The sequence below is a fragment of the Christensenella tenuis genome (assembly GCF_014287795.1).
In the GTDB taxonomy this organism is placed as follows: domain Bacteria; phylum Bacillota; class Clostridia; order Christensenellales; family Christensenellaceae; genus Christensenella; species Christensenella tenuis.
Genome location: NZ_JACOON010000003.1, coordinates 1 through 115,343 on the forward strand (window position 1 = coordinate 1; position 115,343 = coordinate 115,343).

107 protein-coding genes, 1 tRNA gene, 1 CRISPR repeat array and 1 other annotated feature (1 of these 110 running past the window's edge) are annotated in these 115,343 nt (G+C 49.3%); of the genes, 23 read left to right on the forward strand and 85 right to left on the reverse strand.

Features of this window, described 5'->3' with window-relative positions; translation table 11 throughout:
- Positions 1-634: 634 nt before the first annotated feature.
- The 8 genes from H8S18_RS05980 to mnmA all read right to left on the reverse strand — a co-directional run bounded on the left by H8S18_RS05980 (position 635) and on the right by mnmA (position 7,301).
- Entirely contained in the window at positions 635-1,108 is a 474-nt protein-coding gene (locus H8S18_RS05980) for a DUF4214 domain-containing protein (RefSeq protein WP_186857409.1), read from the reverse strand.
- Positions 1,048-2,097 (reverse strand): DUF4214 domain-containing protein, encoded by a 1,050-nt coding sequence (locus tag H8S18_RS05985; protein WP_186857410.1) that lies wholly within the window; start codon positions 2,095-2,097, stop codon positions 1,048-1,050. Before H8S18_RS05985 ends, H8S18_RS05980 begins: the two co-directional genes overlap by 61 nt.
- Positions 2,098-2,186: 89 nt before the next feature.
- Positions 2,187-3,080 (reverse strand): SPL family radical SAM protein, encoded by an 894-nt coding sequence (locus H8S18_RS05990; RefSeq protein ID WP_186857411.1) that lies wholly within the window; start codon positions 3,078-3,080, stop codon positions 2,187-2,189.
- A 1-nt stretch (position 3,081) separates the two neighbouring features.
- Positions 3,082-3,834 carry a GNAT family N-acetyltransferase gene (locus tag H8S18_RS14935; RefSeq protein WP_186857412.1) on the reverse strand — a complete coding sequence of 251 codons (753 nt, stop codon included), beginning with the start codon at positions 3,832-3,834 and terminating at the stop codon, positions 3,082-3,084.
- Positions 3,835-4,287 carry a GyrI-like domain-containing protein gene (locus H8S18_RS06000; protein ID WP_186857413.1) on the reverse strand — a complete coding sequence of 151 codons (453 nt, stop codon included), beginning with the start codon at positions 4,285-4,287 and terminating at the stop codon, positions 3,835-3,837.
- 74 nt (positions 4,288-4,361) lie between these two features.
- Positions 4,362-5,255, reverse strand: coding sequence for a helix-turn-helix transcriptional regulator (locus H8S18_RS06005; protein WP_186857414.1), 894 nt, complete (start codon positions 5,253-5,255; stop codon positions 4,362-4,364).
- A 1-nt stretch (position 5,256) separates the two neighbouring features.
- Positions 5,257-6,084 (reverse strand): endonuclease VIII, encoded by an 828-nt coding sequence (locus tag H8S18_RS06010; protein ID WP_186857415.1) that lies wholly within the window; start codon positions 6,082-6,084, stop codon positions 5,257-5,259.
- A gap of 122 nt (positions 6,085-6,206) precedes the next feature.
- A complete protein-coding gene (mnmA, locus tag H8S18_RS06015; protein ID WP_186857416.1) occupies positions 6,207-7,301 on the reverse strand; it encodes a tRNA 2-thiouridine(34) synthase MnmA in 1,095 nt (364 codons plus the stop codon).
- Between the two features lie 81 nt (positions 7,302-7,382).
- Between mnmA and H8S18_RS06020 the strand changes: the two genes are divergently transcribed.
- Positions 7,383-8,345: a ComEC/Rec2 family competence protein gene (locus H8S18_RS06020; RefSeq protein ID WP_186857417.1), complete on the forward strand. Its 963-nt coding sequence runs from the start codon at positions 7,383-7,385 to the stop codon at positions 8,343-8,345.
- 59 nt (positions 8,346-8,404) lie between these two features.
- Here the strand turns inward: H8S18_RS06020 and H8S18_RS06025 are convergent, their stop codons facing one another.
- The 4 genes from H8S18_RS06025 to H8S18_RS06040 all read right to left on the reverse strand — a co-directional run bounded on the left by H8S18_RS06025 (position 8,405) and on the right by H8S18_RS06040 (position 12,443).
- Complete coding sequence (locus H8S18_RS06025) at positions 8,405-9,328, reverse strand: hypothetical protein (protein WP_186857418.1); 924 nt, start codon at positions 9,326-9,328, stop codon at positions 8,405-8,407.
- A 129-nt stretch (positions 9,329-9,457) separates the two neighbouring features.
- Positions 9,458-10,213 (reverse strand): exodeoxyribonuclease III, encoded by a 756-nt coding sequence (locus H8S18_RS06030; protein WP_186857419.1) that lies wholly within the window; start codon positions 10,211-10,213, stop codon positions 9,458-9,460.
- Between the two features lie 11 nt (positions 10,214-10,224).
- The gene (locus H8S18_RS06035; RefSeq protein WP_186857420.1) at positions 10,225-11,616 is read right to left on the reverse strand and encodes a glutamate synthase-related protein; all 1,392 of its coding nucleotides are present in this window, start codon (positions 11,614-11,616) and stop codon (positions 10,225-10,227) included.
- A 47-nt stretch (positions 11,617-11,663) separates the two neighbouring features.
- Complete coding sequence (locus H8S18_RS06040) at positions 11,664-12,443, reverse strand: hypothetical protein (protein WP_186857421.1); 780 nt, start codon at positions 12,441-12,443, stop codon at positions 11,664-11,666.
- Positions 12,444-12,647: 204 nt separating this feature from the next.
- Here H8S18_RS06040 and H8S18_RS06045 point away from each other — a divergent pair, with 204 nt between their 5' ends.
- Both H8S18_RS06045 and H8S18_RS06050 read left to right on the forward strand, forming a co-directional pair.
- The gene (locus tag H8S18_RS06045; RefSeq protein ID WP_186857422.1) at positions 12,648-13,106 is read left to right on the forward strand and encodes a MarR family winged helix-turn-helix transcriptional regulator; all 459 of its coding nucleotides are present in this window, start codon (positions 12,648-12,650) and stop codon (positions 13,104-13,106) included.
- Positions 13,103-14,527, forward strand: coding sequence for an MATE family efflux transporter (locus H8S18_RS06050; protein ID WP_186857423.1), 1,425 nt, complete (start codon positions 13,103-13,105; stop codon positions 14,525-14,527). Before H8S18_RS06045 ends, H8S18_RS06050 begins: the two co-directional genes overlap by 4 nt.
- 77 nt (positions 14,528-14,604) lie before the next feature.
- Here the strand turns inward: H8S18_RS06050 and H8S18_RS06055 are convergent, their stop codons facing one another.
- Positions 14,605-16,437: a DUF4214 domain-containing protein gene (locus H8S18_RS06055; RefSeq protein WP_186857424.1), complete on the reverse strand. Its 1,833-nt coding sequence runs from the start codon at positions 16,435-16,437 to the stop codon at positions 14,605-14,607.
- Between the two features lie 158 nt (positions 16,438-16,595).
- Positions 16,596-17,135 carry a ferritin family protein gene (locus H8S18_RS06060; protein WP_186857425.1) on the reverse strand — a complete coding sequence of 180 codons (540 nt, stop codon included), beginning with the start codon at positions 17,133-17,135 and terminating at the stop codon, positions 16,596-16,598.
- Positions 17,136-17,414: 279 nt separating this feature from the next.
- Between H8S18_RS06060 and H8S18_RS06065 the strand changes: the two genes are divergently transcribed.
- Complete coding sequence (locus H8S18_RS06065) at positions 17,415-18,794, forward strand: aldehyde dehydrogenase (RefSeq protein ID WP_186857426.1); 1,380 nt, start codon at positions 17,415-17,417, stop codon at positions 18,792-18,794.
- 40 nt (positions 18,795-18,834) lie between these two features.
- Here H8S18_RS06065 and H8S18_RS06070 read toward each other — a convergent pair whose 3' ends face one another.
- Together H8S18_RS06070 and H8S18_RS06075 are read right to left on the reverse strand one after the other, a co-directional pair.
- Positions 18,835-21,198, reverse strand: coding sequence for a sensor histidine kinase (locus H8S18_RS06070; protein WP_186857427.1), 2,364 nt, complete (start codon positions 21,196-21,198; stop codon positions 18,835-18,837).
- Positions 21,167-21,859 (reverse strand): response regulator transcription factor, encoded by a 693-nt coding sequence (locus H8S18_RS06075; RefSeq protein WP_186857428.1) that lies wholly within the window; start codon positions 21,857-21,859, stop codon positions 21,167-21,169. The genes H8S18_RS06070 and H8S18_RS06075 overlap by 32 nt, the downstream gene beginning before the upstream one ends.
- A gap of 306 nt (positions 21,860-22,165) precedes the next feature.
- Between H8S18_RS06075 and H8S18_RS06080 the strand changes: the two genes are divergently transcribed.
- On the forward strand, positions 22,166-23,221 hold the full coding sequence (locus H8S18_RS06080; protein WP_186857429.1) for a DUF4349 domain-containing protein: 1,056 nt from the start codon (positions 22,166-22,168) through the stop codon (positions 23,219-23,221).
- A gap of 48 nt (positions 23,222-23,269) precedes the next feature.
- On the opposite strand, the gene H8S18_RS06085 is transcribed toward H8S18_RS06080, so the two are convergent.
- The 7 genes from H8S18_RS06085 to H8S18_RS06115 all read right to left on the reverse strand — a co-directional run bounded on the left by H8S18_RS06085 (position 23,270) and on the right by H8S18_RS06115 (position 27,880).
- Complete coding sequence (locus tag H8S18_RS06085) at positions 23,270-23,701, reverse strand: RrF2 family transcriptional regulator (RefSeq protein WP_186857430.1); 432 nt, start codon at positions 23,699-23,701, stop codon at positions 23,270-23,272.
- Between the two features lie 71 nt (positions 23,702-23,772).
- Positions 23,773-24,105 carry a hypothetical protein gene (locus H8S18_RS06090; RefSeq protein WP_186857431.1) on the reverse strand — a complete coding sequence of 111 codons (333 nt, stop codon included), beginning with the start codon at positions 24,103-24,105 and terminating at the stop codon, positions 23,773-23,775.
- A 463-nt stretch (positions 24,106-24,568) separates the two neighbouring features.
- Positions 24,569-24,865 carry a winged helix-turn-helix domain-containing protein gene (locus H8S18_RS06095; RefSeq protein ID WP_066520596.1) on the reverse strand — a complete coding sequence of 99 codons (297 nt, stop codon included), beginning with the start codon at positions 24,863-24,865 and terminating at the stop codon, positions 24,569-24,571.
- 252 nt (positions 24,866-25,117) lie between these two features.
- Entirely contained in the window at positions 25,118-25,525 is a 408-nt protein-coding gene (locus tag H8S18_RS06100) for a VOC family protein (RefSeq protein ID WP_186857432.1), read from the reverse strand.
- Positions 25,526-25,599: 74 nt separating this feature from the next.
- Positions 25,600-26,334: an ATP-binding cassette domain-containing protein gene (locus H8S18_RS06105; RefSeq protein WP_186857433.1), complete on the reverse strand. Its 735-nt coding sequence runs from the start codon at positions 26,332-26,334 to the stop codon at positions 25,600-25,602.
- Entirely contained in the window at positions 26,331-27,230 is a 900-nt protein-coding gene (locus H8S18_RS06110) for a glycine betaine ABC transporter substrate-binding protein (RefSeq protein WP_186857434.1), read from the reverse strand. The genes H8S18_RS06105 and H8S18_RS06110 overlap by 4 nt, the downstream gene beginning before the upstream one ends.
- Positions 27,227-27,880 (reverse strand): ABC transporter permease, encoded by a 654-nt coding sequence (locus H8S18_RS06115; protein WP_186857435.1) that lies wholly within the window; start codon positions 27,878-27,880, stop codon positions 27,227-27,229. Before H8S18_RS06115 ends, H8S18_RS06110 begins: the two co-directional genes overlap by 4 nt.
- Positions 27,881-28,208: 328 nt before the next feature.
- Between H8S18_RS06115 and H8S18_RS06120 the strand changes: the two genes are divergently transcribed.
- Together H8S18_RS06120 and H8S18_RS06125 are read left to right on the forward strand one after the other, a co-directional pair.
- A complete protein-coding gene (locus tag H8S18_RS06120; protein ID WP_186857436.1) occupies positions 28,209-28,697 on the forward strand; it encodes a DUF6530 family protein in 489 nt (162 codons plus the stop codon).
- A gap of 232 nt (positions 28,698-28,929) precedes the next feature.
- Positions 28,930-30,369 carry a 4Fe-4S dicluster domain-containing protein gene (locus H8S18_RS06125; RefSeq protein WP_186857437.1) on the forward strand — a complete coding sequence of 480 codons (1,440 nt, stop codon included), beginning with the start codon at positions 28,930-28,932 and terminating at the stop codon, positions 30,367-30,369.
- Between the two features lie 73 nt (positions 30,370-30,442).
- Here the strand turns inward: H8S18_RS06125 and H8S18_RS06130 are convergent, their stop codons facing one another.
- Genes H8S18_RS06130 through H8S18_RS06160 form a run of 7 tightly spaced genes read right to left on the reverse strand, consistent with a single transcriptional unit; the run spans position 30,443 to position 37,632 of the window.
- Positions 30,443-32,041, reverse strand: a complete 1,599-nt coding sequence (locus H8S18_RS06130; protein ID WP_186857438.1) for a CTP synthase — start codon at positions 32,039-32,041, stop codon at positions 30,443-30,445.
- Positions 32,042-32,051: 10 nt separating this feature from the next.
- On the reverse strand, positions 32,052-32,621 hold the full coding sequence (locus tag H8S18_RS06135; RefSeq protein WP_186857439.1) for an ANTAR domain-containing response regulator: 570 nt from the start codon (positions 32,619-32,621) through the stop codon (positions 32,052-32,054).
- 9 nt (positions 32,622-32,630) lie between these two features.
- Entirely contained in the window at positions 32,631-33,344 is a 714-nt protein-coding gene (locus tag H8S18_RS06140) for a GltB/FmdC/FwdC-like GXGXG domain-containing protein (protein ID WP_186857440.1), read from the reverse strand.
- Positions 33,341-34,573: an NAD(P)/FAD-dependent oxidoreductase gene (locus H8S18_RS06145; RefSeq protein WP_186857441.1), complete on the reverse strand. Its 1,233-nt coding sequence runs from the start codon at positions 34,571-34,573 to the stop codon at positions 33,341-33,343. The genes H8S18_RS06140 and H8S18_RS06145 overlap by 4 nt, the downstream gene beginning before the upstream one ends.
- A gap of 2 nt (positions 34,574-34,575) precedes the next feature.
- On the reverse strand, positions 34,576-35,004 hold the full coding sequence (locus H8S18_RS06150; protein WP_186857442.1) for a 4Fe-4S dicluster domain-containing protein: 429 nt from the start codon (positions 35,002-35,004) through the stop codon (positions 34,576-34,578).
- A 2-nt stretch (positions 35,005-35,006) separates the two neighbouring features.
- Positions 35,007-36,512, reverse strand: a complete 1,506-nt coding sequence (locus tag H8S18_RS06155) for a glutamate synthase-related protein (RefSeq protein WP_186857443.1) — start codon at positions 36,510-36,512, stop codon at positions 35,007-35,009.
- Between the two features lies 1 nt (position 36,513).
- Complete coding sequence (locus tag H8S18_RS06160) at positions 36,514-37,632, reverse strand: class II glutamine amidotransferase (RefSeq protein WP_186857444.1); 1,119 nt, start codon at positions 37,630-37,632, stop codon at positions 36,514-36,516.
- 328 nt (positions 37,633-37,960) lie between these two features.
- Here H8S18_RS06160 and H8S18_RS06165 point away from each other — a divergent pair, with 328 nt between their 5' ends.
- From H8S18_RS06165 to H8S18_RS06175, 3 genes are all read left to right on the forward strand, one after another.
- Positions 37,961-40,045, forward strand: coding sequence for a glutamine synthetase III family protein (locus H8S18_RS06165; RefSeq protein ID WP_186857701.1), 2,085 nt, complete (start codon positions 37,961-37,963; stop codon positions 40,043-40,045).
- Between the two features lie 100 nt (positions 40,046-40,145).
- Positions 40,146-41,846, forward strand: a complete 1,701-nt coding sequence (locus H8S18_RS06170) for an ammonium transporter (protein ID WP_186857445.1) — start codon at positions 40,146-40,148, stop codon at positions 41,844-41,846.
- A 174-nt stretch (positions 41,847-42,020) separates the two neighbouring features.
- Positions 42,021-42,977: a polysaccharide deacetylase family protein gene (locus H8S18_RS06175; RefSeq protein ID WP_186857446.1), complete on the forward strand. Its 957-nt coding sequence runs from the start codon at positions 42,021-42,023 to the stop codon at positions 42,975-42,977.
- Between the two features lie 366 nt (positions 42,978-43,343).
- On the opposite strand, the gene trpA is transcribed toward H8S18_RS06175, so the two are convergent.
- From trpA to trpE, 6 genes are read right to left on the reverse strand one after another with little or no spacing between them, the layout of a single operon-like run.
- Positions 43,344-44,123, reverse strand: coding sequence for a tryptophan synthase subunit alpha (trpA, locus tag H8S18_RS06180; RefSeq protein ID WP_186857447.1), 780 nt, complete (start codon positions 44,121-44,123; stop codon positions 43,344-43,346).
- Entirely contained in the window at positions 44,116-45,303 is a 1,188-nt protein-coding gene (gene trpB, locus H8S18_RS06185; protein WP_186857448.1) for a tryptophan synthase subunit beta, read from the reverse strand. Before trpB ends, trpA begins: the two co-directional genes overlap by 8 nt.
- Entirely contained in the window at positions 45,300-45,911 is a 612-nt protein-coding gene (locus H8S18_RS06190) for a phosphoribosylanthranilate isomerase (protein ID WP_186857449.1), read from the reverse strand. The genes trpB and H8S18_RS06190 overlap by 4 nt, the downstream gene beginning before the upstream one ends.
- Positions 45,908-46,687, reverse strand: a complete 780-nt coding sequence (trpC, locus tag H8S18_RS06195) for an indole-3-glycerol phosphate synthase TrpC (protein WP_186857702.1) — start codon at positions 46,685-46,687, stop codon at positions 45,908-45,910. Before trpC ends, H8S18_RS06190 begins: the two co-directional genes overlap by 4 nt.
- Positions 46,684-48,342 carry a bifunctional anthranilate synthase component II/anthranilate phosphoribosyltransferase gene (locus tag H8S18_RS06200; protein ID WP_186857450.1) on the reverse strand — a complete coding sequence of 553 codons (1,659 nt, stop codon included), beginning with the start codon at positions 48,340-48,342 and terminating at the stop codon, positions 46,684-46,686. The genes trpC and H8S18_RS06200 overlap by 4 nt, the downstream gene beginning before the upstream one ends.
- Positions 48,339-49,805 carry an anthranilate synthase component I gene (trpE, locus tag H8S18_RS06205; protein WP_186857451.1) on the reverse strand — a complete coding sequence of 489 codons (1,467 nt, stop codon included), beginning with the start codon at positions 49,803-49,805 and terminating at the stop codon, positions 48,339-48,341. The genes H8S18_RS06200 and trpE overlap by 4 nt, the downstream gene beginning before the upstream one ends.
- A gap of 64 nt (positions 49,806-49,869) precedes the next feature.
- Positions 49,870-50,118: a binding site (T-box leader), on the reverse strand.
- 193 nt (positions 50,119-50,311) lie between these two features.
- Between trpE and H8S18_RS06210 the strand changes: the two genes are divergently transcribed.
- From H8S18_RS06210 to H8S18_RS06245, 8 genes are all read left to right on the forward strand, one after another.
- Complete coding sequence (locus tag H8S18_RS06210; protein WP_186857452.1) at positions 50,312-51,025, forward strand: response regulator transcription factor; 714 nt, start codon at positions 50,312-50,314, stop codon at positions 51,023-51,025.
- The gene (locus tag H8S18_RS06215) at positions 51,022-52,215 is read left to right on the forward strand and encodes a sensor histidine kinase (protein WP_186857453.1); all 1,194 of its coding nucleotides are present in this window, start codon (positions 51,022-51,024) and stop codon (positions 52,213-52,215) included. The genes H8S18_RS06210 and H8S18_RS06215 overlap by 4 nt, the downstream gene beginning before the upstream one ends.
- A gap of 118 nt (positions 52,216-52,333) precedes the next feature.
- A complete protein-coding gene (locus H8S18_RS06220; protein ID WP_186857454.1) occupies positions 52,334-53,698 on the forward strand; it encodes an efflux RND transporter periplasmic adaptor subunit in 1,365 nt (454 codons plus the stop codon).
- Between the two features lie 4 nt (positions 53,699-53,702).
- Positions 53,703-54,908, forward strand: a complete 1,206-nt coding sequence (locus H8S18_RS06225) for an ABC transporter permease (protein WP_186857455.1) — start codon at positions 53,703-53,705, stop codon at positions 54,906-54,908.
- A 25-nt stretch (positions 54,909-54,933) separates the two neighbouring features.
- Positions 54,934-55,563 carry a hypothetical protein gene (locus tag H8S18_RS06230; protein WP_186857456.1) on the forward strand — a complete coding sequence of 210 codons (630 nt, stop codon included), beginning with the start codon at positions 54,934-54,936 and terminating at the stop codon, positions 55,561-55,563.
- A gap of 3 nt (positions 55,564-55,566) precedes the next feature.
- Positions 55,567-56,238, forward strand: a complete 672-nt coding sequence (locus tag H8S18_RS06235; protein ID WP_186857457.1) for an ABC transporter ATP-binding protein — start codon at positions 55,567-55,569, stop codon at positions 56,236-56,238.
- Between the two features lie 338 nt (positions 56,239-56,576).
- Positions 56,577-57,062 carry a prolyl-tRNA synthetase associated domain-containing protein gene (locus H8S18_RS06240; RefSeq protein WP_186857458.1) on the forward strand — a complete coding sequence of 162 codons (486 nt, stop codon included), beginning with the start codon at positions 56,577-56,579 and terminating at the stop codon, positions 57,060-57,062.
- 27 nt (positions 57,063-57,089) lie between these two features.
- On the forward strand, positions 57,090-57,695 hold the full coding sequence (locus tag H8S18_RS06245; protein ID WP_186857459.1) for a CpXC domain-containing protein: 606 nt from the start codon (positions 57,090-57,092) through the stop codon (positions 57,693-57,695).
- Positions 57,696-57,768: 73 nt separating this feature from the next.
- Here H8S18_RS06245 and H8S18_RS06250 read toward each other — a convergent pair whose 3' ends face one another.
- From H8S18_RS06250 to H8S18_RS06310, 13 genes are all read right to left on the reverse strand, one after another.
- Positions 57,769-58,458, reverse strand: a complete 690-nt coding sequence (locus tag H8S18_RS06250) for an L-ribulose-5-phosphate 4-epimerase (RefSeq protein WP_186857460.1) — start codon at positions 58,456-58,458, stop codon at positions 57,769-57,771.
- Positions 58,448-60,115: a ribulokinase gene (gene araB / locus H8S18_RS06255; RefSeq protein ID WP_186857461.1), complete on the reverse strand. Its 1,668-nt coding sequence runs from the start codon at positions 60,113-60,115 to the stop codon at positions 58,448-58,450. The genes H8S18_RS06250 and araB overlap by 11 nt, the downstream gene beginning before the upstream one ends.
- Before the next feature lie 53 nt (positions 60,116-60,168).
- Complete coding sequence (locus tag H8S18_RS06260; RefSeq protein WP_186857462.1) at positions 60,169-61,290, reverse strand: GntR family transcriptional regulator; 1,122 nt, start codon at positions 61,288-61,290, stop codon at positions 60,169-60,171.
- A 12-nt stretch (positions 61,291-61,302) separates the two neighbouring features.
- Positions 61,303-62,355, reverse strand: coding sequence for a uroporphyrinogen decarboxylase family protein (locus H8S18_RS06265; RefSeq protein ID WP_186857463.1), 1,053 nt, complete (start codon positions 62,353-62,355; stop codon positions 61,303-61,305).
- Positions 62,356-62,368: 13 nt separating this feature from the next.
- A complete protein-coding gene (locus tag H8S18_RS06270) occupies positions 62,369-63,628 on the reverse strand; it encodes a uroporphyrinogen decarboxylase/cobalamine-independent methonine synthase family protein (protein ID WP_186857464.1) in 1,260 nt (419 codons plus the stop codon).
- Between the two features lies 1 nt (position 63,629).
- Positions 63,630-64,685 (reverse strand): uroporphyrinogen decarboxylase family protein, encoded by a 1,056-nt coding sequence (locus H8S18_RS06275; RefSeq protein WP_186857465.1) that lies wholly within the window; start codon positions 64,683-64,685, stop codon positions 63,630-63,632.
- Positions 64,686-64,696: 11 nt separating this feature from the next.
- Complete coding sequence (locus tag H8S18_RS06280; protein WP_186857466.1) at positions 64,697-65,338, reverse strand: GDSL-type esterase/lipase family protein; 642 nt, start codon at positions 65,336-65,338, stop codon at positions 64,697-64,699.
- Positions 65,335-66,609 carry a uroporphyrinogen decarboxylase family protein gene (locus H8S18_RS06285; RefSeq protein ID WP_186857467.1) on the reverse strand — a complete coding sequence of 425 codons (1,275 nt, stop codon included), beginning with the start codon at positions 66,607-66,609 and terminating at the stop codon, positions 65,335-65,337. Before H8S18_RS06285 ends, H8S18_RS06280 begins: the two co-directional genes overlap by 4 nt.
- A 16-nt stretch (positions 66,610-66,625) precedes the next feature.
- Positions 66,626-67,615 (reverse strand): ABC transporter permease, encoded by a 990-nt coding sequence (locus H8S18_RS06290; RefSeq protein ID WP_186857468.1) that lies wholly within the window; start codon positions 67,613-67,615, stop codon positions 66,626-66,628.
- Between the two features lie 17 nt (positions 67,616-67,632).
- The gene (locus H8S18_RS06295) at positions 67,633-69,132 is read right to left on the reverse strand and encodes a sugar ABC transporter ATP-binding protein (protein ID WP_186857469.1); all 1,500 of its coding nucleotides are present in this window, start codon (positions 69,130-69,132) and stop codon (positions 67,633-67,635) included.
- A 73-nt stretch (positions 69,133-69,205) separates the two neighbouring features.
- Positions 69,206-70,273, reverse strand: coding sequence for a substrate-binding domain-containing protein (locus H8S18_RS06300; RefSeq protein WP_186857470.1), 1,068 nt, complete (start codon positions 70,271-70,273; stop codon positions 69,206-69,208).
- 305 nt (positions 70,274-70,578) lie between these two features.
- Positions 70,579-71,658 carry an alcohol dehydrogenase catalytic domain-containing protein gene (locus tag H8S18_RS06305; protein ID WP_186857471.1) on the reverse strand — a complete coding sequence of 360 codons (1,080 nt, stop codon included), beginning with the start codon at positions 71,656-71,658 and terminating at the stop codon, positions 70,579-70,581.
- 267 nt (positions 71,659-71,925) lie between these two features.
- The gene (locus H8S18_RS06310) at positions 71,926-73,056 is read right to left on the reverse strand and encodes an ROK family transcriptional regulator (RefSeq protein WP_243165082.1); all 1,131 of its coding nucleotides are present in this window, start codon (positions 73,054-73,056) and stop codon (positions 71,926-71,928) included.
- A gap of 232 nt (positions 73,057-73,288) precedes the next feature.
- Between H8S18_RS06310 and H8S18_RS06315 the strand changes: the two genes are divergently transcribed.
- Positions 73,289-74,083 carry an SDR family NAD(P)-dependent oxidoreductase gene (locus tag H8S18_RS06315; RefSeq protein ID WP_186857472.1) on the forward strand — a complete coding sequence of 265 codons (795 nt, stop codon included), beginning with the start codon at positions 73,289-73,291 and terminating at the stop codon, positions 74,081-74,083.
- Positions 74,084-74,138: 55 nt separating this feature from the next.
- Here H8S18_RS06315 and H8S18_RS06320 read toward each other — a convergent pair whose 3' ends face one another.
- From H8S18_RS06320 to H8S18_RS06335, 4 genes are all read right to left on the reverse strand, one after another.
- Entirely contained in the window at positions 74,139-75,116 is a 978-nt protein-coding gene (locus H8S18_RS06320) for a carbohydrate kinase family protein (protein WP_186857473.1), read from the reverse strand.
- Positions 75,117-75,151: 35 nt separating this feature from the next.
- Positions 75,152-75,643: a methylated-DNA--[protein]-cysteine S-methyltransferase gene (locus tag H8S18_RS06325; protein WP_186857474.1), complete on the reverse strand. Its 492-nt coding sequence runs from the start codon at positions 75,641-75,643 to the stop codon at positions 75,152-75,154.
- Positions 75,644-76,177: 534 nt separating this feature from the next.
- A complete protein-coding gene (locus H8S18_RS06330) occupies positions 76,178-76,420 on the reverse strand; it encodes a hypothetical protein (protein ID WP_186857475.1) in 243 nt (80 codons plus the stop codon).
- Between the two features lie 89 nt (positions 76,421-76,509).
- The gene (locus H8S18_RS06335; RefSeq protein ID WP_186857476.1) at positions 76,510-76,881 is read right to left on the reverse strand and encodes a hypothetical protein; all 372 of its coding nucleotides are present in this window, start codon (positions 76,879-76,881) and stop codon (positions 76,510-76,512) included.
- Positions 76,882-77,107: 226 nt separating this feature from the next.
- Here H8S18_RS06335 and H8S18_RS06340 point away from each other — a divergent pair, with 226 nt between their 5' ends.
- The gene (locus H8S18_RS06340; RefSeq protein WP_186857477.1) at positions 77,108-77,671 is read left to right on the forward strand and encodes a hypothetical protein; all 564 of its coding nucleotides are present in this window, start codon (positions 77,108-77,110) and stop codon (positions 77,669-77,671) included.
- Between the two features lie 214 nt (positions 77,672-77,885).
- Here H8S18_RS06340 and H8S18_RS06345 read toward each other — a convergent pair whose 3' ends face one another.
- The 6 genes from H8S18_RS06345 to H8S18_RS06370 all read right to left on the reverse strand — a co-directional run bounded on the left by H8S18_RS06345 (position 77,886) and on the right by H8S18_RS06370 (position 84,059).
- Positions 77,886-78,176 (reverse strand): hypothetical protein, encoded by a 291-nt coding sequence (locus H8S18_RS06345; RefSeq protein WP_186857478.1) that lies wholly within the window; start codon positions 78,174-78,176, stop codon positions 77,886-77,888.
- Positions 78,177-78,250: 74 nt separating this feature from the next.
- Positions 78,251-79,093, reverse strand: a complete 843-nt coding sequence (locus H8S18_RS06350) for a CPBP family intramembrane glutamic endopeptidase (protein WP_186857479.1) — start codon at positions 79,091-79,093, stop codon at positions 78,251-78,253.
- A gap of 648 nt (positions 79,094-79,741) precedes the next feature.
- Positions 79,742-80,650: a CRISPR direct-repeat array (repeat unit 33 nt; unit sequence ATTTCAATCCACGCCCCCTGCGAAGGGAGCGAC).
- A gap of 650 nt (positions 80,651-81,300) precedes the next feature.
- A complete protein-coding gene (locus H8S18_RS06355) occupies positions 81,301-82,314 on the reverse strand; it encodes a hypothetical protein (protein WP_186857480.1) in 1,014 nt (337 codons plus the stop codon).
- A 265-nt stretch (positions 82,315-82,579) separates the two neighbouring features.
- Positions 82,580-82,656: transfer RNA gene (locus H8S18_RS06360), tRNA-Pro, on the reverse strand.
- Between the two features lie 107 nt (positions 82,657-82,763).
- Positions 82,764-83,057: a hypothetical protein gene (locus tag H8S18_RS06365; protein ID WP_186857481.1), complete on the reverse strand. Its 294-nt coding sequence runs from the start codon at positions 83,055-83,057 to the stop codon at positions 82,764-82,766.
- A gap of 75 nt (positions 83,058-83,132) precedes the next feature.
- On the reverse strand, positions 83,133-84,059 hold the full coding sequence (locus H8S18_RS06370; protein WP_186857482.1) for a nucleoside hydrolase: 927 nt from the start codon (positions 84,057-84,059) through the stop codon (positions 83,133-83,135).
- Positions 84,060-84,151: 92 nt separating this feature from the next.
- Here H8S18_RS06370 and H8S18_RS06375 point away from each other — a divergent pair, with 92 nt between their 5' ends.
- Positions 84,152-84,994 carry a pirin family protein gene (locus H8S18_RS06375; RefSeq protein WP_186857483.1) on the forward strand — a complete coding sequence of 281 codons (843 nt, stop codon included), beginning with the start codon at positions 84,152-84,154 and terminating at the stop codon, positions 84,992-84,994.
- A 43-nt stretch (positions 84,995-85,037) separates the two neighbouring features.
- Here H8S18_RS06375 and H8S18_RS06380 read toward each other — a convergent pair whose 3' ends face one another.
- The 18 genes from H8S18_RS06380 to H8S18_RS06465 all read right to left on the reverse strand — a co-directional run bounded on the left by H8S18_RS06380 (position 85,038) and on the right by H8S18_RS06465 (position 105,958).
- Positions 85,038-86,282: a helix-turn-helix domain-containing protein gene (locus H8S18_RS06380; RefSeq protein ID WP_186857484.1), complete on the reverse strand. Its 1,245-nt coding sequence runs from the start codon at positions 86,280-86,282 to the stop codon at positions 85,038-85,040.
- A gap of 155 nt (positions 86,283-86,437) precedes the next feature.
- Positions 86,438-87,928, reverse strand: coding sequence for a sodium/proline symporter PutP (putP, locus tag H8S18_RS06385; RefSeq protein ID WP_186857485.1), 1,491 nt, complete (start codon positions 87,926-87,928; stop codon positions 86,438-86,440).
- Between the two features lie 132 nt (positions 87,929-88,060).
- Positions 88,061-88,582 (reverse strand): gamma carbonic anhydrase family protein, encoded by a 522-nt coding sequence (locus tag H8S18_RS06390; protein ID WP_186857486.1) that lies wholly within the window; start codon positions 88,580-88,582, stop codon positions 88,061-88,063.
- Positions 88,579-89,913: a thioether cross-link-forming SCIFF peptide maturase gene (gene scfB / locus H8S18_RS06395; RefSeq protein ID WP_186857487.1), complete on the reverse strand. Its 1,335-nt coding sequence runs from the start codon at positions 89,911-89,913 to the stop codon at positions 88,579-88,581. Before scfB ends, H8S18_RS06390 begins: the two co-directional genes overlap by 4 nt.
- A 129-nt stretch (positions 89,914-90,042) precedes the next feature.
- On the reverse strand, positions 90,043-90,186 hold the full coding sequence (scfA, locus tag H8S18_RS06400; protein WP_066520402.1) for a six-cysteine ranthipeptide SCIFF: 144 nt from the start codon (positions 90,184-90,186) through the stop codon (positions 90,043-90,045).
- A 62-nt stretch (positions 90,187-90,248) separates the two neighbouring features.
- Positions 90,249-90,653 carry a preprotein translocase subunit YajC gene (gene yajC, locus H8S18_RS06405; protein WP_243165083.1) on the reverse strand — a complete coding sequence of 135 codons (405 nt, stop codon included), beginning with the start codon at positions 90,651-90,653 and terminating at the stop codon, positions 90,249-90,251.
- A gap of 82 nt (positions 90,654-90,735) precedes the next feature.
- Positions 90,736-91,845, reverse strand: coding sequence for a tRNA guanosine(34) transglycosylase Tgt (gene tgt / locus H8S18_RS06410; protein ID WP_186857488.1), 1,110 nt, complete (start codon positions 91,843-91,845; stop codon positions 90,736-90,738).
- Between the two features lie 61 nt (positions 91,846-91,906).
- On the reverse strand, positions 91,907-93,385 hold the full coding sequence (abc-f, locus tag H8S18_RS06415) for a ribosomal protection-like ABC-F family protein (protein WP_186857489.1): 1,479 nt from the start codon (positions 93,383-93,385) through the stop codon (positions 91,907-91,909).
- A 422-nt stretch (positions 93,386-93,807) separates the two neighbouring features.
- On the reverse strand, positions 93,808-95,448 hold the full coding sequence (locus tag H8S18_RS06420; RefSeq protein WP_186857490.1) for a ribulokinase: 1,641 nt from the start codon (positions 95,446-95,448) through the stop codon (positions 93,808-93,810).
- On the reverse strand, positions 95,448-96,431 hold the full coding sequence (locus H8S18_RS06425) for an ABC transporter permease (protein WP_186857491.1): 984 nt from the start codon (positions 96,429-96,431) through the stop codon (positions 95,448-95,450). The genes H8S18_RS06420 and H8S18_RS06425 overlap by 1 nt, the downstream gene beginning before the upstream one ends.
- Positions 96,418-97,938, reverse strand: a complete 1,521-nt coding sequence (locus H8S18_RS06430) for a sugar ABC transporter ATP-binding protein (RefSeq protein WP_186857492.1) — start codon at positions 97,936-97,938, stop codon at positions 96,418-96,420. Before H8S18_RS06430 ends, H8S18_RS06425 begins: the two co-directional genes overlap by 14 nt.
- A 136-nt stretch (positions 97,939-98,074) precedes the next feature.
- Positions 98,075-99,076, reverse strand: coding sequence for a sugar ABC transporter substrate-binding protein (locus tag H8S18_RS06435; RefSeq protein WP_186857493.1), 1,002 nt, complete (start codon positions 99,074-99,076; stop codon positions 98,075-98,077).
- 65 nt (positions 99,077-99,141) lie between these two features.
- Positions 99,142-99,927: an SDR family NAD(P)-dependent oxidoreductase gene (locus H8S18_RS06440; protein ID WP_186857494.1), complete on the reverse strand. Its 786-nt coding sequence runs from the start codon at positions 99,925-99,927 to the stop codon at positions 99,142-99,144.
- A gap of 25 nt (positions 99,928-99,952) precedes the next feature.
- Positions 99,953-100,435: an ureidoglycolate lyase gene (locus H8S18_RS06445; RefSeq protein WP_186857495.1), complete on the reverse strand. Its 483-nt coding sequence runs from the start codon at positions 100,433-100,435 to the stop codon at positions 99,953-99,955.
- 15 nt (positions 100,436-100,450) lie between these two features.
- Positions 100,451-101,389: a transketolase family protein gene (locus tag H8S18_RS06450; protein ID WP_186857496.1), complete on the reverse strand. Its 939-nt coding sequence runs from the start codon at positions 101,387-101,389 to the stop codon at positions 100,451-100,453.
- A 4-nt stretch (positions 101,390-101,393) separates the two neighbouring features.
- A complete protein-coding gene (locus H8S18_RS06455) occupies positions 101,394-102,221 on the reverse strand; it encodes a transketolase (RefSeq protein ID WP_186857497.1) in 828 nt (275 codons plus the stop codon).
- 324 nt (positions 102,222-102,545) lie between these two features.
- Positions 102,546-104,825: an extracellular solute-binding protein gene (locus H8S18_RS06460; RefSeq protein ID WP_186857498.1), complete on the reverse strand. Its 2,280-nt coding sequence runs from the start codon at positions 104,823-104,825 to the stop codon at positions 102,546-102,548.
- 239 nt (positions 104,826-105,064) lie between these two features.
- Entirely contained in the window at positions 105,065-105,958 is an 894-nt protein-coding gene (locus H8S18_RS06465; RefSeq protein ID WP_186857499.1) for a LysR family transcriptional regulator, read from the reverse strand.
- A 124-nt stretch (positions 105,959-106,082) separates the two neighbouring features.
- On the opposite strand from H8S18_RS06465, the gene H8S18_RS06470 reads away from it, so the two are divergent.
- A complete protein-coding gene (locus tag H8S18_RS06470) occupies positions 106,083-107,099 on the forward strand; it encodes a YeiH family protein (RefSeq protein WP_186857500.1) in 1,017 nt (338 codons plus the stop codon).
- A 208-nt stretch (positions 107,100-107,307) separates the two neighbouring features.
- Here the strand turns inward: H8S18_RS06470 and H8S18_RS06475 are convergent, their stop codons facing one another.
- The 7 genes from H8S18_RS06475 to ruvC all read right to left on the reverse strand — a co-directional run bounded on the left by H8S18_RS06475 (position 107,308) and on the right by ruvC (position 112,602).
- A complete protein-coding gene (locus tag H8S18_RS06475) occupies positions 107,308-107,790 on the reverse strand; it encodes a hypothetical protein (RefSeq protein WP_186857501.1) in 483 nt (160 codons plus the stop codon).
- Between the two features lie 15 nt (positions 107,791-107,805).
- Positions 107,806-108,612, reverse strand: a complete 807-nt coding sequence (locus H8S18_RS06480) for a 4Fe-4S binding protein (RefSeq protein WP_186857502.1) — start codon at positions 108,610-108,612, stop codon at positions 107,806-107,808.
- 10 nt (positions 108,613-108,622) lie between these two features.
- Positions 108,623-109,642 carry a tRNA preQ1(34) S-adenosylmethionine ribosyltransferase-isomerase QueA gene (gene queA, locus H8S18_RS06485; protein ID WP_186857503.1) on the reverse strand — a complete coding sequence of 340 codons (1,020 nt, stop codon included), beginning with the start codon at positions 109,640-109,642 and terminating at the stop codon, positions 108,623-108,625.
- 14 nt (positions 109,643-109,656) lie between these two features.
- The gene (gene ruvB, locus H8S18_RS06490; protein WP_186857504.1) at positions 109,657-110,694 is read right to left on the reverse strand and encodes a Holliday junction branch migration DNA helicase RuvB; all 1,038 of its coding nucleotides are present in this window, start codon (positions 110,692-110,694) and stop codon (positions 109,657-109,659) included.
- Positions 110,695-110,952: 258 nt separating this feature from the next.
- A complete protein-coding gene (locus H8S18_RS06495; protein ID WP_186857505.1) occupies positions 110,953-111,447 on the reverse strand; it encodes a hypothetical protein in 495 nt (164 codons plus the stop codon).
- A 26-nt stretch (positions 111,448-111,473) separates the two neighbouring features.
- Positions 111,474-112,061, reverse strand: a complete 588-nt coding sequence (ruvA, locus tag H8S18_RS06500) for a Holliday junction branch migration protein RuvA (RefSeq protein WP_186857506.1) — start codon at positions 112,059-112,061, stop codon at positions 111,474-111,476.
- 37 nt (positions 112,062-112,098) lie between these two features.
- On the reverse strand, positions 112,099-112,602 hold the full coding sequence (ruvC, locus tag H8S18_RS06505; protein ID WP_186857507.1) for a crossover junction endodeoxyribonuclease RuvC: 504 nt from the start codon (positions 112,600-112,602) through the stop codon (positions 112,099-112,101).
- Between the two features lie 198 nt (positions 112,603-112,800).
- Here ruvC and H8S18_RS06510 point away from each other — a divergent pair, with 198 nt between their 5' ends.
- A complete protein-coding gene (locus H8S18_RS06510) occupies positions 112,801-114,024 on the forward strand; it encodes an argininosuccinate synthase (protein ID WP_186857508.1) in 1,224 nt (407 codons plus the stop codon).
- 297 nt (positions 114,025-114,321) lie between these two features.
- Here the strand turns inward: H8S18_RS06510 and H8S18_RS06515 are convergent, their stop codons facing one another.
- Positions 114,322-115,343, reverse strand: the 3' portion of a protein-coding gene (locus tag H8S18_RS06515) for an ABC transporter ATP-binding protein (protein WP_186857509.1). Its footprint extends 844 nt past the window's final position; the window shows 1,022 of its 1,866 coding nt (coding positions 845-1,866); the start codon falls outside the window, past its right edge — the gene reads right to left on this strand; it ends in the stop codon at positions 114,322-114,324.

Here is a 115,343-nt window from a genome sequence, read left to right on the forward strand (position 1 = left end):
TTCGTTCTTGGTACTGTATTGATTTTTCAAGGTTCGCCGCGTTTTTTGCGGCTTATTTATAATACCAAACTCCCTCCCCTGTGTCAACTCCTTTTTTTAGTTTTTTTTTGTCTTTTTTTTAAATGGCTTTTTTATGCATTCCAAAGCAGGCCAGAAATTGATTTTTCCATGCGTTTAAAGCCAAGTTTCTATTTATTTACTTAAACAATGCCGCAGCTCCATCAGGGCTGCCTATCAGTATCCAGTTTTTCATCGTTTTATTTTCTTATCAATTATCTTTTTTGCCTTTGCCTCCATCTTATCTTCAAATACTTTTATATATTGCAACCAAATATCTTACTATCCAGCACCTAAAGACGCTGGATTTTCACTTGCGTTCAAGCTTCTTAGGCCTTTGCCGCTCCTGAAAGAGCGTTCGTATTACCAGCTTACCCCCTAACGGGGCCCTCGTACCCCTTTACGTTCAATTTATTCAAGGCTATATCACGCTTTTCCTGCTCTACTCGGACGCTTTGTATCCTCAACAGGCTAAAGCCCTAGTCGAAAAAGTATCCCGCGTTGCGGCGGGATACTTTTTTCGATACGCTTAGCCTGCCGTTTTGGCAGCCTCCTCTTTTTTCTATTTTTTATAGAATTACATACTACCTCTCACAATTCCATAAGACGCACATACCTTGCTGTATTCAGCGGAGTTTATGAATGTTGCCAATACATTTCGCCTGCTTACTCCTCGATTCATTTGATTTATCCAATACGATTTTCCGGTTGCATCGGACTTACGTCCAAACATCGCCTGATACATCACATCCAAATATGCACTGTTGCTCAGGTTCTTACCTGTAAATTCTTTGCTGTTTAAGAAATTAGCTGCCGCGCTTGCACCTGTCAGGCTTTTATTAATCAAGCCGGCGGTCCAGAAATTCAAGCCGGCTGCATCCCCCTTACGCCCGAGGCACAAAGTATACATACGGTTTACAAATGCTGTGATATTCGCATTCTTATCTCTCGCCTCATTACTTGCGTAACTGCCTGCAGTGATCCCGTAATTTAAGCAAAGAGTACGATATTCCTTTGAATTAATAAGACCGGCACAGCTTTCCGGCTGCATCCTTTATCCAGCAATCCTTGCCAATATGCCTTTCCGCTCGGATCGGCAGATCGCCCGAAGACAGCCTTATATAGTGCTTCGATAAAAGCACTATCGCTTAAATTTTTCTTATTCATTTCCGTACTGAAAAAAAAGCTGTAGGCCAGATCGACTCCTGTATTTTTTCCTTTAACGAGATTCTTCGTCCAAAAAGCAAGACCATCGTTGTCGGGATTGCGGCCTAAAACGGTTTGGTACATTCTCGTCACAAACGACTTAATTGCCGTGGGCTCAAGCAAAGTTATATAGCTATGTGCCGTATACATCAAAGTCCCGCTGAAATCCAAGCCGGTTGTAACAACCGCAACCATTTCGTAGCTACCCGGTGCATAGCCTGATGTATCCCAATCACCGTAATAGGTTTGCGTACCGCTCACTTTAATAAAATTGTTTCCTGTAACGATATCATATAAGTTGCCATCCTTATAAACAATGATCCCGTAATACCATCCATAACAATCATACATTTCAGCTTCCGTATAGATGTCGGCCCCTGTATAATATGTTTTCCCGCTAAGTGGTTGATTCACGATCAGATGATAGTCCTGCGCCGCCATTGACTGCTCATCTGCCTTTGTCTGGTCATAGGCCACTTGGAGGGCTTCAGCGTCAACATTCACAAACTTTTCCGCTGGCTGGAAGCCATCCTTCATATCCCCGTTAGGTCCGTCCACCCGTTCTTCTATTTCGGCGCTGGGTAACGTTTCTAAAACTTCGTGCTGCTCCACTTCCGCATCCGGGGTTGGTTCGGCGCTTGGTGCAACGCTTGGTTCCATACTCGGCTCGGCACTACTGCTTGGCTCAGCGTCAACATTCTCGCCCGATGTCTCCGCCGTTGCCTCTGTTATTGCCGCGGAAGATTCTGCCTCCGTCATCGGTGCTTCCGCCGCGAAAGCAACCGAACTTACCAGCATCAGTGCTACTACGATAAATGCAACAATCTTTTTCATAAAACAATCCCCTCTCTTTTTTATATAGAACCTACTTTTCTGCTTCTTTTAGTATAGCACAGCCTGATTATTTTACAATTAAGAATACTTTAAATCCGATCAAAAAAACTGAGTTGCCCTACCCTTGGTTTTGTTTCTTTATATGCTGCAATGATATCCCGCATTCGAAAGATCAGGCCGTATGTTTTGCATTCCACTTGAAACAAGCTGCGCAGTTTCTTTGTCTGCGGGGAACCGCAGAAATAGTTGCTTCGGAATACATTGCGGTACTTTTGGCTGAGTCCGGGAAAGTGTCTATCCAGCTTTTTATAATAATAATCCCTCTGATTCTGGCGGAGCGTTACGCCGAACATAGGAAAGATAAAGCGCGCCCCGTTTTCATGCGCGAGCCGGACCATCGCTGTCACGTTTTCTTCCGTATCTGTAATATAAGGAAGCATAGGGGTAAACAATACGCCTGTAAAGATCCCTGCGCGGCTCAGTTCCCGGATTGCCCGGAAGCGCTCCGATGAGGCCGGTGCGTGCGGTTCAATGACCTTTGACAAAGAATCGTCTGCACTCGTAATCGTGATCTTAACATTGGCGCAGCTTTTCCGGGATATCTGTTCAATCAGGTCGATATCCCGCAGCACAAGCGTACTTTTGGTATCGAGCGCCAGGCCAAAGCCGTACTGGTCCAACAACTTAAGCGCACCGCGCGTCACTTTCATTTCCTTTTCGAATGGATTGTAGGTGTCAGACATCGCCCCCACCCCCACAACGCCTTTCCTCTTCTTTTTTTGCAGCTCGCCTTCCAGAATCTGCAGCGCGTTTCTCTTCAGCCGAACCCGGCCGAAGTCTTCTACGCCATAGCATTCGCTCCTGCTGTCGCAATAAATACAACCATGGCAGCATCCCCGGTATAGATTCATATTATAGTCATTGCCAAACCATGAGTCGTCTTTGGGCCGGGCAAGAATCGTCTTCGCAGATACAAGCTCCATATCAGAAACCCTTTTCCTCTAAAAAACCGATGAATTTTTTGCCGCTGAAAATTTCATTGGTCACAAATATTCCATTATAATAAACTGAAAACGTTGTGAATGGGGACGGCGCATCCTGCGCTTCTTCCTTAGTATTGATCTTTTGGAAGCAAACGGATGCTTTTCGTTCCTCTGCAATTTTTTCTAGCAACGGAATATATTTCGCGGTCCACGGGCAATGATCCGTATAACAAACTGTGACACCTTGCTGCGCAGCAGTCCCTCTTTTGGCATTTTCCCGGAATTTAGGAATATCTGCATTTTCATCAAACGGCAGGTGCAGGAGTTCAAAAAAAGGCGGCGCGATATCCGCCGTTCGGAACCCACCCTTTTTGTAGAATGCTGGATCGGAGAGAAACGGCCGCTTTTTATCGGCAGAAATTGCCACCAGTCCCTTTTTCCCCATTTTCGCCGCCGTTTCACTGCACAGCTTAAGCAGAGCAGTCCCATATCCTTTTTTCGCGAGTGAACCGGCAACCCAGAAGCAATCGATAAACAGATAGCCGTCTGCGTGAATCGGCGCCCATGCGTTTTCCGCTGGAACAAATTCAATCAATGCTTTTCCCTGCGCGTTTGCCTTCCAGAATTGGTATCCGTCGGGAAAACACCTCTTCATCCATTCCTTTTTCGCCTGTGCACTTTTTTTATCCGAAATTGCGCAGCATACATGCTCCCTGTCAATCGTATCTCCGTTTACCTCTATTAGATTTTCCACCTATTCCTCCACTCCGATATAAACGTGTATTTCCTCAGGCTGTCCGTCCTTCCCGGGGAGATATTCCTCAAAGTCGCTGATATACGTCCTTTTCAGCGGCATGTTCCATACCGCGTTCCAGATTTCTCCAAGCCCCTTTTCCGGATCTTTTGTCACAAATTTCGCATATCTCCCGGCACGAATCTTTTTCACTGTGAATACAGGCATCCCACTTCCATCCGTCTCGCATCCCGCAAGATAGGAATATGGTTTCGTAAAATCGCCTTCATAATCGGTATACAGGCCAATGTACTTTGTATTCACCCGCCCACGAATCATCTCTTCTTTACCGCTCCCAAAGAAATCATCCCACAACGGAAAAATATCGCGCATTGCTTTTCCGTCTTTGTTTTCCGTCTTGATCCCAATTCCTTCGACAGTTTTCCCACCAATATTTACCACTTCATAGTCCATGTCTGTTTTGCTTCCTTTCCCATTCATTCCTGATAAGACCAGCATAACAGGCATAATATGACACTATATGTCAGTTAGTTATAATTTCCGAGCATTTCTTGAAGCCGGCCGGCAATAACCTTACGAATGCGTTCCGGATAAACAACTGAAGCAAACGGACCGAAGGAAAGAAGATAGCCATAAAGCCATTCATCTTCCGGCGCGTTCATCTCCACCACAAACCCATTTTCTGTTTTTTGAATACTCTGCTCTTCAAATTCGTCATAGACCCGGTATGTCATCTGCGATCCAATGTGCAGTATAACTTTTACGCATTCCTGACCGCCGCCTTTTTCTATTTCCCGCGGCAGTGCATCCATCCCGCGCTGGAAAGATTCTCCTGTCAATTCCGGCATCTTGATACGCGATATACGGAATGTCCGGTAATCCCCACGATTCCGGCAGAATCCTTGCACGTACCACGCCCGGCTTTTATAGAGCAGTCGAAGCGGCTCCACCAGCCTCCGTTCCTGTTTTCCGTTTGCCCCGAAATAATTGAATGTAACTGCTTCTTTTTTCAGTACAGCTTCCTTCAAGAGCAAAAATTTTTCTTTTTCAGTTGTCCCCCAAGCGGAAAAGTCCACCTCGATCCATCCGGTATCTTTTTGCTGGAATACCGCGCTTAATTTAGAAAGAACCTCCTCTGTTTCTGGATATTGTGCTGCACGCAAACTTTGCAATCCCATCAGAATCCTGTCTTGTTCCTCTCCCGAAAGCAGCGAATTTTGCAGGATAAATCCCTCCATTAAGGAAATACCCCCTCCTTTTCCTTTTTCCGTGTAAACCGGGATCCCCGCAAGACTTAAAGCATCGATATCACGATAAATTGTACGCACGGAAACTTCGAAGCGTTCCGCAAGCTCCTTTGCCGTTACCTTGCGCTTATCTAAAAGAACATAAATGATTTCAAATAAACGGTTATTTCGCATTTCAGATTTTCTGGCAGATCGGGCAATAATAAATACTGCCCCCTAAATAGGCTTCTTTCCTGATTTCGCCGCCGCACTCCGGGCAAACCATGGCGGTATTATTTTTGCTGAGAATCGTCCTATATCCGCCCGGCTTTCCATACAAGTCTTTTTCCGTATCTCGGCCGCCTTTTTCCGCCATGTCTCGGAGCACATTTTTAACGGCCATATAAAGCTCCGCGATTTCCCGTCCGGTGAAATCTCCCACTTTTTTCTTCGGATGGATCCTCGCTGTCCATAAGATATCCTGCAACACACCGTTTCCAAGCCCGGGAATCCGCTGCTCCGTCGCCAGGAAGGCCTTCGCTGAGCTTTTTTTCCGGTCCACATTCCCAAGAAGTGCTTGGAAATAGTCTACATCAAATCCTTCTTCCAGCGGCGATACCTTCTCTCGCGCTGCAAGATAATATGGACTATCGTTCGTTCCCGCCCGAAATGCCGTAAGCGCCCCGTACATCTGCACACTTCCCACGAGTGCGCTCCCATCGTCAAACACAAGGTAAAGTTGATGCTTTTTTGGCTCCGGCTGCCCGGGCGCAAAAAAACGCAGGTTGACCCCATCATTGAAACTGAGCCGCATATTTTCCAGTTCGATCTCAACATATCCGCCATAGGAGCGGGTCTCTCCCGCTATCTTGCCCCGCAGGAGCATATCGTAGTGTTCCGGTTCTTCGGCAAAGAATGCGAAACGGTGCGGACTTTTCCCTGCAACAGCGCGCTCGACCCGCTTCCCCCTGATTGCCCCCGTAAGTTGGCGTGCCAGCGTGACGCTTTCCGGCAGCTCGATCATTATGTTTCCTCCCACAATATATGTTTGATAGCTCAGTGTACCACACAAAAGCGGACATCATATGTCATATTTAAGACGCACGCCATACCCTCAAACAGGATTCAGCCACCGGTCTTCTCCGCCTAAAAAACCACCTCGTCAACTACGCCGCCGCCAAGGCAGGTGTCTTTGTCATACAAAACGCAATACTGCCCCGGCGTGACCGCCCGCTGCTTCTCCGTAAATTCCACGCGGTACACGCCCTCACCGCGCTTTTCGGCATATGCCTGCTGGTCTGGCTGGCGGTAGCGGACCTTGGCCATGCAATCAAAATTTTCTTTTTCTTTCCCGCCCGAAATAAAATTCATTCCACTCATAATAAGCGCACGGGAGAAAAGAAGTTCCGACTCTGCGCCCTGCGAAACGTATAAAACGTTGTGTTCCATATCCTTCCTGACGACAAACCAGCGTTCACCCGTCCCCTCTTTGGATCCGCCGATATCAAGTCCCCGCCTTTGTCCAAGCGTATAATACATCAGTCCGTCGTGCCTTCCGACAACCTTCCCGTCCAGTGTCTTCATATCGCCCGGATTGGCGGGAAGGTAGGTCTGCAAAAACTGTTTGAATTTTCGTTCCCCAATGAAGCAGATACCTGTAGAATCTTTTTTCTTAGCCACTGAAAGCCCTGCTTCATCGGCAATGCGCCGCACATCTGCTTTTTGCAGTTCTCCCACCGGGAACATTGCCCGTTCGATCTGGCTCTGAGACAACATACACAGGAAATAACTCTGGTCTTTCCCTTCATCAAGGCCTTTTTTAAGATAAGTCGTTCCATTTCGGCGTTCGAGCCGCGCATAATGCCCGGTCGCAAGGAAATCCGCTCCCGCTTTTTTGGCAAAATCGAGGAATGCCGCAAACTTGATCTCTTTGTTGCACAATACATCCGGATTTGGGGTCCGTCCACGTTTATATTCCTCCAGGAAATACCGAAACACACGTTCCCAATATTCATGCTCAAAATTAACGGTATAATACGGGATATCTATTTTTGCGCAGACCGAGCGCACATCGTCATAATCCGCTGCCGCAGGACACTCGGAGTCTTCCGCACTGTCGTCCCAATTTTTCATAAAAACGCCCACTACATCATAGCCCTGCTCTTTCAAAAGCAGTGCCGACACCGCCGAATCCACGCCGCCGGACATTCCTACAATGACGCGTTTTTTTCTGTTTTCCATAAAATTTTTCTCTCCGGTCTTCTATAATATGCCACCCAATTATAGTATAATCGTTCATAGGAATTATGCAAGGAGGCACAAATGGCCGGAAGACGAAAGAAAAAGACAGCCGCTGGCGCGCTTATCGCTATTTTATGTATTGCGGGTTTATTGCTCATGTTCGCGCTCGGAACAGACGGTACTTTCCTGGATTCCCTTGGGGAAATTTTCAGCAGTACCGCGTCCTCTTCTTCGTCGGCGGAAACGGCGGCGAACGTCGCCAAGCTGGTACCGCCGGATAACGATGATTTGCTGCTCTATGTGATCGATACCGGGAATTCCGACAGTATGGTGTTCCTGACGCCGGATGGGCATTCCCTATTGATTGACGCGGGCGAAAGTGACGACGCGGACCGTATCCTCGATACGCTTTCTGCACTTGGAATCGAATCCCTCGATGCTGTGGTAGCCACACATCCGCACGCCGACCATATCGGTTCCATGGCGGCAGTATTAAACAATATCCCAGTAGGCACGATTTATATGACCGATTTTACAGCGACAACGAAAACCTATGAAAAAATGCTCGACGCAATCGAAGAAAACAGCATTCCCGCAGTCAATGTGACGGAGGGATATGCATTCAACCTCGGCGGCATTCGTTTTACGGCCTTAAACCCACAGAACCGCGAGTATAGCGACGCCAACAATTCGAGCATCGTGCTGCTTGCCGAATACGGCAGTACAAAGTTCCTGTTCGAGGGCGATGCCGAAGAAGAAGCGATTGCGGATATGCTGGCAAACTATTCCGGCCTGATGGACGTGGACGTCCTCAAAGTTGGCCATCATGGCTCCCATAATGCCACAACACAGGAATTTCTCAATGTAACGACTCCTTCCTTCGCCATTATCAACTGCGGCGAAGGTAACGATTATGGGCATCCCCACAAGGAGACCGTCGATATGCTCAATGCAATGGGCATCACAATCCTGCGTACCGATCAAAACAGCGATATTGCCGTTTTCTCGGATGGGACTGCCATTCGCTATGCGGCAGCGGCTTAAAAAAGGGAAATAAAAACGCCGGACGCAAATAAATTTGGCGCCCGGCGTTTTCCTGCCTGTCAGTCCATTTCATTTACTTCCACTGTAATATAGGTTTCATTAATCCCATACGCTTGTGCAATAGCTTTTTTGATCTGTTTTCCGATCTCTGCCTTATTCCCCTCCGGGTTTTCTTTCAATACGTCGAAAATAACCTGGTCTGTTTTCTCGTCGTCAAGCTGGGAAAGATCCATTTCATCTGCAATGGCATAATCCGCATATACTTTGGCTCCATAGCGGTTTGCGCTGCTTGCGCAAAACGAACTTAAGTCCATCAATTCATTTTTATCAAACCAGAACACATAATCATTTACCTGCACGACCGCGTCCTCATCCCTGTATTTCGCATGGAGTTTTGCTTCAAAAGCGGCAAATTCTTTGTCGTCCATATCCTTTACGGTTCCGCTCTCCCGGTGGAACGCATATCCCATTTCTTTCGCCCGCTGTTCCGTTGAGATTCCAAGACCGGTCATCCCGCTTGCATCTTCGAACCCTTTTATGTCCGTTTCATAAACGCGCGTAATATTTCCATTTTCATCCCGTTCCACAAGGACAAATGCACCAACTTCCGCGAAGATGCCGTTCGTTACGGTATTGTATCCCTCGTCGCGGAGACCTGCAAGTGGTTTTCCATGAAACCAGTAGTTTCCGTCTCTTTCCTTCAGGGTCACGCCAAAAGGCTCGTACGGTTTCATATCATCTTCTTCGCCATCCCACACGCTGCCCTCTGCGCCTCCATAGGCCACGGCAATTCCCGGTTCTTCGCATATATTGTTTTCCTCTCTTGCTTCTGCGATTTTCTCGCGGCCTACGCTTACGGCCGCTTCCATCATTTCCCCTATTTTTCCATAAAGCGGCGCACAACTACACAAGGCACTCACTACGATCACTCCTGCTGCGGCTGCGGCAACCGTCTTTATGACCTTACTTTTTTTGCTGTTCATTTTTTCTGCCTCCGTTCCGGTTTCCCTGTCTTTTATTATAGGCGGAAGCGGAAGCAAGTGTTTTACAACCCGCTGAACACTTTCTTAAAATTATATGAAAAAGGCGGCCGTCAGCCGCCTCCGTTTTGCTTACTCTTTCAAAACCAAAAACACCGGGCAATGATCGCTGCCCATGATGTCCGGACAGATGTCCGCCTCCCCGATTCTATCCTTCATGTCCTCCGATACAAGAAAATAATCAATGCGCCATCCCGCGTTATTCGCCCGCGCGTTAAAGCGGTAAGACCACCATGAGTACCGGCCTGTTTCATCTGGATGCAGGTATCGGAAGGAATCGATGAACCCGGAATCCAGGAGTTCCGTCATTTTTTCCCGTTCCTGCGGCGTAAATCCTGCATTTTTCACATTCGTCCTGGGGTTTTTAAGATCAATCTCCGTATGCGCCACATTGAGGTCTCCACACACAACCACACCTTTCTTTTCATTCAGCGTATGCAGATAGGCGCGGAAATCGTCTTCCCACTTGAGACGATATTCGAGGCGCTTTAAACCCTCGCCGGAATTTGGCGTATAGACGTTCACAAGATAGAAGTCCCCGAATTCGAGCGTAATCACCCGTCCTTCGTGGCTGTGCTCCTCTATGTCAAAATCATAGGCTACGCCGAGCGGCTCTGTTTTTGAAAATACCGCCGTACCCGAATATCCTTTTTTCTCGGCGCTGTTCCAGTACTCATGATATTCCTTAAAATCAAACTCCGCCTGTCCGCGCTGCATTTTCGTCTCCTGAACACAGAAGACATCCGCGCCGCTTCCATGAAGATACTCAAGGAAGCCCTTTCCTGCCGCGGCCCGCAGGCCGTTTACGTTCCATGATATTAATTTCATCCTGTCATCCTTTACACATGCCTGATATTTGTATAATTTGAGATTTCCGAATTGACGGTGGCAAGGTCTTCCGCGGTAAGCCTATGCACGTCGCTGTGTCCCGATACTCTTGCAAACATCTTCAATTCTTCGGTTGAAACCCGCAGAAAATTTGCCACCCGGGCTGCGCTTTTTTCAATATCCAGCCTGCTGCGCAGGCCTTTGTCCTGTGTCAACCCGCCCATTGGGCAGTTTCCGTTATGGCATTGCCTGTATTGCATGCACATTGCCGCCATCAGCACTGCCGACCCCAACGCGACGGCATCCGCGCCCATTGCCAGCGCTTTGATAAAGTCGGCCGGCGTGCGCAGTCCGCCCGTGATAACCAGTCCGATATCCGGCGCATGCTCATCCAGATATTTTCGTGCGCGATAAAGCGCAAAAATAGTAGGAACCGAAGCCGAATCTTTTAAAAATTTCGGACTGGCGCCTGTCCCTCCGCCGCGTCCATCCATTGTAACGAAATCCGGTTGTGCAAAAATTGCCGCTTCAAGATCCCGTTCAATGTGCCCTGCCGCAAGCTTCACGCCAATCGGTCGGCCATCCGAAGCTTCACGCAGGCCCTCTACAACTTCTTTCAGGTCCTCTTTCGAGTTAATTCCCGGAATGCGTGAAGGGCTGATGATATCTTTGCCCACCGGTTTATTGCGGATCATGGCAATCTCTTCCGTAACTTTTTCACCCGGTAAATGCCCTCCCATGCCCGGCTTTGTTCCCTGTCCAATTTTAATTTCAATCGCATCTACCCGTTTCAGGTTTTCCGGTGTTACACTGTAGAAATTAGGAACATATTCAAAGATATACCGATAGGAAACGTCTATCTCTTCCGGAAGAATTCCGCCTTCCCCGCTGCACATTGCCGTTCGGATGCCGGCCGCTCCTTTGGCAAGCGCAATCTTAAGCTCCCGCGAAAGGGCGCCAAACGACATATGTGTCACATAAAGCGGGCTTTCAAGAACCAAAGGCTTTTTTGCATTCTTCCCAATAACCGTACGGGTATTTACTTCTGCATGCTCCTCAAGTGGAAAAGGAGAAAGCTGCGCTCCCAGAAACAGGATATCATCCCACGAAATAATAGGCAAAAGCGTTTTCATCGGTTCAATAACCGGTTTCCCGCTTACCGCGATTTCGTGAATCGTTGCCATATACGGCTCCGTTTCGGCAAACGGTTTAAATAGGTCGGCCGGATAATCGAGTTCCCGTCCCTGTTGTACGTCTCCTGTCCTTTCCTCCCCTACACACACGAACATGCTTTTTGCCGCTTGGCATATATCGCACGTCCAATTCCCCTCCAAATCCTGAAACAATATTCCATCCGCTTCGTCATACGTATTTCCACACACACTGCATTTATAAACCGCCACTTTTCGACCTCCTTATTTCAAAAATTATATTGCTTTTTATCCGGTATTCACTCCCTTTTATGTTTGGCAATCCTGCATGCTTCTTCCGCTTCAATCTTTGCGCGGCGCAGCTCTGCTTCAAGCTTCAAATACTCTTTTTTTGCCGCTTCAACTTTTTTGGAAAGCCTATAGGCCCTTTCCACCGCATCTTCCGCATCGCTGTCTTTCAGGGATTGCACCGGATCAAAGGTATCTTCCCGATACAGCCACACAAGTACTGTAAACAGAAATATCCCGGCAAGTATAATGCCCGTCATTTCCGTCAGGCTGGTGGTTCCCAAAAGGCCCATCAGCGCGACTAGAACAATCCAGATAATCAGCACAAAAACCAGTGCTTTTTTGAACATCAGTGAATAAGAATTCCGCAGCGTCAGCGCAAACAGCATCAGGCTCACGGCAAGCGATATGGATGAAATTTGCGCGCAGAAGTTATGCAGGGATGAAAAGCCCGGAAATGTCTCTGGCAGAAACGGAAAAAAATTCCCTACGATCAGCACCGCAATGGCAAAGTAGACAAATCCGCGTATCTTGGAATGTGTGTTTTTGGTAAGCATCAGCAAATAGCCCATAAAGCTGGCAAAATACGCGCAAAACACGATTGTCCAGATGATAAACCAGAAATGCATGCTGCCGCTCGTGTTTCCCATTGCCGACATGGATGTCGTGAGAATATTGTCTTTCGTGCCCATGATGAGCGTAAAAACGGGGATAATTCCAAGTGAAAAAATCCCATAGAAGATCAGCCCCCCAAAAAGCCGCCTCCGATACTTAGACATTTCGTTTTTCATAAAGAGATACCCCCGATCATTAATACTTTTACGATACCATACCCATATGCCTGATGGCAATCAAAACAACGCATTTCATACTATCTTTTCGCATTCCCCCGCAGCATATATCACCGATAAAAAAGTAGTTGCGTTCGCAACTATCATGTGCTATAGTATTTTAGGTTGCAGACGCAACTATTTGATTGGATTGGAGGGATCCTTTTGCCAAAGCGGCAGTTCACTTTAAATAAATACGCTTCTATTATTAACAGGCACGGTATGCGCTATTATGATCAGGAGTTAAATTCCCTTGGCATCGGGGCGGGACAACATTTTTTTCTCGTCCGTATTTTCGAGAATCAGGGAATTAACGTCTATGATTTGGCTAAATGCGGCCATTACGACAAAGCCACTGCAACCCGGGCAATCCATAAGATGGAAGAATATGGGTTTATCCGCCGTGAATCCGATCCGGCCGACGGACGGGTTTGCCGCCTGTATACCACTGAAAAAGCGCGGCCTATCGTTGATTCCGTCTATACGGCGGTCCGAAAATGGAATGGCATCCTCACCCGCGGTATGTCGGACGAAGAAATCATTCTTGCGGAACGCCTGATGGAATTGATGGCAAAAAACGCTTATGAATTTACAAAAGACGACCAAGGAGGAAAGACTGTATGAGTGAAACAGCACTTGCGGAAACAAGAAACCCATTAGGCTATAAACCAATCGGCAAACTGCTCAAGACCTTTGCCTGGCCGGCAATCATTTCATTTTTAATCAATTCGGTCTACAATATTGTCGACCAGATTTTCATTGGCCAGGGCGTTGGTTATCTTGGCAATGCGGCAACGACGATTTCGTTCCCGATTATGACGATCCTGATCTCTTTTGCCGCCCTCGTAGGAACAGGCGGCAGTGCTTATGCCGCCCTTAAGCTTGGTGAAAAAAAGGAGGAAGAAGCACAGCGTGCCCTCAACAATGGATTTATTCTCTCCATTATTATCAGCGGCATTATGATGGCAGCCTGCTTCCTTTTTCTCGATCCGATGCTGCAAGCCTTCGGCGCAACGGCAGACAGTATGCCCTATGCAAAAGAATATTCGACGGTCATTCTGCTCGGTACGCCGTTCAACGTCGTAAGTATTGTCCTTTCCAATATGGCCCGTACGGATGGCAGCCCTAACCTTTCGATGTATAGTATTTTAATTGGCGCAATCCTCAATACAATACTCGACCCTCTCTATATTTTTGTATTCCATTGGGGTGTCACGGGCGCAGCCATTGCAACGATTACCTCGCAAGCAATTTCCACGGTCATTCTTTCCGTTTATTTCGCAAAAAGCGGAAAGAGTATGCGGTTTGAAAAAAAATATATGAAGCTGCATGGCCGTACCTGCAAAATGATTTTAACGCTCGGCATTTCGTCATTCATTACGCAAATCGTAGCTTGTATTACGCAGATTGTAATGAATAACTCCCTCGTGTTTTATGGAAACCAGGCAGGAGTTGGCGGGGATATCGCGCTTTCAGCAATGGGCATTGTCATGAAGATTGCTATGATCCTTGCGGCGGCATGTATCGGGATTGGTATTGGCGCACAGCCGATCTTAGGCTTTAACCGCGGCGCCGGCCAGCCAAAGCGGATCAAGAAAACATTCGTAATGGCGGCATGGATTTCTACGGTAGTCGTCATTGCCGCGTGGCTTATCTGCCAGCTGTTTCCGGAGGCGATCCTCAGCCTGTTCGGCGATGCGGAGCCCAACTTTACGGTGTTCGCAGTCAAATGCATGCGCGTCTATTTGGGCGGTATCTTTTGTGCAGGTTTCCAGATTGTCTCCACAAGCTATTTCCAGGCAACGGGCCAGCCGTTTAAAGCAACAATCCTTTCTATGCTGCGGCAGCTTTTACTGCTGATCCCGCTCGTCCTGATCCTTCCACTGTATTTTGGATTGGATGGTATTCTTTACGCAGGACCCGTAGCTGATGTGGGTTCCGCTGTCATCGTGGCAATCTTCGTGATACGCGAGATGAAAAAGCTGAATACATGGATTCGCCAGACGGATGATCCTTCCATTGACACGTCTGCTGCTGCGGCATAATAAAGGGAATAAAAAAGGTTAAGGCCTTTTTACCGCCTTAACCTTTTTATATTAATTTATATTGAGTCCACAATGGCCTATAGCGGTCTTTTCCCGCAAATAACGCTATCCATTCCCCAGAAATACCGCATTACGATTGCATTGTTACTGGTAGAAGCATCCACGATCATACCTTCTCCCAAATAAATGGCTACATGTCCGGGCATGCATATGATGTCTCCCCGCCGCAGGTCTTCCAAGGCGATTGTCGGATAGCTTGATTCCGCCCAATCGCCCGAGGTCATATAGGGAATATTGTTGCCGCTTTGCCTGAGCGCATAATAGATAAACCCAGAGCAATCAAATTCATCGGGCCCTTTCCCCCCAAGCTTATACGGTTTACCTAGCTGGTCAAGCGCAGCATTGATGAAATCTTCTACCCGTCCAGGTTTTTCGATGGCTCCGCGCTGAATTCCGTAAGAAGAACAGAGTTCTGTAAATTCTTTGCTGTCCATAAATGCGGATAACAATGTTTTTCGTGTTTTTCGCATACTGCTCAACGTTCCCAGCCAGTATTGCTTACCGCTTGCATCCGCCGCTCTGCCCATAACCGCTTCATACAGTTTATCAACATAGGCGCTGTTGCTGAATCCTTTTCCGGTAAATTCCTTGCTTGCAAAAAAATCATACGCGATCCCGGTGCCAGTCATGCTCCCGCTGTTTAATCTTCCTGTCCAGTAATTCAGTCCATCGGCGTCGGCATTCCTGCCAAGGCAGGTTTCATACATTCTTTTTACAAATGCCGTTGCCTGCGGGTTCTGATCCCTTGCCTCCGGGCTTTGATAGCTTCCGCGCAAAATTCCGTAAGAAGCGCAGATAGAACTAAATTCTTTCGAACTTGAAAAATTCGCAAAAATAAGTTTCCTGCTGCATCCTTTATCAAGAAGGCCCTGCCAATATTTCTTTCCCTCCACGTCCGACTGCCTTCCCATAAACGCTTCATATAAGTAATCCAGATAGGCTCCGTCGCTTAAATTTTTGCTTGTAAATTCTTTTCCAAATATAAATTGATAAGCTGTCGTGGCTCCGCTTGTTTTTCCGTTGAGCAGCTGGAGCGTCCAATAATTCAGCCCTTCCACATCCCCGGCTCTTTCGAAGCACAGCTGATATAGCCGGTTTACAAATGCAGTAGCCTCCGGATTCTTATCGCGGCTTTCCGGGCTTTGATATTTTCCTTGCAAAATTCCATAGGATACGCACAGATTGCTGAACTCCTTGGAATCGACAAACCCCGCGAGGACATATTTCCTGCTGCATCCTTTATCAAGAAAGCCTTTCCAATACGCCTTTCCCCCCGTATCTGCCTCACGGTTCATAAATGTACGGTATAGCCTGTTCAAATACTCATCGTCGCTTAGACTCAAGCGCTGCATTTCTGCACTGAGAAAAAAATTTGCTCCAACACTGGCGCCCGTGGCTTTGCCTTCTTCCAGATTCTTCGTCCAATACTCCACACCGGAACTATCGGCCGTCCTTCCAAGCGCCTTGGTATACATCCGTTCCACAAAGTTTTGGACCAGAGAAGGCTCACTCATCGCTGCCATTTCGTTCAGTTCGGGGCTTGGTTCCGCATCAGGACTTGGTTCCGCGTCAGGGCTTGGTTCCGCGTCGGGGCTTGGTTCCGCGTCAGGGCTTGGTTCCGCGTCAGGGCTTGGTTCCGCGTCAGGGCTTGGTTCCGCGTCAGGGCTTGGTTCCGTACTGTGTATCGCACCCGTCTGCTCCGTTGTCCCCCTGCCCATTTCCCCACTGGGTTCCGCACCTATCTCCATTGCGCTTAGTTCAAAGTTTTCCTCCCTATTTGGCTCCGCATATGCAATGGCCGCCCCACATAATAAAAGAACACTGATTATAAGCGCTATTGCTCGTTTCATATAAAGTCTCCTCTGCAATTGATATACTTACTATTATATTTTATTTACTGCTTTTTTCAATTATTTTCCCCGAATATACCATAAATGTTGTGTGCTGTTTGCTCGCAACAAAAAATACGGATTGCAAAAGCAATCCGTATTTCCGCTTAAAATTCCGCTTATTTTACAACTCTGTCAAGCAGGCCCTGGAACGCACAGCCATGGCGCGCCTCGTCTTTTGCCATTTCGTGAACCGTATCGTGAATCGCGTCATAGCCAAGCTCTTTTGCTCTCTTTGCCAAAGCCATTTTGCCAGCCGTTGCGCCGCATTCCGCATCTGCACGAAGCTGAAGGTTTTTCTTTGTATCCGCATAAACGACTTCTCCGAGGAGTTCTGCAAACTTTGCAGCATGCTCCGCCTCTTCAAAAGCAGCCCGCTTATAGGTCTCCGCAACTTCCGGATACCCTTCCCTGTCTGCCTGTCTTGACATTGCAAGATACATACCAACTTCCGTGCACTCGCCCATGAAATTTTCCCGCAAACCTTTTACTACTTCCTCATCAAGGCCCTGTGCGATACCAATCTTATGCTCGTCTGCCCATACGCGCTCACCTGCGAATTCATCAAACCTTGAACCGTCGGCCCCACACTGCGGACATTTTGCCGGACGTTCGCCTTCTACCGTGTAACCACATACCTGACATACATACTTAACCATTTTTAACTTACCTCCCAATCTTTTACGATTGAGCGCTTACGCGCTCATCTTGATTATTATACACAGTCTCGAATATACTTAAACAGATTTTTTTCAACTTTTTTATCTCGTTGATTGGGCAAGCGTGTTTGGTGGTATCAATATAGTATAAGTTTCACAAGGATTACATGAATTCCATTGGTAAGAAACTGTTATGCGGAAATCATATCATTTTGCGCGCGACGCGCTGTTTTAAATGAATTTACCGCAAAATATGAAAGATCGGAGTGGCAAATAGAGATGAGTCACGCAGCAGAAATTGTAATGATGCAAAATGAATATTTTTATACGGGGCGCACAAAATCCTACGAATTTCGTATGGACGCCCTTTCCAGTCTCCGGAATGCAATTATCCGGAATGAATCCGCTATTTTCGACGCGCTTCACGAAGATCTCAGGAAAAGTCCGTTTGAAGCATTCGAAACGGAAGTAGGCATCACGATTGATGAAATAACTTTTTTAATGAAGCACTTGCGGCGCTGGATGAAACCTGCCCGTGCACGTACCCCGCTCGCCCAGTTTCCGTCTAAAAGCTTTGTACTCGCCGAACCTTATGGAGTAACGCTCATCATGTCTCCATGGAACTATCCGTTCCAGCTCACAATTGAGCCTTTGGCCGGCGCGCTTGCCGCAGGAAACACGGCAATTTTGAAACCTTCGGATTATTCCCGCGCTACGTCAAAGGTCATCGCAGATATCATACATTCTACATTTCCGCAGGATTATGTGGATGTAGTGCTTGGCGGACGTGAATCCAACCAGGATCTTTTGCAACAGCAATTCGATTATATTTTCTTTACGGGCGGCGTAACGGTCGGCAAATTGGTCATGGAATCCGCTGCACAATTTGTCACTCCCATCACGCTTGAGTTGGGTGGAAAAAGCCCATGTATCGTAGATGAAACGGCCGATCTCGATGTAGCTGCCAAACGCATCGCCTGGGGTAAATTCCTGAATGCCGGGCAAACATGCGTTGCGCCGGATCATTTATATGTGCAGGAATCAATCAAAAATAAGTTCCTCGATAAACTTAAAAAGGCGATCGTTGAATTTTATACGGAAGATCCCCTTACCTGCGGTTGGCTTCCGAAAATCATCAACCAAAAGCACTACGACCGCCTGCACGGCCTGATGGCGAACGAAGAAATTATTTTTGGCGGCAGGAGCGATCCACAGTCCCTGCTGATTGAACCTACAATCATCGATAACGCTGCATATAACCATCCGGTCATGCAAGAAGAGATTTTCGGGCCGCTGCTTCCTGTCCTCGAATTCCGGAACCTTTACGGTGCGGTCACAGAGATTAGGAAACATCCGAAGCCACTTGCGCTCTACCTGTTCACGAGCAATCAGAAGACGGCGAGAAGCATCCTCGGGACGGTATCCTTCGGCGGCGGCTGCGTAAACGATACGATCGTGCAGCTTGCAACCTCGCGCATGCCCTTTGGCGGCGTAGGAAATTCCGGAATGGGCGGCTACCACGGGAAAGCAAGTTTTGATACGTTCTCGCACTACAAAAGTATCGTACATAAATCAAACCGGATCGACCTCCCCATTCGCTATCTTCCGCCAACAGGGAAAAAAATGAAGGAATTGCGTAAATTTATCGGTAAAAAGTAAAAGGAATGAAACGGGCCGGGATTCTCCCGGCCCGTTGTCTTTATTCTTTATTTCCCCCGGATTCCGGTATTTCTCCCGGTTCTGCCGGGAAGCAAATCATCACTTTAAAGAGATCCCCGTCAATTTCGATTTTAAATTCTCCCTTCATAAGCTCCATGAAGTTCCGCGCGATAGAAAGTCCAAGGCCCGAGCCTTCCGTATGACGGGATTCGTCTCCGCGTTTAAATCGTTCCATTAACTCTTCTTCCGTCATGTTAAGCGGCTCGCGAGACACATTTTTCACGACAATGCAGGCCTGGTCGTCGCCGCGTGAGAAGTCGATATATACCCGGGAATTGTCCGCCGCATATTTAATAGCGTTGTCTATTACATTTCCAAGCACCCGGAATAGCAGCTTTCCGTCTGCATATACAAACATCTTTTCCTTTTGTTCTGCCGTTACGAACGCAAGGCCGGATGCTTCAATTTTATCTGACATTTCTCCCAGCGCCTGCTCCATAAACTGAACCAACTCAATCCGTGAAACAGAGACCGTCATATCGCCGCTGCTTGCCTTTGCGGCTTCAAACAAATCGTCAGTGAGGTATTTCAGCCGTCGTGATTTCATATCCAGTACTTCCAGGTAACGCGGCGCATTTTCGCTGGTAAGACCTTCCTTCTTCAGCAGATCCACATAAGTAAGAATTGAAGTCAGGGGGGTTTTAATGTCGTGCGATACATTCGTGATCAGTTCCGTCTTCATGCGCTCGGACTTTACTTCCCGCGTCACCGCCGCTTCAAGTCCTTCCGCAATATGTTCAATGCCTGTTGCAATTTCGTCAAATTCTGGTCCGCCGCCTTTGCCAATCCGGTATTCAAGATCGCCTTCTTTGATATGCCGTACTCCTTTTGCGATATCGGCTATGGCTACAGCTTTCTGCAGCATGTACTTCAAAGCCGCCGCAAGATAGATGGCAATAAACACGAGGCCGATAAACACGCCCGTTCCTCCCATCAGGAATCCAAAAAGCACGGTAAGGAAACAAAGCAGCAGCCCGCCAATCAGATACCAAACCACAACTCCTACGCCTTTTGCTTTCGTACTGCTGTTTTTCCATGTTTTACCAAGGCCTCCGGCCACACGTCCGACCAGCGTATAATTCTCCTTCCTTTTTACCCTGCGCGAAACGCTCATACTCCACATCAACAGGAACGCTATTCCAACTGCTGTATAAACGGAGATACGAATCATCTGCACCGCCCCGCTGGCTCCCGGCAGGTCAATACGTTCGTTTGAAAAAAGCGCCAGCATCGCAAGTTCAATCAAAATTAAGGCAATCCCACCAAGATCGAGCCATACCGAGTCCATGAAGCTAACTTTTACATCGTTATTTTTCGGCGAACGTCCAGCCGTATACATGAGCCAGATAAAAGCTCCTGCAAAAAGGACAATCCATATGATCATCAATATAATCGTAGTCAGGTATCCCCTGTAGGCAAGGTCGTATTCCTGTCTGCTTTGTTCATAAAATTCATCGGACATGCCAGTGAAAATAGATGCGCCAATTGCCGTCTGCCGCTCTTCTTCCACCATGGAAGAATAGGAGTAAGATGCCGCACCGGCTGCAATGCTATCATAAAGCCCTGCCTCTGTTCCGTCCCACGAATATTCCGTGTTTCCCTCAAGCTGCTTAATCCATTCAACCGGGTCGTCTGCATCCTTGGGAACATTGGTATGAATCACCTGCCCCCCGGCGACAACTGCATAATAATAATTTTCGTTATTAGCGAGATTATCTTGCGCCTGCTTCTCCATAGAAATATATTTTTCGTCCACATAGTTTTCCGCATTCACCAGGAGAGCGGCATATTTCCTATTGATCGAATCAATCTGTTTCTGGGTATACTCGTCAAGCGCCGGAAGCCCCGCTTCTTCTGTACTTTCCATCGCCGACGCAATTTCCGTACTTAAAGAATCAGGCTGGCCTTGATCCTCGCCCGCCATTTCTTTTCCCTCCGGCTCTCCCGCCGCTGTTTCGCTGCCTGCAACCAAAGCTGCAAACTCTTCCTGAAATTTTTCAAGATACGCATCATAATCACCCTCCAGATCTGTCGTACTCAATACTTCGCCGATTTCATCGGAATAAGAACTTCTCAGCCCCGAGATATAATTCCGCAGTTCGTGCTGCTTTGCCGAGTCGTCATAGCCATAAAACGCGTATTCCACGGAATTTGTATATTTCTGCATTGTGGAAAGATATTCTGCGCTTTCAACATACTTGTCGCTCGTCATCGTACTTGCGGGATCATATTTTTCAAGGCGTACCGCGGAAAAAGAAATCAGGCATCCGGTAGCGATACAGACGATCCAGGCAATGATTTTAAATTTTAAATCATACTTTGATCTTGTCAATCTTGTATCCAATTCCCCACACCACCTTCAAATATTTCGGCTCCTTCGGATTAATCTCAATTTTTTCACGGATCCTGCGGATATGTACTGCAATCGTATTTTCCGCACCTACAGCCTTTTCGTCCCACACGCTTTCATAAATTTGCGTGGTTGAAAGGACCCGTTCCATGTTCTGCATCAGGTACCGCAATATTTTGTACTCCATGGGGGTGAGTTTCACAGGCTCTCCATCTACGGTAACTGTCTTTTTCATATCGTCCAGTACCAATCCGCCCGTTTGAAGCACCCCCTTTTCCTGGGCCATGCTTCCAAGCGATGTGTAACGCCGCAATTGTGATTTTACCCGCGCAACGAGCTCCAGCGGATTAAACGGCTTTGTCAGGTAATCATCCGCGCCGGAATTGAGGCCCAGAATCTTATCGTTATCTTCAGACTTCGCGCTCAGCATGATAACAGGGATATTTGCACTTTCCCTTAGCTTCATCGTAGCTCGAATACCGTCCATTCCAGGCATCATGATATCCATGATGATCAGGTGAATTTCCTGCTCTTCCGCATATTTCACAGCCTGCGCTCCGTCATACGCCTTCAAAACCTCGTAGCCCTCGTTCACCAGATAAATCTCAATCGCGTCGACAATTTCCTTATCGTCGTCACACACCAGTATCCTCATGTGTTCCCTACCTCCGTTATAATGGTTGTTTCCATTATAACATGCCTTTTCTTTTTTCCCTAATTCTAAGATAGGCTAAAAATATTAAGAACAAACCTTAAACTTTCTTAAGACTTTATGACAATTTTTCCGGCTTTATTACCATCCCATTAAGTTCATATAACAACACTATTTCTTTGTGAACACTGTGTGAATTTATGGGCACAGCGCCTTTTTTTCCGGTATAATGAAACCAATTCAGAAGAACATATCCTGATTGATAAAAACCAAGATGACAAGAGAATGAAATAACTGGAGGAAAACATTATGAAAAAAATCATCGCCGTTATGATCTGCGCCGTCTTGTTTCTGACCGCCTGTTCTGCAACTCCGTCCGAAACAAACAGCAGCTCTGCTGCAACCGCCCCTGAAACGGAATATGAATCAGCCGAGGTTGCCGGCGCCGCCAAAGACGAAGGCGCGTCAGCGGAGACGGAAGAAGCCGAGGGGCTTGGCGGGCTTTCCAATCCCGATCTGCCCGACACGGACCGCAAACTCACATACAGCGCATCCTTTGACATCAATACCAAGCAATATGATGCGGACTATGCAAAGATCAATGAAGAACTTTCTGCGGTCGGCGGTTATATTGCAAACGAAGAGAGTTCATCCTATTCTTCAGAAACAGGCAAAAATTACGGCCGCAACTCCTATCTTTCGCTGCGCGTTCCCGTCGATAACCTGAATGCTTTTATGGACAGTCTTTCAGGAATTGGCGAAGTAGTTAGCAAACATAAATCCACAGAGGACCTCACTTCACAATATTATGATACGGATGCCCGCATCGAAATGCTCAATATGCGCAAAGACCGCCTGATGGGCTACCTTGCAAATGCCACGAAAGCAGAGGATATTGTCGCCTTTGAGCAGGAGCTTTCCGATGTGCTTTACGAGCTCGACCAGCTCCAAGGCAGCAAACGCCAGATGGACCAGCTCGTCGACTATGCGGCGGTGGATGTCACCTTAACGGAGCTCATCACGCCTGAAACCATCGGAGCAGACGGCCAACCGCTTGGAGACCGCGCTTCCGACGCATTTTCCATGTCTATGACCGGCGTAGGAGAATTCATGGAAAACTTTGCTATTTTCTGGGCGGCGGCCCTGCCCGTGATTCTCCTGATCGCAATCTTTGCGGCAATCATTTATGCGGTGATCCGTTTGATCCTGTGGCTGCGCAAAAACTACTACGCGAAGCATCCGGAAAAGATACGGCAGCCGCGGCCTGTGCAGCAGCCCATGTATCCTCCGTATCCGCCGCAGACGCCTCCAACTCCGCCGGCACAGCAGGCGCCTCCCCAGAATACGGACAATCCTACGAAATAACGGCATCAAAAAAACCTTCCGGGTCCGGAAGGTTTTTTTCTGTCTCTACTATGTTCCCGTTTTTTCTTTCTCCTCGAAAATTACACGGTCAATATCGGCAATTGTCGTCTTCTCCATCTGCCGCCGGCAAACGGCGTCAAGGTCGGCATAAATTCCATCCATTACAGAAGCCATACCGGAAGCAATTAAGCATTCCATATCGGCATTTCCCGAACGCCACGACGCGGCGACTATCGGTTCCCCAATCGCCTCGCTTATCATGCGCAGCGTAACCTTTCGCGGATCAAGCAGGAAGAAATATCCTCCTTCGGCCCCCTCCTTGGTTGTGAGCAATTCAGCCTTCTTAAGCTTCGCCATCACTTTACGGATACGCGCCGGGTGTGTGCATACATTTTTCGCAAGTTCGTCGCTGCTGATCATTTTCTTTTTATGATTGAGATAAACCAAAGCGTGGACCGCTATGGTAAATTCACCCGTCATGACCGTCATCCTTCCGTAATTTTCCTGACATTGCCATCATAAATGATGGGGGCCAAAAATGCAAGTTTTTCTTATTCCTCAGGTGTGAGCAGACCGTTCAGCGCCTCGCTCATCGTCGGTTGTGTGAGGGACCGCCACCTAAGCGTGCTTGCATCCGATTCGGGATCCATTGCTGCCTTGACAAAATTGATGGTCTCATGCAATTTTACGCACAAAGGCGGCTCGCAGAGTATACGGTTCGCCTCCCTGCCGATCACCGCCTTTAAAAGCGGTCCTCTGCTCCAATACCTGCATGTCCCCGCGATAAGGCTCCCCGCCCTGTTCCCATTTGCATCTACGAACACGGTTTCCGGAACCGTTGTCACGCTTCCCAGCTTTGCATCGATCAATTCTTTCGAAGACAAAAGATATGGCACTCCACGCCTGTCGCTTTTGTGATCTTATTGACCAAACCCGCCTATTCCGGATAAATCGTTCCTTTCTGACCTGCAACGCCGGTGGGTATCCCCAAAGCTGCAATCCCTTACCCTGGTATTCCTGATTTAATTCTCCCAATTCAGACATTTCCCGCAGGCAGGTGCCGCAAAAGTTGCCCAAATATTTACCATCGTAGGCTTATGCTCAGAAAAGATCTGCTGTACCGCTTCATTTCTGTTCGAATCCATTGTTGTAAATGTTCCAAACGCAGGAGTAATTTTTGGCGCGGCCGGCTCCTTTATCGCTGCCGTTCCTGCTGCAACAGTTATCCAATTTCATTTCATATCCGCTTCTCCGATCTGCAATTTTAAGCGTCAATGATTTTATCCAGCCGATGGCCTTTAAGGCAATAAAAAACGGCATACCGTTTCGGTACGCCGTTTCCCCTTCTTAGGCGGTGAGCGAATATCCTTGTTTGCGGAACGTTTTAATCAGCTTTTTCTGATGTCCATCATCAATCTTTGCCCTCAAAAATCTGATATATACATCTACTACATTGGAAAAGCAATCATAATCGCAGTCCCAAACATGTTCCAAAAGTTCCGCGCGGGACACAATTTTGTCTTTATGCAGTGCGAGATACTTCAAAACCTCGTACTCTTTTGCGGTTAGCCTGATATCCTCATCTCCACGCCGAACCGTCCGATTATCGATATCCACCGCCAGGTTGTCAACCATGATACGCATAAAATGTTCCATCCTTTCTTAATCTTACTTGCTGGCACCCAGCCGCCCATACACGCTTTGCATGTACGCGTGGCTGTCTACGCATACCATACCACCCACGTTACATCTTATTAATAATCCTATTCTTCCTGCTCTAATCATATTTCATGAAGTTTATTTGTAAACTTTTAATTAACAGATTGCTTACAATAAAAACAGGCTTTATCGTAAAAAACCGCAGGCCCAAAGACCTGCGGTTTTGATTTGCGTCAATCAGTAAGGAAATACTTCATTGACCTCAAGGTGTTCGCCATCCGGCCCACGGAATGTCAGCCACTTTGCACCGTTCGGGAACACATTCGCTCCAAGAACCGGGGCATCCGTCTCAAATTCAATCCCTCGGTTTTCAAGCATTTTCTGGATGCTTTCAATATCCTCTACTGCAAGAGCGATATGATCCACCCAGCCATCCTGCCGCTTTTGCGGATTCGCCGTACGTACCAATTCCAAAACCAGATTTCCATTTTTCACAAATGCGACATTTGTAGTTGTGCCGTCCTTTTCCTCGATGCCGCATTCATAAATCGTCTCAAAATCAAGAACGTCCTCATAGAACTTTTTGCTGCGCTCAAGATCTGAAATAAAAACGCCGATGTGTGCGAGTCCTTCCATTTTTGCCATACCAAACTCCTCCCCCTGAATAAAAATTTCTATTCTAAGAATAGCTCTTTTTCATATGGTATGCAAGAAAAAAATCAGCCGCAGTCAAGCTGCTCCAAAAGCCGCTGCGCATAGTCGCCGTTTGGATTATCCCTTACATCCTGCGGGGTTCCCTGCTGGACGATTTTCCCTTCATTCATAATCAGGATCCAAGTCCCCAGGCGTACCGCCTCGCGCAGGTCATGCGTCACGAATACAATCGTTACACCCGTCCGCCTGTGAATGCCAAGAATTTCATCCTGAAGCTGTTTTCGCGTGATGCCGTCAAGGGCGCCGAACGGTTCATCCATCAAAATAATTTCCGGCTTTGCGGCAAGGGCGCGTGCAATGCCAACACGCTGCTGCTGTCCGCCGGAAAGCTCACTGACATTTCGCGACAGCATATCCATTGGAAGCGCGGCCATGTCCATCAGTTCCTGGATTCTCTCTTCAGTCAGCCTGTTTTTTTCAAGCCGTGGTACATATTCGATATTTTCCCGTACATTGAGGTGCGGAAACAAAGCCCCGCCCTGAATCACATACCCGATTCCCCGCCGAAGCGCGATCAGGTCCGTATGGGCCGTATCCTTGCCATTCACCATCACCCGGCCGCCGTCCGGCATCAAAAGCCCATTGATCATTTTGAGCATCGTGGTTTTCCCGCCGCCCGATCCGCCGACTACGGTCAGAAAGGCCCCTTTCCGAACTTCAAAATTGAAATTCTTCAAGGCATACTTATCCCCATAGATTTTTTGTACTTTGTCAAAAACAATGATGGTTTCCTGGTTCATAACAATCCCTTTTGCGTCAGAAAATCGATGGCCACTGTTTTTTCATCTTCCTTATCATTTTCCACACGGTAATTGAGCTGTGCCATTTCCTCGTCAGTCAGGATACCGTCCATTTTCATCAGCACGTCCCGCAGCTCTGGATGGGCCTCAAGCGCCTCTTCCCTCACAATCGTACCGCAGTAATAGGACGGAAAGAAATTTTTATCATCTTCCAACGTTTTCAATTCATATGCGCCAAGCGATCCATCGGTTGTAAAAGCATTGATCACATCCACTTCGTCCGCCCCGATCGCTTGGTATTTCAACCCAATATCAAGGTCAGAGGTAGACCCAAACTGATAGCCATAGGTTTCGCAAAGCGGATCATAGCCATCCTCACGCTCATAAAAATCATATTCCGCCCCGAATTTCATATCTGGTGTAAAAGATGCAAGATCGGAAAATGTTTCTATCTTATTCTGTTCCGCAAATTCTTCTTTCACTGCCAGGGTATATGTATTATTAAAACCATACAGTCCCACCCATTCCATATTGAATTGGTCCTTGTACTGTTCCTGTAGTTTTTGGTACATTTCATCCGGCGTTACTTCTTCCGTATTTTTGAGCACATCCGTCCAAGCTGTTCCCGTATATTCCGGATACAGGTCGAAATCTCCTTTTACCATGGCGGGATGAATATTTCCCGTGCCGCCGGCGATCCCTTTCGTGATTTCAACTTCAAGATCCGTATCCTGCTCAATCAAAGCCGCAAGCATTTCACTCAAGATAAACTGCTCTGTCATTGGTTTGGTTGCGATCTTTATGGTATCGCCGCTTTTCCCTGCACATCCTCCGATTAAGAATGCTCCGCACAGAAGCGCCGCAAGAAGAAGCGCCGTCCATTTCCTTTTTTTCATTTTGCCATTCCTTTCCCATTGATTTTCCGATACAGCTTTTTTTCAAAAATTCCGGCCACAAGATCTGCAATGAGCGCGAGCCCCGCAATCAACAAACTGCCTGCCACCGTCATTGCCATATTATTTGTTGTAATGCCGCGGTAAATTGCTACGCCAAGCCCTCCCGCTCCCACGAAAGACGCAATACCGCACAAGGCAATCGTCATAACGATCATATTGCGCGCCCCCGCAAGGATAACGGGCATTGCCAATGGCAACTTGATTTTGAACAATAATTGGGATTTTGTGGAACCCATTCCTTTACCCGCTTCTATAATAACCGGTGAAATTCCCTTGATCCCGGTATGCGTATTGCGCACCATAGGCAAAAGACCGTATACCGTAAGGGCAATTACCGCCGTCATATCCCCAATTCCCGTCGCTGGAACGAGAAAACCCAGCATCGCAATCGACGGAATCGTATAAATAAGATTCGTCACTCCAAGCACTGGAAACGCGAGCTTCGCATGTTCTGAGATTACAATGCCAAAAAAAATGCCGATCAGCGCCGCAAGGCCAATCGCAATAAAAGAAAGCTGGAGGTGTTGCAGGATAAGCTGGGCAAAAAAATCCCATCGCGTTACATATAAATGAAAGACCTCTGCGATCATCAATTCTTCTCCCCGTTCAGTGTATTATATTTTTAATAAACATAATTTCCCCTATTGTACCATTTTATTTTGATATATGTATTGAAAGATTAAAAAATACGTTTTCCTTTTAACCGGCATTGATTTACTCCATCAGGAAATTTTCAGATAAAAATGCTATCTTAGGTATCTACCGCACCTTTCCGTTTTCTGAAAAACAGGGGACCCGCTAATGGGCGGGAACAAATTCCAACCTTAGGTAATTGACAAGTACCACTGTCCATGTTATGCTTTATTTACTGAATTAGTAATTTACTAAATTAGTAAATACAGTGAATGGAGTATATTGATGAAAATACCTACCAGTTTGAAACACAAACCCGTTATTGTCGTCGAGAACTACAAAAATGTTGACGGCAAGTATATAGACGATCCGAATTCTAATGCCGAGGGCCTGTCTCTCGGGCTGGCTCAATGGATGGATCGCGGAAAAATTGATATTTCCGCCAAAGTATGGAGATATACCAACCATAAATGGTCCCGGCAGTCGGAGGAAATCCCGCTTCATCGGATCCTGGATATGGCAATCCTGATATGCAGCGCATATGAATTTGTAAAGGAAAAATCCTATCGGTATCCGGAAAAATATGATCCAAACCATCCTGTCATTGACCGTATCGGTTTGAACGGGGATGCTATGAATATTGAAGTATGCACCGATAATCCGGAAATCTCCGGCGATCTTACATTGTTTGCCGATGCGCTGAACAGCGATGGAGAAAATCTTGGTGAACGTCTTGCCGTTCTTGCCCGCCTCTTAAAAAATATGGGATATTAATTTCATGGTATCCTGCATAATGGCAAAAGCCGCATAACATAGTAATATGCGGCTTTTTGCCGCGGGTCATATGGCCGCATCCTATGGTTCATATGGTTTTATTTCAGTCGTGAAAATCATTTTTCCATGGTCTTTGAAAATCCTGTATTAACTTCCTCCGGCACGCATTGACAGCGGGTTTTGAAACCATTATAGTAAGAGGGGAAACAATGAATAATGAGGAGAAGATCACTTGGATTATAGAGTTTTTGATACAAGCGTTCAGGAAATCAAATACAAGGTTTTAAAGGAAGTTGCAACTCTCGCCTGGGAGGGAAACCTTGACAGCGGCCTGCTTGGGATCGCCGAAAAAATCATGCCCGGTCCAAAGCCGACGATGCGGTGCTGTATCTACAAGGAACGTGCCATCATCAACGAGCGTGTTAAGCTTGCCATGGGGGGCGATCCGGAGAATCCGAATGTTGTCGAGGTGCTGAATATCGCGTGCGACGAATGTCCGGTCGATGGAATTCGCGTATCGGAAGCCTGCCGTGGGTGTATTGCACACCGTTGCAAAAACGTATGCCCCAAAGACGCAATTGAAATCATTGATCTTAAGGCGCATATCAATCCCGATAAATGCGTCGAATGCGGACGCTGTGTTTCCGCTTGTCCCTATAACGCCATTACTAAGATGGTTCGTCCGTGTGAGAATGCATGTAAAGTAGGCGCTATCACTATGACGGAAGATAAGAAGGCAGATATCCACGACGAAAAATGTATTTCATGCGGCGCCTGTGTTTACCAGTGTCCGTTCGGCGCCATTTCCGACCGCTCCTTTATTCTGGAAGCGATCAATATCTTGAAAGAGTCGGAAAATAATACGAACTATAAAGTATATGCGGTGGTCGCTCCCGCCATTTCCAGCCAGTTTAGTGGAATCAAGGTGGAACAGATGGTCGCCGGCATCAAACAGCTTGGATTTTTCAATGTAGTGGAAGCCGCCCTTGGCGCCGATATGACCGCCTATAAAGAAGCGGAAGAACTATACGAGAAAAAATTTCTCACCAGCTCCTGCTGCCCTGCTTTCGTACGTTATATTAAAACTGCATATCCTGACCTTGTACAGCATATTTCGCATAACGTCTCGCCCATGGAGGAAATTTCCACTTATCTGAAAAAGATGGATCCCCATGCGAAAATTATCTTCATCGGGCCATGTATTGCAAAAAAAATGGAATATAAGCTCCCCGAAGTGGAAGGAATCATTGATTGTGTTATCACCTTTGAGGAATTGCTCGCGCTTTTGGACAGCCGTGGGATCGACCTCAATGAAATGCCGGAGGAGCCGCTTGATAACGCATCCTATTATGGCCGCATTTTTGCCCGAAGCGGCGGCGTTTCCGCAGCGGTTACGCAAGCGCTGAAAGAGCATGGATATGATGACTTCACCTGTAATCCTGCCGTATGCAATGGCATCGAGGAATGCAAGGTCGCCCTTCTGAAAGCTTCCCGGGGCATATTGCAGGAAAATTTCATTGAAGGAATGGCCTGCCAGGACGGCTGCATTGGCGGCGCAGCGTGCATCACGCACGGCCCGAAAGATAAAAAGCAGGTAGACGCTTACGGAAACGAAGCCAAGGAAACGACAATCAAAGAATCCATCGGCATCCTTGGAATGATCAAGGAATGAAACATCTCACGAAAAGACCGGAGCATCCGGTCTTTTTTATATTCCAATAAATTTTTTGCAGGCCGGGCCGTTCTTATTGGCGTGCAAGCGCAGCCGCGACGAATTCGCGGAACAGTGGATGCGCCTTGTTGGGACGGCTCTTGAATTCCGGATGAAACTGAACGCCGATAAAAAAGTCCTTTTCCGGAAGTTCCACCGCTTCCACAAGCCTTCCATCCGGAGACAGCCCCGTCAGCCGCATTCCCGCCTCCTGCATTTGCCGCCTGAAATCATTGTTGAATTCATACCGGTGCCTATGCCGTTCGGCGATCTCTTCCGCGCCGTAGGCACGCTGCATGATGGAATCCGGAGCAACACGGCATGGGTACGCACCCAACCGCATCGTCCCTCCTTTTTTCTCCAGATCCACCTGATCGGGCATCAGGTCGATAACGGAATAGACGTTATTGCCGTCAAATTCGCGCGAGTTCGCCGTTTGATATCCGAGGACATTGCGTGCATATTCAATGACCGCCACCTGCATCCCCAAACAGATCCCGAGAAACGGCACATTGTTCTCGCGTGCATATTTTACCGCCGCGACCTTCCCCCCGATTCCCCGGCTGCCAAACCCGCCGGGGATCAATACGCCGTCCGCACCGCCAAGTTTTTCTGCCACGTTATTCTCGCCGACCGCTTCCGAATCCAGCCATATAATCTCTACATGGGCCCCGTTCTCATATCCGGCATGTGCAAGTGCTTCCGCCACGGAAAGATATGCATCGTGAAGTTGTACGTATTTCCCGACGAGGGCGATCTTCACAGGTTTTTTAGCCTTCTTGATGCGGGCGATCATCTGCTTCCACTCCCCGAGATCAGGCTTTCCGCAATCGATATGCAACTCCCGGCACACGATATCTGCAAGTCCGTTCTGTTCGAGCATCAGGGGCGCTTGGTAAAGAATGGGAAGAGTGCGGTTTTCAATGACGCAATCTGGTTTAACGTTGCAAAAAAGTGCAATTTTTTGCTTGATGCTTTCCCCTACAGCTTCGTCGCTGCGCATTACAATAATATCGGGCATAATCCCAAAGGATTGCAGCTCCTTGACCGAATGCTGCGTAGGCTTCGACTTATGTTCACCCGAACTCTTGATGTACGGTACCAGTGTCACATGGATAAACAGGCAATTTTCCCTGCCTACCTCGCAACTCACTTGGCGGATCGCCTCCAGAAACGGCTGGCTTTCGATATCGCCCGTTGTCCCTCCGATTTCGGTAATCACTACATCTGCACTTGTCTTTTTTCCTACGGAATAAATAAATGTCTTGATCTCGTTTGTTACATGCGGAATCACCTGTACCGTTTCCCCAAGGTATTCCCCCTTCCGTTCCTTGGTCAGCACATTCCAATAGACCTTACCCGTCGTAAGATTGGAAAATTTGTTAAGGTCCTCGTCGATAAACCGCTCATAGTGCCCAAGGTCGAGGTCTGTCTCTGCGCCGTCATCCGTCACGAAAACTTCCCCATGTTGGAAGGGGCTCATGGTGCCCGGATCCACGTTGATATACGGATCAAGCTTCTGGGCCGCGATTTTAAGGCCACGCGCCTTCAAAAGCCGCCCGAGGGACGCCGCTGTGATCCCTTTTCCAAGTCCCGAAACAACGCCGCCTGTCACAAAAATATATTTTGTCATTTTTCCCTCCCTATACCTCATATGTCTTAAGCAATTCTTCGGCGACCTGCCGTCTGGGGACGCGCATATCCATCGCCTGTTTTTCAATATACCGGTGCGCCTGCGGCTCCGTCATGCCAAGCACTTGGATCAATACGCATTTGGCCCGATCGATAAGGCCCATATCTTCCAGCCTGCGCGAAAGCTTTTTGTTTTCGTTTTGAATCCCAAGCATCCGGTTGCGCGTTGCACAGGCAAGCCGGAATGTCTGGCGGAATAATGATTTGGAGAGCGGTGTCAGCGCGAGAAGGCCACCCGCCTTTTCCACCCGTAGGATGGTTCTTGCGTCCGCATCGCTCTTCGCCACCATGATGATCCCGCAATAGCTGTTGCGCGAGGCATGCTCGGCAAGTTCCTCGCCAAACTCATCTGCGAGCGGCGCGTGGATGATCAGCAGATCAATATCCCCTCTGCTTAGCGCTCCCCGCGCATCCTTGCCGCTGCCGGCAAAGAGCACCTCATGGTCGCCATATTCTTTTATCAGGTGCACAAAAAAATCGCGTCCCTTTAAAGATCCGGATGCAAGCAATATCCGGCTCATAAGCTCCCCCTAATTCTGCGTATAAAGCTGATGGTAAGGATTTTTGGAATCCGGACGCAGTACGTAAAAATCGCTGTCCCATATTGTTTTTTCACTGCATTCGAAAACTTCGCAAAATTCCCTGATATACGCTTCGATCGCTTTCCTGTCTTCTTTTTCTGCTTTTTTCACGATGATTTGGCGGGGAAGGTCAGCCGGTGGCGCTTGGCACCTCAGGTATATCCTTCCGCCGTGCATACCCATTCCACAGAAATTTCCCACTGGCCGTTTGCGGCCAAGGCCGAGCACAATGATCGTGCCGCCCGCTTGGTATTCACCGAGAAAGCTTCCCGCCGCTCCACCGATTACCAGCACCGGGCTTTTCTCCTTATATTCTTTCATGTGTATTCCCGCACGGTAGCCGACGTCGCCTTTTACAAATATTTTCCCGCCGCGCATCGCATACCCCGTCGCATCTCCCGAAGAGCCCGCAATATAAATCGCCCCGTCGTTCATCGTGTCGCCTGTAGCGTCTTGTGCGTTGCCGTATACGGTGATGATGCTACCGTCAAGATAAGCGCCGAGCGCGTTTCCCGGCGTACCGTGGATTACGATCTCCTTCCCTGCAAGCCCGCTGCCAATATACCTCTGGCCCATGCAATGATCGATCACGGCTTCTTTTCCCGCTGCCTTAATCTGCTCGTTCAAATCCTTGAAATGCATGCCTGCCGCATTGATATTCATCCTGCCGCACCTCCCAGTTTTTTATCCCTTTCCTTTCTTGAAAACGCCATCAACTGTGGTTTTTCGCTGATCAGTCCGTAATCGATCGTTTCAAGTGGCGTTTTATCCCTGATCAACGCGGTATAAATTCCTGCGCGCGCAACATTGCCAATCATAACAAACCCCTTCAAAACACCATTTTCAGAGACGAGCATCTTGTAATCCCTGCCGCTTTTGCGAATAAACCGTTCCCCGTTATAGCTTCCGGCGGTAATCATATGCAGACCGAAAAAACCGATGGCATTCATAGGGATTGCCTTATTATATGCCTTGATTCCTCCTGCCATATTGATCCCTGCGCACTCTCCCTGCATATATGCGTTCGGGAGGAGCGCAAGCGGCCTTGATTCACCTGTTGTGATATCATAGCTTTCCGTGCAATCCCCAGCGGCATAGATGTCCGGCAGCGATGTTTCGCACCGCTCATTCGTTACAATTCCCTTTCGCACCTCAACCCCTGCTTTTTGTACAAGTTCCACATTGGGCCGCACTCCCACGGCGACAACCAGTATATCAAAACCGATTTCCTTCCCGCTGGACAGGAGAGCCGTATTGTCCCTGAACTCTTGCACGCCGTCCGACAGGTGGAAATGGATTCCCTGTGATTCTATGTGTTCCTGAACGGCACGGGCAGCTTCGGCTTCCAGAATACTCGGCAGGATCCCTGGCGCCAAGTCTACAACATCGATCCTCCCCGCCTTGTGCGCAATCCCCTCCGCACATTTCAGCCCGATGAGTCCCGCTCCCATGATAAGCACACGGCTATCTGCCTTAAGCGCTGCATCGAGCGCCTTTGCATCGTCAAGCGACATAAACGTATGCCGCTTCCTCACTTCCGCGAGTCCCCCGATTTCCGGGATAAACGGCCGCGAACCTGTCGCAACCAGCAGCTTATCGTATTCTATAATTGTCCCATCTTCAAGGAACAGCCATTTTTTTTGCGGTTCTATCTTTGTTGCCTTTTTGCCGAGCATAACCGTACAGTCCATCTTTTTGTAAAAATCACTGGGGCGGTATTTCATCCGTTCTTCCGTCGTCCTTCCACACAGCAAATATGAGATCGCCGGTCGTGAATAGGTGTGGTAGGGCTCGTCCGCGACCACTACGATCTCACCGTTCTTGTCTTGCTGCCTGATTCCCTCGATGCATCCGACCGCTGCCGCGGAATTTCCAATGAGTACGTATTTCATGTTTATCTCTCCTCAAACACGATTGCCCGGTTCGGGCAGCCTTCTACGCAGGCCGGAGTCCCGCCTGCGGTCCTTAAGCACAATTCGCATTTCTGCATCACTCCCGTATCAGACGGCATGATCGCTCCGTACGGGCACATCAGAATACAGGTACAGCAGCCGACGCACTTATCCTGGTCGATCATAATAACGCCATCTTCCACGGAAAGCGCCCCCATGATACATCCGCGGACACAGAGCGGTTCTTCGCAATGGCGGCAAGAAACTGCGAAGTGGATGTTTCCTTCCTCTTCGATACGGATGCGTGGATTGATATGCACATCCTTCAGTGCTTTTACCATGTCTGTTTCCTCCGACCCTGCGAACGCGCAGTTGTATTCGCAAAGGTGGCATCCAAGGCACCATTTTTCATTAACATAGATTCGCTTCATCTTCATTCACCCGCATACTTCACGCCAAGGATACTGAGTTCTTTCTCATTGAGCCCGATCCCGCGCAGCATCAGCCTGTTTCCCTTCAGAGCTTCAATAGAATTGATGCCCATACCGCCCATCATTTCCTTGATCTCATGCTCCCAAGCATGAACGAGGTTTTGGAGCCGTTCGCTGCCCACATCCGGGTTGAGCCGCTTCACCAACTCCGGTTCCTGCGTGGCAATACCCCAATTGCATTTTCCTGCCTGGCAGCTGCGGCACAGGTGGCACCCGAGCGCAAGGAGCGCGCCCGTCGCAATATAAACCGCGTCCGCGCCAAGCGCAATTGCCTTCACCACATCCGCGCTGCTGCGGATGCTGCCTCCCACGACAATCGATACATGGTTGCGTATTCCCTCGTCGCGCAGGCGCGCATCCACGCTCGCAAGCGCAAGCTCGATCGGTATCCCCACATTGTCACGAATACGCGTAGGCGCCGCGCCCGTTCCGCCGCGGAATCCATCGATCGCAATGATATCTGCCCCGCTGCGTGCAACCCCGGAAGCAATGGCCGCCACATTATGTACCGCCGCAATCTTCACGATTATCGGTTTTTTGTAGTCCGTCGCCTCTTTTAAGGAATAGACAAGCTGCCGCAGATCCTCAATCGAATAGATATCGTGGTGCGGCGCGGGCGAGATCGCATCGCTTCCTTCCGGGATCATGCGTGTGCGTGAAACGTCATCCACGATCTTTTGCCCGGGCAAGTGTCCTCCGATTCCGGGCTTTGCGCCCTGCCCCATCTTGATCTCGATGGCTGCACCCGCATTGAGGTAATCCTTGTGTACGCCAAAACGGCCGGACGCCACCTGTACGATCGTGTTGGCGCTGTATTCATAAAAATCCTCATGCAGGCCTCCTTCCCCTGTATTATAGAAGGTGCCCAGTTCCCGTGCCGCGCGTGCAAGGCTCTCGTGCGCGTTATAACTAATCGATCCGTAGGACATCGCCGAAAACATAATCGGTACGTTAAGCGTGAGCTGCGGCGGCAGGTTGTATGCGATCTCCCCGTTTTGGTCCCGGAGGATGCGCTCCGGCTTTTTTCCAAGATAGGTTCGGGTCTCCATCGGTTCACGCAGCGGATCGATGGAAGGGTTCGTCACCTGCGACGCATTGATGAGCAGCCTGTCCCAATAGACCGGATAAGGTTGCGGGTTTCCCATCGAAGAAAGCAATACGCCGCCCGTTCCCGCCTGCCGGTAGAGTTCTTTGATCGTTTCTCCCGTCCAGTTCGCATTTTCCTTAAAGGTATGGTCTGTCTTAACTATTTTAAGTGCACGTGTCGGACAAAGTGATACGCACCGATGACAGTTCACACATTTCGCGTCGTCGCTTCTCATTACATTCATTTCTTCATCAAACGCATGCACCTCGTTGGCGCATTGCCGCTCGCATACGCGGCACGCAATACAGCGTCCGGAATTGCGCACCACCTCATAATCAGGATATAAATAGTTGATTCCCATCTTACGCACTCTCCTTTGAGCGTTCGTTTTGTCCGTGTGTGCTAAGCGTTACGACCACCGGTTCTCCCCCCCGCGGTGCCCAGATCCTATCCGGCCCGGGGCAGATCGTACGGATTGCGCATTCTTCGCTTGCCACATAGACCATGTCGTCCTTTTCGGCCGCGACCATAGAACGCAGTTTCAGCCGATCGTTCAGCGCCATCATACCGCCTTCAAATCCCAGTAAAATAGAAAAGGGACCGGTGATGAGCATACTGGAGAAAACATTGCGCAGGTAGGTGAATTTTGCACGCTTTTCAGGCGGCATACCCTCGATCGTGCTCCAAAAGGGGGCTGCAATCACGTTTGCGATCTCTTCATAGCTGAGTCCTTGCCGCCTTCCGAGATAGTCGATCATATAAGTGATAACTTCCGTATCCGTAAGAAGCGTACATTTATAACCAAACATTTCTATATAGCGGCGGTTAGCGTCATAGGAAGATATCTCGCCATTGTGTACGATCGACGTATCCAGCATGGCAAACGGATGTGCCCCTCCCCACCAGCCGGGCGTATTGGTCGGATAGCGTCCATGCGCCGTCCAGCAATATCCGCTGTATTCGTCAAGCCGGTAAAACTCGCCGACATCCTCCGGGTAGCCCACCGCTTTAAAAACACCCATATCCTTCCCGCTGGAAAATACGTAAGCGCCTTCGATTTTCGTATTGATCTTAATCACGCTACGCACGACGAATTCTTTTTCATCGAGTTGGCTTTCTTTGAGTTTCGTATGCAGCGGCGTTACAAAATATCGCCAGATAAGCGGCTCGTCCGTAATGCGCGGATGCTTTTTGGTCGGTATCTTGGAGAGGTTGATGATATCGAAGTGCTCCTCCAGGAATTCCTCACAGGCAAGCTTTGCTGCCTTGTGGTCGTAAAAGATATGGAATGCATAATAATCCTTATATTCCGGATAGATGCCATATCCCGCAAATCCGCCGCCGAGTCCGTTCGAACGGTCGTGCATCGTGGCGATTGATTTTATTATAGAGCTTCCGTCCATCCGTTTTCCTTCCCTGGAAAACATTCCGGAAATTGCACATCCTGAGGGGATTCTTACTTGGCCTTCTCTTGGTTGCATCACTTTTTCCACCTTTTTTCCGATACATTTTTTACATTCGTAATGATACGCTCCTGAAAAACTCCTGTCAATAGATAAATGAAATTTTTTTATTTTTTCTTGCATTTTTTATTCCGTTTTTCGGATTATCGCGCTTCTTCATTTCAATATATTGCAATTTACTTAAAAAATATTTCATTTTTTCACTGAAACCTCTTGACTTTTCATTTTTGCCGCCTTATAATTCAAAACGTGGACAGCAAAGGCGCTGCGGAAAACCTGAAAAATTTTTCCCGCAGTGCCTTTCACATTTTAGAAAGAATCTATAAAATAGGAAGGATCGATGAAAATGACAAAGGTACCGGAATTGTTCGGCAGTATGGTGTTCGGTGATGCGGCAATGAAGGAGCGCCTGCCTAAGGAGACCTACAAAGCCCTGAAAAAAACGATTGAAGACGGAAAAGATCTTGATATCGGCGTTGCGAATGTTGTTGCAAATGCGATGAAAAATTGGGCGATCGAGCACGGAGTCACTCATTTCACCCATTGGTTCCAACCGATGACGGGGACGACAGCTGAAAAGCATGACAGCTTCATCTCCCCTACTCCGGACGGCAGGGTGATTATGGAATTCTCGGGCAAGGAGCTCATCAAGGGTGAACCGGATGCTTCGAGTTTCCCCTCGGGCGGCCTGCGCGCGACTTTCGAAGCGCGTGGATATACAGCCTGGGATCCAACCTCTTACGCGTTCATTAAGGATGGTATTCTCTGCATTCCCACGGCCTTTTGTTCGTACGGCGGCGAAGCGCTCGACAAGAAAACGCCTCTTCTTCGTTCGATGGAAACCCTGAACGACCAAGCGCTGCGTATCCTGCGGCTGTTTGGGAACACCAAAGCCAGGCGCGTCCTCACAACTGTGGGGCCTGAGCAGGAATATTTTTTAATCGACCGCGAAATGTATGAAAAACGGCGGGACCTCAAGTACTGCAACCGCACCCTTTTCGGCGCGAAACCGCCCAAAGGCCAGGAGATGGACGATCACTATTTTGGTTCGATCCGCCCGCGGGTATCCGCATTTATGAAAGAACTTGACGAAGAGCTGTGGAAACTCGGCGTGCTCGCCAAGACAAAACACAACGAGGTAGCTCCCGCCCAGCACGAATTGGCGCCGATCTTCACAACAACAAATATCGCGACCGACCATAACCAGCTCACGATGGAGGTGATGCGGCGCGTCGCTTACCGGCACGGCCTTGCCTGCCTGCTGCACGAAAAACCTTTCGCGGGCGTAAACGGCAGCGGTAAGCACAACAATTGGTCGATCTGCACCGATACGGGCGAAAATCTTTTGAATCCGACCGACGACCCGCACAGCAACCTGCAATTCCTGCTTTTCCTGTGCGCCGTGATTAAAGGTGTGGACGAATATCAGGACTTGATGCGTGTTTCCGTTGCAAGCGCGGGCAACGACCATCGCCTCGGTGCAAACGAAGCGCCCCCGGCGATCATCTCCATGTTCCTCGGGGATGAATTGACAAACGTGCTGGAATCGATCGAAACAGGCAGCGATTATATAGACCATGCGAAATGTGACATGGAAATGGGCGTACACGTCCTCCCCAATTTCCAGAAGGACACGACGGACCGCAACAGGACTTCACCCTTTGCGTTCACGGGTAATAAGTTTGAATTCCGTATGCTTGGTTCAAGTCTTTCGATCTCCGGTCCTAATATCGTTCTTAATACCGTCGTTGCGGAAGAACTCAGGCAATTTGCGGATGAACTCGAAAAGAGCGGATGTTTTGCGCAGGACGTGCTGAAACTGATCAAAAAGACGATGAAGGAGCATAAACGGATCATATTCAACGGCAACAACTATTCCGACGAATGGGTGGCGGAGGCAGAAAAGCGCGGGCTTTTAAACTTGAAATCTACAGCAGACTGCATGCCCTACTTCATCCATGAAAAAAATGTGAAGCTTTTTACCTCGCATCACATTTTTACGGAGGCAGAGATGCATTCCCGCTACGAAATCATCTTGGAAAATTACTGCAAGACGCTGAATATCGAAGCGCTGACTATGCTGCAAATGTCCAAGAAGAGCATCATCCCCGCGGTAAGCGCATACACAAAGGAACTTACCGACGCCGTTCTCGCAAAAAAACAGATCGGCGCGGAAACCGCGGCGGAAGAACGGCTCGCCTGCGAGCTTTCCGCGCAGCTCACCTGCTTTTTAAAGGCGATCGACGCGCTCGATCAGGCGCTCCTCGGTGTAAAACAATTCAGCGAGATCGGCGAGTGCGCGAAATATTACCGCGACTATGTATTTACGGCCATGCAAGAGCTTCGTGGGATTTCCGATACCATGGAGACTTTTGTCAGCAAAAAAATCTGGCCGTGGCCGACCTATGGCGACTTGCTGTTCAGCGTGTGAGCATGCAGCAGTCCGTCAGTTTAAATATCCGTTTGACACAAAGGCGTGTCTCCCCAATATCCCGGGGGGCACGCCTTAAATATTTTTAGGAGGTTTCATTATGTTTTCTTCAGTTGACACAGTATGGGTGCTTTTGGGCGCGGCGCTGGTCTTCTTCATGCAGGCCGGTTTTGCGATGGTCGAAACAGGCCTCACGCGGGCAAAGAACGCCGGTAACATCATTATGAAAAACCTGATGGATTTTTCACTCGGTTCCGTCGTCTATTGGGCGGTCGGATTCGGCCTGATGTTCGGCGTATCGGCGGGCGGCTTCATCGGTACTCCGGATTTTTTCGTGCAGAACGAATACCTGATGGGCGACATCCCCCCGTATGTATTTTTCATTTTCCAGACCATGTTCTGCGCCACGGCAGCGACAATTGTCTCAGGAGCGATGGCAGAGCGTACCAAATTTTCATCCTATTGTATTTATAGTATCATCATCAGCCTTGTCATCTATCCGGTCTCCGGCCACTGGATTTGGGGCGGCGGCTGGCTCTCGGCTCTCGGGTTCCACGATTTTGCGGGTTCCACAGCGGTTCATATGGTGGGCGGCGTGGCCGCGCTTATCGGCGCGAAGATCCTCGGCCCCCGTATCGGCAAGTATGGCAAAGACGGGAAGCCCAAAGCGATCCTCGGGCACAGCATCCCGCTTGCGGCCCTCGGCGTGTTTATCCTGTGGTTCGCATGGTTTGGCTTCAACGGCTGCTCCACCCTCAGCGTACAGGGCGACAGCGCGAACTGGGCAGGAAAAATCTTTACGACAACGAGTCTTTCCGCCTCCGCAGGCGCGACCGGCGCGATGGCAATCACATGGATCCGCTACAAAAAACCCGATGTTTCCATGACGCTCAACGGCGCTCTCGCCGGGCTCGTGGCGATCACTGCGGGCTGTGATATGGTCGATCCATGGGCAGCTTTTATCATCGGCCTTATCGCATCATTTGTCGTGGTATTCGGCGTGGAACTGTTGGATAAAAAGCTTAAGATCGACGATCCTGTCGGAGCGGTTCCGGTGCATGGCTTCTGCGGCGCGGTGGGAACGCTTCTCGTCGGTGTCTTCGCAGTGGACGGCGGTCTCGTTTATACGGGCGACGCCTCCTTCCTCGGTGTACAGGCGCTTGGTGTCGTTTCCGTTATTGCCTGGGTAGCCGTTACCATGACGGTCGTATTCCAGGTAATCAAACATACGGTGGGCTTGCGTGTTTCCAAAGCGGAAGAACTTGCGGGTCTTGATGTCGAAGAACACGGCCTTGCGAGCGGTTACGCCGATTTCATGCCTGCTACGGCAACCGGTTTCCTGACAACGGAAGGCGTAAAGGCAGATGAGCCGACGTCTCTCGAACAGGCGGTGCCAGTAGAGCGCATGCCCAAGGAAGCAGCCGGCGTTCCTTCCGGAGACGTGAAAATGACGAAGCTCGTCGTGATCGCCAATCAGGATAAGTTCGGCGCCCTTAAATCCACACTGGAAAGCATCGGCATCACGGGAATCACGGTATCCCAGGTCATGGGTGCGGGCATGCAGAAGGGCCACACGGAATATTACCGCGGCGTACCCGTGGATATCAACCTGCTGCCTAAGGTAAAGGTAGAAATCGTGGTCTGCAAAATCCCTGTCCAGACGGCGATTGATGCAATCAAAGAGGCGCTCTACACTGGACATATTGGAGATGGAAAGATCTTTGTTTATGACGTGGAAAACGTTATCAAAGTACGTACCGGCGAAGAAGGCTATGATGCCTTGCAGGACAAATGCGAATAAAATTCCCGGTTTCTACATCTGTCTACAAAGAGGGGCGGCAGGCAATGCCGTTCCTCTTTCTTTTATCTAAAAGCCCGTTTTGCATCATTTTTGTGAACTCTTTCTCCATTTGCTTGGGCCGCGTTCCCGCCTGTGGTATACTGTTGGTGGAACGACACAAACAGGAGCCCCCAGATGAAACGTTTTCTTTTTTCCGTATCGTGCTTTCTTATGATAAGCGGCATTGTTTTTACAGGATGCGCACAGGTTCCCAACGCGGGAACTTCAGTAAATACGCCGTCTTTTGCCATTGCGTCTGCAACAGCGCCCTCTTCTGCACCAAGCCCGGTTCCTGCCCCGTCTCCTTCGCCTTCCCCTTCTCCCACACCTGTTCCCTCCATAACGCCTGCGCCCGTGCCGGCAAAAACGCCGATCGAGGAGCTTTCCATCGATTATGAAGCAATTTCCTTGCTTGACGGAACAAAGAACGGCTGGGGGCAGGGCCTTGAAAAGGACAGCCTGAACCGCCCTACCGGCGCGCTGTCCGCACAGGAGGCCTACGGGAAATATGACGCCCGCTTCATCATGCCTGAGGAGCCGAAATTTTATCTTACGTTTGATGAAGGATATGAAAACGGCAACACAGCGGCGATCCTTGATGTATTGAAAGAAAAAGACCAGAAAGCTACCTTTTTTGTCACCTATTCCTATGTGCGCGATAATCCCGCGCTTGTCCAGCGGATGATCGATGAAGGCCATGTGATCGGCAACCATAGTGTACGGCATCTTTCCATGCCCGACCTCACGCTCGAAGAGGCACGCGACGAGATTGTAACACTGCACACCTTTATGCGCGACACCTATGGAATCGAAATGACGGTCTTCCGTCCGCCCATGGGCGAATATTCACAGCAGACGCTTGCGCTCGCGCAAGCGCTCGGTTATAAAAGTGCATTTTGGAGCTTTGCTTATTATGATTACGAGCCGGACGACCAAATGGGTCCAGAGGCCGCCCTGGCAAAGATTACTGAGAATATTCATCCCGGTGAGCTTGTGCTGCTTCATGCGGTTTCCACGGATAATACAGCAATCCTTTCCAGCCTGATCGACACGCTGCGCGGGCAGGGCTACGAGATCCTGCCGCTGCAATAAAATAGTTTCCGACACGACACTAAATGATAAAAAGCCGGAAGTAAAAAACAGGCGGGTGCGTGGACTTAAGCCTGTTTTTTTGCCGCTCAATACACTCCTAAAAATATGCAGCGTATAGCAGGAAATGCAACTATGGCTGAAAACAAAGCGGTGTTCCCAATCACGATTGAAATCACGGTGCCTGCAGTGGTTAAGGCAAGGCTGCGCAGCAAATTCCCGGTGAAACTGATCCGCAGCACAAAAATCCGTTACCTGTATTTGCTGGTTATTCTTTTTTTCACTTATTTCCTGCTTAAATCTTTTTTCTTTTCATGCACAAAAACTGCCTCTATTTTTGCTCCCAATACAGCTCCCGCTTTCTATTTCTTACCGTACTCCGTGCACGGCCTGGGCCATTTCCCGCGCATATGCCGTTACATGCGGTACACAATCCGTTCCATATTTAGCGATGATCTTCATGATCGCACTTCCCACAATGGCCCCATCCGCCTTCCGTGCCATATCTTCCGCCTGCTGCGGTGTAGCGATACCAAAGCCGATCGCACAGGGAATATTCGAAACCTCGCGCGCAAGGGAAACCATCTCTCCCACGTCCGCCGTAATAGCCGTCCGTACCCCCGTCACGCCCAGTGACGAGACGCAATACAAAAATCCCTCCGCTTCACGTGCAATGGTCCTGATGCGTGCCTTGGAAGTGGGCGCGATCAATGAAATAAGGTCCACTCCATACTTCGCACAATACGGCTGAAGTTCCCCTTTTTCCTCAAACGGCAAATCGGGTACGATCAGCGCATCCAAAGACATCTCTGCGCACCGCTTTACAAACCGTTCGCTTCCATAGCGGTAAATCGGGTTAATATATGTCATAAAAGCCAGCGGCACGCCTGTCTTTTCCCGCACGCGGCGCACCATCTCAAATATCCCGTCTGCCGTGATTCCCGCGGCAAGCGCCCGCTCGTCCGCCCTTTGAATCACCGGTCCTTCGGCCACCGGATCCGAAAACGGGATACCAATCTCAATCAGGTCCGCTCCCGCTGACGCCAGTTCCACAATCAGTTCTTCCGTCACCGCGAGGCTGGGATCGCCCGCCGTAAGAAACGGGATAAATGCTTTTCCTTCGGCAAACGCCGCTTTTGTTTTAGTCATGGATATTCACCCCCCGGTAACGCGCAATCGCCGCTACGTCTTTGTCTCCCCTGCCTGAAAGGTTCACAACAATACTCTGATCCTTGCCCATCCCGGCCGCAACCTTTTTTGCGCAGGCCACGGCATGCGCGCTTTCGATTGCAGGAATGATCCCTTCCATGCGCGACAGGTATTCAAACGCTTCCACCGCTTCATCGTCCGTAACAGGTACATACTCCGCACGGCCTGTATCGTGCAGCCATGCGTGTTCCGGGCCGATGCCCGGATAATCGAGCCCGGCTGAAATCGAATATACCGGGGCGATCTGTCCGTATTCGTCCTGGCAAAAATATGATTCCATACCGTGGAAGATGCCTGGTGTGCCGTTTGCAATTGTCGCAGCGTTCTGATCCGTATCCACTCCGCGCCCTGCCGCCTCGCAGCCAATCAGGCGCACGCCCTCGTCTCCGATAAAATCGTAAAACAGACCCATGGCGTTACTGCCGCCGCCTACACAGGCAATCAACGCGTCCGGCAGGCTGCCCTCTTTCGCCAGCAGCTCCTCTTTTACCTCTTTGCCGATTACGCTTTGGAAATCCCGTACGATCGTGGGGAACGGATGGGGGCCCATCACTGATCCCAGTACGTAATGCGTATCACTGACACGCGAAGTCCACTCCCGCAGCGTCTCATTGACAGCATCCTTGAGCGTCCCTGTCCCGCTGTCTACAGGATGTACTTTCGCGCCTAAAAGTTCCATACGGTAAACGTTCAGCGCCTGCCGCTCCGTATCCTCCTTCCCCATGAAGACCTCGCATTCCATGCCCATCAGCGCGGCAACCGTCGCCGTTGCCACGCCGTGCTGTCCCGCGCCCGTCTCTGCGATCACGCGGGTCTTTCCCATTTTTTTCGCCAACAACACCTGCCCCAGCACGTTGTTGATCTTATGCGAACCTGTGTGGTTGAGGTCTTCGCGCTTCAGGTAGACCTTTGCGCCGCCAAGGTCCCGTGTCATACGTTCCGCATAATAAAGAAGGGAAGGACGGCCTGCATAATTTGCAAGCAAGCCTTTCAGCTCTCCTTTAAATGCCATGTCGTTTTTGTATTGTTCATACGCCTCCTCGAGCTCGATGATCGCGTTCATCAGCGTCTCGGGCAGGTATTGTCCGCCGTGCGTACCAAATCTTCCTTTTTTGTTCATAACTTTTTCAGTTCCCCCATCAGCTCTTTGATCTTGTCTTCGTCTTTAAAACCGCCTGTCTCTATCCCACCGGATAGGTCAACGCCAAACGGCTCTACCATGCGCACAGCTTCCATGATATTCCCCGCATGGAGTCCACCCGCAAGGAAAAAGGGCTGCATCGGCTGCGTACGGGCAATCATGCTCCAATCGGCAGTTTTTCCCGTTCCGCCGTATACGTCCGGTGAAAAAGCGTCGATCAGCAGCACATCCGCCCCCAGCGTTTCCGCATGCCGTATATCGCTTTCGGCGCGTGCCCTGACCGCTTTCCATACGGGAATCCCCAGCTTCTTCACGGCACCGATATAAGCCGCGTCCTCATCGCCGTGGAGCTGTATCACATGAAGAGGCACTTCCCGCACAATCTTTTCCAGGCTCAAAACCGGTTCGTTTACAAATACGCCCACTGCTTCGATATCCGGATCCAACAACCGCCTGAGCTGCGCCGCCCGCTCCTTGCCCACCTGTCTCGGGCTTTTTGCGAATACAAAACCAATATAGTCCGGCCTGTAACGGTTTGCATAGCCGATATCTTCTTCCCTGCGCATACCGCACAGCTTTATCTTCATACGCCCTGCCTCAGCCTGGCCAGCTCTCCTGGAATATCGTCCGAACGCATCAACGTTTCACCGACGAGTACCGCGTCCGCACCATAAGAAAGGGCGGCCTTCATGTCTGCATTTGTCAATATTCCGCTTTCCGCAACGACTACCCGGTCCGCGGGGATCAACTTTGCCAGCCTCTGTGTCGTTTGCAAGTCTACCTCGAACGTTTTAAGATCGCGGTTATTGACGCCAATCATTCGCGCGCCCGCGTCGAGCGCAGTGCGAAGCTCTTTCTCGTTATGCACCTCCACCAGGCACGCAAGACCGAGCGTATCCGCAATACGCATAAAACGTGCGATCGTGGAGCTGTCAAGCAGCGCCGCTATGAGAAGCACCGCATCCGCGCCGATTACGAGGGATTCATAAACCTGGTAAGCGTCGATGATAAAATCCTTGCGCAGGATCGGCAGATCCACCTTTTCACGGATTGCCTGCAGGTACTCGCTGCTTCCCTCAAAATAACGCTTTTCTGTGAGGACTGAAATTGCGTTCGCGCCTGCCTTCTCATATTCCTTCGCAATCTCGATCGGCGTAAAATCTTCACGGATCACCCCCTTTGACGGCGAGGCTTTTTTGACCTCTGCAATTACAGAAAGCCCGCTTTTTTGAAGGGCTCCCAAAAAGTCTTTGGGTATGCGTTCATCCTCTGCCGCACGGTCCATGACCTCTTTTTCGCCCATAACCTCCTTCTCATATTCCAATTGCTTTTTCCTATAAGAAACAATATCGTCTAAAATCATGGCGTTTCCTTTCCGAAGCCGCATGTCCGCGCCTTCAATTCCTCGAGCTTTTCCATCGCCGCACCCGTATCCACCGAGGCCTGTGCAAGGGAAAGTCCCTGTCCGATATCTTCCGCATTCCCCGCGATGACAAGCGCGCACGCGGCATTCAAAAGAACGATATCTCTCTTGGCTCCCCGTTCTTGCCCGCTGAGAATAGCAAGTGTAATTTGCGCATTTTCTTCCGCGGTTCCACCCACCACCTCATCAAGGTCCGCGAGCCGTACTCCATAATCGCGTGGGTCCAATTCATACTTAATCAGTTTGGAGCCTTTTATCTCACAAATTTTTGTCGTGCCGGAAATTGTAATCTCGTCAAGCCCGTCGCTTCCATGTACCACCATAGCTCCTTTTACGCCAAGATTCTGGAGCACCTTTGCCATCGGCTCCATAAGCGCCTCGTCGTATACGCCAATCAACATATACCGCGTAAATGCCGGATTGGCGAGCGGCCCTAAAATATTGAATACGCTCCGCACGCCGATCTGCTTTCTCGGCAGGGCGGCGAATTTCATCGACCCGTGGAACTTTTGCGCAAAGAGGAACGAAAGCCCACAAGAATCAAGGCACTCGCTTGCCTGCGCGGGCGTCATGTCAATCTTTACCCCCAGCGCTTCAAGGACATCCGCGCTTCCGCTCTTGCTTGATACGCTGCGGTTGCCGTGCTTGGCCACGGGAAGCCCCGCTCCCGCCGCTACAAACGCCGCAGTCGTGGAAATATTAAAGGTATTCGCAAGGTCGCCGCCCGTTCCCACGATATCGATTGCCGCGGCACTGTGCGGCATTACCGCGGCTTTGTTGCGCATCACACGCGCAAAACCGGTTATTTCATCAATGGTCTCACCCTTCATACGCAGTGCCGTGATAAACGAACCGATTTGCGCATCCGTCGCACCGCCGCTCATAATGCAATCCATTGCCTCATAGGCTTCGTCCTGCGAAAGATCCGTTCCCTCGATCACTTTAAAGATATACGGTTTTAGCAGGTTGCGCTGTTCCGGTGGAAGCAGGGTTTCGTCAAAATCGAGATGCCGCACCGGAACGTGTGCCACGCGGTCCAGAAAATTCTCAAGCATTTTTTGCCCGCTTTTTGTTAAAATGGATTCCGGATGGAACTGTACTCCATAAGTCGGGTGCTCCGTATGAGAAACGGCCATAATCTGCCCCGACTCGTCGCGCGCCGTAATTTCAAGGCAGCCGGGCAGCGTACTTTCATCTACGATCAGTGAATGATACCGTGCGGCAAGGACGGTCTCCGGCAGGCCATAAAACAGGGAGTTATCCTGCTTTATCGCAATACTGCTGGCCTTGCCGTGCATCAGCCTGCCTGCACGGACAATTTTCCCGCCGAACGCTTCCGCAATCGCCTGGTGCCCGAGGCACACGCCGAGGATCGGTATTCTGCCGCTGAACGTCCTTACCGCGTCCACGGATATTCCTGCGGAGTCCGGATATCCCGGCCCCGGTGAAATAACAATCGCTTGCGGAGCCATTTTCTCGATTTCTCCAAGGGTAATTTCGTCGTTGCGAAAGACTTCCACTTCCCCGTAAAGTTCCCCGATCTCCTGATAAAGGTTATAGGTAAAAGAATCGTAGTTATCGATCAACACTATCATAAGGCTGCCGCCTCCTTCACTGCATTTACCGCCGCGAGGGCTTTGTTCTCCGTTTCTTTAAATTCCTTTTCCGGGTCGGAATCCGCCACAATACCCGCTCCTGCCTGTACATACGCTTTACCGTCTTTAAACAGTACCGTGCGGATCGCAATGCACGTATCGATGTTCCCATCAAAACCGAGATAGCCGACCGTCCCGCCGTAAAGCCCGCGCCGTTCGTTTTCCAGTTCGTCGATGATCTCCATCGCGCGCACCTTGGGCGCTCCCGAAAGAGTCCCCGCTGGAAGCACCGACATCAGCGCATCCACCGCCGAAAGGCCATCCTGCAATATCCCTTTTACGTCGCTCATGAGGTGCATCACCTTGGAATATTTCTCAACCTCCATAAATTTGGTCACTTCCACCGTTCCAAATTTACTTACGCGCCCTACATCGTTTCTCCCAAGATCCACAAGCATCGTATGCTCCGCGCGTTCCTTAGGGTCGGTGAGCAATTCCCGCTCAAGCTCCGCATCCTCTTCATCTGTCCCTCCCCGGCGGATCGTCCCGGCAAGGGGCTTTGTGGTAACAACGCCCCCTGTTACGTTCACCAGCATTTCCGGCGAAGCGCCCGCAATACTGTAATCCCGCAGTTTGAAATAGAACAGGTACGGCGATGGATTGTTTGCGCGAAGCACGCGGTATACGTCAAGCGGATCGGGTGGGTTGGCGATCTCAAACCGCTGTGACAGCACTACCTGGAAAATATCGCCGTTCCTGATATACTCCTGCGCTTTTTCAACATTTTCCATATACCGCTCTTTGGTGATATTGGAGGAAACGCTAATCCCACCATTGAGTCCGGCCTGTCTGGGCGGTACGAACGCGTTCAGCCTCCCTGCGATCTCTTCCGCTTTTTGGATACACGACCCGTATTGCCTGTCAAGATCTTCATCCGCATAAATGTTCAGGATGATGACCGCCTTGTTGGTCAAGTGGTCAAAGGCCACAATCTCGTCATACAGCATCAGGTGGCAGTCCGGCATATCGAGGTCGTCCTGCGGTGCATGGGTAAGGGTTTTTTCCATATAGCGCACCATATCGTAACCAAAATATCCCACAAGTCCGCCTGTCATCTTGGGCCTGTTAGGAAAGACCGGGGACTTGTATTTTGCCATGAGGCCCGACAGGTAGGCGGCCGGATCCTTTACCAGACGTACGGCCACGTGCCCGTTCTCGATCGTCACTGCTTTCCCGTCTTTTATCTTAAGCTCCATTTTGGGATGTACGCCGATAAACGAATAGCGTCCCCATGTCTGTGAATGATCCACACTTTCCAAAATAAAGCAAGTCTCTTCTCCCTGTTGTAATGAGTTGAAGATATTGATTGGCGTACAACTATCCGAAAGGATTTCGTAAAACACTGGTACGACATCATATTCCCTGAGCAATTCTTCTACTTCCCGTTTGTCCGGATACAACATTTGATTCTCCTTTTCTTTCCGTTCACGCCGTCCGGCGTTTTGCAATAAAAAAGCTTTCCATCCTCCAAGGGACGAAAAGCTTCGCGGTGCCACCCAAATTCCAGATCAATCCTCTGATCTGCTCGTTACAGATACGGCGCGTACAGCGCTTATATCCTTTCCCTTAACGCGGGAATCACGGCGAGGTATACTCAAAATTCCACCTGCTCCTCACGGACCCATTCACCATCGGCGTATGTACGGGCTTTCCACCAGCCGTCCGCTCTCTTTAACATCGTTTCCATGGCTACTTACTTCCGCTCTGCGGATTTTTCTTATTGAATTCCATTATAAATCCAGGACCGGTTCCTGTCAACTCCATCTTCTTCCTCTATTTTTCAAAAACCTTTTGCGTATGTAAACCTTTTTTCCTATAATTCATCAAAATTTAACCGTTTCTTAACCGGATTCATGGTAATGATATAGTATAAAGGATGTAATAGGCAAAAATCAGATTGGAGCAGGCAATGAAATTATTGATCATAGAAGATGAAGAAGATTTACTAACCGCCTTAAGGGCAGGTTTTGAGAAAAAAGGGTATGCGGTAGATACCGCCATGGACGGGATGGATGGATATGAGCTCGCATTTATAAACGACTACGACCTCATTCTCCTGGATTTGAACCTGCCCGGCATGGACGGGCTCGATATCCTTAAAAAGATACGGGAAAACGATCTGCACCAAAAGGTACTCATCCTTTCCGCACGCAGCGACTACACCCAGCGCATCGAAGGCCTCGACCTCGGCGCGAACGACTATCTTGTAAAACCCTTTGATTTCGGGGAGCTGGAAGCACGTGTGCGCAGCCTTTTACGCCGTAATTTTACGCAAATGGGCGTCGTGCTTAAATTCGGCAGGTTCTCTCTCGATACCTGCGCGCATCTTTTGTATACGGACCAGAATGAGGTCATAGACCTTGCCCCTAAGGAATACGCGATCCTCGAATATCTGCTTTTGCACCGCGGCAAGGCAATCAGCGCGGAAGAGCTGATTGAACATATATGGCTTAGTGACAGCAGCCTCTTTTCCAATGCCATCAAGGTTCATGTAAGCACCCTGCGCAAAAAGCTCGCCGCCTACACCGACCAGGAGCTCATTACCAACCTGCGCGGTGCGGGTTATTGCATTCCCAAGCCGGCACAGAATATCGACGCAAAATTACGGAGAGCCAAGCTATGAGGAAGCTATCACTGCGCATGCGGCTGACCCTCTTTACCGTGCTGCTGCTTACAGGAGTGTCCGTCCTCTTTACCCTCTCCACCATCTATAACGCGCAATTTTCGTACGTTGTCCCCTATCTGGCTTCCGACATAAACTTCGATGAATTTGAGGTGTCTGAAAATGCATATAGCACGATTACCGCATCCCAGGTATCGGGCGCCAGCGGGACCGATAGCTATCCGGAGCCATACACATCGGACCAAATAGCCGCCATATCAGTAATGAGCTCATCAACTGCTCAATTCAACAGCATCAGCCTGTGGATTATGCTCGCAATCATCACGGGAGGCGGCTTGCTCACTTATTTTCTGCTCGGCCGGGCCCTCCGCCCCGTGCGGGATCTGAGCACGCAGATCGAAAGTATCACTGAACATGAGCTTTCCCAGCGGGTCGATGCAGGCGACGCACACGACGAAATCAGCAGCCTCGCCCATTCCTTCAATACGATGCTCTCCCGCCTTTCCAAAGCGTTTTCTGACCAAAAACGTTTTTCGTCCGACGCGGCGCACGAACTGAAAACGCCGCTCGCGGCGATCAAAACAAATCTAGACGTACTGCAGCTTTCCGGCGACCCCACGGCGGAGGAATACCGCCAGACCGTCCGGGTCGTCAAAAAACAAACGGAGCGCATGATCCGCCTCGTAGACGACCTGTTCACCATTTCTTCGCAGCGCAATTACGATTTTAACGATACGGTGGATTTTGATTCTATGTTCCATGATATCACGGCGCAGCTCGCTCCGCGTATCGAAGAAAGAAAGCTCACCGTGAACATACTGCCGGGCGGCCTCGCAACGAAGGGCAACAGCGTCATGCTTATGCGCGCCTTCTCCAACCTGATCGAAAACGCGGTAAAATACAACGTGGAAGGCGGCAGTATCGATATTTCCTCTGCCGCCGAAGACAAAAAATATACTTTTACCATAGCGGATACGGGCATCGGCATCCCGGAAGAAAAGCGCGAACATATTTTCGATCCATTCTACCGCGCGGATCATTCCCGTTCACGAAAAATAGGCGGCGCAGGCCTCGGCCTTGCCATTGTCAAAGATATCATTGGGCGTCACGGCGGAACGGTTTCCGCCGCCCCAGGGGAAAGCACAGGTACGGTCTTCACCGTTACGCTTCCCCGCATCCCCGCCGAATAACGCCGATTCCAAAAGCGCATCCCGCCTAAATGGCGGGATGCATTTTTTATATCCGTCTTAACCATTTCTTAATCCTCCCTCCTGTAAGATAAGCAAAGAAAAACGTTTGGAGGACATTATGAAAGGAAAAAAGCCATCTAAAAAGATGATCGTTGCGCTGGCCGTCATCATCACAGTGGTCAGCATAGCGAGTTATTTTGGCGTAACAAGCGCCGCCGGAAGCGATCTGCCCGAGACCATCCAACGCGAATATCCCGTGACCCGCGGCGACATCACTGCCGGCGTCAGTGGACAGGGCGTACTGCATTATGGCTCCACACCACAAAATTTCAGCGAAATAGTCACCATTGGGGAAGTGTTGGTCAAAGCCGGACAGGCCGTCAAAGCGGGCGATAAGCTTGTCATGGCAGATGAGGAGAAACTGGGCGAAGCAATCGAATCCGCACAAAGCGAGCTTGAAAAGACACGTATCGCCTTAAAACAAGCCCAAAGCGCCAAGACTCTGGGGGAGCTGAACGCGCAAAAAGAGGCCGCCTCACAGGATGCTGGCAGCGCAGAAACGGAGAGCCAGCTTATACAGGCAAGCAACGCGGTTGATTCGCTTCAGCAAAAAGTTGACGCGCTGGCCGCACAAATCAGCGAAATCGATACACAATTGGCTTCCCTTCCCGAGGGCGATGTGCAGGCCGCGGCGCTCAACGATAAACGCGAGGTTCTCACTGCCGAACTGGAAGCTGCACGGCAAGAGCTTGAAAATGCACAATCGAGCCTTTCTTCCCTGGAAGATGCAAAAAACAGGCAGGACGAAGCACAAGCCAAAAGCGATGCGATCGACAAAAAAATCGCGGATGCAAATTCCGGCAGCCTGCAAGATGCCGTTGATCTCGCCCAGTTAGACGTAGAAGCCGCACAAAAGAAAGTAGACCAGCTACAGGAACTAAAAGATGATCCTTATCTTTACGCAAGTATAGACGGCGTCGTTCTTTCCCTCGACGCAGAGCCGGGCGCAGAAACAAAGCCGGAATCTCCCGCTGCCGTCATTGGCGATCCCAATGCGAAAACAGTTACCGTCCCCGTCTCCCAGTCGGACATCGGTAAAATCGAGGAAGGGCAGGCTGCGGAATTCACACTCGACGCCTTCGGCGACCAGAAATTTACCGGCAAAGTGCAGTCGCGCAGCCTCGTCCCCATCAAAGACAGCAATCCCATCTCCTACAACGTCGCCATCTCTGTCGATCCAAACGACGCAGAGATGCTGGACGGCATGAGCGCCAATGCAACCATAGTATTAAGGCAGCAAAAGGATGTATTGCAGCTTTCCAACAAGGCAATCTTTCTCGCGGACGGTAAACAATACGTGAAGATGAGAAACGACGACGGCACCCTGCGCGACGTGGAAATCAGGACTGGATTTTCCGACGGCAAGGTCAGCGAGATCACTGGCGGCCTTTCCGAGGGCGATACTGTGATCGTGGAAGGATAACGTTATGAGGCTGATTGAAACACTGCGTATCGTATGGATCAACCTGATGCAAAACAAGTTTAAAGTACTTTTAACGTCTCTGGGGATTATCGTTGGCGCCGTCACCATCGTCATGGTCATCGCCATCGGCAAGGGCGGCGAAGCGGAAATCGCCGGGCAGTTCCAAGGCCTTAGTGCGGAAACCATCTATGTCAATCCGGATTACAGCAGGATGTTCGGTTCGGACGGGGACATAAGCGGCATCCCCAAGCTGACGCGCGGTAACATGGAACAGATGCTCGAGGAAAACAGTTACCTGCAGGATATCACCCTGCGTGCCAGCTACTATGCCGACGCTGTCTTCGGCAGCCAGAAAGTATCCTCACAAATAACGGGCGTGCTTGAAAACTATGAGAAGATCAACAATCTTGCCACCATACAGGGGGAAAACATTTCGGATGCGGATGTGGAAAATGAAGCCCGTGTAGCCGTGATCGGTGACGGATTGGCACAGAAATATTTCAAAGGCCCGGAAGATGCCATTGGCAAAACCATCAAGATCGGCGAACAGCAGTATAAGATTATCGGTGTGTTAGAGCGCAAGGGCGACGGCATGCAGGGTGTGAACCCCGACGATACGATCTTCATTCCTTTCACCACGGGTGAACGCTTTTTAGGGGACGATTACACCATCCCCCAGATCGTCGCCATGGCAGACAACATAAACCATGTACAAGCCGCCATGAAGCAGATGCAAAGCACACTCGACTATATCCTGGAGGACGGCAGCGTCTACATGCTCGAAGACACGGGCAGCCGTATTGACGCGGCCATGGAATCTGCACGCACCATGAACGTATTGCTCATTTCCGTAGCCACCATTGTCTTCATCGTCGGCGGCATCGGCATCATGAACGTACTCTTCGTATCGGTCAAGGAACGTACCAAGGAGATCGGTATCCTAAAGGCCCTCGGCAGCTCCAAGAAGGATATCATGACGCAGTTTTTGCTGGAGTCCGTCATCATCAGCCTGTTCGGCGGGCTCGTAGGCGTGGGCCTTTCCTATGCCTGTATGCCGCTTATGGACTACACCGATATCCCCGTGCTGCCTACGGCCGGCGGGCAGGCCATTGCACTGTTGTTTGCAGTGGTAACAGGCACACTGTTCGGTTTTTACCCCGCATACAAAGCGTCCCGTTTAAAGCCGATCGACGCTTTGAATTATGAATAAACAAACCAGAAAGGAAAACAAAAACATGAAAAAGATTCTTATGGTGGCCTTATCGGCCATATTGCTCCTCTCCCTCGCGGCATGCTCTGTACCTGCCGCGCCGCAAGGTTCTTCCGGTGCCCTCGAAAGCAGCGCTCCCCCGGCAAGCGGGGATTCCCCATCTGAAGATACCGGCGGTACAAGTGCCCAAACAGTGGAAACATTGTACGGCAAAGTGAAATCCCTCGTGGGCAACAACCTGACGCTCGATCTCGCCAAGCAGCCCGAAGACGGCGGCACATCTACGGTAATCCCAGAAGGAGCGGAGCCGGATACCGTTGGCGGAGCGGCTATCAGCAGCAGTAAGAGCGTTACCGTCACAGACAATGGAGACGCAGGTGAAAGCGATGGTGAGGGCGGCGGTGACGGCGATGGCAGCGTCCAATACTTTACAGAAGACGCAAGCGGCAACATCGTCCAGGTAAATCCTGAAGATATGCCTAAATTAGAGCTTGAGTACACGGGCGAGGTGAGGGAACTGACCATCCCCGCAGGCCTCAAGATCTACGATTCCATAGGAAAGGAACTCAAAATGTCTGACTTGAAAGAAGGAAATGTACTGATGGTGATGCAAAACGAGGACGGCTCCATTGCCTCCCTCATCGTTATGGAGTAAGAAATGGAACATTTCTTAAGGCTTGCCGGCATCAATAAATCTTATGCCGTAGGTGAAGAAAGCCTGCACGTATTGAAGGACATCACCCTTTCCGTGGACCGGGGCGAATATATGACGATACTTGGCCCCTCCGGAAGCGGAAAGTCTACGCTGATGAATATCCTCGGTTGTATGGACACGCCCGATTCGGGCAGTTACTTTCTTGACGGCGAAGCAGTGCACGGGCAAGGCGACGGCGAACTCACCCGCCTGCGCAATGAAAAGATCGGGTTCATCTTCCAGAAATACCACCTGATCCCGCAATATACGGCGCTGCAAAACGTTATTATGCCTCTTTTGCTGCGCGGTCTTTCTCGCGCGGAGGCAATAGAACGGGCGGAGGGAAGTATCCGCCTCGTAGGACTTACAGAGCGTATCCGCCACCGCCCGAACGAACTCTCGGGCGGCCAGCAGCAGCGCGTCGCCATTGCCCGGGCCCTTGTGACAAAGCCTGCCCTGCTGCTCGCCGACGAGCCGACAGGCGCGCTCGATTCTGCAACAGGTAAAGAGATCCTGGCGCTGTTCCGCGAGTTGAACGAGGCCGGAAATACCATCGTGATGATCAGCCATGACGTCAACGTCGCCGGCGCAAGCAAACGTATCATCACCATCAGCGACGGCCGTATCAGCGAATGACCGCGCGATGCGCCTTTGGCCAAACGCTTCAAAAAATCACGATCTTTCCGGGCACAGCCTTTATGGGCTGTGCCCTTTTAATTGGGCCCCTTCCCTGCCTGTCCTCTTTTTCTGCTTTTCTTGTACAAAAGATACGCAGCATAGAAAAAGACGGGCCCCGCATCTATGGCCTTGCTGTCAGCGCACAGAAAAGCGCACTGCTCGAGTTGAGCGAGTGCCCGGCAGTATCTTAATTTATATAAACGCAATGAATCAATAGTTCCCTGCCCTTATGGATTTCTCCTGCGAAATATGGTATATTTGTAGCAAACAAAAAGAGAAAGCGTAAACTTTAGGCCATGGGTAAAAAAGAAGAAATTTATGCACTGCTCGATGCAAAAGGCATCGCATATGAAACGATAGAGCACGAAGAAGTTTTTACGATTGAGGATATGGAAAAAATCGGTGTCTGCAACCACGGGAATGTCTGCAAAAACCTGTTTCTCCGCAATGGGAGCGGCAAACGCCATTTTCTTATATGCGTGCAAAAGGATAAGGCCGTAGACTTAAAACAACTTGGCGCGCTCCTCGGTTCCCGTATGAGTTTCGCCTCTGCAGAACGCCTGCAAAAATACCTGGGCCTCACGCCCGGCGCGGTTACGCCGCTTGGTATCCTAAACGACAAAAACGCGGAGGTCGAAGTCGTGATCGATCAGGCCCTTATGGGCGAAATACCGCTGGGTGTGCACCCGTGCGAGAATACGGCTACCGTGTTTCTCAGTTTTGCCGATCTTCGGCGGCTGATCGAGGAGCACGAAAATCCGATTACCTACTGCAAACTCTAAACTTGTTTCCGGCGGAAAGGAACCCTGATGAAAGAAACCGTTGATTGCCCCAAGTGCGGGGCGCAATTTGAATTTGAAACCTTCCCCCTGATGGAACGCGCGGAAAAGATCCTTGACCTGACAGCCTTCCGGGCGGTATGTCCTTCGTGCGGCGCGGAATTGATGCTGCCTTATCCCTGCATTTACCACAATCCCGTAAAGCGTGTCATAATCCGCTTTATTCCCCGCGGATTCGATCTTTCCGACCTGCCTCCGGATGCGCCTGCGCCGCTGAACGGCTATTCGCTGCGCGACGTATTTTCCGCCCACGGATTTCGGGAAAAAATCCTCATTTTCGAGCGCGGCCTTGATGACCGGGCCATCGAACTCCTGAAGATCCTTACGATCCAGCAAAACCCGGAACGCTTCGATGTAAAAGACCCGGATGTGCTGCTGCTCGCGGATGTAGACGAAGAGAGCCTGAGTTTTTTTGCTCTTGCCAAAGATGGAAACGATTTCATCCTCAAAACGCCGCTCGGGCTGTACGACCAGATGTGCGCGGAGCTTTCCTCCCCCCATTTTGAGGAATCGGGAGAGTTCGAGACGGTAGATTCACAGTGGATTCTGAATCATTTTCGCCTGCTTGAAAGCTGAAAAAACAGCTTGTTTCGCAATACGGTTGCAACCAAACCGTATAAAAAAAGCCATCCCGCCGGATGGCTTTTTTTTATTTTTTTTGCCCGTAATAAGCGTTTTTGCCATGTTTCCTCAGATAGTGCTTGTCAAGCAGGTTCTGAGGCATCCTCTGCGGGCCGCCGCCCTGAAGCGCCCGCCCGATAAACGCCATCTTGGCGACTTGCTCTAAAACCACCGCATTATGCACCGATTCCGCCGCATCCGTGCCCCATGTAAACGGCCCGTGATTTTTCACCAACACGCACGGCACAGCCAACGGATCGAGGCCCGCGAAGGTTTCCACGATCACTTTTCCGGTATTATGCTCATAGGCATCGCGTATCTCCCCCGGCGTAAGCCCCCGTGTACACGGTACGTCCCCATAAATATAATCCGCATGTGTCGTCCCCGCCGCAGGAATATCCATCCCTGCCTGTGCCCACGAGGTCGCCCACTCCGAATGTGTATGGGTGATGCCCATCACTCCCTCAAAATTGCGGTACAATTCAAGGTGGGTCTCAAGATCAGAGGACGGCTTCAGCCCGCTTTCCAGAGTATTTCCGTCCATGTCCACAAGTACGATGTCTTCCGGCCGGAGCGCACCATATTCCACACCGGACGGCTTGATCGCAACCACATCTCCTTCCCGCTCGGAGACGTTGCCCCAGGTAAACGTAATCAGGCCATATTTCGGGAGCAGCATATTCGCTTCATAGACCCTGCGTTTCAATTCATCTTTCATGCGCCTTTTTTATCCTTTTCAAAGTCTTCATTACATCGTTTCCGCCCTGGCCAAAATAATCGTGGAGTTTTTTATATTCTGCGTAAAGCGCGTCGTATGTCTTCGCCTCTTCCTCATTGGGCACATACAGGGTATCCTTCAGCTTGCCCATTCTTTCCGCTGCCTCGAATACGCTGTCATATCCGCCGGCCGCGCTTCCGGCAGCCACCGCGCCGAAAATGGCCGCGCCCAGCGCCGGGCCCTGCTTGCTGCCCGAGATACGGATCGGCTTTTTGATGATGTCCGAATAGATCTGCATCATAAACGGGCTCTTTTCCGCAATACCGCCTGCGGCATAAAATTCGTCGACAGGTACGCCATGCTTTTCAAAATTCTCAATGATCGTACGCGTTCCGAATGCCGTTGCTTCCACCAGCGCACGGTACATCTCTTCGGGCTTTGTCTGGAGCGTCATACCGAGCATGACCCCTGTAAGGTCCACATCCACAAGGATCGAACGGTTCCCGTTCCACCAGTCAAGCGCCAATAGGCCGCTTTCCCCCGCCTTCTGCCGCTCCGCCAGCTTTTGCAGGTAAACCTGGACTGGAAGCCCCTCTTTTTCTGCTTCTTCTTTATAGCTTGCAGGTACGCAGTTTTCCACAAACCACGCGAAATGGTCTCCTACACACGACTGTCCCGCTTCATATCCATAAAATCCCGGAAGGATTCCATCCTCCACATATCCGCACACGCCGGGCACTTCCCGCTCTTTTTCGGAAAGCAGCATGTGGCAGGTAGACGTCCCCATGATGGCAAGCATCTTGCCCGCCCCGCTGATCTTTACCGCGGGAACGCATACATGCGCGTCCACATTGCCGACAGCGACCGCAGTCCCGGCGGTAAGTCCTGTCTTTTCCGCAATTTCGGGCGTGATGCCGCCCGCACGGCTCCCGAGGGGCAGGATCTCCGTTCCCAGTTTTTCCTCCACTACATTTTCCAGCCGCGGATCGAGCGCCGCAAAATATTCCCGGGAAGGGTACCCCTCCTGTTTATGCCAAAGCGCTTTATACCCGGCCGTACAGGAATTGCGCGTCTCTTTCCCAGTCATCTGCCATACGATCCAGTCTGCCGCTTCAATAAAACGGTCCATCGCCGCATAGATCTCCGGGCTTTCGTCCAATATCTGCCAGATTTTTGCAAACACCCATTCCGACGAAATCTTCCCGCCATACCGGGCCAGCCATTTTTCTCCGCGTTTTTCCGCTGTTTCTGTAATTCTATTCGCTTTGTCCTGCGCCGCGTGATGCTTCCACAGTTTTACATATGCGTTTGGTTCGTCCGCATATTCGGGCAGGAAACAAAGCGGCGTACCGTCGCGCTTTACCGGCAGGACAGTACATGATGTGAAGTCAACGCCCACACCGATCACATCCCCCGCGGCCACGCCGCCCTGTTTAAGTACGTCCGGAACAACGCAATATAAAACGTCAAGGTAATCCTGCGGATGCTGAAGCGCCCAGTCTACACCCAATTTTTTTCCGGACGGCAGCGCTTCATCCATGACGGCATGCGGATATGCAAACTCGCTTGACGCGATTTCTTCCCCCGTCGCAACGTCTACGAGCACTGCCCGGCCCGAAAGCGTTCCATAATCGATACCAATTGTATATTTTCCCATATCATTCCCTCCCTGCCGGAAGCCCTTGCTTCCTTTTTACATTATTTTACTCTTTAAATGACCATTTCGCCACTGGGTTTATTGAGAATTTTAATTGAGCTGCGGCAAATAATATTTGCATTGACGATGAGCGGTTCCTGCGGAATACTTTCAGTTCCATTTTCCACCATATGCATCAATCTGTCTGCCGCCGCTTTTCCAAGCTCCCTTTTAGGATGCCGCACTGTGGTAAGACGCAGGATCGCCGCCGGATCGACAAACGAATCATCAAACCCCACCATCGAAACATCCTGCGGTACTTTAATGCCTCTTTCCTTGAAATAGGAATACATTTTACTTGCCATTTGGTCATTATAGCATACAATTGCACTGCATTTTCTTACATCCGCCAGCAGTGGGTGATGACTGTATTCAAACAAGGCATCCTGTGAGTTCGAAGTAAAACACCGAATAAGTTCATCCCGGACGGGAATCCCCGCTTCAATCAGCGCGCCAATATACCCTTCATACCGTTTTTGGCCCTGCATATCATCTATCTTGAAAAATCCGGCAATGTCCCTATGTCCCGCGTCAATCAGCATCTTTGTCAATTTTTTAGCACAGTTCACATCATCCATTACCACGCTCGCGCACGGCAATTCCGGATAATAATTATGGATAAACATAACCGGGATTTCCCGCCGCAAAAATTCCCGGTAAATAGAAAGATTGGGGTTCGGAAGCCCGGTTTTTGTCCCTTCGATGATAAGCCCGCTTACATTTGCTTTCAGCATTCGTTCCAGAAAACGCCGCTCCTGTTCAATTTTATTGTAAGTGATACCAAGCTCCATCCCGAATCCTTTTGCAGTCAACGTTTCTTCAATGCCAAGCAGGATCGCCGGAAAAATATATTCATTGATAAAACTCAAGCATACTCCAATGGTTTTGTTGCGTGTTTCACCGAGTTTTTGCGCGACATAAGTGCCGCTTCCCCGCACCCGCCGCACAATCCCTTCATCCGCGAGCTGGTCCATAGCATTCCTAACCGTTTGCCTGCTGATCTCAAATTTATGACACAATAGGTTTTCCGACGGCAGCTTGTCGCCATATTTAAATACATGGTTTTCAATATTGTCCAGAATCCATCTCCTGATCGCAATATATTTAAAACTATGCCCCCGCTTTGCGTTTTCCATAGCGCTGCCTTCCTATTCCCTGTTTTCCGGCTCATAGAATGCCAATACATTTTCAAGCGGCACATCCGGCTGTAAAAAATGGCAGGAAGACATAATATATCCCCCGTCTTTCCCCAATGTCCGGGACAAAAAACTTGCGTTTTCCCGCACTTCGTCCTGCGTGCCGCGCGGCAGGATTTTTTGCGTTTCCCCCGCGCCGTGAAAAGTGATTCGGCCTCCGAATTCCATTTTGAGTTTTTCTGGATCCATATTGCGCGCAGCGGTCTGCACCGGATCGAGAATCTCGATTCCCATATCGATGAATTCCCCGATTAGGTGGTAGGCCGACCCACAGCAATGCAGATAGGGAATGGCCCCATAGGAACGTGCCAGCTCCACATATTCAAGGATAGGCTTCCTGAAAAATTCACGAAACATATCCACACTGATCAGAAGATCCAACTGCGTTGCAAAATCATCCGCAATTTGCATCGCGTCAATACGTCCGTCCCCCGCCTTCAACATCCGCTCATGGTATTCCATATGCCAGTCAAAGCACCGTTTGATGATATGGTGAGCCAGCGCAGGATTAAGCGCCATGTCGATGAATAAGTCCTCCATCCTGCGCACCTGGATTGGATAATAAAACGCGCTTGCAAATCCGCCAATCAAAAAACGGTCATCATATGTTTTGCATGCCTCTTTAATACTCCCAAACTCCCACTGCGAAAGGTCAGGCAGGGAAAGCGCGGCGTCAACTTCTTCGATTGTCGAGCATCCGTCCAGCGCATATTTCACAATTTCCTCATATACGCCATATTGGTTGCGCACCAAACGGATTCGGCTGCCGCCCCATCCAATGATAAGCCCGTCCGCATCCCGTTCCGTTGCAGGCCGCAAAACCTGGGGGTCGGCCCACGCGCAATCCACCTCGAGGCGGTCGAGTATGGTTTTCATATCGTCCGTTTCGAAATGCCGGTATAATTTATCCCAGATTTCTGCTACCGCCTGAAAATCTACAGGCGTTCTGTCCGGCTGCTTGTGTGAAAGAGCCGTAAACACTCGCATCCTGCGCCGTTCATCCATTTTTTCTCTCCTTTTACAATCCAAGGGTCCGTTTGGCAAGGTTTACCCATTTGGCGAGCCGTTCCCGTTCTCCCCCAATGTCATACAGGTCGCGGAACAAAAGTTCTAAGTTCGCGTCCCGCGCCGACCGCTTTGTCAGAAGCAGATCCTTTTCCGCCGCTTCCCAATTCACGTCCTTACCGGACATCGGCGGCGGGGCGGGTTTGCGCGAATAGACGTATTTCTTTCCGATCAAATCGCCTACTACGTCAAAATCGTTCCACATTGATACCGAAACCGCCCGCAAATTGAGGATCGCCTTTTCGATCAGGCCCAGCCTGTCGCAGACCGGTTCGCAGCACCCGTAATAAATCAGGCCGAACTCCCGTGCCAGTTCCGCCAAGTACGGCAGGACAAATTCTCCGAACATCCCTGCCGAAATACTGGACGATTCCTGTGATTCGCACCATGCCCACATACTGTCCAGCCCGCATATCTGCCCATTCTCTTTAGGAAGGTCGTCGCAGTAACCGTAAAAGCACGGCCCGCCCATCTGGTTATCCGTATTGGGTACAAGGCATTTTTCTTTTTCCAGCGTCCTGAACATACGCAGCCGATCATCGGTCATATAGCGCAGCAGCGCATGAAGGTCGTCCGGATGGTCGTAAAACCAATACATCAGTTCGCCCAGTCCAATAAACCGGTGAAGCTGCCATGTTAATCCAAAAAAACAATTCCCTGTCCATGTATAGTCCCCGTCCGCTTCGTCCATGAAATCATAGTTCCCGAGGCGCACCGGCAGGAGATCCCCAAACGCTTCTTCCAGAACTGCGCGGTTGCGCTCCGTACGCTCCCTGTCTATATGGAACTCCCGCCTTACAAGGCGCTTCATATCCTCCGGTTCTTTAATCGTGTGTTCAAACACATAGGCAAGCCCTTTTTCAGAACTCTCCACCATTTTGACGTCTACGCCAAAGGAAGGCTGCTCCATGCTGTATCCCATCCGGAAATAGGGTTCGACCACAATGTCGTCGCCCACTTCTTTTGCATGGCGGATCGTCTTCAGCATATATTCTTCCGTACGCCGGCAAAACGGATCCATACAAAGAAGCTCATCCTGCGTTACATAATCGTTGATATACCCCACCTCAACCAGGATCATAGGCCGTTTGCCTCGCAGGGAATGAAGGGCCGTCCAGCCGTCCCTCCGTTCTTCCATCACCGGCAGCCCTGCAAGTTCCATCCATTCCGCTGCCAATGCGCGCAGCCGTTCCAGGTCCTTTGCCCGCTTCATTTTATTTTCCCCCGTATACGCCGAGCTCTTTTGCGGCCCGGTAAAATGCCAATACATTTTCAAGGCTCGTATCCGCTTGTATGGTATGCGCGGGACTCATCATATATCCGCCGTCCCTGCCAATCGTTTCCATCCGTAGTTTTACTTCGTTCCGGATGTCCGCCTCGCTCCCGCGCGGAAGCGTCTCTTGTACGCAGATCGCGCCCCAGTAACACAGCCTGTTCCCATAGGTTGCTTTGATTTCCGCCGGATCCATTGCCAGCGGCTGGATCGGGTTTAATATATCGAGTCCAATTTCAATCAAATCTTCGATGACAGGAAAAATATATCCGCAGCTATGATAGGCCACAAGGATATCCGGCCGCTTTTCTTTAAATGCCGAAATTAGTTTTTTCATGCGCGGTTTCAGATAGGTCCGCCACATATCGGGAGACATCATCATGCATTGCTGCATGCCTACGTCGTCCCCCAGCCACAACATATCCACATTTTCATCAATCAGGCGCAGTCCGGCCCGAAGCGGAAATTCCATTACTTTATCAAAAAGCGCATTTGCATAATCCGGCCGTGCCGACATATCGATAATCGTATCTTCAAGCCCGTGCAAATACCATCCCGCCTCAAAAATCGAACATGTGATGGACGCTGCTATGAAATGTGTTTTCCCATATTTTTCCACAAGCTTTCGCGCCGGTTTCCAAACTTCTTCCCCCTCCGGATCCGGAATGCGGTATGCGGCAAGCTTGCTTCCATCCGGATCGTTTGCCAGCGGATGACCAATAATCTCCGTATAACGTCCGTCGTTATTTTCAAAATATTTCCATGTACATCCCCATGGGCATACATATTCGTCTTTTTCACCGTAATAAGAAGCGCCGATCCCCGCGCTGCTCATCAGCATATCGTTTCCAACCATGACGCACATGTCATAATAATCATCTGTGCCAAAGTACTCCATCAATTTTGTTTTTACTTCCGGCACGTAGTCCGCAAATACTGGAACCCGGTCGGGTATTCCATGTGAAAAGGCCGTTAATACGCGTTCTCTTGAATTCATGCTTCCTCTCCTTATGAGTTGAAAAAAATTTCCCGCACCTTTTGTGCGACTGCCTCCCCCAGCTTCCTGTGGCCATTTTCATCAAGATGAATCGAATCATACTCGCTTGGATGCGCAACCTTTGCCGCGTCCATGAAAAAACAGCCTGTTTCTCCGGCTAACGCGCAGAGCTCCTTCCCCAGCTGCAGCCCTATTTCCCTGCTTTTCCGGTCAAAAAATCCACAGAGCGGGGAACGTTCGATGTTCTCTCCCAATTCTATCGGGGAAATCAGCAGGATACGCTTCGTTTCGTCCCGCCAGTATTCCGGATTGCGCGCCCTTTCAATCAAAAGCCCTAATCCCGTCCGGATAGAAAACGGATTATTATTCAAATGCTTTTTCAGGTCGTTGGTTCCAAGCATAATAATCAGGAGATCAAGCGGCATGTTTGTCAGCATACAGCAATCAAAATATTCAATTCCATTGCGGTATGGTTGGATCGGCTCGTCAAATACACTGGTCCGGCCGCAAACCGCTTCCTCTTCAACCTTATAACCGCTGCCAAGCAGTGCCTGCATCACGCCCGGCCAACGGACACCGGGAGGAAAGCGCTTCGCCGTTACCGGATGATGCCCCCAGGTGTTTGAGTCCCCATAGCAGACAACCGTCTTCATCGCGCCAGTTCCTCCCTGCGAAAACGCGCTACCTCATCATACATTGCAACCAGGTTCTCTACCGGAACATTGGCCACGATATTATGGATGGAAGAGAATACGAATCCGCCGCCCGGCGAAAACGTCTCCAGCCGTTCACGCACCTCCTGCCGCACTTCGTCCGGCGTTCCATAGGGAAGCGTCGCCTGCGTGTTGATCCCGCCGCCCCAGAATGTAACTTTATCGCCGAACTCTTCTTTCAGCCGCTTTGCATCCATTCCTGCCGCAGAACACTGTACCGGGTTCAGAATATCCACGCCGGCATCGATCAGTTCCGGAATCATTTCGTAAATCGCTCCGCAGCTATGGTAAAAAATCTTCCATTCCGTATTTTCATGCACCCAATCGTTTACCTTTTTATAGAAAGGCTTATATAGCTGCCGGAACATATCAACCGAAAAAAACAGGCTGTTTTGCGTCCCGAAGTCCGTCCCCGAAATCCAGATCACATCGATTCTGCCGTCTACCGCTTGACGATATAGTTCAAGGTTTTTCAGCATAACCTCCGTTTGATAGGCAAAAACCGCTTCAATATAGTCCGGATGGAGAAAATGAGCCATCAGCCAATCCTCCATGCTGCGTATGCCGCGCGGCCTTTTCAAAAACGGTCCCGGAAGTTCCGCCGCATCGCCAAGCCCCATGCCGCCAAGCACCCCCATAATGGAAAGCTCGGTTTCCTCATATAATTTTTTAGAAGTCCGTTCCCAATATTCGCATGTTTCTTGTGTATGCACCGTATACGAATCCCTGAAATCTTCCAGAGGGGTAAGATGCTCTTCGTCAACCGGAGGCGTCCTGTTGATATTGTCAAAAAAGAATCCTCCATTGGGCAGGTGCAGGCTGTAGTCCGCCGTCCGGTCGCCCTGCGGATAGACGAACACATCTCCGTTTTCCGTGGTGTCATACTCGAAGTTGTCCGCCATCAACACCGGGGTTCCATCGCTCATGGTCCACGGCTTTGTCTTATTGTTCGATGTGCCCATCAGGTTCGTCGGGTTATACATCGGAACAATATCCGCGCCCACCCGTTCAATCAGGTCAGGCTCTACTTCCCCCAGAAGCTGATAAGGCTCTGCAATGGTAATGGGGTGCTTTGGGAGGCCATAGGCCTCCCGCAGCTTATAGAGCGTACTCGCACTGATCCCGGTCTGTCCGCAGCCGCCGAGGTCAAGCGGAGTATAGTCCGGCTGCCGGTGGTTGATTGCAGCCCTTACCCGTTCTCGTGAATTCATGATGCGCTCTCCCTTCTTATGCAAAGGCCTTGGATTTCTTGGAAGCAAGCTGCAGGATAACCGCCGCGATCAGGACCACGCCGGTCGCGACATCCCGCCAGGCCTGCGGAGCGCCAAGCATAATAAGTCCGTTTGATAAGATCCCTGTGACGAAAACGCCTAAAAACGCGCCCCACACATTTCCTTCGCCGCCGCTAAGCGCCGTACCGCCGAGTACCGCCGCCGCGATGGATTCCATGGCGTAAGAGGATCCGATACTCGGATTTGCCGTTGCAATTCTTGAGGCAAGCAGCACACCTGCGAATCCGGCAAGCACTGCCGAAAGCGTATAGGTCCAGAAAGTTGTACGTTCCACATTGATTCCGGCAACCCTTGCCGCTTCTGCGTTTCCACCCGTACAATAGATCTTACGCCCAAAGGTAGTGTACTTAAGAATGAACCAGAACAGGAAATACAAGCCTACAAAAATAATAATAGGCAGCGGGAAGTTGATGGAACCCAGCGTCGTCGCGCCAAGGAATTTGAATGCCGGATCATTGACCGTAATCGGCTGTTTGGTTACGAGAATCACAATTCCGCCCAGAATGAAATTCATTGCCATAGTCGCTATGAATGGATTGATTTTGATTTTCGTGATTAAGACGCCGTTAATCATGCCGATTACAAAAACAACGCCCATACCAACCAAAAGAGCGACTCCATAGGGCAAGCCCAGGTAATTTGCTGAACAGAAATAGCCCGTGACAACACCCGCAAGCGCCGCCGTTCCTCCTACGGAAAGATCAAAGCCGCCGGTCAGGATACACAAGGTCTGGCCAATGGCGACAATGCCAAGCGTCGATATTTCGCGCCCTACGGGCAACAGGTTCTCAAGCTGAAGGAAGTAAGGTGTCAGGTTTGCAAAGATGATAATTTCCGCCGCCAGCATGACAACAAGCATCAGCCGGTTGACTGTGGCATAATTAAATGTTTTTTTCAAGGACATTGCCTTTACTTCTTTATTCATGTTTTTTTCCCCCTTGGTCATACGGTCTTGATTGCATAGCCGAGCACATCTTCTTCAGAAAGCGACTGTACTTCGGCAAGTTCGGCCACGATCTCGCCGTCCCGGAATACCAGCAAACGATCAGACATTGCCAGCACCTCCGGCAGTTCCGATGAAATCATAATGATCGATTTCCCTTCCTGAGTCAGGTTGTCGATCATCTGATAGATTTCCGCTTTAGCGCCCACGTCAATGCCGCGCGTCGGTTCATCAAAAATCAATATTTCCGAATCCGCTCCCAACCATTTGGAAATAACAATTTTTTGTTGGTTTCCGCCCGATAGAGACCCGACCCGCGTTTCCAGCTTCGGCGTCTTGATTGCCAGCATTTCTACCATTTTTTGGGCTGCCGCCGCCTCTGCTTTCAAATCGAGTACGCCTTTTTTCACATAGCGCCGCATGGAGGGCATCGTAATGTTTTCTGCTACGCTCATCACAAGCGAAAGCCCCTCCCCCCGGCGGTCTTCTGTCACAAAACCTATTTTTGCCAACACTGCGTCCTCGGGTCGCCTGATGTTTAACTCTTTTCCGTCTTTGATGATCGTCCCGGAGTCTTTTTTTTCGATTCCAAAAATTGTCCGCGCCGTTTCTGTCCGTCCGGATCCAACGATTCCAAACATTCCCAGCACTTCGCCTTTATTTAATTTAAACGACACATTTTTCACGCGGTCTTTCCAGCAAAGGTCCTTCACTTCAAATACCGGTTCTCCCACTTTTCGGTCCCGCGTTTTATGGAACAGGCTCACGTCGCGGCCAACCATCATGGATATAATATCCTTTGGCTCCACCTCCGCAACGTCCTTGGTGCCGATGTACTTGCCGTCCTTATAAACGGACACCCGGTCGCATATTTCAAAGATTTCCGCGAGACGGTGGCTTACGTATATGATTGCGATTCCTTCTGCCGTCAATTGTCTGATCAGCTTAAACATTTCCACCGTTTCCTCGTCGGAGAGCGAACTTGTAGGCTCGTCAAACGCAATTACCTTTACATCCGTAGAGATTGCTTTCATGATTTCAACAAGCTGCTTTTGTCCCATACTTAACGTCTTGACAAGCTGGTCGGGCTGGAAGCTAAGGGCCGCCTCCCCCAGGCGCTTCTGTAATTCCCGTGTTTGTTCGTTCATTCTGTTCCAGTCAACAACCAATCCCTTGCGTGGAAAATTCGTCATGAAAATATTTTCAGCGACGGTCAGCGTTTCCGCCAAATGCAGCTCCTGTGGAATCAGGGCAATCCCATTCTTTCTGCATTCAATCGTATTTTTGAAATTTACTTTTTTGCCAAAATATTCTATTTCACCGGAATCTTTTTGATATAATCCCGTTATGATCTTGATTACAGTGGATTTTCCCGCGCCGTTTTCTCCGCACAGCGCATGTACTTCTCCCCGGCGCAATTCCAGTTGTACGTTATCAAGCGCTTTCACGCCCGGAAAGCTTTTAGAGATATGGCTGCATTTTAAAATAATCTCTTCCATCGTACGCTCCTCCCCTGTTCATTTGGCCGGCAAGCCGTTTTTCAGCAGCTTGCCGGCCTGCTCTTCCTTAAGATTATTGTTCAATCAGCTCTGTCCAGTTGTCGAGCGTAGCTACCTTGCCGTTTACAAATGTCTCCAGCGGCAGTTCCGTTCCGTTTACAATGTTTTCATACAGCATTTCCATTGCGACCTGGGCTTCTCCGTACGGATCCAGCACGACCGTCATGAAGCTGTCGTTTCCTTTTTCGAATTCTTCAACCGCCATTTCATAACCGCCGAGCCCGCAAATCAGATAGTTATCTTTTGTAATACCCGCTTCCTCAAATGCTTTCAGGGCAGCAATTGCAGAATCGTCGTTTACGCCGCCGACAATCCAATGGGTTACTTCCGGATGCGCCTGAACGGTGGCCTGTGCTACCGGCAGAGAGTCTTCGAGCATGCATTCGGATGTCTCCACATAGATGAAATCTTCTTCCGTCAAAGGCGTATTTTCCATCAGCGCCTGCTGGTAACCATCAAGGCGGGGGCGGAGAGGCGTAATATCGGGAGCGTCGATCTGCATGACCGCTACGACGTTGTTCGGATCGTCGAACCAACCGCGCTCATTCGCGTACTGCGCAAGTACTTCGCCGCCTGCAATACCAACTTCTACGGTCGGCATCCCGACGTGCGGCACCGGATTTCCGTCCATATCTTCAATCGGATCGTCCAGCGTCACGATCGGAATTCCTTTTTCCCGGCACTTTTCAACAACCGACGGACCGTTGCCCTGGTTTGTAATCGTAAGGGCCAAGCCGTCGATACCCTGCGCCAGCGCATTATCGATTGCCGCATCACATGCCTCGTCATCGAGGTTCGCGTCGAGCCCAATGTACTCGATTCCAAGCTCCGCCGCCTTGTCCTTAAAGCCGTTGTCTTCCAGCACAAACCATTGGTTTGTCAATTGTTTGGAGACATAAGCAATTTTGACAGCGTCATCCGCGCCTGATGCGCCGCTGTCTTCCCCGCCTGCCGATGTTCCACTCGAAGCCGCGGCCGAATCCTCGGGCGCTGTGGAAGCCGTCCCGGATGGCGCAGCACAGCCAATCACCAGAACCGCAACAAGCAAGAGTGCCGTAACAAGGTACATTGTCTTTTTCATTTTCATTCCTCCTAAATAAAATATAGTTAATAACCGTCCTTTTAAATTAAAGGACAACTTTGTTTTTAAGTTGTATTTAAATTGTTTTTATTGGTAATCCGTTGTATTTTATGTTTTTAGTTGATATTTTTTATGGTTTTAATGTTATCATGTAAAAAAGCACATTTCAATATTTCAAAAGGGCCATCCGCTACAAAGTTGTATTTCTTATTTGGGTTTTCAAAAAAAAATTTGAAATAAGTTGTACTTAAACGCTAAAATAGCAGGGCCGGGAAACAGGTATCTCCATCTCCCGGCCCGTTTTGTCACTCAAAGGTAATTGCGATCTTAAAATCGCCATATTTTCCCGTCGCGTGGTCAAAAGCTTTTTCCCATTCATCAATGGAAAATGTTTTCGAAACAATTCCCTTCGTTTGCAAGTTTCCATTCATAATGTGTTCAATGACAAATGGGAAGCAATAAGGACTGAGCTGCGAACCGCGCAGTTCAAGCTCCTTCCCATCCCCAATCACCGACCAGTCCGCAGAGGTTTCCCCGGCGAATACGCTGAATTCGATAAACCTTCCCTGCTTACGGATCATTTTAAGTCCCTGGATTACGCTCGCCGGATGCCCTGTCGCTTCAATATAAACATCGCATCCGTATCCCTCCGTCATATTGAGAATGCGCTGTGCCACATCCTCCTCCGCCGGGTTCATCACAAGATCCGCGCCAAAATCCATTGCTTTTTTAAGACGTTCCGGCAAAATATCAAGCGCGATGAGTTTCGCCGGATTTTTCATCCGCGCATAGGTGATCATACCAAGCCCAAGCGTTCCGGCACCCGAAATCACCATAATATCCTCGTTCGTCACCTCTGCGCGGTCCACAGCATGTTTGGAGCAGCCATATGGTTCGATCAACAGCGCGTCAAGAAGCGGCATTGAATCCGGTACCCTGTGCAGTACCGCTGTTTTAGGATAACGTACATATTCCGCCATTCCGCCATTCAGGTAATTTTTAAATCCAAACACATTATGCGGCTGGCACAGCCAATAGCGCCCCGTTTTACAGTAACGGCATTCCCCGCATGGAACGATCTGATCCGCAGTAATCCGGTCGCCAATTTGATATTCCGTAACATTTTCCCCTTTCAATACAATCTTTCCCAAAAATTCATGTCCCGGGATAAAGGGTGGTTCTGCATACGCCGGCTGGAGGTCGTCGCCCCAGAAACGCGACGCACCGTGCTGGCATTTCAAATCCCCGGCGCAAATACCGCAGCCTTCCGTCCTGATGATGATATCGTCCGGGCCGCATTCCGGCGTCGGAAAATCTTTTACCAGACGATAATCATTTTGTCCATACGCTACAAGAGCTTTCATTGTTTCAGGTATTCTTTCCATTTGCAATCCCTGCCTTTCCTTTATTTAAAATTTTTACATTATAGAAGCCAAGTTAATGTAATTAGTTTTTTTAAAGCGTTTAATAAAAGAAATTTATGTTTTAAGTATAGCAAAGCATTCGCAAATGTCAATCGCCTTTTTCTTCCCATACAAAAAACGGACGCATTGCGTCCGTCCCGGTTCTGTGCATCAAAAGCGAAAACTATCCATAAAAATTCAAAATACCGCCGATAGACCGCCTTTACTCTTCCATTTTGAATGACTTAATTAAATCCCGTGAAAAAACTCTTCCACGAAAGGAAGGGCCGCCCCCGCCGCAATGGCTTCCGTTTTGTAACGGCATGGAAGCAGGTAAGCGCCCGGTTCTTCCGAGAACATATCGCGCTGGCGCACCATTTCATACAGCGGTTCCATATACTTGTCAATATATGCGCCCACATAGCCTCCTAAAATCACATTGCAGTCAAACAGCATCCTGATATTGTGAACGGCAAATGCCAGATAATGCAGATAGGAATTCCACAGTTCCGTAATCCGTTTATCCCCCGCCTCAAGTTTCCCGAAAAAGGAATCGAGATCGCCGCCCGCCGCTTCCGAGAGAAGGGAGGCGCAGCAGTACGTCTCAAAGCAGCCATATTGCCCGCAATAGCAGGGCCGTCCGTCCGCCACTACAGTCATATGCCCTATTTCGCCGCTTCTTTGGTCATCTCCTTCATATACTTTATTATCAAGAATCACCGCTCCGCCAATATGGTCGCTCAGGCAAATATAAAATGCATTTCTGATATTGTGTGACGACCACATCTCGGCAGAACCAGCCGCATTTGCATCATTGAACAAGAGGGTTCGGAATGGAATGTACCGTGAAAAATTTTCGCTGGTCTCACCTGTAAAGTTAAGAATCCGGCCGTAAACAACCTCTTTGCCATCCTTTGAAATCAACCCCGGCACGCCCATGCCAACGCCAAGCACTTTGGCGGGGTCTATTTTTGCTTTTTCAAGGATTTCCGCTACCTCTGCACCCAGCATTTTATAGTATTCATCCGTTGTGGCAAAATGAACCGGCTTCCGGATTTTTTCAATCACCCGTCCGTCAAGGTCTACAATCACCACAGTATTGTGATGCTTTTGAATATCGATTCCAATCGCAACACGCGCGTCACTGATAAACGAAAAAGCGGTAGCGTTACGCCCACCTGTATGGCCGATCCTGCCCGTCGTATCAACCAGGCCCTTTTCCTGAAATTCCTGCAAATTTTGCGTTACGGTAGGAAGGCTTAGTTTCAGCGCATACACGATGTCTTGTTTCGATACCGATCTTGCCTCCCGCAAAAATTCGTATATTTTTTTTCGGTTCATCCCTTTGATGTCGATTCCAGCCTGTCCCGTTTGGATCATTATTTCTATCTCCGTTTTTTAAAACTATTTTATAAATCGTTGGTCTTATTATAATATACCGCTTAAACAAAAGCAAAAAATTTCATGGGCGCCTCCGAAAGAGAATACATCTTTTTTCTGCTTCGTTCTTGAATACATCTTGACAGGCAAAATGTACAATGCTACGATAAATCAAATATATAAATACGTTTTTTAAAAGCAATTCAAATAATAGGAAAAGGGGAAACGAATCATGGAGAACAGAGTCGCAATTGTAACGGGCGGTACGCGCGGTATGGGCCAGGCAATCAGCATAGGCCTTGCGAAGGAAGGCAACATTGTGGTCGCATTATACCACTCCGATGAAAAAAGCGCACAGGAAACACTGGCGAAAATGAAGCAATATTCTTCTGCTTCCGACGTGATCCGCGCAGATGTCTCCAGGCGCGAGTCAATAGACAGTGCGGTGAAAAAAATCGCGGACCGGTATGGCCGAATCGATATTTTAGTGAATAATGCGGGGATTTTTGATTTCTGCTTTATTGAAGACATCACAGATGAATATTTTGACCGCGTATACAATACAAATTTCAAAGGCCAGCTCCATATGATGCAGGCGTGCATCCCCTATATGAAAAAAAACCGTTACGGCCGGATCGCCAATGCCTCTTCCATTTCCGGCTCCTTCGCCGACTGTGGTCTCATTGCCTATGCCGCAAGTAAAGCGGGTGTAAATCTGATGACAAAAACGGCGGCGGGCGAGCTGGCTCCTTATGGAATCACGGTAAACGCATACGCGCCGGGTATTATCCATACGGATATGACAGATTCCATGATTGCGGAACGCGGCGATGTACAGGTAAAGCAAATCGCCCTGCAGCGTTTCGGGACCGGCGAGGATGCTGCCGCACTCGTATGCTTCCTGACTTCGCCCGGTGCGGGTTATGTTACTGGGGAAATCATTGGCGTCGACGGCGGATTTTTCAAGGTGCAAAATCCCTGCCGCGCATATGAATATGCGGTGGAAAAAGGAAACGCCGCAGAATAATATATGTTTCCGCATAAAAAAGGGCTGCCGGCAGAATGGCAGTCCTTTCAGCGTTTTATTCGCAACTGGATCGCGGCACGTCCCTGCGGCACACTTCAATTTCAGCGAGCGAAGGCATCGAAGGAATTGCGCCACGTTTGGTGGCCGTAAGCCCTCCCGCCGCATTGGCAAAATCCAGGATATCTTCCAGTTCCTCTTTTGTAAGCTTATCGAGGTCGGCTGCCTCTTTCTTCCTAAGGCGGTAGTGTACTGCTCCGAGAAATGCGTCTCCCGCACCCGTGGTGTCTACCACATTAACCCGGAAGGCCGGCATCTGCCCCGTTCCACAGGCCGCGCAATAAAAAGAACCAAATTCGCCGCGCGATACGAGTACAAGCCGCGGCCCCTGTTTTCTCAACTTTTGCGCGCCTGCCTCAATATCTGTTTCCCCGGTGAGAAGAAGCATTTCTTCTTCCGACACTTTAAGAATGTCTGCCATTGGAAGCGCATCCATAATTTCCCGTACGGCCCTTTCTTCCTTGTCCCACAAAAAAGGCCTGTAGTTCGGGTCATAGCTCATGAGTTTCCCCAGCTCTTTTGCGCGGCTGATCGCGGCATGGGCCGCACTGCGGCACGGGTCATCCGTAAACGAAATCGAGCCGTAATGGAAAATATGGCAGCCTGAAATCATATCCCATTCGAGCTCGTCCTCCCGGAGCATCATATCAGCCCCCGGTTTCCGGTAGAAACTAAATGACCGGTCTCCAAACTCGTTTAGCTGCACAAAAGCGATTGTCGTATTGACCTCTGCATCCATTACAACGCCCTGCGTATCAATTCCGCTTTCCTTGAGAACACCCACCAGGAACTTTCCAAAATCATCCTGTCCAACTTTTCCAATAAATCCTGTCTTGGCGCCAAGCTTTGCATTCATTGCCAGCACATTCGCCGGCGCACCGCCCGGGTTACGCGCAAACCGGGCAATTCCCTGATCGTTCACCCCATCCGGTGTAAAATCAATCAAAACTTCTCCAATTGCCACTACATCATACATAGGATTCCCCTCCCCTGTTCTTTTCCTTGTTTTGATTATACGGTTTTTGACAGATCCCGGCAAGTCTCCGAATTTTCTATTTGGAGCAGTATTTTTTTCATTTCCAGTCCGCCCGCATATCCTGTAAGCGTACCGTCCGCACCGATTACCCGATGGCAGGGAATCAAAATAGAAATAGGGTTCCTTCCATTTGCCCTACCCACGGCGCGGCAAGCATTCGGTTTTCCAATCCGTTTCGCCAGTTCCCCATAAGTTCTTGTTTCGCCATAGGGAATTTTCAGAAGTTCGTTCCACACCATTTTTTCAAATTCCGTACCTTCCGGTAAAACAGGAAGATCAAACTCCCTCCGTTTCCCTTGTAAATATTCTTTAATTTGCGTTGCTGCACGTTTTATTCCTGCCGTTTCGTGCTCTTCAAACTCTTTCGGCCGGACTGTTCCTCCAAAAAATACATTTGTTACAAAGCCGTTCTCTTCTGCAATCCCGATCCTGCCAATCTGTGTTTCATAAAAATATGCTTGCTTCATCTTTTCCTCCTATTCCAGCTTCGGCAAAATGCAAATCCGAGGCTTTCCCGGCCATGAAACTTTCACGCTTTATTCCTGTTCCTATTTTATATCAGTTCAATGATAGAAGCAAATAATCGATGGCCGGAACACCGTTTTACTTTCAAATGCCGTCAATACTCAGGATTGATTTTGATTGGAAGCATGCATATTTTTTCTATAAAGTATTTATTTTTGTACCAATTGAACCTATTGGCCATTATTAAAAGAATATAATAGAATATAATAGAAAATCATCTCCGTTTACCCGGCATTCCATATTGCCTGAGGTAGATTCAGCTTAGCATAGCATGCAAAAACATGCGCACTCCTTTTAAGATCGGGAATAGGTCCGCTAAATCATTTTTATAATCTATATTGAGTCATTCTTCCCCAACCTGTCTGGCCGGTTGTAATGCCGGGAAATATGTATTTTTTCTCCCGTTTTCCGCATGCTTGCTGCCATACCATCAGGGTTACAAGGCACTCCCCATGCTGCATCATAAGCGCCTGCCCCTATCCGCTGTCTTCTTTGTAGTAAGCCTTCGCCGAAAGATATGTCGGCATACCAGTAAGCAGAACAACGTTGCGCGGCGCGCCAATCAGGTCCGCGCTGACAGAGAAACTGACCGGCGTAATGACTTCTGTCACCATTTTGGCGTAGTTTTCGGACACCACCTGTATACTACTGCCCAGAGCGTCAACTGCCTCAAATGACTCGATCAACGGCGCGGCGTCTATTTCGTGACGGCTTTCCATATGGCATAAGGCTCAAATGAAATGAATACTAAGATACTTAAAGCATCCTGCGGAACCATAAATCCATAAATACACTCTAAAATTTTCTTTTATAGCTCTCCGCCCGATATCAAAACACCTGCGTTCTGAAAAGTTAAACCTACCGTGTTATAAAGGTCGGAGTAAAGCGCGGAGGCCTGACTCACACCGATAAGGCCGCCCGAAACGCCGCTTGTTCCCTGCATGAGCGTAATCACTGTTCCTTCCGGAGACGATTCGCATGTGACCCGCAGCTTTACATGGCGTCCTTTTTTTCCGGCAAATGCGCCGAGAAGAACCGATGCTCCCGAGGAACCTCTTTCTGCATCGGCAGACCAATCATCAATATGGGTTAGGGCAAAGCCCTGGTTCTCCAGCGCAGCATATACAGTATTGCGCGCCATAATTGGATCGCCCCCTACCACAAACCTGTGTCCTTTCACGCTTTTTCCCTCCTGCTATAATGATTCTGTTGCGGTGTTGCTACCGGGTACAATAAATATAACCGATTGGAAAATTTTTAGCAACGATTTGCGGCCAATACGTTCCGCTCGATTTATATATTTACTATGGAAAACAACATAAAATGCATCGATTGTTTTGAAATTGAACTGATGCAATCCGCTATGGTATAGTATAAGGCAAGTGGTAGGAAAGGAGCCCTGAGTTATGGAAAATAATATAGGCCGCAGCCCCCTCCAACACATCCGTAATTTTTTTGTCGCCATCCTCATTGCTTCTGTTTTGTCAGCACTTATCTGGTACAGATTCTATATTCCACCGGAAATAACCGCGTCTTGGGACGCACCGGGCTTTCCCATTGGGATAACAAATCTATTTCCCTTTGCATCATCTATCATTTGCACTGTATTGGCTGTCTTTTTTCTGTTCTACTCCGGAAACAAAAAACGCCTGATATCACAAATTTTATTTGCGGCGGGTGCAATTGTAACAATAGTTGCCTGCATTATTTTCTGGCCTGATTTTAAACAAATTCCGATTTTTAATACGATTTTATTTGTGGGCTGCTGCTTTATGCCTTATCGACGTATTTTGGTTCTGCTCTTTTCATTGGTAATCACTGTATGGGCGATGGCTGCAACGCATGGTATGTTCCTGCTCACCTGCTTACCTGCTGTATTATTCCCCGTTGCGCTGTTCTTTAGCGCTAAAACTGAATATCAGTCGATATTTTGGTCCAGCAGTTATTTTAAGTATTCCAGGGCCGGCTAACAAAACTCAATATCATATCTCACGGATGCGGCGGCCATTTTAGATGCTGCCGGGGGATGCTGGTTCTTTCCGGCCTTGGTGCAAGAATCGGCGAACGTTTTTATTTTCTAAAACTTTATCTTCCAAAATACCTTCTCTCAAGATGTTGTTTATCTCTTGTCCGCAATAATGTCTATTGGAAATCTAAAATACATCCGGAAAATTCCTGTCCTTCTTAGCTGATTTCTGTTCCCACGCTGCCGCTGCTTTCGTTGCAGCTGGCCAAAACGGATACCAAAACACTTCTGATTTTGGATGTGGATATTGATTCATAAATATCATATTTCTCGAATATTTTGATAAATTCAGTAGCATTGCCCTTTTCGGCGGCCTGATATGCTGTTTTTCCAGAAAAATTTTTTACATTTGTATTCACACCAATGGACAGTAAGTAATCCAAAATATATTTTGATTGGCATGGGCGGTAGGGTGCATCGCCTTGCGTCATGAGGGCTTGCGCTCCCATGAACCTTCCCTGCTTCGGATTTTAACCGCAGTAAAATAAAACAGGACGCAAAAAAATTTGTAAATACACTGTCTTTAAACTGTTTTCGGAACCCTTTTCCATAATTTTGTAATTTCTCCCTGCTTTTTCGAACGAATGAGATACAAACCGATGAGTAAGTAGACAACGCCAAAAACGAGCATGATGACAGTTTCTCTGATTCCTAAATCCGCTTCGCTATATATGAGGTCTGCCGAGATATCAGTTAACGTATGAATGATGACAGGTCCCCACAGATTACGCGTCCGTGCGTAAACTGCGCAAAAGAACACGCCGACCCCTGTTGTATTAACAACCTGTATGAGCGTGCTATCAAGAAGAAATAGTCCATGCCTTAAATTAAGCAAATGTATGAGGCCAAAAGCAAGCCCGGAAATCAGCACCGATTTTAGAATGTAGTTTTTCCTGTCGGCCCATTGGTTCATCATATTCTGGAATATCAGTCCACGGAAGAGAACTTCCTCATAAAAGCCGGGGGCGATTCCGCCTAAAATAATGGGCAAAAGTTCAGTGCCAGGCACCAAAACTCCGTCATAAAACAAGGGATTGATAATGTTGTAGGCAGCAGAAATCAAACCAATTGACGCGAGTGCAAGCGATATCCCAAGGTTTTCTTTTCGGAATCCGAATTGGTATTTACGCCTACTGACTAACCTCATAATAAGTATAATAAGAAATGCAACAACAATGCGCACAATCCTATAAGCGAATGTGTTTATATAGCTTCTATAATCCTCCATGCCCTCTTCGGGAACCACCAGATTTGCAATAAATGATGAAAGAAATATGCAGATAAGCGCTACACCCACAGCGACGACGATGGCAAAGAGAACCGGGCGTTCAAAAAAACTGCGTTTCTTTTTGATTACCTGTTCCATGATTGTTTCTCCATTTTTATCGATAGCGTTTATTTACCAGAATGTCTGGTAATGATTTGATTTTCACTACCATAGTTCATGAAAATATCAATTATTATCAAGACAACAATGATTGGCTTTATTATAACAAATTCTATCAATGCACACAAGGACAATATCGTCAATTGCTTTACTGTACATCGCCAGGGTTGCGCATATCCGCTTTTGCGCTGTTCCCGCCTTTTTACAGTATTTTTTAACTACAGGTTCGTCACTTCTATTCCGTTATCCGTCTACACACATCCGGTCTCAAAGAGGCGGTAGTCCCGTTCCGTCATCAGGAATTTTGCAGCGTTCAAGCTGTGTACTTCTTAACTTCTCAAAGATGTACCGAAACCGCAGCTCCGTATATTCATCCGCCGCTGTATACTGGCGCATATATCCTGATCTTATCAAATGGGTATTTGCTATTTCAATCCACGTCCCCCATGAAGGGAGCGACTTTATCGGTTCCCTTGATAATATCTCCAACCCTATTTCAATCCACGCTCCCACGAAAGGAGCGACACAAGGAGATCACCAAGACCTACCAAGTAAAAAGCATTTCAATCCACGCTCCCACGAAGGGAGCGACATATGGCTTTCGCCCGTGGTACGGCTCGTGATCTTATTTCAATCCACGCCCCCTGCGAAGGGAGCGATCTATCTGGATGCCCGGGACCATAAAAGTCTATAATTTCAATCCACGCCCCCTGCGAAGGGAGCGACAAGGGGACGGGAGATATGGACAAATACAATCCTATTTCAATCCACGCCCCCTGCGAAGGGAGCGACGAAACGGAACAGGCGGCAAAAAGCGGTGATTATGATTTCAATCCACGCCCCCTGCGAAGGGAGCGACTGCGTTTTCTATTGGGGTGTTTCCATTCGGGATTAATTTCAATCCACGCCCCCTGCGAAGGGAGCGACCCGGGCAAGATAGACGGCGTATTCGGGAACAGTACATTTCAATCCACGCCCCCTGCGAAGGGAGCGACGCTATTAAGGATAACTTACTTGAGCCAGTCTACAATTTCAATCCACGCCCCCTGCGAAGGGAGCGACTCCACAGGCTTTAAGAGGCCGGACGCTACCTCTTATTTCAATCCACGCCCCCTGCGAAGGGAGCGACCCCGGCAAATAGACCGGGTTACTTATGGTTCTGATATTTCAATCCACGCCCCCTGCGAAGGGAGCGACGCTTGATAACAGCGGGTTCTTTGAGGAATTATCCGAATTTCAATCCACGCCCCCTGCGAAGGGAGCGACCCACCTTTGAATTTGCACTCCCCAAATTTGAGGCATTTCAATCCACGCCCCCTGCGAAGGGAGCGACTGCCGTGAGATTATTTTGCACATTATAACGAGCGATTTCAATCCACGCCCCCTGCGAAGGGAGCGACTGGATTCCAGAGTACAAAGTAAATACCGATAGGGAATTTCAATCCACGCCCCCTGCGAAGGGAGCGACTAATAGGTGTATCAAGAAGCGCTGTTGCTATGTGGATTTCAATCCACGCCCCCTGCGAAGGGAGCGACCGCAAGATATGCTCAAAAAAAAGATTGAATAAGCCTATCTTGCGTCTGGCAAATTATCAGTTCCTTGATAATGCCCATTTCATCTTTTAAAAATTCGCATTTAAGGTGCGAACATTCCAGGAGTTTTATGTTTGCCTTGGGTTCGCACCCATACTATAGAATTAAATCCCCTCTCAGGTCGATGCTGGGTTTAGTTCCTACGCGAATAACTTTCCCGGAATACTGATTGCCAAAGTCATAAAACCGAAGGCTATCTGTCTCTATATTTATCATGCCCTTTAACTCATTTTACAATTTGAGGAGCTATTGCGCTCGAAAACAGCATTTTATTATATCCCCTGCCCATAAGACAGCATTTCCCGGCAACGCGGGCAAGCTTTCCTCCTCATGCAAAAGAATCGTCTAACTTTCTTTTCTCTATCATGCTATCATGTGCATCTTTGAAATAAAACTGTCCATTTCTGAGCGGCTTTTATTCATATTTTAAGCTATTGTTTTTTCTTGACCCCAAAATTCTCCTACACAGAACCTATTGATACGAAAGCCAGGGCTGCTTTTGCACCTTTTCTCAAAATAATATCCTTAAATAGGATAACAATAAGGTTCTCTAGCGGTCAATAGTAGTATTCAACTAAAATTTACATATTTGGTTATTCAAAATTCAGTTTCATTTCAGTAGTTAAATAGCTGGCATCATTTATAACATATTTTTGTAAGGATGCAATTAAAATACCGCTTGCTGTGTCCAACGTTTTTTTATAGTCTTTTGAAATAAATTTATAAAATTCATCAGTGGCATCGTTTGGATTAAATTTTGAGGGAAAATTTAATTGGCCATGAATGAAACGTGATCGCGTATTGTACATATCAGAAATTGCTTTCTTGTTTTTTATTTCGCCAAACAGCAACTCGCATTTTGTCTTTATTTGTTCCATAATTCCATATTGTTGGTTAGAATTAAATATTGCCTCAATTCCCATCAGGCAATACAGCAGATCTTCATAGGAAGCAGGATTAAACAAGTAGGTTAATGCGTTGAGAGCTCGGTCTAACGCGGTTTCACTTATACCTTTGCGGAAATTAGTTTTTTGATTAATCCATTTCCATACTTTTTTTGCAGAAAGTACCGAGATTTCAGGCCATTTCTGTTCTACGGATTGTAAATAAACCTCCTGAACCGTCGAAAAGCAGCCGCCTATCGGAATTTTATACTCACCTAATGTTATTTCGGCACTCCCGAATTCGAAAAGACCTGGATAAGCGAGGCAAAAGGCAACACAAAAATCATAAAGGTAACTTTTGACCTCATCGCAACAAAGCTCTTTTGTAATAACTTGCAAATCTATATTATATTCTTCAAATTCTTTCTTTTCTTTATCGGAAAAACTATTTGAAACTTTTTCCAGATCAATATCTATATCAATCGTGCATATTCCCAAATCTCTCCAGTCAATTCGAGTCTGCCTATTATCCAATTTAAATTTTGCGACGGTATTGTTCTTCAAAATAGCAATTGGCAAAGTTAAGCCATCATTTATCTCTTGAATGAATTTTTCCGTCATATCTTTAATCGTAGTTGTTACCCATTCTTGTTGATAATACTTTGTGCCAAACGCCCGATACCTCAATGGATGCAATATCATAATCTCCGCTTTAATATTCACTAAGTTTCATCCTTCCAATGAATTTATGAAATCATTGTAACACATCTCAAACTTTATGTTCACAAGTATTTCCTTTATAATAACCGTTATCCAATTTTAAATGTTAGACAAACAATGCCAAAATCACGCCAAAGATGCGTTTTAGCGCGGTAGCGGCGGGTGGATAGCCGTGCCCTTCGGGCTTGATTCACATGAACCACCGGTATTTCTCATCCCCCACAAGCAAACAAAAAAGCCCATATCTTCGATACGGACTTTCTTAATTTGGTCTGGGTGAGAGGATTTGAACCTCCGACCCCCTGAACCCCATTCAGGTACTCTACCAAGCTGAGCCACACCCAGATATTTGTTTATAATACCATAATATTTTACCAGATTTTTTTGAAATACACAATCCCTTTCTGCAGAAAAAAACTCCCGCATGATTATACGGGAGTTTTTACGTTCCTTTAATCCGCAGGCATAAAGAATAGAACATCTCCTGTTCCCATGGATTCGCCCTGCGCATATTGATTCACCGTGCCGACACTCCATTCTTCCTGCGGCATTCCATTCTCCATCCGGTTAAATCCGCCGCGTTTGTCTCCGCGAATCATCGTCCCATTTTTCAGCTCATATTCCGGATATCCGTTTTCCTTGCGTTCCGCAACGACCACATTACCCTTTTCCTCCGCAAATTCACGCATTTCCTGGAATTTCCCGTAAGGAACTTCTTCAAAGCCCAAAAAATATTTTTCTGTCACCGTATCACACCATCCTTTTTTCTTTTCGCTGACTGATGGTATATATATAAGGCATTTCAAAAAAAGCAAACAAATTTATTTATCTGCTGAAACCGTTTCCTCCACAATCCGTACAAATCCTCTGCTGTCTATTTTCGTTGCAAACCACACACTCCCGGTGCGGCTTGTATCGATTAGGCATTTTCCGGCCATTTCTCCTTCAGTAACCACATCAATAGCTGCATTTTCATATTCTACGAGCGAGGGCTGTATCAGCGCCCCGATACACAGTGCATCATGGACCGGGCAAGCATAAAATCCAAGCTCTTTTTCGTAAGTGCCCGCATACAATGCAAGCAGGCTCCCCACAAAATTTGCCAGCTTATCCTCTGCGTATTCCAACATTTCAATATCTTTTCTTTTAAAAAGCGCCTGCATGGTCGCGTCAAGAGGATGCAAATAAATATTACAGCCGCTTTCCAGTACGATTTTCGCCGCTTCCGGATCCACATAGAAATTGAATTCCGCCGCAGGCGTAACGTTTCCCGGCACACGTACCGCTCCCCCCATAATAACGAGGCAATCCACATTCTGTTTGCACTCCGGGCAGCGTTCGAATACCGCTGCGATGTTGGTGAGCGGCCCCAGGCATACGAGCGTAATTGGCTTCTCCGCTGCGCGTAAGGTCTCAATCAAATAGTCGACTGCATGCTTTCTTTGCGGCAGTGCCGCCTCCACGTCAAAACGGTAGTTCCCGAGGCCATCTTCGCCATGGATTTCTTCACCGGATTGGTTTAAAAGCTGTCGTTCCAACGGCTTTACGCAACCTGCATAAACGGGTATGGTATTTGCTCCGGCAAAAGCCAGCACGTGAAGGGCGTTGCGGACAGTATTTTTAAGGCTGCTGTTTCCAGCCACTACCGTTACGCCCATAAGCTCAAGTTCCGGAGCCAGCGTCGCAAGCACAAGCGCTACCGCGTCATCGTGTCCCGGATCACAATCAATGATAATTTTTCGTTTCATTCTATTTCCTCCCCAGTACCAGTATAGCGTAAAAGATGATAAAAATGTGAAGAAATCGTTTATCAATAACGTAACTCGAAAGGAGCGATATTATGACCAATAGAAATGTAATCAAAACTGTAACAGGAATTCATACGCAGGATGGCGCGGGGGTGAATCTCGTACGCGTGATTTCAGGGCGTGACGTGGATGATTTTGACCCCTTTCTTATGCTGGATGCGTTTGATTCTGAAACCCCTTCCGATTATACCAAGGGGTTCCCATGGCATCCGCATCGTGGAATCGAGACCGTAACCTACTTGATTCATGGTGATATTGAACACAGTGACAGCCTGGGAAATAAGGGAAGTATCTGCGATGGCGGCTGCCAGTGGATGACTGCCGGAAGCGGCGTTCTTCATCAGGAAATGCCGCAGGCTGTGGACCGTATGCTCGGCTACCAGCTTTGGATCAACCTGCCTCGCGCACATAAAATGGCGGAACCAAGCTATTTTGACATCACCGACGATATGATCGTTGCCGTAGAACGCGATAATGCGACTGTGCGCATTATTGGCGGTTCATTCGACGGCCAATCCGGCCCGGCGCAAGGCAATTACGTGCAGGCGGACTTGCTCGATATTGCTGTTGCCCCCGATGGAGTGCTCACGTTTCCCACAGAGCGGGAGAAAAATGTATTCGTCTATCTTTTTGAGGGAAGCGCCCGCTTTGGGAATGATGTACAATCCTTCCCGGAAAAGACAGCCCTACTGTTCGGAGAGGGCGACCAGTTTACTGTAGCCGCAGGGTCTGACGGCGTACGTTTTGCCTATTTTGCCGGTAAGCCGCTTCATGAGCCTGTCGCGTGGGGAGGTCCGGTTGTAATGAATACGCCGGAAGAGCTTGACCAAGCCTTTGCCGAATTGCAGGATGGTACTTTCATTAAACGCGGATAAATTGCAGCATAAAAAAGGCGTATCTGCGGATGCGCCTTTTTCTTTATTTCGATGCAACTTGCGCGTTGGAATCCCGGTATTTTCCTGGCGATACGCCTTCCAGCTTTTTAAATACTTTCGTAAAATAGCTTTGTTCTTCGAAGCCTACCACATACGCAAGCTCTACAAGCGAGATATCGGTTGTGCGCAACAATTTTTTTGCATTTTCAATGCGCACATGATTGATGTAGGAACTGATGCTTTTCTGCGTCTCCTCCTTGAAAATCTTGCTTAGGTAAGACACCGAGAAACCCGCCAGATTTGCAAGTTCGTTCAAGGATATCTTTTTCATATAATTCTCTTCAATATATCCTTTTACCTTCTCTACAATAGCCGCAAGCCGCACATGGCTGTTGGGGAATACCGAGAACATAATGCTGTTCAAAACTTTAGTTAACCATTCGTTAAGATCCCGTATATTTTCAAATTTTTGAATCTCACTGATGTAGTCGCCCGAAAGTGCAAAAATATTCTCAATTCCAATCCCTGACGACACCGCCGCCCGCAGCAACCCAACAACAAGCTCCGTTACCCGCGCTTTAATAATCTTAAGGTCCCCAAAGGAATGGAAATAAATGCCGCCCAGTATCTCATTCAGAAGCTCTTGCGCTTCTTCCCTGTTTTTCAGCTTGATATGATTCAGAAGCTTACGCTCCATTTCCATCTGGCTTTCCAGCGTTTCCTTTAAATCCTTATGCTCATAAATCAATTCATGCACACGCTGCGCAGGTTCCTCCGCCTCGCTTCTAATTTGGTTGGTCGAGCGAATAGAGGCCGCTGCATGCTTCGTCACAATATTGATGATATCCGCAAGATAGGATACGCGGTTACATGGAATATAGGCCACGTCTTCCGCAATCTTTAAAAGATTACGCGTATCTTTGTTATGGAACATATTCTGCAAATCTTCCGCAGCGAATTCTTTTAAGTCTACCATAAAAAATGGGCCCGCAATGATCGCATACCTAAGTTCAAGTTCAAGCGGCACGCCGCTGGCAATAAAGCACAAACCAAGCGGACACAGGTATTCATATTTACCGCCCCATTTCTCCGACTGAAAAGCGCTGTTTGTATGGAGGGCCGTACAATTTTTATCTATCCCATATTTTTTCTGCAAACGAAGACATTCCCGGCAAAATGAATTGTCGGGAACACAATTTTCCCATACGTCCTCTACGGAACAATTGATGCCGAGCGCATTTTGAATTAGCTGGCAACTTTTTTCAAGCGAGACATCCTTTTTTTTCAATGAAAACACCCTATATTCAGCAAAACTATCCAAAGATAGTTATATTATATCATATTTCGCAGAGAGGAATGATGAATTATTTTCTTTTATTTGTTAAAAATATCTTCAATTAAAAGAAGGCTTTCTATTTCGAAAGCCCTCCCCTTCTTGGCGAATTACGCTTCGCTCACCTTTGCTTCTTCGAATTCTTTCTCAATTTCAGCCGTAGGTTTCTTGTCCAGCAAGCTTACAACCACGCAAACCGCAAGCGCGAGCAGGAAACCCGGAACAATTTCATAAAGCCCCGTCGGTCCTGCCCAAAGCTGATTCCACAGGATCGAGATAACAAAACCGGTTGCCATGCCTGCAATCGCGCCATTACGCGTTGTGCGTTTCCAGAAGAGCGCAAGCAGCACAATCGGGCCGAATGCGCTGCCAAAGCCGGCCCATGCAAAGGATACGACCGACATAATGGAAGTCTGCGGGTCGCGTGCGAGTACCGCCGCAATCACCGCGATAATAATAACGCCAATCCTCCCAACCCACATCAGTTTCTTCTCGGAAGGTTTCTTTTTTGCAAATTTTTCATAGATATCTGCCGTAATCGCCGACGATGCAACCAAAAGCTGTGAATCCGCCGTACTCATAACGGCAGCGAGAATCGCGGAAAGCAAGATGCCCGCGATCACAGGTACAAACAGTTGTCCTGCCATCACAAGGAACACCGTCTGCGCGCCGGCGGCATCCGTGAACACATCTCCAAGATATACCCTGCCAACAATACCGACCATAACCGCGCCTGCAAGTGCAAGCACGATCCATCCGGTTGCAATTCTGCGCGACGTTTTAATCATGCGCGGTTCTTTAATTGCCATATAACGGATGATGATATGCGGCATACCGAAATATCCAAGACCCCACGCAAGGTTGGAGATCAATACCATAGGCGAAAGCGGAGTCCCGTCTGTATTGGTAAACGGATCGAGGAAGCCTGGGGCAATATTATTCGCCGCCTGCATGGCCTCAGCCGGTCCTCCCAGCTTACCCATAGCTGCAAGCGGCACAACAAATATCGCCACCAGCATCAGCATGCCCTGGAAAAAATCCGTCCAGCATACGGCTTTAAAACCACCCATAAACGTATACGCGATGATAACAGCGGCACAGATAATCATTGCCATCTGATAATCCATTCCCGGAAAAACCGCCGTAAATACCGTCCCGCCGGATACAAATCCCGAGACTACATAGAATGTAAAAAAGACCAGGATAACCGCAGAACTAATCAGGCGCAATACGCCCTTCTCATCCTTAAACCGGTTTTCAAAAAACTGCGGTACTGTAATGGAGTCGCCTGCTACATAGGAATACTGGCGCAGGCGTTTTGCTACCACCAGCCACGAACAGTATGAGCCCACCGCGAGTCCTACGCCAATCAACACCTCGCTCATACCTGAAAGGTATAACGCGCCCGGAAGCCCCATCAAAAGCCACCCGCTCATGTCCGATGCCTGCGCGGAAAGCGCCGTCACCGCCGGGTTGAGCCCCCTGCCGCCGAGCATATAATCTGAAAGATTAGATGATTTCTTATAAAAATAAAACCCGATCAGCAGTACAAAGATAAAATAGCCAATAAAAGAGATTACTACGCCCCAATCAAACTCCATACAACTTCCCCTTTTTTTGATATGAAATGAAACAATTGACTTATCTAGTATAACGAAAAATACGCCTCTGTGCAAGCTTTGTCCGTATCAAAAAAGCGGCTGCCTCCCGGCAGCCGCTTTTTGCTTTTTTCATTACAGTTCTTCTTCCGTTTCCAGATACTCTTTTGCTTCGTTTACATAATGCTCCACAAGGCTGCGTTGATAATCGATATCCTTTTGCTCCAGCGTCCGTGCCACCTTGGCCGGCGATCCCATAATCATACTGTCGTCCGGAAATTCCTTATTCGGCGTCACAAGTGCTCCCGCTGCCACCAGGCAGTTCTTCCCAATCTTAACGCCATCCAGTACCACTGCGCCAATACCGATCAGCGAACCCTCCCCGATTTCGCAGGAATGCAGGTTTGCGTTATGCCCTACTACAACATTATCACCGATAACAAGCGGTTCTTCGTCATTGGTATGCAATACGCTGTTATCCTGCACATTGGAATTCTTTCCTATTATGACCGGCTGTCCGACATCTCCGCGCAACACGGCGCACGGCCATATACTGGAATTTTCCTTCAATATGACATCTCCCGCCACCACTGCGCTTTTGTGTACGAATGCAGTCGCATCGATTTGCGGTGTTTTTCCTTTAACTTTTGAAATCATAACAAGTCCTCCTCAAAAACCTTGATCGCTATCGCGGTCTCGATCCGCTTCTTTTCCGTCTCACATCCAAGCTCATACGGCTTCCTGATATCCCCGGTAGAATGGTACGCATTCGCCGCACATCCGCCCGAGCAATAATATTTTGCCCAGCATTCGCTGCATCCCTGCTTGGTGAATACATGAGTGTCCAGAAACATCTTTTTGATTTCCTGGTTGACATCCTCGTCATGGACGTTTCCCATAGAAAAATCTTCCATTCCCGCAAATTGATGGCAGGGATAAAGATTCCCGTCCGCAGTAACAGCAAGATATTCGCTTCCCGCGCCGCACCCCCGCAAACGCTTGTTGAGGCAGGGACCGGAATTAAGGTCAATCATAAAATGGAAAAAACAAAACCCTTTTCCCGCTTTTTCACGCTTAATATATTCCCTTGCAAGCATTTCATATTCATGCTTAAGCTGCGGAATATGCTCCGGCCTGATCGCATAACTTTCGCCCGTCACCACCGGCTCCACGGAAATCTGGTCAAACCCTGCATCCGCAATGGCGCATACGTCGTTTGAAAAATCAAGATTTTCCGCCGTGTAGGTACCGCGGACATAATATTCCTGCCCTCCGCGCCCATCCACGATTTTATGCGCATTCTTGAGCACTCTGTCATAACTTCCTTCTCCGGCAATATTTTTACGCATCTTATCATGTATTTCTTTCCGGCCGTCAATGCTGATTACTACGTTTTTCATTTCTTTGTTGATGAACTCCGCCATTTCGTCCGTCACATGGTAGGCGTTTGTCGTAAGCGTAAAGCGGATATTTTTGTCATGTAATTTCTCCTGCTGCCGGCCATATTCCACCGTCTGCTTCACAACATCAAAATTCATCAGCGGCTCGCCGCCAAAAAAATCTACTTCCAGATTCCTGCGCCCGCCGGAATGCGCGATCAGGAAATCGATTGCCGCCTTTGCCGTATCCACATCCATCAAAGCCCGCGCGCCGTGGTATTCTCCCGTATCCGCAAAACAATAAGAGCAGCGAAGGTTGCAGTCCTGCGCGACAAGAAGGCATAAAGCCTTAATCACAGGCGTATTAAACTGCGCGTTTTCGCCGTTAATCTCACACTTCGAATATAAAAGCCCTTTTTGGGTCAATTCTTCGATTTCATCCAGGACTTCACGCGCATCTTCTCCTAAGTCATTCACAATCTGCTCGTTCGTCTTCCCTGCGTTTTTAAATGTAAGTACGCTCATTGCAGTTTTATCAATCGCATGCACCGAACCGGATTCCACATCCAGCGCCGCATACTTTCCGCAAAATTCTATCAAATGAACCATTTTTTCCCCTTCTTAAAAAACATATTCGCGTTTTGCCCCTTTTGCCGATATTTCTAATCATGCGCTCTCCTGCCGCACATGAAAAATGGCGGCATAATCACAATGCCGCCACCTCGTTACTCTAAAAAGTTAGTTTTTCTTTTCGCACTTCTGGTTTGCAAGCGTGCATGACGTTTTGCAGGCCGACTGGCACGATGTCTGGCACTCCCCGCAGCCACCCGTACGCAGTGTATCCTTCAAATTGCTCTTCGTCACTGTCTTAATATGCTTCATCAGAAATTCCTCCTCGAAACTTTTACCTGTGTATTGTATCACACGGCCTATAAAAACTCAAGTTATTTCCCTTTTTTTGAGGTTTTCGCAGAAGAATCTTTCGTCTCGTCCTTCTTTGCTTCATCCTTCTTATCGTCGGTTTTTGCAGGAATTTCCTTTCCTTCTTCGAAGCTTTCCACGGAAGCGATTGCGCCTTTCGAGAGCACCAGCTTTGTTTTGTCCGGGCCGCACTCGATGGTCACAAGGTCTTCTTTGATCATGACGACTTTGCCATAGAACCCGCCGATCGTCTTGATCATGTCGCCCACGCGCAAATTGCTGAGCATATTTTTAAACTGTTTTTCTTTTCTCTTGTTCGGAACAATGATGAGTACGATGAACACCACGATCAGCAGGATCGGGAAGAGCATCATCATCATATTACTGGAACCGGCTGCGCTCGCTGCGCCACCATCACTAACTGGCATATTTTTTACCGCCTTTCAAATTCAAAAATCACTAATATTTATAATATCGGTAAAGCACGCGCAAGTCAACCATTATTTCGCTTTACAGGCGGAAATTATCCATAAATTCACGTCTGAATTCCCCGAATGTTCCCGCCTCGATGTGTCCGTGTATTTCCTCCATCAGGCGGATCGTGAATCTCGTGTTGTGGATGGAAAGTAAAATCGCCCCCAAAATTTCATTGGTTTTCACGAGATGCCGGATATAGGCACGCGTATGGTTTTTGCATGCATAACAGTCGCATGTTTCATCGATGGGCCGAAAATCTTTCGCATACTCTGCATTACGGATCACGAGTTTCCCGTTTCTTACAAGCGCGGTACCGTTGCGGGCTATGCGCGTTTGCAGAACGCAGTCAAACATATCAACTCCGCGGGCGACTCCCTCCACGAGGCAGTCCGCCGTCCCGACGCCCATCAAATACCGCGGCTTTTCCTCCGGCAATACGTCGGTCACCACATCGAGCATCTCGTACATCATTGGCTTGGGTTCCCCCACGGAAAGCCCGCCGATGGCATTCCCGATAAAATCGAGCTTCGCAATCTCCTCGGCGCTCCGCTTACGCAAATCCGGATACATCCCCCCTTGCACAATCCCAAACAAGGCCTGGTCGCCGCGGGTCTGCGCATCCTTGCACCGCTTTGCCCAGCGGTGCGTCCGCTCCATTGAATGCTTCGTATAGTCGAAGTCTGCCGGATAAGGCGTGCATTCATCGAGCACCATCATGATATCCGAACCGAGCGCTTCTTCGATTTCCACTACCTTTTCGGGAGTAAACATATGCCGCGATCCATCGAGGTGCGACTGGAATGCAGCTCCCTCTTCCGTCAATTTCCTGAGATCGCCGAGGCTGAACACCTGGAATCCTCCGCTATCTGTCAGAATCGGCTTTTTCCAGTTCATAAATTGGTGCAGCCCGCCTGCCTCGCGAATCAGTTCATGCCCCGGCCGCATATAAAGATGATAGGTATTTCCCAGGATAATCTGCGCGCCCGCATGGAGCACCTGGTCGTTCGTCATCGCCTTGACGGTAGCCTGCGTGCCTACCGGCATAAATACCGGCGTTTTGATTTCGCCGTGCGGCGTATGTAAAACCCCGGTGCGCGCCTTGCTCCCACCGTCTCTTTTTTCCACCCGAAAATTAAATTCCATGTATTACCTCTCTGCACTGTAATCTGCTTTATTCTACCAGACTGCATCAAAAAAGTAAATTTTAAAGCTCTATTGTTTTTGTAGCCACACCCTCTTCAAAGGCGCTGTCATGCTCTACAAACAGCATAGTGGGCGCGCACTCCCTGAGCAGACGCTCGATTTGCATGCGGGACAGCACATCGATATAATTGAGCGGTTCATCCCAAACATAAAGATGCGCCCGTTCGCATAAACTTTTCGCAAGCAGCACTTTCTTCTTTTGCCCTGCGCTGAAATTTTCCATACTTTTTTCAAACTGGCTCCTTGAAAAATCCAATTTGCGCAGCAACGTCAGAAACAGCGTCCTGTCCAGGCTGCTTTCTTCCGCAAACCGCTCCAGGCTCCCGCTCAGAAAAGACGGATCCTGCGGCACATAGGAAATCACGAGGCCGCTTGCGCTTCGGAAACTTCCCCGAAACTCTACGCTTTCGCCGCATACAAGCTTTAATACGCTTGATTTCCCACAGCCGTTTTTTCCACGAAGCGCAATCCGTTCCCCATTTTCCAAAGTAAAATTTACCGGCCCGCACACTTCTTTTTCCCCATATCTCAGAAAAACATCCCGGTATTCTATAAGCCGGTTTGCGTGGTGAACCAACGGATGAACGAACACGTCCTCCATTTTTTCGACATTTTTCAAGAGTTTGGCTTTTTCTTCGGCCGCTTTTTCTGCCCGCCGTTCTGCCGTCTTCGCCCTTTTCATCATTTTAGCCGCTTTGTGCCCAATATATCCCCTATCCGGACGCAGCCCCGCAGTGCGTTCCCCCTTTTTGGAGCATTCCACTTTTTGTGACCATCCTTTTTTTTGCCGCGCGGTTTTCGCGAGACGTCCTATTTCTTTTTTCAACTGGATATTTTGTTCTAATTCATGCACGTCCTGCCGTTCCTTATTTTGAATCCATACAGAGAAAGTTCCATTTCGTATCTCTATGTTTGTACGGTTGATTGATAAAACGTGGTCGATACACCTGTCTAAAAAATTCCTGTCATGGGAAACAAGAATAAAGCCTTTCTTTTGGCATAAATAATCGGCCACCGTTCTTCTTGCCTGTGCATCGAGATGATTGGTCGGCTCATCCAGCAGCAGAAAATTGTTTTCTTTTGAAAACAATGCCGCAAGCAGCACTTTGGTTTGTTCTCCATTGCTCAGCGTTCCAAAAGAACGCCATAAAGCCTCTTGTGGTACTGCAAGAAGATTCAGTTCCCGCAGAAGCTGCCATTCCTCCGCACCCGGACATATCCCGCGCGCCACATCCATGGTGATTTCCGATGAATCCGCAACCGCAAATGGGAAATAATCAAACGGAACGGCACTTGCAATGGTTCCTTTATACGGATATTTGCCCATCAGCAAGTTCAGAAGAGTCGTTTTACCGCATCCATTCCGTCCAATCAATCCAAGCCTCCAATCCGTATCCACCTGAAAAGATACATGTTCAAACACCATATCATAGCTTCCGTCATAGCAAAATGACAGGTCGTCTACATTGATTTGGGACATTACTATCACCCTCCTTTGCAGTTCCAACCGTTGCTGCGCAGGGGCGGAACTTTTCCATAAAAAAACCTGCAAGAAAATACGTCATTTTCCCGCAGGTCGCAAAATCCCGCAAACAGTTATGGTCCCAGGCAATTTCAAAACGTAATTTCTTGCACGGAAACGGCAAACACAAACTGTCCTTCGTTTCCAACATAATATGTCTTCAGCAAGAAATATTGCGCATCGAACTGCCTCCTCTTTTTACTACCGTTACTATAGCATCCGCAGGCCAATGCCGTCAAGTTCTTTCCATCTGCCAACAAATCAGGGGCCGGCCCTTGCCTGCCGGATCAATCAATTTCATTCTAAGTAGGGAGTATTCTATTCTTTTTTTGGCTGCATATCCGGCCCCTCGGCACATCCTTACCCATTTTTGGCCTGATTTATCGCACGCTCTCCCCCAAGCGGCAATACCGCCGGAACGCCTCTGCGTAACTTCTCTTCCGCGCGGTATTCGGAACATATTCGCTCACATATCCTTCGCAAATCGCTTCCTGCGCTGCAAATATGTCAGAATAGGCTCCGCATGCCGCCGCCGCGAAAACCGCAGCTCCGCGGGCGCAGGCCTGCGCGGACGCCGAAACATAAATTGGGCGCTCCAACGCATCTGCCATCGTCTGCATCACATACGGAGATTTCTGCGCGATCCCTCCGACGGCGATTATTGTTTCAATAGCAAGGCCTTCACGGCTCAGGCTGTCAATGATCCGCTTCCAACCAAAAGCCGTCGCAAGAACAAGGCTCTGGAACACCTGCGGCGGCTCAGTTCCAAGGGAAAGCCCCGCGATCGCCCCGCGCGCGGATTCATCGGCATACGGATACCGCCTGCCGTTGAACCAGTCGAGTGCAGGCAACGCGCTTCCAATATCAAGGGCTTCCGCCTGCCTCGTTAGCTCGCCCAGCAGTTTTTCCGACAGCTCCCTTTTCGTTTTTTCATCCCCGAATTGTTCGCTTGGCCATATCAGGAACCGTTTCAGCCATGCATATACGTCGCCAAAGGCGGATTGTCCTGCCTCAATTCCCATATACCCGGGAAGAATCGAATCTTCCGCCATTCCACAGGCATAGGCCATCTGCCTGGTCGGCAGGCGCTCCGCCCGCTCTATCATCATATCAACGGCAGAAGTCCCAAGATTAGCGACTAAAATCCTCTCGCGGACTCCCGCTCCCACCGCGCCGGCGTGCGCGTCAAACGAGCATCCGCCCACGGCCACTCCCGCTGGCAGGCCAAGTCTCTCCGCCCATTTTTTACACAGCATACCAACTTTTGTTCCCGCAGGTTTTACGTTTCTCCCAAAATTGAGTGCGGCCTTTTTCAATGCCGGATCCAGCGATCCGAGGCATTCCGCGTCCGGAAGCCCGTCCCACTCGCTGTGCCACAGCGCTTTATGCCCTGCCGCACACGAACAGCGGTACATCGTCAGCGGATCCGTATTGCCGGCAAGTTCTCCCGTAATCCAGTCACAATGCTCGACCCAGCTGAACGCGGCCTCCCGTATTTTTTCCGATAAGCGGCTGGTACGAAGTATCTTCGCCCAATACCATTCGCTGGAATAGACGCCTTGATACTTGGTATAATCCAAACCATGCCAGTCGGAGAGTACACGGTTGATTTCTTCCGCTTCGTTGACTGCCGCGTGATCCTTCCACAGATGGAACATCGCTCCGGTATCTTCTTCAAATCCCCTTGTAAGCGCAAGCGGGGTTCCCGCCCGGTCGACAGGGCACGGCGTCGAGCCTGTGGTATCCACCGCAATTCCCCGCACTGCCTTTCGCACTCTATCTCCAGCCTTCCCAAGTGCCTCTGCGGCAACTGTTTCCAGCGCCTCGAGATAATCCGCCGGATGTTGCCGGAAAATCCCCTCCTCCGGCAACTGATACAATCCGTTGATCCACCTGGGATAGGTGCATACGGCTTCCGCACACATAGAGCCGTCCGTAAGATCCACCACCACTGCGCGCACCGAATCGCTGCCAAAATCAGCTCCCAGCACGTATCCTCTCTCGCTTGTAGGCATTTCCATCACTGTCTTGCCATCTTCCTATTCTTCAGAATATCAAAACCGACGGCCAATATGATGACCAGCCCCTTTATAATCATCTGTACATAAGACGAAATATGGAGCAAATTCAGGCCGTTGCTGAGTATTCCGATCACCAACGCGCCGATGATTGTTCCGCCGATCGTACCGATCCCGCCGTTGAAGCTCGTACCGCCCAGCACCGCCGCAGCAATAGCGTCCGCCTCATATCCGTCACCCGCCGTCGGCTGGCCCGAATACATCCGGGAGGCAAGCACGATGCCTGCAAGTGCCGAAAGGATACCTGAGATCATATAGACACGGATCGTAAGCCCTTTGATCTTGATGCCCGCGAAACGCGCTGCGTTCTCATTTCCGCCTACCGCATACATCCGCCTGCCAAATTTAGTCTTATAAAGCAGGATCGACATCACGACCGCGGTTACAACAAGGATATAGATCGGTATCGGAATTCCAAACAAATAGCCGTTGCCAATCACCGTAAACAGTTCATTTTTTGAGGCTACGGACCGCCCGTCCGTAATCAGGTAACACAGCCCGCGCAGCGATCCCATCAAAGACAGTGTCACGATGAAAGGAGGCATGCCGGTGAAAGCGATGATCGTACCGTTTATCAGGCCGATCGCCGCTCCAAACAGGAGCGCCACGATGATCGCCGGGGCGATCGCAACACCGCTTTCCATCAGCATAACCACCGCGACTCCACTTGCCCCAACCACAGAACCTACGGTCAAATCAATCCCGCCGATAATCAGCACAAAGGTCATGCCGATCGCGAGGAATGCATTGATGCATATCTGCCGCAGCACGGTAAGCAGATTGTTTGCCGTCAAAAACGAATCCGTTGCGATGGATAATACCGCGCAAAGCGCCAGCAGCGCGATCAGTATGCCCATATTGTTTTTGAAAAAAACGACGACCGGATTCGAGCCGACTCCAATCTTATTTTCACTAATTTTTTGCATTTTCTTTTCCTCCCGAAGCAAACCACATAATTTCTTCCTGCTTTGCTCTTGATGTTTCGTTATTGTCAAGCACTCCCGTCACCGAACCTTCATGCATAACAACGATTCGGTCGCTGAGGTTGATGATCTCTTCCATTTCTGAAGAAATCAGCATAACGGCTTTTCCCTGTTTGGCAAGGCCATAGATCAACTGGTAGATTTCAGCCTTCGCGCCAACGTCGACTCCCCTCGTCGGTTCGTCGAGAATAAAGATATCCGGGTCGGCGGCCATCCATTTTCCAAGGACTACTTTCTGCTGATTGCCGCCGGAAAGGAATTGCACCTTTTGTTCCGGAGAAGTCATCTTGATGGAGAGGGCATCCGCATACTTTCCTATCAGCTCGTTTTCATACTTTTTGTTGACGCCTACGTTTTTAATGAATTTATCCAGGACGACGATAGAGGTATTGTATTTGATCGTATGCATCAGGAACAGCCCCTCCGTTTTTCTGTCTTCAGGAACATACCCGATGCCATACCTAATCGCATCTTGCGTATTTTGAATATTTGCCCGTTCTCCGTTTATGTAAAGCTCCCCGGAATCCACTTTATCGATCCCGAAGATCGCCCTGGCAAGCTCAGTCCGTCCCGCGCCCACAAGGCCAGCAAACCCAACGATTTCTCCTTTCCTCAAGGAAAAATTGATGTCTCTAATTTTCTCGTTGGAATAGTGTTTGACTTCCAGGCAAACCTCGCCCACATCTATTTTCCCGTCCCGTTTGAAAATCTCCGAAAGCTCACGGCCAACCATCATACTGATCACCTTGTCCTGCGTCAGATTTTCTACCGTATCCGTTCCAATCATTTTTCCATCCCGCAGAATGGAAATAGAATCCGCTATTTCAAAGATCTCGTCCATTCTGTGTGAGATATAAATAATGGCGATCCCTGATTTTTTCAGGTTTTCTATCTGTAAAAAAAGCTGGTCTATCTCTGTTTTTGTCAAAGAAGAAGTTGGTTCATCCATCACAATGATTTTGGCGTTCGACAGCAGCGCCCTGCTGATCTCCACCATCTGCTGTTTCGCAATGCTTAGATCCCGCACTTTCGTGCGCGCGTCAACGCCCAGCCCCATCTCTTCCAGGATCGCCTGCGACCTACGAACCATTTCCCGGTCGTTGAGGAGCGCTCCCCCCTTGATTTCCTTTCCCATGAAAAGGTTGTCTGCGATCGACATGTTCTCCGCAAGGCTGATCTCCTGGTGGATAATACCGATCCCGTAATGCTGTGCATCCTGTACAGTATTGATTTTGGCTTCCTCTCCATTGATCCGGATCGTTCCCTGTCCGGAATCCATGTCATAGATTCCACCCAATATTTTGATTAACGTCGATTTCCCCGCGCCGTTCTCGCCCATCAGGGCACGCACTTCGCCGGCTTTTACATTGAATTCAATGTTGTCGAGCACTTTAGCACCCGGAAATGTCTTACTGATCCCCGACATCTCCAGATAGTATTCATTTTCCATACCTGCCCTCCATAAAGCAATCAGTCGATATCTTCCATATGCTTCATACGCTTGAGAGAAAAGGTGCCGCCGTACCGCGGACGGACAGCGGCACATCCCTTTATCCCTCGATATTTTCAGTATCCTGGAATTTGAATTATTCTCCCGCTTGCAGCGTTTCGGCCGTAACCAGCGCACTCGGGACCTTGATGTCTGCCTCTACCGTTTCACCCGCTATCACCTTGTATGCGACCTCAATACTCTGCTTGCCGATTTCGACTGGATCCTGGGAAGCCGACGCAAACATCTTTCCTTCTTTGATGGCCGCTATTCCGTCTTCCGAACCGTCTACGCCTACGATCTTGATCTGGTCGAGCTTGCCCGCGCTGTCAACGGCTGCCGCACAGCCGATTGCCGATGGGTCGTTGAGTGCGAACACGCCCGTGAGGTCCGGATAAGCTTGCAGCATATTTTCCATTACCGGCATTGCCGTATCGACGCCGGGCTGGATTTCCTGTTCTTCAACGATTTCGATATCAGGATATTGAGAGAGCGCATCCTTGAAACCATTCGCCCTGTCTGCACAGACCTGTGCCACGTTGTAGGTAAGCATCACAACTTTGCCCTTGCCTTCAAGCGCTTCTCCAAGCGCTTCGCCGATCAGCTGGCCCGCCATGAAATTGTCCGTTGCAACCGTGCTCTCCACGAGGCTCGCGTCATCGACCGGCGAGTTATAGCATACGACCGGGATGCCCGCCGCTTTGCAAGCGTTCAGCGAAGCCTGGATTCCGTTCGAGTCCACAGGATCGATCATCATGACGCTGACGCCTTGCTGGATCATATCCTCAATGTCCGTGATCTGCTTTGCTGCGTCAAATCCAGCGTCCATTACGATCAGCTGGTCGTCCCCTTGAACCGCAGATTCCATGCCGTCCAATATTTCAATATAGAACGGGTTAGATTGATCCGCTACGGAAACGCCAATTTTGATCGCTCCGCCCGCCGCCGGTTCTGCCGCCGACGCCGCAGCGGACGCTTCCGTGCTTTGTTCAGCCGGAGCGGATGATTCAGCTGCCGTTGAATCTGTTGTGACTGCCGAACAGGCGACAAGTGCGATCGCCATAAACAGGGCTACAGCGATCAGTGAAAGTTTTTTCATAATCGTTTTCCTCCATTATTTTATTATTTAGCGTTTAAGCTAAAATGTTTTCTTCTCTAACCGGCTTACCATGCCGTATAGCCGCCATCCACAAGATAAGTGGCGCCCGTCACAAAACTGGATGCATCCGACGCCAGATAAACCGCGATTCCCATCAGTTCGTCCGTTTGGCCAGAGCGTCCCATTGGAGTCATGGAGAACCAGCGTTCGATCGCTGGATCCTTGCGCTGATAGCGGTCTTCGCTCATCTCCGTACGCATATATCCCGGGCAAAGCGCATTCACACGCACACCGCGCATTGCCCATTCCGTCGCCATAGACTTAGTCAGCATGATGAGTCCACCCTTGGAAGCGTTATACGCGCACTGGTTCTGCGGCGTATTGACGATCAGTCCAGACATAGAGCCAATGTTTACGATGCTCCCCTTGCCCTGCCGAAGCATTACCTTTCCGACCTCGCGCGAGACGATAAACGGACCTGTGAGGTTGACGTCGATGACCTCCTTCCAATCCTCTGTGGTCACTTTCTCTGCATCGTCACCAAGCCACGTCCCCGCGTTATTGAACAGGATATCGATCTTGCCATATTCATCCATCACCTGAGCGACCATAGCTTTCACATCGTCCTCATTGCGCATATCCCCCTTGATTACGGTGCACTTCACACCCTCCTGCTCGATAATCTTCTGCGTCGCAAGCGCCGTCTCGATACGCCGGGCGGCGATCACAATATCCGCGCCTGCCTGGGCAAGGGCAATCGCCATAGACCTGCCAAGCCCCTGCCCGCCGCCGGTAACGATTGCTACCCTATCCTTCAGTGAAAATTGTTCCATTACATTTTTTGTGCTCATGATTCCTTCTCCATTCCAAATGTTTTTACAATTCGATTTTGATGTGGTTTTCCTTTGCATATTCCACCACACAGCAATCCGTTTTATAAATGCGTTCCGGAAGAATGATTAACACATGTCCCACTTCCTTGTGGAGCGGAAAACCTCCGAAATGCCATACGCCCGTTTTCAGGATCACCATCGTCCCCTTAGGCACAATAAAAGCCCTCGTCAATCCGGAGACAGGCGCACCTGTCGGCGGCGCTACATGGATCACGATATCGTCGTCCATGGCAATAATGCCTTCTCCCGTCGTATTATGATATTCTGCCATCGTGACTATCATTTCTTCCGCCCCGTGCAGCAAGAGCGGAGAGAAGGCGACCGGCATATCTCCTGAAACCGGAAACAGGCCTTTATCGTTAAAAAAATCTCCCAAGCTGTTGCCTTCCGGCTCCGTAATATTCACATAAGTACCGAATTCCCAAAATGCTTCCCGCGTCAATTTCTCTGCTTTTATTGTCTTCATTGCATTTCCTTCCGTTTATTTCAGTCTCAAGGCTTCCCTTGCTTTCTCTATGATCGCACCAGTGCTGATTCCGTACATTTCCAGCAGTTGATCCGCGTTTCCGGAACGTCCGAACGTATCCTGCGTGCCAACTTTTAGCACCGGCACCGGGCAGCACTCGCCCACGACCTCGCCGACCGCACTGCCAAGCCCGCCCATAACGTTGTGTTCTTCCGCTGTTACGATTGCCCCAGTCTCCTGTGCTGCCGCTATAACCGCTTCCCGGTCGATCGGCTTGATCGTATGCATATTGAGTACCCTTGTCCGTACCCCTTCCCCCGCTAATATGTCCGCTGCCTCAAGCGCCTTGCTCACGGCAATCCCGCAGGCAATAACGGTGAGGTCGCTTCCCTGCCGCATTTCCACTGCTTTTCCGATCTCGAATGAATACGCTTCAAAATCGGTGACTGTCTCCACGGCTGCCCGGCCAATCCGAAGATACGCAGGCCCTTCATACTTATTTAGTGTGAGCACTGCCTGTTTTGTTTCATTTCCGTCCGCCGGGCAAATAACCACCATCCCGGGGATGCTCCTCATCAGCGCCATATCTTCCAGACACTGGTGGGTCGCTCCGTCCTCACCCACGATGAGTCCGGCATGCGTTCCGATCAGTTTCACATTGAGCCCCGGGTATGCCACCGAATTGCGGATCTGGTCAAACGTCCTGCCTGCGATGAACATTGCAAAAGAGCTCACAAAAGGCTTGAGCCCGAATGCCGCCATGCCGGCAGCCATGCCGACCATGTTTGCTTCTGCGATCCCCACATTGAAAAAACGTTCCGGGTAAGCTTCCCCAAACATACACGACATAGTGCAGGTGCTCACATCTGCGTCGAGCACAACAACTTTTTCATCTGCCCCAATCTCCTTCAACGTATCTCCGTATACGTCCCTTGTAGAAATTTTTCCTTTCATCTCCTCAGTTCCTCGCTTCCAATTCCGCAAAAGCCTGCTCAAATTCTGCATCGTTCGGCGTTTTCCCATGCCATTGATTTTTGCCTTCCATAAAGGAAACCCCTTTACCTTTGATGGTATCCGCAATAATCATGTGCGCTTTTTGACGCGTCTCCTTCGCCACGTCGATTGCCCGCGCGATCTCCTGTACGTTATGTCCGTCAATCCTTTGCGTATGCATTCCAAAACTTTCAAATTTTGCCTTAAGATCGCCCGTATCCAGTATCTCTTTCACAGTGCCGTCAAGCTGTACTTTGTTGCAGTCCAATATCGCCACCAAGTTGTCGAGTCCATGCGCGCCCGCATACATCATCGCTTCCCATATCTGGCCTTCCTGTATCTCTCCATCGCCCAAAATAGCATAGACCGTGCATTCATTCCCCGTCATTTTCGCAGCCTGGGCCATCCCTACCGCTGCCGAGAACCCTTGCCCTAACGATCCAGTAGACATATCCACTCCTTCGACATTCCTCATTTCCGCGTGCCCGGAAAGCGATCCATCGATTTTGCGAAACGTTTTCAGCCGTTCTACCGGGAAAAAACCTCTCAGTGCAAGTGTCGGATACAGCGCCACCGTAGCGTGCCCCTTAGAAAGCACCAGCCGGTCGCGCAATTCCCATTTCGGGTTTTCCGGGGCGATTTTCATTTTTTCAAAATAGAGCACTGCCATAATTTCCGAAAGGGAAAAAGCACCTCCTATGTGCCCTGATTTTGCTTCCCGCACCATTTCAAGCCCGGTTTTTCGTATTTCCCACGCCTTATCCTCCAGGTATTTCTGCCGTTGCGTCTCCATCGCGTCCTCTCCCTCCGCCGATTGTCATTTATTTTGATTTGCGTCTATTCATACCGCATCATTTGGCCGCGCAAATTTTAAACGTTAAAATTTATTTGTATCGTATCAAAATATTGTTTTTTTATTTTATTCAGTCTTTTTATTATCGATTTTTCTTTTTTATATTGGGGTTTATTGTCTCAGAGAGGCCGTTTGCCTCCGTCGTAAATTTATATTACAATAATTTTTGTAACGTGTCAATAAATTTATTTTTGAATTTTAACTTTTTCTTCCAACAAAAAACCGTTCCCCGAAAAGAGGAACGGCTTTTTTTATATTTTCCGTTTATCTCCGATAGATTTTTCCGATCTCCCGATCCATCCGGTCCACCGCTTCTTTAGCCGTATATTTTTTCGTAATCGCCGCATTTACCGTGCTTCCAATGATCTTCTCAAACACATTCTCCGAAATACACCTGCCGTCCGCCGTATTTGGTGCGAAGCGTTTTTTCGCATCTTTAAACACCTCAAACGTCTCCTTATGCCACGGATACAGGTTTAAGAGCTCCGTGCTATCGCAAATGCTCGTATAGGGAACAATCCGCCCCAATACAGCGTTTACTACCGACATCCGCTCCGAGGTCGCCCACTTGATGAATTCACATGCCTGCTCTTTTTTTCCGGAATGGCTGTTCATTCCGATAGACCACCCCCCAAACAGGGAAGCATTCCCCGGAACCACATCATAGCCCACTTTGCCAACAACGCGCGATATGTTCCTATCCCGCAGGATGGTCACTTGATCGGAATACTGTACCATCATCGCGGAATTTCCCCGGCAGAAATCCATTGCCTCATCATCCCACCACCAGTTCGGCGCTTCCGGATGCGCGTAGTCATAGCATTCAATATAATTTTCCAGTGCATACACAGCTTTTTCACGGTCGTTGATCGCCGTCTCACCGTTGAAAAGGTCGATCCCCTGCGCCCATATGCGCGGCAGGTACTCACTCGTCGCGCCGGTGGGCACCCTGCCTGACAGCGAAGTCCCATAAAGTGTATCGGAATCCGGATTGAACTTTCGGGTAAACAAACGGGCCACCTTGTTATATTCTTCCCATGTCGTCGGAACCCTCAATTCTTCCTTATACCACTCAAAATAAAGGCGCTGGTTTTTCAATTTTTCAAAAAGATCCTTGCGGTAAAACAGTAACTGCGTCGTAAAACTGAACGGCAACGTCCACATCCGGCCGTTCATCAGTGAATAAGCGTCGAATATCTGCCCCGGGAACCTTTCCCGCAGTTGGGATGCGTCTCCAATATGATCCTCCAATAATTCGAGGCAGCCTTTCACCACAAGTTCCTTAACCCACGGCACATCAAGGGCAAACACATCATATCTTCCATCGCTGCTCCTCCATATTTCATCGAGCATGCCGCGGTAATTTATCAGGTCCGCCTGCACCTTGATCCCCGTGCTCCTCGTAAAATCATTGCACAGATATTTCACCGCACGGCCCGCATGATTGTTCGGGAGAAGGACACATACCTGTTCTTCTCCCGGCTTTCCGGTTTGCAGTTTCAACAGTTCTTCTTTCTTTTCTTCGGGCTTTATAAGACGTTCTTCAGCGTCTCCTTTCGGTTTTCCGATCAACCCCGCCAGCATCTCGAATGCCATCTTCCCCATCTTCCCATACGGAAGGATTATGCTTTCTTCATTTGCCGCCGGTGTATCTGTCCACCGCCTGCTCTTCATAATAATCAGTTTGGGAATATCCTTCCCATCGGTGCTCGTGAGCGCGACCGCTTTGCGCACCCCCTCCGCCAACACCTCGCTCGTTACATAGATCGCTTCGGGCTTTTCCTTGAGGTTCAAAAGGCGGACCGCTTGCTGCATCGCGCTTTCCTTGTCATATTCGGTGGTCAGCAGATAATCATTGCGGATCTCGATATCGGCGGAAAACAATGCGTTCAGGTACGCATCGACGCAAGCCGTATCGAAAGAATATTCCCGCGGGCCCGTCAGCATTGCGATCCTTTTGGTTCCGCAGCCAATCTGCCTGTTGATATTTTTTATCAGAGTCTCCCTGACGTCGATGCCGACAAAGCCGCAGTTTTCGATTTTGCGCAGCATCCCCACAACGCGATGGCCGCCCTTTTCCAGTTTTTGGAACAACCGTTCGTTTTCGGGCTGGCAAGTGATCAGCAATATCCCATCTGCATTGAACATCCGCGCCTGATTCAAAATTTGCTTCTCCCGGTAAGGAAGCTCGCTGCACACAAATACATTCAAGGAAAAACCGCGCTCTTCCGCCATCCGCGTCACCGCATCAAATATCTCTTCAAACTCCGGTTCGTTTAGATTGGGAAAGATCACATAGATCGTATTTCCGTTTTTGCTGGTCTTCAGGTTCTTGGCGAGGGCGTTTTGCTCATACCCAAGCTCTTTCACCGCCGCTTCTACGCGCTTTATTTTATCACTGCTTACTCCCTTTACACCATTAAGAACGTTCGAGACCGTTCCCTGCGATACACCGGCGAGCCGTGCAACGTCACGCATAGTCGCAATCTTGTGCCGTTCCGGCTTCCGTTCCTTACCCTGATTCCCCTGAAATATCTCTGGCATACCTTTTCCTCACCGTTCGTCTTCAGCCAATTAATGATTCTAATTGTTTTGTTCAAATTCAATCAGAAGGCCAAATCTCCCACATTTTCCTTATTTTAAAAGATTTTTCGTCATTTTCCATCATTTATTTATATTTTTGAACGTTTCATTTATTTTATAATATCGGAAATAAAGGGTGAAGTCAATCGCTAATCGCTTTATTTCTTCCTCTTCACGCACTGCCCTGCCCATGGTTCCATTCAAACCGCAGTCCCCGGCGTTTCCTGCAATTCCATAAATATTTTCCTGTAGTTTTCGGAAAACACGCTTCCCTTGCGCCAGATAAAGGTCAGGTCGTGCGTAAGGGCAAACTCTTCCAGCGGAATCCTTTTCAAAGTTCCTTCGCATAACTCCCTGCGCACCGCCGCTTCATACAGGAACGTGATTCCACAATTTTCCCCAACAAGCATTTTGATCGCGTTAATATTACTGACCTCAACAAAATTCCCAAAGTCTTCCAACATAAGGTTTCGTCCCTCAAGGTAGCGTTCTAATATCTCCCGTGTGCCCGATCCTGCTTCCCGTACGATGATCCGTTCCCCAGTCAAGTCTTCTATTTTATGTACTTCTGTTCGGAACACATGGCCTTTCCCGCATACGGCGATATACGGCTCTGTCGCGTAGACAAGGTGCTCATATTCATTTTTGGCAAAATTTCCCTCCACCAGTGCAAAATCAATCTCGCCGCCGTCGAGTTTCCGTAAGAGCTCCTTGGTGTTCGATACGTCCATTCGCAGGGACACCCCTGGATGGTTCGCCAAATAACGCGCGGCAGGTCCGGGAATCACAAATTCTCCCACCGTAAGCGTAACGCCGAAACGCAGGAGTTTCCCGCTTCCAAGGCCGCCCATTTCTTCCTTTAAGGCCATCACATCATGTTTCATAGTGAGTCCCGCACTTTGCAGGAGTCGTCCCGCTTCCGTGAGCTCCAGTTTCTTTCCCTGGTAGGCAAACAGCTTCGCGCCGTAATATTCCTCCAGAAAACGGATGTGCTGCGATACGGCCGGTTGGGTGATATTGAGCCGTTCCGCAGCGCGTGTAAAATTCATAGTTTCGCACACCATAAGGAACGTATCCATCCTGAAATCAAGCATATTTTCCCTCCTTTTATATACAATAACATATATTTATGTATTAATAAATATATATAATTTTTAATTATTATTAAAATTGGTATAATACTACTTGTATTTATATTTTTTGAAAGCAGGTAGTATCATGAAATTTCTAAAAACAAATTGGATGGGAATTATTTTATGCCTTGTAATTGCCATTCCCGCATTTTTTCTCGGCAAGCTCCTGCCTGTGGTCGGCGGGCCGGTGTTCGCTATCCTGATCGGTATGGTTCTGGCCCTCCTGATCAAACGAAAAGATATTCTCCAACCCGGAATCAACTTTACGTCCAAAAAAATCCTGCAATGGGCAGTCGTTCTGCTTGGCTTCGGCATGAACCTGTCGGAAATCCTGCGTTTGGGCGCACAATCCCTGCCCATCATTATCTCTACGATTTCCACATCGCTCATCCTTGCATTTATCTTATACCGTGCGATGAAAATGCCTTCGCGCATTTCCACCTTGATCGGGGTAGGTTCTTCCATCTGCGGGGGTTCCGCTATCGCAGCAACCGCCCCCGTTATCGGTGCGAACGACGAGGAAATCGCCCAATCAATTTCTGTTATTTTTCTGTTCAATGTCATTGCCGCGCTTATTTTCCCTACGCTCGGCGGTGCGCTTGGTCTTTCCAATGAAGGCTTCGGCCTGTTTGCGGGTACTGCTATCAACGATACCTCGTCGGTAACGGCTGCGGCCGCCGCGTGGGATGGGATCCATGGCAGCAACACGCTTGACCAGGCGACAATCGTAAAGCTCACACGTACCCTCGCCATCATACCGATTACTTTGGTGCTGGCCTTCGTGCGTACACGTAAAGAAAAAAAGCTGGATGCGGCCACCGGTGCCACATTCAGCTTCAAAAAAATATTTCCGTGGTTCGTACTGTTTTTTGTACTGGCCTCGGTCGTCACGACGGTGTTCAACCTTCCGGCTTTCGTGACAGGGCCTCTCAAGGAACTCAGTAAATTCTTCATTATCATGGCCATGGCAGCTATCGGCCTCAATACCCATATCGTAAAGCTGGTCAGGACAGGTGGAAAACCCATTTTTATGGGCCTTGTCTGCTGGATCGGAATCGCCGCGGTAAGCCTTGGTATGCAACACGTCCTCGGTGTTTGGTAAGATGGCCTACTCTTGATCTATCCTTTTTGCGGGCAAGGGCGGCACGCACGCCCGCGAACCCGCTTACATGCACCTCAAGGGCGGATACGCAATTGGATGGAAGGTATGCAAAGGGCTGCGCGGATGAAAAACGCCATGGCTTCGATAAAGTACAAGGCCGTGCAGCGGCGAGACTTTTCAGGCAAACCCTAGGGTGTGCAGGTATACCTTATCTTATTTTTATTCCGCACACTTCCGCATGCTGCAGATGGATTCCGATGTGCCCTACGCCAAGTATAAGAGAAAATAATATCATCCAGACCACCTTTCCATAGATCCCAAGCAACAGAAACGCCGCCACCGGAAACGTTGCCAACGGAACAGGAATTCCGTAAAAACTGCTGTACATATTCCGTGCCCGCCGCCTGCTTTTAAAATACCGCAGCCAACATATCTCATAAAGTGCCATCAACGCAAATGCAAAAATAAGCCACAGCGTCCATGGGGTAAACGGCATGAAATTGAAATCTTTGAACATCAGTGCGCACAGCGCGCAGCCAACCTGTCCAACACGTTCTAAAAGCAGCAGGATGCCATGTTCAAAGCTGTTATCATAATCTTCGGGCGGATTCCTGCTCCATAGAATATTGGGAGCGATAAGCAAAACAAGAAAAATAAGTCCCACATATGAAAATCCCAGGTGCCCAAACATGTTCCTTCCCCCATTCTATAAAAATAGCTCCGGTTCCCGCCGGTTCTTCAGCCCTTCTTCAAGCTGATGCAAATGGTACAAATAGCCTTTGTCGTCAAAGTATTTCGCGTGCTTTGGGCATGCTTTTACACACGCGCCGCATTTGATACATATTCCGCTGCATTCCCGCATATTTTCGCGGGAAATGCTGCCCATCGGGCATACTTCCGCGCATACTCCACATTCATCACAGCTTTCCTTTGTAAACGGCTTCACTTTCCGAATATCGATAGGGTTTCCTTTCCTGTCACGCGGCATATAATACCCCCGGTATGGGTACGGCGTTCCAGGCGTCTCAACAATTCCGCTGCTCCTATCCCACCATTTTGCGCACAGCCGTTCCGCGAATTTGCTGGCACAGTGTAGATCCTTCCCATCGGGCCTGCCCTTCGCAAGCTCATACGAAAAAGCGTGCTCGCCTACAAAAGCTGCCGCAGCATGCGGCAGAAAACCATGGCCTGCAAGTATATCCCGCAATTCTATCAAGGCATCGTCAAAATCCCGGTTTCCGTATAAAACGATCGGTACGGCAAACGCGCCGTTCCCGGCAACCGTATCCAGATACTTCAGCAATACATTAGGAACCCGCCCCGCATAAACGGGAACGCCAAAAACAACGATATCATCCGGCATAAATTCCGGCCATCCGCCCCGCGCGGCAGGCAGCGTAAAATCAAATTCACATTCCGCCGCCCCAAGGCCTTCCCCAAGCCCCCGCGCAATGGCCGTAACGATCTTTTTGGTCGTCCCCGTCGCACTGAAATAAACGGCCCATATCTTCATAACGTTCGCCTCACAAAATCATCATCGCGTCCCCAAAACTGAAAAAACGGTAACGTTCTTCAACAGCCTGCCGGTAAACGTCCAACGCCTTTTCCCTGCCCATCAGGGCGCTCACAAGCATGATGAGCGTGGACTTTGGCAGGTGAAAATTGGTAATGAGCGCGTCTACGACCTGGAACCGGTAGCCCGGATAGATAAAGATGTCCGTATCCGCACTCCCCGCCTGCACAAGGCCGTCCCTTGCCGCGCTTTCGAGCGTACGCACCGACGTCGTACCAACAGCGATCACCCGCCGTCCTTCCCGCTTCGCAGCATTGACCGTCTCCGCTGCCTGCGCGCTTACGCTGTAATACTCCGAATGCATCACATGCTGTTCTACCGTTTCCTCTTTCATGGGCCGAAACGTTCCAAGCCCCACGTGAAGCAATATTTTAACGATGATAACGCCCATTTTTTCTATTTTTTCCAAAAGCTCCGGCGTAAAATGCAGTCCCGCCGTAGGTGCGGCCGCACTGCCGTCCTCTTTTGCGTATACCGTCTGATAGCGTTCCTTTTGCTCAAGCCGCTCCGTAATATAGGGCGGGAGCGGCATATTGCCATACCGGTCGAGCAGCTCTTCAAATATGCCCTCATGCCGGAATTTCACTTCGCATACCCCGTCCTCTTTTTTGCAAAGAAGCTCCGCCGAAAGCTCCGGCCCAAAATCCACAATGCCGCCCGGCTTCAGCTTTTTGCCCGGCCGCATAATCACTTCCCATACATCAAGGGCAAGACGCTTTAACAGCAAAAATTCAAAATCCGTTCCCGTTCCCCTTTTTTTCCCGTACAGGCGGGCGGGAAGGACTTTCGTTTCATTTAAAACGAGCACGTCTCCCTTTTTCAGGTAGTCGGTCACATCGTAAAAATGCCGATGGCTGACTTCCTCTGTTTTCCGGTCATACACAAGAAGCCGCGAATGGTCTCGCGGCTCGATTGGAGTCTGTGCAATCAGCTCTTCAGGTAAGTTATAATCGAAATCAGATGTCTTCATAGTGTCCGCTCAGGCTAAAAGAGCCTGGTCTGTCCCTTGTTATCAATATTCTTCGGCAGCGGGAGTCCCATGTGCCGGTATGCGTTTTCCGTTGCGCACCGTCCGCGCGGCGTTCGCTGGAGAAAACCAAGCTGTAGGAGGAACGGTTCGATCACGTCCTCGATCGTACCCGCTTCCTCACCTGTGGTCGCCGCAAGCGTATCGAGCCCTACCGGTCCGCCGCCAAACTTTGTAATGATCGCATCCAGAATCAAACGGTCGGAATGATCGAGCCCAAGCGCATCGACTTCCAGAAGCTGCAGCCCCTGATCCGCCGCATCCCTAGTGATTATGCCTTCTGCGCGTACATCCGCAAAATCGCGCACGCGGCGCAAAAGCCGGTTGGCGATACGCGGAGTTCCGCGGGAGCGCCGCGCAATCTCCGCCGCCCCTTCTTCATCTACCTCGATCTCCAGGATCTTTGCGGAGCGTTTTACGATTGTTTTGAGCTGATCGGCGTCATACATCTGCAACCGGCCCATGACCCCAAACCGGTCCCGCAGGGGTGATGTCAGCATCCCCGCGCGCGTCGTCGCCCCCACCAGTGTAAAACGCGGCAGGTCAATACGCATAGACCGTGCGGACGGCCCCTTGCCCAGGATGATATCCAGCGCGTAATCCTCCATCGCGGGATAAAGCACTTCCTCCACACTGGAATTCAGGCGGTGGATCTCGTCAATAAACAGCACGTCTTTGTCGGAAAGATTCGTCAGCAGCGCTGCAAGGTCTCCCGGACGTTCGATTGCCGGTCCGGACGTTATGCGGATATTGACGTTCAGTTCCTGCGCGATAATATGGGCCAGCGTCGTTTTTCCAAGGCCGGGCGGGCCGTATAAGAGCACGTGATCCAGCGCTTCCCCGCGTTTCTTGGCGGCCTCGATAAAGATCGCCATTTTTTCCTTGACCTTGTCCTGCCCAATATATTCGCCAAGTGATTGCGGGCGCAGCGTCACATCCGCAGTCATATCTTCATTCAATTTCATTCCCGAAACAATGCGGGACTCTTCTTCCATACCCTATGGCGCTCCCTTCGGTCACTTCGAAAAAACACATAGCAGGCTCCCAGAACCGCCGGACTTCCACGGCCCAGCCATTACCCATGGCCGTTCTCTCCGGGGCAGTTCATGTGCCTCTCCCAACTTTTTCTGCTCTAAACGGATTCCCCGCGCGCCTCCCGGCTCCCGAAAATTCCATTCGCTTCCAGCGGCCTCTTGAGACCAACGGCGCAAAACCGCTGCATCTCCGAGTTGCTTCCTTCTTTTCCATCGGACTCATCCCGCTGGGATCAACGCTTCGGACACCGCCTCCAGCTTTTCTTTCGTGGCTCCATCAGACATCGTCACCGTGCAGGTTGCGTCTGCCGGCGTATCGTGCCACTCACTCATGCCTTCCTTGCCTTCATTATAGCGGATGGTGTACGGATAATCTTCCCATGTCATTTCTTCCGCAGCGTCAAATTCCACATACATCCCCGCGAGGTCCTGCTGTGTTCCAGGTGCCATGCGGAACGTGTATTCATCGCCGTTCCACGTAAACACCGCTTGCGCTGTTTTATCTTCCTCCAATACGGAATAAGAGACGTTCTCCGCCCCTTCGGGCAGCGCACCCATCGCGAGTCCCGTTTTCTCCTTCACTTCCGCCGCATCTGCTACCGGGCTCCACGGATTCGCAATCCGCGCGGACTCCTCCGCCGCGGGCTGCACGGCACAGGCAGCAAGTGCCATGGCCAGCATTGCCGCCATCAGTACGGTCAATATCTTTTTCATCGTTTTCCGTTCCTTTCCGTTTCGGTTTACTTCCCCATCCGTTTCAGTGCAAGCGACACAAGCTCCTCTGCCGTGTCTCCAAGGCTTCGTACCGCGGCAATCGCCGCAACTGCCTCTTGCCTGTTGTACCCAAGCCCCGTAAGTGCCGCGGCCGCCTCCGCCGCCGCATCCTGCGAGAGTTCAGTCATATCCATATCCATCCCGACCGCATCTTCGAAGTCTACCTTTTCCTTCAGTTCCAGCACAAGGCGCTGCGCCGTTTTCTTGCCGATTCCCGGCACGTTGGTAAACGCCTTGTCGTCATTTGAAATTACAGCTGCGGCAATATCGTTCACCCGCATGACGGAAAGCACAGACGCGGCCGCTTTTGGGCCGATTCCGCTGATCGACAGCAGTTTCTCAAACATTGTTTTCTGTTCCTGCGTCATGAATCCGTAAAGAGTCATGTCGTCTTCCGCTACTTTAAGATAAGTATACAGCTTTGCTTTCTCTCCCGTTTTGATCGCATTCAGGGAAAACGTGTCCGTAAAAATCTGGTATCCCACGCCGCCTACGTCGATCACCGCATAGGTCGCTGCTTTCTGTACGACTTCCCCCGCTATATATGCATACATAGATGTTTACTCCTTCAATTCCAAAGGCCTGCGCGCCCTACTTGATCTTCGTATTGAGTATTCCCGCCGTGTGCGCGCTGTGCGCATGACAAATCGCCACCGCCACTGCATCCGCCGCATCATCCGGCTTCGGTACTTCCTTTAGGGAAAGGATCGTCTTTACCATCATCTGTACTTGGTTTTTGTCCGCACGCCCATATCCTACCACCGCTTGCTTGATCTGCAGCGGCGTATATTCGTAAAGCTGTTCCGTCCGTTCAGACGCGGCCACAAGGGCCGCCCCGCGTGCCTGCGCTACATTGATCGCCGTCGTCACATTCTTATTGAAAAACAACTCTTCAAACGCAATCGAATCCGGCCTGTACATATCGATCAACTGGGTAATCCCATGGTTGATCTGCTTTAAGCGAATCGGAAACTGCTCACCTGCTTCCGTAAGAATTGTGCCGTAATCAATCAATTTCAGCCTTACCTTTTCGTCACAGCTTATCACACCATACCCCACCGTTGCAAGGCCAGGGTCAATACCGAGTACAATCATTTGCACCTTTCCTTTTCGAGAACATTTCGAATCAAATACAGTATACATGATTACGCTCTTTTTCGCAATTTTGCACCCGAAATAAAAAATTTGTATTTTTACAAATTCCCTATTGCATAATTATTCATTTTTATGTATAATTATAAACATAAAATGAATGCAACGCACCTTGGGTGCGCGGAAAAGGAGTTTTTTATCATGAATGCAAAAAAACAGTATAATAAGGTAGTGCTCGCGTATTCCGGTGGTCTCGATACCTCCATCATCATTCCGTGGCTCAAGGAAACCTACGGCGTAAAAGATGTAATCGCGGTATGCGGTAACGTAGGCCAGGGCAAAGAGCTTGACGGCTTATATGAAAAGGCCATCAACACCGGCGCGTCGGACGCATACATCGAAGACCTCACGGAAGAATTTATCACCGATTATGTCTACCCGACGATGCAGGCAGGCGCGGTATACGAAGGAAAATATCTGCTTGGCACCTCTTTTGCACGCCCGGTTATCGCAAAACGTTTGGTCGAAATCGCCAAGGAAGTTGGTGCGGATGCCATCTGTCACGGCGCAACCGGCAAGGGCAATGACCAGGTGCGGTTCGAGCTTACGGTAAAAGCGCTCGCCCCCGATATCGATATCATCGCCCCCTGGCGTATCTGGGATATCAAATCCCGTGAGGAAGAGATCGAATATGCACAAGCGCGCAACATCCCCGTCCCGGTAGATAAAGAACACAATTACAGCATGGATGCCAACATCTGGCATCTCTCGCACGAAGGTTCCGACCTCGAGGACCCGTGGAACGAGCCCAAGGACGACCTCTACATGATCTGCAAGACGCCGGAGGAAGCGCCGGATAAGCCGTGCTATTTCACGATTGAATTTGAACAGGGCATTCCCGTTTCCATCGACGGACAGAAGTACGGCCCTGTCGAGCTTGTCACCAAACTGAACGAGCTCGGTGCGGAAAATGGCGTGGGGATCGATGACCTTGTGGAAAACCGTCTCGTGGGCATGAAGAGCCGCGGCGTATACGAAAATCCCGGCGGACGTATCCTCTATACGGCGCATGCCGGACTTGAAATGCTGACGCTCGACAAAGATACCATGCACTATAAGGAGGGCGTAGCCGCGAAGTATGCGGAGCTCGTATATGATGGTAAATGGTTCTGCCCGCTGCGTGAAGCACTGGCGGCATTCGTAGCCGAAACACAGAAAACGGTCACGGGCACAGTGCGCATGAAGCTCTATAAGGGCAATTGCACACATGTCGGCCTTAAGTCTCCCTACTCCCTGTACAGCGAAGAGTTCGCCACTTTTGGCGAGGATGAGGTTTATGACCACAAAGATGCGGAGGGGTTCATCAACCTGTTCGGTCTGCCGCTCAAGGTGCGCGCCCTCGCCCTCAAGGATAAAGAGGTTTGAACCTTATAATATTCACGATTCCAAAAGGGGCCGTCTCAGAGAAAAAACAGAGACGGCCTCTTTTGCGTTTCGTTGGGCAGCCTTTCCTTAGCCGCGGCGGCCACCGCGATTCCCGGCATTGTGATTTAATTGGAAGCATTACTTGATGTTCGGCTATAAATCGCGTTGTTTGTTATGTACTGTTTTCATAAATTCATTCTGCAACCAAAAACAGGCTTGCGCTCACGCACTCGCCTGTTTTTTACTCCCGGGCTTTTTGATTGGGCAGCCCCTCACTGCATTGTTCTTTTGAAATGCTTATGAGAATTGGCTGTTGTACAGCGCGGCATACACGCCGCCCGTTTTCATCAGCTCGCCGTGCGTCCCCTGCTCCACGAGGTCGCCGTCCTTCAAGACAAGAATCAAATCTGCGTCAAAAATGGTGGACAGCCTGTGTGCAATTTGGAAATTGGTCCGTCCCTCCGTCAGCCTCTTCATCGCGTCCGTCATTAGTTTTTCCGTACGTGTGTCGACAGAGCTCGTCGCTTCATCCAGGATCAATATCTGCGGATTCGCACAAAACGCGCGTGCGATCGTAAGCAGCTGCTTTTGTCCGGAGGAAAGATTCCCCGCGCTTTCATCAATAATGGTATCATAGCCTTCCGGCAGAGTACGGATGAAATAGTCGGCATTTGCCATCCGGCACGCCTCCTCCACCTCTTCGTCCGTTGCTTCCGGCCGTCCGTAACGGATATTGTCGCGGATACTGGCCGAATACAGCCACGTATCCTGCAACACCATCCCGAACAGGCTGCGTACATTTTGGCGCGTCATCTCGGTAGTATCTATCCCGTCTATCCTGATTGTCCCGCCGCTTAAGTCGTAAAAACGCATCAACAGGTTAATAAGCGTCGTTTTTCCCGCGCCGGTCGGTCCACAGATTCCCACCTTTTGCCCATGCTTTATTTCCGCGTTCATGTCAGTGATCAAAATGCGGTCGGGCGAATATCCGAATTTCACATGATCGAAGGTAATGTGGCCCTCCGTCTTTTCGATGTGGACGGCATCTTTCCGTTCTTCCGGTATTTCCGGTTCGTCCAAGAACTCAAACACGCGTTCCGCCGCGGCAAGGGTGCTCTGCATCATGTTGACGATATTGGACGTTTGGATGATGGGCTGCGTAAACTGCTGCATATATTGCAGGAACGCCTGGATCGCTCCGATGGTGAGCGATCCGCCCGCTGTCAGGAGCCCGCCAAGGATACAGATGCCCACGTACCCCAGGTTTCCGACAAGGTTGGTGGCAGGCATCATGATGGAGGACGCAAACTGTGCGCGCC

Coding starts and splice junctions, on each gene's coding strand:
- H8S18_RS06285 (WP_186857467.1), bottom strand. CDS start 66,609: ATGAATTCACGAGAACGGGTAAGGGCTGCAATCAACCACCGGCAGCCG.
- ruvC (WP_186857507.1), bottom strand. CDS start 112,602: ATGATTGTACTCGGTATTGACCCTGGCCTTGCAACGGTGGGGTATGGT.
- H8S18_RS06170 (WP_186857445.1), top strand. CDS start 40,146: ATGTTTTCTTCAGTTGACACAGTATGGGTGCTTTTGGGCGCGGCGCTG.
- H8S18_RS06235 (WP_186857457.1), top strand. CDS start 55,567: ATGGAACATTTCTTAAGGCTTGCCGGCATCAATAAATCTTATGCCGTA.
- H8S18_RS06345 (WP_186857478.1), bottom strand. CDS start 78,176: ATGGGAGCGCAAGCCCTCATGACGCAAGGCGATGCACCCTACCGCCCA.
- H8S18_RS06105 (WP_186857433.1), bottom strand. CDS start 26,334: ATGAACCAGGAAACCATCATTGTTTTTGACAAAGTACAAAAAATCTAT.
- H8S18_RS06420 (WP_186857490.1), bottom strand. CDS start 95,448: ATGGAAATGCCTACAAGCGAGAGAGGATACGTGCTGGGAGCTGATTTT.
- H8S18_RS06440 (WP_186857494.1), bottom strand. CDS start 99,927: ATGAGCACAAAAAATGTAATGGAACAATTTTCACTGAAGGATAGGGTA.
- H8S18_RS06300 (WP_186857470.1), bottom strand. CDS start 70,273: ATGAAAAAGACAATGTACCTTGTTACGGCACTCTTGCTTGTTGCGGTT.
- trpE (WP_186857451.1), bottom strand. CDS start 49,805: ATGTTGTATCCGGACAAACGGGAAGTAGAAGAATTGCTCAGGGAATAT.
- H8S18_RS06120 (WP_186857436.1), top strand. CDS start 28,209: ATGAAAATACCTACCAGTTTGAAACACAAACCCGTTATTGTCGTCGAG.
- H8S18_RS06245 (WP_186857459.1), top strand. CDS start 57,090: ATGAAAGAAACCGTTGATTGCCCCAAGTGCGGGGCGCAATTTGAATTT.
- H8S18_RS06080 (WP_186857429.1), top strand. CDS start 22,166: ATGAAAAAAATCATCGCCGTTATGATCTGCGCCGTCTTGTTTCTGACC.
- H8S18_RS06060 (WP_186857425.1), bottom strand. CDS start 17,135: ATGGTTAAGTATGTATGTCAGGTATGTGGTTACACGGTAGAAGGCGAA.
- H8S18_RS06025 (WP_186857418.1), bottom strand. CDS start 9,328: ATGAACAGCAAAAAAAGTAAGGTCATAAAGACGGTTGCCGCAGCCGCA.
- H8S18_RS05985 (WP_186857410.1), bottom strand. CDS start 2,097: ATGAAAAAGATTGTTGCATTTATCGTAGTAGCACTGATGCTGGTAAGT.
- H8S18_RS06250 (WP_186857460.1), bottom strand. CDS start 58,458: ATGAAAGATGAATTGAAACGCAGGGTCTATGAAGCGAATATGCTGCTC.
- H8S18_RS06470 (WP_186857500.1), top strand. CDS start 106,083: ATGAAATTTCTAAAAACAAATTGGATGGGAATTATTTTATGCCTTGTA.
- H8S18_RS06200 (WP_186857450.1), bottom strand. CDS start 48,342: ATGATAGTGTTGATCGATAACTACGATTCTTTTACCTATAACCTTTAT.
- H8S18_RS06270 (WP_186857464.1), bottom strand. CDS start 63,628: ATGAAGCGGGCAAAGGACCTGGAACGGCTGCGCGCATTGGCAGCGGAA.
- H8S18_RS06510 (WP_186857508.1), top strand. CDS start 112,801: ATGAATGCAAAAAAACAGTATAATAAGGTAGTGCTCGCGTATTCCGGT.
- H8S18_RS06445 (WP_186857495.1), bottom strand. CDS start 100,435: ATGAAGACAATAAAAGCAGAGAAATTGACGCGGGAAGCATTTTGGGAA.
- H8S18_RS06065 (WP_186857426.1), top strand. CDS start 17,415: ATGAGTCACGCAGCAGAAATTGTAATGATGCAAAATGAATATTTTTAT.
- H8S18_RS06115 (WP_186857435.1), bottom strand. CDS start 27,880: ATGATCGCAGAGGTCTTTCATTTATATGTAACGCGATGGGATTTTTTT.
- H8S18_RS06275 (WP_186857465.1), bottom strand. CDS start 64,685: ATGAATTCAAGAGAACGCGTATTAACGGCCTTTTCACATGGAATACCC.
- yajC (WP_243165083.1), bottom strand. CDS start 90,653: ATGCCAGTTAGTGATGGTGGCGCAGCGAGCGCAGCCGGTTCCAGTAAT.
- H8S18_RS06140 (WP_186857440.1), bottom strand. CDS start 33,344: ATGAATATCAATGCGGCAGGCATGCATTTCAAGGATTTGAACGAGCAG.
- H8S18_RS06350 (WP_186857479.1), bottom strand. CDS start 79,093: ATGGAACAGGTAATCAAAAAGAAACGCAGTTTTTTTGAACGCCCGGTT.
- H8S18_RS06280 (WP_186857466.1), bottom strand. CDS start 65,338: ATGAAGACGGTTGTCTGCTATGGGGACTCAAACACCTGGGGGCATCAT.
- H8S18_RS06050 (WP_186857423.1), top strand. CDS start 13,103: ATGAGTGAAACAGCACTTGCGGAAACAAGAAACCCATTAGGCTATAAA.
- H8S18_RS06130 (WP_186857438.1), bottom strand. CDS start 32,041: ATGACAAAATATATTTTTGTGACAGGCGGCGTTGTTTCGGGACTTGGA.
- H8S18_RS06340 (WP_186857477.1), top strand. CDS start 77,108: ATGGAAAATAATATAGGCCGCAGCCCCCTCCAACACATCCGTAATTTT.
- H8S18_RS06460 (WP_186857498.1), bottom strand. CDS start 104,825: ATGCCAGAGATATTTCAGGGGAATCAGGGTAAGGAACGGAAGCCGGAA.
- H8S18_RS06475 (WP_186857501.1), bottom strand. CDS start 107,790: ATGTTTGGGCACCTGGGATTTTCATATGTGGGACTTATTTTTCTTGTT.
- H8S18_RS06220 (WP_186857454.1), top strand. CDS start 52,334: ATGAAAGGAAAAAAGCCATCTAAAAAGATGATCGTTGCGCTGGCCGTC.
- H8S18_RS06095 (WP_066520596.1), bottom strand. CDS start 24,865: ATGCGTATCATGGTTGACAACCTGGCGGTGGATATCGATAATCGGACG.
- H8S18_RS06480 (WP_186857502.1), bottom strand. CDS start 108,612: ATGAAGATATGGGCCGTTTATTTCAGTGCGACGGGGACGACCAAAAAG.
- H8S18_RS06145 (WP_186857441.1), bottom strand. CDS start 34,573: ATGAAATACGTACTCATTGGAAATTCCGCGGCAGCGGTCGGATGCATC.
- H8S18_RS06390 (WP_186857486.1), bottom strand. CDS start 88,582: ATGATTTCAAAAGTTAAAGGAAAAACACCGCAAATCGATGCGACTGCA.
- H8S18_RS06175 (WP_186857446.1), top strand. CDS start 42,021: ATGAAACGTTTTCTTTTTTCCGTATCGTGCTTTCTTATGATAAGCGGC.
- H8S18_RS06375 (WP_186857483.1), top strand. CDS start 84,152: ATGACCAATAGAAATGTAATCAAAACTGTAACAGGAATTCATACGCAG.
- H8S18_RS06305 (WP_186857471.1), bottom strand. CDS start 71,658: ATGGAAAGAATACCTGAAACAATGAAAGCTCTTGTAGCGTATGGACAA.
- H8S18_RS06325 (WP_186857474.1), bottom strand. CDS start 75,643: ATGAAGCAAGCATATTTTTATGAAACACAGATTGGCAGGATCGGGATT.
- H8S18_RS06160 (WP_186857444.1), bottom strand. CDS start 37,632: ATGCAACCAAGAGAAGGCCAAGTAAGAATCCCCTCAGGATGTGCAATT.
- H8S18_RS06190 (WP_186857449.1), bottom strand. CDS start 45,911: ATGAAGATAAAGCTGTGCGGTATGCGCAGGGAAGAAGATATCGGCTAT.
- putP (WP_186857485.1), bottom strand. CDS start 87,928: ATGGAGTTTGATTGGGGCGTAGTAATCTCTTTTATTGGCTATTTTATC.
- scfA (WP_066520402.1), bottom strand. CDS start 90,186: ATGAAGCATATTAAGACAGTGACGAAGAGCAATTTGAAGGATACACTG.
- H8S18_RS05990 (WP_186857411.1), bottom strand. CDS start 3,080: ATGGAGCTTGTATCTGCGAAGACGATTCTTGCCCGGCCCAAAGACGAC.
- H8S18_RS06010 (WP_186857415.1), bottom strand. CDS start 6,084: ATGATCGAGCTGCCGGAAAGCGTCACGCTGGCACGCCAACTTACGGGG.
- H8S18_RS06110 (WP_186857434.1), bottom strand. CDS start 27,230: ATGAAAAAAAGGAAATGGACGGCGCTTCTTCTTGCGGCGCTTCTGTGC.
- H8S18_RS06055 (WP_186857424.1), bottom strand. CDS start 16,437: ATGAAACGAGCAATAGCGCTTATAATCAGTGTTCTTTTATTATGTGGG.
- mnmA (WP_186857416.1), bottom strand. CDS start 7,301: ATGGAAAACAGAAAAAAACGCGTCATTGTAGGAATGTCCGGCGGCGTG.
- H8S18_RS06225 (WP_186857455.1), top strand. CDS start 53,703: ATGAGGCTGATTGAAACACTGCGTATCGTATGGATCAACCTGATGCAA.
- H8S18_RS06330 (WP_186857475.1), bottom strand. CDS start 76,420: ATGGAAAGCCGTCACGAAATAGACGCCGCGCCGTTGATCGAGTCATTT.
- trpB (WP_186857448.1), bottom strand. CDS start 45,303: ATGAACAAAAAAGGAAGATTTGGTACGCACGGCGGACAATACCTGCCC.
- H8S18_RS06075 (WP_186857428.1), bottom strand. CDS start 21,859: ATGAGGATACTGGTGTGTGACGACGATAAGGAAATTGTCGACGCGATT.
- queA (WP_186857503.1), bottom strand. CDS start 109,642: ATGAAGACATCTGATTTCGATTATAACTTACCTGAAGAGCTGATTGCA.
- H8S18_RS06425 (WP_186857491.1), bottom strand. CDS start 96,431: ATGCAAAAAATTAGTGAAAATAAGATTGGAGTCGGCTCGAATCCGGTC.
- H8S18_RS06240 (WP_186857458.1), top strand. CDS start 56,577: ATGGGTAAAAAAGAAGAAATTTATGCACTGCTCGATGCAAAAGGCATC.
- H8S18_RS05980 (WP_186857409.1), bottom strand. CDS start 1,108: ATGCAGCCGGAAAGCTGTGCCGGTCTTATTAATTCAAAGGAATATCGT.
- H8S18_RS06295 (WP_186857469.1), bottom strand. CDS start 69,132: ATGGAAGAGATTATTTTAAAATGCAGCCATATCTCTAAAAGCTTTCCG.
- ruvA (WP_186857506.1), bottom strand. CDS start 112,061: ATGTATGCATATATAGCGGGGGAAGTCGTACAGAAAGCAGCGACCTAT.
- H8S18_RS06230 (WP_186857456.1), top strand. CDS start 54,934: ATGAAAAAGATTCTTATGGTGGCCTTATCGGCCATATTGCTCCTCTCC.
- H8S18_RS06165 (WP_186857701.1), top strand. CDS start 37,961: ATGACAAAGGTACCGGAATTGTTCGGCAGTATGGTGTTCGGTGATGCG.
- H8S18_RS06260 (WP_186857462.1), bottom strand. CDS start 61,290: ATGGAAAACGCAAAGCGGGGGCATAGTTTTAAATATATTGCGATCAGG.
- H8S18_RS06135 (WP_186857439.1), bottom strand. CDS start 32,621: ATGAGCCGGATATTGCTTGCATCCGGATCTTTAAAGGGACGCGATTTT.
- H8S18_RS06000 (WP_186857413.1), bottom strand. CDS start 4,287: ATGGACTATGAAGTGGTAAATATTGGTGGGAAAACTGTCGAAGGAATT.
- H8S18_RS06370 (WP_186857482.1), bottom strand. CDS start 84,059: ATGAAACGAAAAATTATCATTGATTGTGATCCGGGACACGATGACGCG.
- H8S18_RS06310 (WP_243165082.1), bottom strand. CDS start 73,056: ATGATCCAAACGGGACAGGCTGGAATCGACATCAAAGGGATGAACCGA.
- H8S18_RS06320 (WP_186857473.1), bottom strand. CDS start 75,116: ATGTATGATGTAGTGGCAATTGGAGAAGTTTTGATTGATTTTACACCG.
- H8S18_RS06100 (WP_186857432.1), bottom strand. CDS start 25,525: ATGGCAAAAATGGAAGGACTCGCACACATCGGCGTTTTTATTTCAGAT.
- abc-f (WP_186857489.1), bottom strand. CDS start 93,385: ATGTCCCAAATCAATGTAGACGACCTGTCATTTTGCTATGACGGAAGC.
- H8S18_RS06450 (WP_186857496.1), bottom strand. CDS start 101,389: ATGAAAGGAAAAATTTCTACAAGGGACGTATACGGAGATACGTTGAAG.
- H8S18_RS06040 (WP_186857421.1), bottom strand. CDS start 12,443: ATGAAAAACGAAATGTCTAAGTATCGGAGGCGGCTTTTTGGGGGGCTG.
- H8S18_RS06455 (WP_186857497.1), bottom strand. CDS start 102,221: ATGGAGACGCAACGGCAGAAATACCTGGAGGATAAGGCGTGGGAAATA.
- tgt (WP_186857488.1), bottom strand. CDS start 91,845: ATGGAATTTAATTTTCGGGTGGAAAAAAGAGACGGTGGGAGCAAGGCG.
- H8S18_RS06155 (WP_186857443.1), bottom strand. CDS start 36,512: ATGGGAATCAACTATTTATATCCTGATTATGAGGTGGTGCGCAATTCC.
- scfB (WP_186857487.1), bottom strand. CDS start 89,913: ATGGTTCATTTGATAGAATTTTGCGGAAAGTATGCGGCGCTGGATGTG.
- H8S18_RS06150 (WP_186857442.1), bottom strand. CDS start 35,004: ATGAAGCGAATCTATGTTAATGAAAAATGGTGCCTTGGATGCCACCTT.
- ruvB (WP_186857504.1), bottom strand. CDS start 110,694: ATGGAAGAAGAGTCCCGCATTGTTTCGGGAATGAAATTGAATGAAGAT.
- H8S18_RS06265 (WP_186857463.1), bottom strand. CDS start 62,355: ATGGATGAACGGCGCAGGATGCGAGTGTTTACGGCTCTTTCACACAAG.
- H8S18_RS06215 (WP_186857453.1), top strand. CDS start 51,022: ATGAGGAAGCTATCACTGCGCATGCGGCTGACCCTCTTTACCGTGCTG.
- H8S18_RS06210 (WP_186857452.1), top strand. CDS start 50,312: ATGAAATTATTGATCATAGAAGATGAAGAAGATTTACTAACCGCCTTA.
- trpC (WP_186857702.1), bottom strand. CDS start 46,687: ATGATTTTAGACGATATTGTTTCTTATAGGAAAAAGCAATTGGAATAT.
- H8S18_RS06495 (WP_186857505.1), bottom strand. CDS start 111,447: ATGAAAAAGATATTGACCGTACTGATGGCGGCAATGCTGGCCATGGCA.
- H8S18_RS06290 (WP_186857468.1), bottom strand. CDS start 67,615: ATGAATAAAGAAGTAAAGGCAATGTCCTTGAAAAAAACATTTAATTAT.
- H8S18_RS06430 (WP_186857492.1), bottom strand. CDS start 97,938: ATGGAAAATGAATACTATCTGGAGATGTCGGGGATCAGTAAGACATTT.
- trpA (WP_186857447.1), bottom strand. CDS start 44,123: ATGACTAAAACAAAAGCGGCGTTTGCCGAAGGAAAAGCATTTATCCCG.
- H8S18_RS06435 (WP_186857493.1), bottom strand. CDS start 99,076: ATGAAAAAACTTTCACTGATCGCTGTAGCCCTGTTTATGGCGATCGCA.
- H8S18_RS06315 (WP_186857472.1), top strand. CDS start 73,289: ATGGAGAACAGAGTCGCAATTGTAACGGGCGGTACGCGCGGTATGGGC.
- araB (WP_186857461.1), bottom strand. CDS start 60,115: ATGGGAAAATATACAATTGGTATCGATTATGGAACGCTTTCGGGCCGG.
- H8S18_RS06020 (WP_186857417.1), top strand. CDS start 7,383: ATGGCCGGAAGACGAAAGAAAAAGACAGCCGCTGGCGCGCTTATCGCT.
- H8S18_RS06030 (WP_186857419.1), bottom strand. CDS start 10,213: ATGAAATTAATATCATGGAACGTAAACGGCCTGCGGGCCGCGGCAGGA.
- H8S18_RS06465 (WP_186857499.1), bottom strand. CDS start 105,958: ATGCTTGATTTCAGGATGGATACGTTCCTTATGGTGTGCGAAACTATG.
- H8S18_RS06005 (WP_186857414.1), bottom strand. CDS start 5,255: ATGCGAAATAACCGTTTATTTGAAATCATTTATGTTCTTTTAGATAAG.
- H8S18_RS06085 (WP_186857430.1), bottom strand. CDS start 23,701: ATGACGGGTGAATTTACCATAGCGGTCCACGCTTTGGTTTATCTCAAT.